This is a genomic window from Cupriavidus gilardii, assembly GCF_013347325.1.
Lineage (GTDB): Bacteria > Pseudomonadota > Gammaproteobacteria > Burkholderiales > Burkholderiaceae > Cupriavidus > Cupriavidus gilardii.
Genome location: NZ_CP054626.1, coordinates 226,098 through 339,129, shown reverse-complemented (window position 1 = coordinate 339,129; position 113,032 = coordinate 226,098). Strand labels below are relative to the sequence as shown.

The 113,032-nt window shown below is 69.0% G+C and carries 100 protein-coding genes, 1 tRNA gene and 2 pseudogenes (1 of these 103 running past the window's edge); 34 read left to right on the top strand and 69 right to left on the bottom strand.

The window, feature by feature from the left end; all coding sequences use genetic code 11:
• From FOB47_RS11750 to FOB47_RS11735, 4 genes are all read left to right on the top strand, one after another.
• A protein-coding gene (locus FOB47_RS11750; RefSeq protein ID WP_174781157.1) for an NCS1 family nucleobase:cation symporter-1 crosses the window boundary here: on the top strand, window positions 1–279 show its end. The gene continues 1,227 nt to the left of window position 1, outside the view; 279 of the gene's 1,506 nt are visible here — the last part of the coding sequence; its start codon lies off the left edge, out of view; the stop codon is at window positions 277–279.
• A gap of 54 nt (window positions 280–333) precedes the next feature.
• On the top strand, window positions 334–1,068 hold the full coding sequence (locus FOB47_RS11745) for an aspartate/glutamate racemase family protein (RefSeq protein WP_053821016.1): 735 nt from the start codon (window positions 334–336) through the stop codon (window positions 1,066–1,068).
• A 65-nt stretch (window positions 1,069–1,133) separates the two neighbouring features.
• On the top strand, window positions 1,134–2,168 hold the full coding sequence (gene puuE / locus FOB47_RS11740; RefSeq protein ID WP_053821015.1) for an allantoinase PuuE: 1,035 nt from the start codon (window positions 1,134–1,136) through the stop codon (window positions 2,166–2,168).
• Window positions 2,169–2,393: 225 nt separating this feature from the next.
• Window positions 2,394–3,272, top strand: coding sequence for a GntR family transcriptional regulator (locus tag FOB47_RS11735; protein WP_174781156.1), 879 nt, complete (start codon window positions 2,394–2,396; stop codon window positions 3,270–3,272).
• Window positions 3,273–3,413: 141 nt separating this feature from the next.
• On the opposite strand, the gene FOB47_RS11730 is transcribed toward FOB47_RS11735, so the two are convergent.
• From FOB47_RS11730 to FOB47_RS11710, 5 genes are all read right to left on the bottom strand, one after another.
• Window positions 3,414–4,043 (bottom strand): SCO family protein, encoded by a 630-nt coding sequence (locus FOB47_RS11730; protein ID WP_053821013.1) that lies wholly within the window; start codon window positions 4,041–4,043, stop codon window positions 3,414–3,416.
• 139 nt (window positions 4,044–4,182) lie between these two features.
• On the bottom strand, window positions 4,183–5,124 hold the full coding sequence (locus FOB47_RS11725; RefSeq protein WP_006579467.1) for a heme o synthase: 942 nt from the start codon (window positions 5,122–5,124) through the stop codon (window positions 4,183–4,185).
• Entirely contained in the window at window positions 5,121–6,293 is a 1,173-nt protein-coding gene (locus tag FOB47_RS11720) for a COX15/CtaA family protein (protein WP_053821012.1), read from the bottom strand. The genes FOB47_RS11725 and FOB47_RS11720 overlap by 4 nt, the downstream gene beginning before the upstream one ends.
• Window positions 6,294–6,303: 10 nt before the next feature.
• Window positions 6,304–6,963, bottom strand: coding sequence for an SCO family protein (locus tag FOB47_RS11715; protein ID WP_053821011.1), 660 nt, complete (start codon window positions 6,961–6,963; stop codon window positions 6,304–6,306).
• Between the two features lie 18 nt (window positions 6,964–6,981).
• Window positions 6,982–7,824, bottom strand: coding sequence for an SURF1 family protein (locus FOB47_RS11710; RefSeq protein WP_174781155.1), 843 nt, complete (start codon window positions 7,822–7,824; stop codon window positions 6,982–6,984).
• A gap of 78 nt (window positions 7,825–7,902) precedes the next feature.
• Between FOB47_RS11710 and FOB47_RS11705 the strand changes: the two genes are divergently transcribed.
• Window positions 7,903–8,115 carry a twin transmembrane helix small protein gene (locus FOB47_RS11705; RefSeq protein WP_006577163.1) on the top strand — a complete coding sequence of 71 codons (213 nt, stop codon included), beginning with the start codon at window positions 7,903–7,905 and terminating at the stop codon, window positions 8,113–8,115.
• Window positions 8,116–8,292: 177 nt separating this feature from the next.
• On the opposite strand, the gene FOB47_RS11700 is transcribed toward FOB47_RS11705, so the two are convergent.
• From FOB47_RS11700 to FOB47_RS11670, 8 genes are all read right to left on the bottom strand, one after another.
• Window positions 8,293–9,153, bottom strand: a complete 861-nt coding sequence (locus FOB47_RS11700) for a cytochrome c oxidase subunit 3 (protein WP_053821010.1) — start codon at window positions 9,151–9,153, stop codon at window positions 8,293–8,295.
• Window positions 9,154–9,263: 110 nt separating this feature from the next.
• Entirely contained in the window at window positions 9,264–9,479 is a 216-nt protein-coding gene (locus FOB47_RS11695; RefSeq protein ID WP_053821009.1) for a DUF2970 domain-containing protein, read from the bottom strand.
• Window positions 9,480–9,502: 23 nt separating this feature from the next.
• Window positions 9,503–10,129: a cytochrome c oxidase assembly protein gene (locus tag FOB47_RS11690; protein WP_053821008.1), complete on the bottom strand. Its 627-nt coding sequence runs from the start codon at window positions 10,127–10,129 to the stop codon at window positions 9,503–9,505.
• Between the two features lie 38 nt (window positions 10,130–10,167).
• Window positions 10,168–10,299, bottom strand: coding sequence for a cytochrome oxidase small assembly protein (locus tag FOB47_RS26015; protein ID WP_006579792.1), 132 nt, complete (start codon window positions 10,297–10,299; stop codon window positions 10,168–10,170).
• Between the two features lie 94 nt (window positions 10,300–10,393).
• Entirely contained in the window at window positions 10,394–11,998 is a 1,605-nt protein-coding gene (gene ctaD / locus FOB47_RS11685) for a cytochrome c oxidase subunit I (RefSeq protein ID WP_151023102.1), read from the bottom strand.
• Window positions 11,999–12,037: 39 nt separating this feature from the next.
• Window positions 12,038–13,291: a cytochrome c oxidase subunit II gene (gene coxB, locus FOB47_RS11680; protein ID WP_174781154.1), complete on the bottom strand. Its 1,254-nt coding sequence runs from the start codon at window positions 13,289–13,291 to the stop codon at window positions 12,038–12,040.
• A gap of 64 nt (window positions 13,292–13,355) precedes the next feature.
• The gene (locus FOB47_RS11675; RefSeq protein WP_053821007.1) at window positions 13,356–13,868 is read right to left on the bottom strand and encodes a DUF2244 domain-containing protein; all 513 of its coding nucleotides are present in this window, start codon (window positions 13,866–13,868) and stop codon (window positions 13,356–13,358) included.
• A gap of 238 nt (window positions 13,869–14,106) precedes the next feature.
• On the bottom strand, window positions 14,107–15,063 hold the full coding sequence (locus tag FOB47_RS11670) for a methyltransferase domain-containing protein (protein WP_174781153.1): 957 nt from the start codon (window positions 15,061–15,063) through the stop codon (window positions 14,107–14,109).
• A gap of 126 nt (window positions 15,064–15,189) precedes the next feature.
• On the opposite strand from FOB47_RS11670, the gene FOB47_RS11665 reads away from it, so the two are divergent.
• Both FOB47_RS11665 and trmL read left to right on the top strand, forming a co-directional pair.
• Window positions 15,190–15,912: a ComF family protein gene (locus tag FOB47_RS11665; protein WP_151023104.1), complete on the top strand. Its 723-nt coding sequence runs from the start codon at window positions 15,190–15,192 to the stop codon at window positions 15,910–15,912.
• Window positions 15,913–15,968: 56 nt separating this feature from the next.
• Window positions 15,969–16,439 carry a tRNA (uridine(34)/cytosine(34)/5-carboxymethylaminomethyluridine(34)-2'-O)-methyltransferase TrmL gene (trmL, locus tag FOB47_RS11660; protein ID WP_053821006.1) on the top strand — a complete coding sequence of 157 codons (471 nt, stop codon included), beginning with the start codon at window positions 15,969–15,971 and terminating at the stop codon, window positions 16,437–16,439.
• 21 nt (window positions 16,440–16,460) lie between these two features.
• Here trmL and FOB47_RS11655 read toward each other — a convergent pair whose 3' ends face one another.
• From FOB47_RS11655 to FOB47_RS11635, 5 genes are all read right to left on the bottom strand, one after another.
• Window positions 16,461–17,447 (bottom strand): Bug family tripartite tricarboxylate transporter substrate binding protein, encoded by a 987-nt coding sequence (locus tag FOB47_RS11655; protein WP_174781152.1) that lies wholly within the window; start codon window positions 17,445–17,447, stop codon window positions 16,461–16,463.
• Window positions 17,448–17,461: 14 nt separating this feature from the next.
• A complete protein-coding gene (locus FOB47_RS11650) occupies window positions 17,462–18,487 on the bottom strand; it encodes an NAD(P)H-dependent glycerol-3-phosphate dehydrogenase (protein ID WP_053821005.1) in 1,026 nt (341 codons plus the stop codon).
• 178 nt (window positions 18,488–18,665) lie between these two features.
• Window positions 18,666–19,184 (bottom strand): protein-export chaperone SecB, encoded by a 519-nt coding sequence (gene secB, locus FOB47_RS11645; RefSeq protein WP_006579211.1) that lies wholly within the window; start codon window positions 19,182–19,184, stop codon window positions 18,666–18,668.
• Window positions 19,185–19,336: 152 nt separating this feature from the next.
• Entirely contained in the window at window positions 19,337–19,594 is a 258-nt protein-coding gene (gene grxC / locus FOB47_RS11640; RefSeq protein ID WP_006579210.1) for a glutaredoxin 3, read from the bottom strand.
• Window positions 19,595–19,715: 121 nt separating this feature from the next.
• Window positions 19,716–20,129 (bottom strand): rhodanese-like domain-containing protein, encoded by a 414-nt coding sequence (locus FOB47_RS11635; protein ID WP_053821004.1) that lies wholly within the window; start codon window positions 20,127–20,129, stop codon window positions 19,716–19,718.
• Window positions 20,130–20,270: 141 nt separating this feature from the next.
• Between FOB47_RS11635 and gpmA the strand changes: the two genes are divergently transcribed.
• From gpmA to FOB47_RS11620, 3 genes are all read left to right on the top strand, one after another.
• Window positions 20,271–21,017 (top strand): 2,3-diphosphoglycerate-dependent phosphoglycerate mutase, encoded by a 747-nt coding sequence (gene gpmA / locus FOB47_RS11630; RefSeq protein WP_006579208.1) that lies wholly within the window; start codon window positions 20,271–20,273, stop codon window positions 21,015–21,017.
• A gap of 175 nt (window positions 21,018–21,192) precedes the next feature.
• A complete protein-coding gene (locus FOB47_RS11625) occupies window positions 21,193–22,806 on the top strand; it encodes a S41 family peptidase (RefSeq protein WP_174781151.1) in 1,614 nt (537 codons plus the stop codon).
• A gap of 49 nt (window positions 22,807–22,855) precedes the next feature.
• Window positions 22,856–23,605: a HesA/MoeB/ThiF family protein gene (locus FOB47_RS11620; protein WP_053821002.1), complete on the top strand. Its 750-nt coding sequence runs from the start codon at window positions 22,856–22,858 to the stop codon at window positions 23,603–23,605.
• 117 nt (window positions 23,606–23,722) lie between these two features.
• Here the strand turns inward: FOB47_RS11620 and mnmH are convergent, their stop codons facing one another.
• The 12 genes from mnmH to FOB47_RS11560 form a co-directional block, all read right to left on the bottom strand.
• Window positions 23,723–24,871: a tRNA 2-selenouridine(34) synthase MnmH gene (gene mnmH, locus FOB47_RS11615; protein ID WP_174781150.1), complete on the bottom strand. Its 1,149-nt coding sequence runs from the start codon at window positions 24,869–24,871 to the stop codon at window positions 23,723–23,725.
• Window positions 24,871–25,935, bottom strand: coding sequence for a selenide, water dikinase SelD (gene selD / locus FOB47_RS11610; RefSeq protein WP_174781149.1), 1,065 nt, complete (start codon window positions 25,933–25,935; stop codon window positions 24,871–24,873). The genes mnmH and selD overlap by 1 nt, the downstream gene beginning before the upstream one ends.
• 273 nt (window positions 25,936–26,208) lie before the next feature.
• Complete coding sequence (bfr, locus tag FOB47_RS11605; protein ID WP_053821000.1) at window positions 26,209–26,688, bottom strand: bacterioferritin; 480 nt, start codon at window positions 26,686–26,688, stop codon at window positions 26,209–26,211.
• Window positions 26,689–26,808: 120 nt separating this feature from the next.
• A complete protein-coding gene (locus FOB47_RS11600; RefSeq protein WP_053822961.1) occupies window positions 26,809–27,120 on the bottom strand; it encodes a (2Fe-2S)-binding protein in 312 nt (103 codons plus the stop codon).
• A 224-nt stretch (window positions 27,121–27,344) separates the two neighbouring features.
• A complete protein-coding gene (gene ptsP / locus FOB47_RS11595) occupies window positions 27,345–29,126 on the bottom strand; it encodes a phosphoenolpyruvate--protein phosphotransferase (RefSeq protein ID WP_174781148.1) in 1,782 nt (593 codons plus the stop codon).
• Window positions 29,127–29,176: 50 nt separating this feature from the next.
• A complete protein-coding gene (locus FOB47_RS11590; RefSeq protein WP_174781147.1) occupies window positions 29,177–29,446 on the bottom strand; it encodes an HPr family phosphocarrier protein in 270 nt (89 codons plus the stop codon).
• Window positions 29,415–29,870: a PTS sugar transporter subunit IIA gene (locus FOB47_RS11585; RefSeq protein WP_006579199.1), complete on the bottom strand. Its 456-nt coding sequence runs from the start codon at window positions 29,868–29,870 to the stop codon at window positions 29,415–29,417. The genes FOB47_RS11590 and FOB47_RS11585 overlap by 32 nt, the downstream gene beginning before the upstream one ends.
• Before the next feature lie 83 nt (window positions 29,871–29,953).
• On the bottom strand, window positions 29,954–30,946 hold the full coding sequence (gshB, locus tag FOB47_RS11580; protein ID WP_174781146.1) for a glutathione synthase: 993 nt from the start codon (window positions 30,944–30,946) through the stop codon (window positions 29,954–29,956).
• 45 nt (window positions 30,947–30,991) lie between these two features.
• Window positions 30,992–32,287, bottom strand: a complete 1,296-nt coding sequence (gshA, locus tag FOB47_RS11575; RefSeq protein ID WP_053822960.1) for a glutamate--cysteine ligase — start codon at window positions 32,285–32,287, stop codon at window positions 30,992–30,994.
• Window positions 32,288–32,801: 514 nt separating this feature from the next.
• Window positions 32,802–34,337: an ammonium transporter gene (gene amt / locus FOB47_RS11570; protein ID WP_174781145.1), complete on the bottom strand. Its 1,536-nt coding sequence runs from the start codon at window positions 34,335–34,337 to the stop codon at window positions 32,802–32,804.
• A gap of 54 nt (window positions 34,338–34,391) precedes the next feature.
• Entirely contained in the window at window positions 34,392–34,730 is a 339-nt protein-coding gene (locus tag FOB47_RS11565) for a P-II family nitrogen regulator (RefSeq protein ID WP_006159494.1), read from the bottom strand.
• A 60-nt stretch (window positions 34,731–34,790) separates the two neighbouring features.
• Window positions 34,791–35,561, bottom strand: coding sequence for a TorF family putative porin (locus tag FOB47_RS11560; protein ID WP_174781144.1), 771 nt, complete (start codon window positions 35,559–35,561; stop codon window positions 34,791–34,793).
• Window positions 35,562–35,941: 380 nt separating this feature from the next.
• On the opposite strand from FOB47_RS11560, the pseudogene FOB47_RS11555 reads away from it, so the two are divergent.
• Together FOB47_RS11555 and FOB47_RS11550 are read left to right on the top strand one after the other, a co-directional pair.
• Window positions 35,942–36,196, top strand: a pseudogene (locus FOB47_RS11555) (accessory factor UbiK family protein); the annotation flags it as partial.
• Between the two features lie 293 nt (window positions 36,197–36,489).
• Window positions 36,490–38,082 (top strand): YifB family Mg chelatase-like AAA ATPase, encoded by a 1,593-nt coding sequence (locus FOB47_RS11550; RefSeq protein ID WP_174781143.1) that lies wholly within the window; start codon window positions 36,490–36,492, stop codon window positions 38,080–38,082.
• Between the two features lie 401 nt (window positions 38,083–38,483).
• On the opposite strand, the gene FOB47_RS11545 is transcribed toward FOB47_RS11550, so the two are convergent.
• The 3 genes from FOB47_RS11545 to FOB47_RS11535 all read right to left on the bottom strand — a co-directional run bounded on the left by FOB47_RS11545 (window position 38,484) and on the right by FOB47_RS11535 (window position 41,243).
• Window positions 38,484–39,143 carry a LysE family transporter gene (locus FOB47_RS11545; RefSeq protein WP_174781142.1) on the bottom strand — a complete coding sequence of 220 codons (660 nt, stop codon included), beginning with the start codon at window positions 39,141–39,143 and terminating at the stop codon, window positions 38,484–38,486.
• A gap of 142 nt (window positions 39,144–39,285) precedes the next feature.
• On the bottom strand, window positions 39,286–40,659 hold the full coding sequence (locus tag FOB47_RS11540) for an MFS transporter (protein ID WP_053820993.1): 1,374 nt from the start codon (window positions 40,657–40,659) through the stop codon (window positions 39,286–39,288).
• The gene (locus FOB47_RS11535) at window positions 40,659–41,243 is read right to left on the bottom strand and encodes a hypothetical protein (RefSeq protein ID WP_174781141.1); all 585 of its coding nucleotides are present in this window, start codon (window positions 41,241–41,243) and stop codon (window positions 40,659–40,661) included. The genes FOB47_RS11540 and FOB47_RS11535 overlap by 1 nt, the downstream gene beginning before the upstream one ends.
• A 214-nt stretch (window positions 41,244–41,457) precedes the next feature.
• On the opposite strand from FOB47_RS11535, the gene FOB47_RS11530 reads away from it, so the two are divergent.
• From FOB47_RS11530 to FOB47_RS11485, 10 genes are all read left to right on the top strand, one after another.
• The gene (locus tag FOB47_RS11530) at window positions 41,458–41,934 is read left to right on the top strand and encodes a thioredoxin fold domain-containing protein (protein WP_174782400.1); all 477 of its coding nucleotides are present in this window, start codon (window positions 41,458–41,460) and stop codon (window positions 41,932–41,934) included.
• Between the two features lie 80 nt (window positions 41,935–42,014).
• Entirely contained in the window at window positions 42,015–42,560 is a 546-nt protein-coding gene (locus tag FOB47_RS11525; RefSeq protein WP_174781140.1) for a TlpA disulfide reductase family protein, read from the top strand.
• A 284-nt stretch (window positions 42,561–42,844) separates the two neighbouring features.
• Entirely contained in the window at window positions 42,845–44,962 is a 2,118-nt protein-coding gene (locus FOB47_RS11520) for an ATP-dependent helicase (RefSeq protein WP_244959404.1), read from the top strand.
• A gap of 222 nt (window positions 44,963–45,184) precedes the next feature.
• Window positions 45,185–45,505 carry a (2Fe-2S) ferredoxin domain-containing protein gene (locus FOB47_RS11515; protein WP_006578238.1) on the top strand — a complete coding sequence of 107 codons (321 nt, stop codon included), beginning with the start codon at window positions 45,185–45,187 and terminating at the stop codon, window positions 45,503–45,505.
• A gap of 70 nt (window positions 45,506–45,575) precedes the next feature.
• Window positions 45,576–46,220: an alpha/beta hydrolase gene (locus FOB47_RS11510; RefSeq protein ID WP_053820989.1), complete on the top strand. Its 645-nt coding sequence runs from the start codon at window positions 45,576–45,578 to the stop codon at window positions 46,218–46,220.
• A gap of 114 nt (window positions 46,221–46,334) precedes the next feature.
• Window positions 46,335–47,540, top strand: a complete 1,206-nt coding sequence (locus FOB47_RS11505) for a D-alanyl-D-alanine carboxypeptidase family protein (RefSeq protein WP_174781138.1) — start codon at window positions 46,335–46,337, stop codon at window positions 47,538–47,540.
• Between the two features lie 23 nt (window positions 47,541–47,563).
• Window positions 47,564–47,854, top strand: coding sequence for a DUF493 family protein (locus tag FOB47_RS11500; protein WP_053820987.1), 291 nt, complete (start codon window positions 47,564–47,566; stop codon window positions 47,852–47,854).
• Window positions 47,855–48,053: 199 nt separating this feature from the next.
• A complete protein-coding gene (locus FOB47_RS11495; protein WP_053820986.1) occupies window positions 48,054–49,256 on the top strand; it encodes a class I SAM-dependent rRNA methyltransferase in 1,203 nt (400 codons plus the stop codon).
• Window positions 49,257–49,581: 325 nt separating this feature from the next.
• Window positions 49,582–50,559 carry an NAD(P)H-dependent flavin oxidoreductase gene (locus FOB47_RS11490; protein WP_174781137.1) on the top strand — a complete coding sequence of 326 codons (978 nt, stop codon included), beginning with the start codon at window positions 49,582–49,584 and terminating at the stop codon, window positions 50,557–50,559.
• Between the two features lie 18 nt (window positions 50,560–50,577).
• A complete protein-coding gene (locus FOB47_RS11485) occupies window positions 50,578–51,093 on the top strand; it encodes a YbaN family protein (protein WP_226994818.1) in 516 nt (171 codons plus the stop codon).
• Window positions 51,094–51,113: 20 nt separating this feature from the next.
• Here the strand turns inward: FOB47_RS11485 and FOB47_RS11480 are convergent, their stop codons facing one another.
• From FOB47_RS11480 to FOB47_RS11450, 7 genes are all read right to left on the bottom strand, one after another.
• A complete protein-coding gene (locus FOB47_RS11480; RefSeq protein WP_174781136.1) occupies window positions 51,114–52,361 on the bottom strand; it encodes a phenylacetate--CoA ligase family protein in 1,248 nt (415 codons plus the stop codon).
• 112 nt (window positions 52,362–52,473) lie between these two features.
• Complete coding sequence (locus tag FOB47_RS11475) at window positions 52,474–53,289, bottom strand: ABC transporter ATP-binding protein (protein WP_006578243.1); 816 nt, start codon at window positions 53,287–53,289, stop codon at window positions 52,474–52,476.
• Between the two features lie 106 nt (window positions 53,290–53,395).
• A complete protein-coding gene (locus tag FOB47_RS11470) occupies window positions 53,396–54,733 on the bottom strand; it encodes an ABC transporter substrate-binding protein (protein ID WP_151023406.1) in 1,338 nt (445 codons plus the stop codon).
• A 94-nt stretch (window positions 54,734–54,827) separates the two neighbouring features.
• The gene (locus FOB47_RS11465; RefSeq protein ID WP_006578244.1) at window positions 54,828–55,904 is read right to left on the bottom strand and encodes a branched-chain amino acid ABC transporter permease; all 1,077 of its coding nucleotides are present in this window, start codon (window positions 55,902–55,904) and stop codon (window positions 54,828–54,830) included.
• Between the two features lie 42 nt (window positions 55,905–55,946).
• Window positions 55,947–56,861, bottom strand: a complete 915-nt coding sequence (locus FOB47_RS11460; RefSeq protein WP_053820983.1) for a branched-chain amino acid ABC transporter permease — start codon at window positions 56,859–56,861, stop codon at window positions 55,947–55,949.
• A 55-nt stretch (window positions 56,862–56,916) separates the two neighbouring features.
• Window positions 56,917–57,864 (bottom strand): ABC transporter ATP-binding protein, encoded by a 948-nt coding sequence (locus FOB47_RS11455; RefSeq protein WP_174781135.1) that lies wholly within the window; start codon window positions 57,862–57,864, stop codon window positions 56,917–56,919.
• A gap of 13 nt (window positions 57,865–57,877) precedes the next feature.
• Entirely contained in the window at window positions 57,878–59,887 is a 2,010-nt protein-coding gene (locus tag FOB47_RS11450) for an AMP-dependent synthetase/ligase (RefSeq protein ID WP_174781134.1), read from the bottom strand.
• 258 nt (window positions 59,888–60,145) lie between these two features.
• On the opposite strand from FOB47_RS11450, the gene FOB47_RS11445 reads away from it, so the two are divergent.
• A complete protein-coding gene (locus tag FOB47_RS11445) occupies window positions 60,146–60,814 on the top strand; it encodes a Crp/Fnr family transcriptional regulator (protein ID WP_053820980.1) in 669 nt (222 codons plus the stop codon).
• Window positions 60,815–60,824: 10 nt separating this feature from the next.
• On the opposite strand, the gene FOB47_RS26010 is transcribed toward FOB47_RS11445, so the two are convergent.
• From FOB47_RS26010 to icmF, 4 genes are all read right to left on the bottom strand, one after another.
• A complete protein-coding gene (locus FOB47_RS26010; protein ID WP_217488929.1) occupies window positions 60,825–63,074 on the bottom strand; it encodes a hypothetical protein in 2,250 nt (749 codons plus the stop codon).
• Between the two features lie 317 nt (window positions 63,075–63,391).
• The gene (locus FOB47_RS11435) at window positions 63,392–64,252 is read right to left on the bottom strand and encodes a 3-hydroxybutyryl-CoA dehydrogenase (RefSeq protein WP_174781133.1); all 861 of its coding nucleotides are present in this window, start codon (window positions 64,250–64,252) and stop codon (window positions 63,392–63,394) included.
• A gap of 82 nt (window positions 64,253–64,334) precedes the next feature.
• A complete protein-coding gene (locus FOB47_RS11430; protein WP_226994817.1) occupies window positions 64,335–64,751 on the bottom strand; it encodes an HIT family protein in 417 nt (138 codons plus the stop codon).
• A gap of 154 nt (window positions 64,752–64,905) precedes the next feature.
• Window positions 64,906–68,229 (bottom strand): fused isobutyryl-CoA mutase/GTPase IcmF, encoded by a 3,324-nt coding sequence (gene icmF / locus FOB47_RS11425; protein ID WP_174781132.1) that lies wholly within the window; start codon window positions 68,227–68,229, stop codon window positions 64,906–64,908.
• A 295-nt stretch (window positions 68,230–68,524) separates the two neighbouring features.
• Here icmF and FOB47_RS11420 point away from each other — a divergent pair, with 295 nt between their 5' ends.
• A complete protein-coding gene (locus tag FOB47_RS11420; RefSeq protein WP_174781131.1) occupies window positions 68,525–69,562 on the top strand; it encodes a hypothetical protein in 1,038 nt (345 codons plus the stop codon).
• A gap of 46 nt (window positions 69,563–69,608) precedes the next feature.
• On the opposite strand, the gene FOB47_RS11415 is transcribed toward FOB47_RS11420, so the two are convergent.
• From FOB47_RS11415 to aptA, 3 genes are all read right to left on the bottom strand, one after another.
• Window positions 69,609–69,956, bottom strand: a complete 348-nt coding sequence (locus FOB47_RS11415; RefSeq protein ID WP_151023402.1) for a DUF2917 domain-containing protein — start codon at window positions 69,954–69,956, stop codon at window positions 69,609–69,611.
• Between the two features lie 388 nt (window positions 69,957–70,344).
• On the bottom strand, window positions 70,345–71,733 hold the full coding sequence (locus FOB47_RS11410; protein WP_174781130.1) for a branched-chain amino acid transporter BcaP: 1,389 nt from the start codon (window positions 71,731–71,733) through the stop codon (window positions 70,345–70,347).
• A 483-nt stretch (window positions 71,734–72,216) separates the two neighbouring features.
• Entirely contained in the window at window positions 72,217–73,548 is a 1,332-nt protein-coding gene (gene aptA, locus FOB47_RS11405) for an omega-aminotransferase AptA (RefSeq protein WP_053820973.1), read from the bottom strand.
• Between the two features lie 338 nt (window positions 73,549–73,886).
• Here aptA and FOB47_RS11400 point away from each other — a divergent pair, with 338 nt between their 5' ends.
• Window positions 73,887–75,329, top strand: a complete 1,443-nt coding sequence (locus tag FOB47_RS11400; RefSeq protein ID WP_174781129.1) for an aminotransferase-like domain-containing protein — start codon at window positions 73,887–73,889, stop codon at window positions 75,327–75,329.
• A 58-nt stretch (window positions 75,330–75,387) separates the two neighbouring features.
• Here FOB47_RS11400 and FOB47_RS11395 read toward each other — a convergent pair whose 3' ends face one another.
• Complete coding sequence (locus FOB47_RS11395; protein WP_151023399.1) at window positions 75,388–75,960, bottom strand: acyloxyacyl hydrolase; 573 nt, start codon at window positions 75,958–75,960, stop codon at window positions 75,388–75,390.
• 421 nt (window positions 75,961–76,381) lie between these two features.
• On the opposite strand from FOB47_RS11395, the gene dmeF reads away from it, so the two are divergent.
• Window positions 76,382–77,398, top strand: a complete 1,017-nt coding sequence (gene dmeF / locus FOB47_RS11390; RefSeq protein ID WP_174781128.1) for a CDF family Co(II)/Ni(II) efflux transporter DmeF — start codon at window positions 76,382–76,384, stop codon at window positions 77,396–77,398.
• 64 nt (window positions 77,399–77,462) lie between these two features.
• Here the strand turns inward: dmeF and FOB47_RS11385 are convergent.
• Window positions 77,463–77,536 (bottom strand) — tRNA-Cys (locus tag FOB47_RS11385).
• Between the two features lie 209 nt (window positions 77,537–77,745).
• Between FOB47_RS11385 and FOB47_RS11380 the strand changes: the two genes are divergently transcribed.
• The 3 genes and pseudogenes from FOB47_RS11380 (at window position 77,746) to FOB47_RS11370 (ending at window position 84,424) form a co-directional block, all read left to right on the top strand.
• Window positions 77,746–79,002, top strand: coding sequence for an exonuclease SbcCD subunit D C-terminal domain-containing protein (locus FOB47_RS11380; RefSeq protein WP_174781127.1), 1,257 nt, complete (start codon window positions 77,746–77,748; stop codon window positions 79,000–79,002).
• Window positions 78,999–82,787, top strand: coding sequence for an AAA family ATPase (locus FOB47_RS11375; RefSeq protein ID WP_174781126.1), 3,789 nt, complete (start codon window positions 78,999–79,001; stop codon window positions 82,785–82,787). The genes FOB47_RS11380 and FOB47_RS11375 overlap by 4 nt, the downstream gene beginning before the upstream one ends.
• A 321-nt stretch (window positions 82,788–83,108) precedes the next feature.
• Window positions 83,109–84,424: pseudogene (locus tag FOB47_RS11370) on the top strand (MFS family transporter).
• Window positions 84,425–84,522: 98 nt separating this feature from the next.
• On the opposite strand, the gene FOB47_RS11365 reads toward FOB47_RS11370, so the two are convergent.
• The 5 genes from FOB47_RS11365 to FOB47_RS11345 all read right to left on the bottom strand — a co-directional run bounded on the left by FOB47_RS11365 (window position 84,523) and on the right by FOB47_RS11345 (window position 91,031).
• Window positions 84,523–84,855: a four-helix bundle copper-binding protein gene (locus FOB47_RS11365; RefSeq protein WP_053820967.1), complete on the bottom strand. Its 333-nt coding sequence runs from the start codon at window positions 84,853–84,855 to the stop codon at window positions 84,523–84,525.
• Window positions 84,856–85,031: 176 nt separating this feature from the next.
• Complete coding sequence (locus FOB47_RS11360; protein ID WP_174781125.1) at window positions 85,032–86,672, bottom strand: tannase/feruloyl esterase family alpha/beta hydrolase; 1,641 nt, start codon at window positions 86,670–86,672, stop codon at window positions 85,032–85,034.
• A 29-nt stretch (window positions 86,673–86,701) separates the two neighbouring features.
• On the bottom strand, window positions 86,702–88,843 hold the full coding sequence (locus FOB47_RS11355; RefSeq protein WP_174782398.1) for an alpha/beta hydrolase domain-containing protein: 2,142 nt from the start codon (window positions 88,841–88,843) through the stop codon (window positions 86,702–86,704).
• 161 nt (window positions 88,844–89,004) lie between these two features.
• Window positions 89,005–90,234 carry a CaiB/BaiF CoA transferase family protein gene (locus tag FOB47_RS11350; RefSeq protein ID WP_174781124.1) on the bottom strand — a complete coding sequence of 410 codons (1,230 nt, stop codon included), beginning with the start codon at window positions 90,232–90,234 and terminating at the stop codon, window positions 89,005–89,007.
• A gap of 23 nt (window positions 90,235–90,257) precedes the next feature.
• On the bottom strand, window positions 90,258–91,031 hold the full coding sequence (locus FOB47_RS11345; protein ID WP_053820965.1) for an enoyl-CoA hydratase/isomerase family protein: 774 nt from the start codon (window positions 91,029–91,031) through the stop codon (window positions 90,258–90,260).
• Between the two features lie 195 nt (window positions 91,032–91,226).
• Here FOB47_RS11345 and FOB47_RS11340 point away from each other — a divergent pair, with 195 nt between their 5' ends.
• Complete coding sequence (locus FOB47_RS11340; RefSeq protein WP_174781123.1) at window positions 91,227–92,204, top strand: LysR family transcriptional regulator; 978 nt, start codon at window positions 91,227–91,229, stop codon at window positions 92,202–92,204.
• Between the two features lie 35 nt (window positions 92,205–92,239).
• Here FOB47_RS11340 and FOB47_RS11335 read toward each other — a convergent pair whose 3' ends face one another.
• From FOB47_RS11335 to FOB47_RS11325, 3 genes are all read right to left on the bottom strand, one after another.
• Window positions 92,240–93,223, bottom strand: a complete 984-nt coding sequence (locus FOB47_RS11335; RefSeq protein WP_244959403.1) for a Bug family tripartite tricarboxylate transporter substrate binding protein — start codon at window positions 93,221–93,223, stop codon at window positions 92,240–92,242.
• Window positions 93,224–93,330: 107 nt separating this feature from the next.
• Complete coding sequence (locus tag FOB47_RS11330) at window positions 93,331–94,449, bottom strand: acyl-CoA dehydrogenase family protein (protein WP_174781122.1); 1,119 nt, start codon at window positions 94,447–94,449, stop codon at window positions 93,331–93,333.
• A gap of 17 nt (window positions 94,450–94,466) precedes the next feature.
• Window positions 94,467–95,618, bottom strand: a complete 1,152-nt coding sequence (locus tag FOB47_RS11325) for an acyl-CoA dehydrogenase family protein (RefSeq protein ID WP_174781121.1) — start codon at window positions 95,616–95,618, stop codon at window positions 94,467–94,469.
• A gap of 320 nt (window positions 95,619–95,938) precedes the next feature.
• Here FOB47_RS11325 and FOB47_RS11320 point away from each other — a divergent pair, with 320 nt between their 5' ends.
• Entirely contained in the window at window positions 95,939–96,961 is a 1,023-nt protein-coding gene (locus FOB47_RS11320) for a Bug family tripartite tricarboxylate transporter substrate binding protein (protein ID WP_174781120.1), read from the top strand.
• A gap of 45 nt (window positions 96,962–97,006) precedes the next feature.
• Here FOB47_RS11320 and FOB47_RS11315 read toward each other — a convergent pair whose 3' ends face one another.
• On the bottom strand, window positions 97,007–97,819 hold the full coding sequence (locus FOB47_RS11315) for an aminotransferase class IV family protein (RefSeq protein ID WP_174781119.1): 813 nt from the start codon (window positions 97,817–97,819) through the stop codon (window positions 97,007–97,009).
• Window positions 97,820–98,037: 218 nt separating this feature from the next.
• Between FOB47_RS11315 and FOB47_RS11310 the strand changes: the two genes are divergently transcribed.
• On the top strand, window positions 98,038–98,343 hold the full coding sequence (locus FOB47_RS11310) for a TFIIB-type zinc ribbon-containing protein (protein ID WP_174781118.1): 306 nt from the start codon (window positions 98,038–98,040) through the stop codon (window positions 98,341–98,343).
• A 156-nt stretch (window positions 98,344–98,499) separates the two neighbouring features.
• Here the strand turns inward: FOB47_RS11310 and FOB47_RS11305 are convergent, their stop codons facing one another.
• From FOB47_RS11305 to FOB47_RS11285, 5 genes are all read right to left on the bottom strand, one after another.
• On the bottom strand, window positions 98,500–99,936 hold the full coding sequence (locus FOB47_RS11305) for an ABC transporter ATP-binding protein (protein ID WP_174781117.1): 1,437 nt from the start codon (window positions 99,934–99,936) through the stop codon (window positions 98,500–98,502).
• Window positions 99,933–100,760 (bottom strand): ABC transporter permease, encoded by an 828-nt coding sequence (locus FOB47_RS11300; RefSeq protein WP_244959463.1) that lies wholly within the window; start codon window positions 100,758–100,760, stop codon window positions 99,933–99,935. The genes FOB47_RS11305 and FOB47_RS11300 overlap by 4 nt, the downstream gene beginning before the upstream one ends.
• Window positions 100,761–100,765: 5 nt before the next feature.
• Window positions 100,766–101,635, bottom strand: coding sequence for an ABC transporter permease (locus tag FOB47_RS11295; protein ID WP_232963056.1), 870 nt, complete (start codon window positions 101,633–101,635; stop codon window positions 100,766–100,768).
• Between the two features lie 185 nt (window positions 101,636–101,820).
• A complete protein-coding gene (locus tag FOB47_RS11290; RefSeq protein WP_244959402.1) occupies window positions 101,821–103,470 on the bottom strand; it encodes an ABC transporter substrate-binding protein in 1,650 nt (549 codons plus the stop codon).
• Window positions 103,471–103,492: 22 nt separating this feature from the next.
• Window positions 103,493–105,649 carry a TonB-dependent siderophore receptor gene (locus FOB47_RS11285; protein WP_174781115.1) on the bottom strand — a complete coding sequence of 719 codons (2,157 nt, stop codon included), beginning with the start codon at window positions 105,647–105,649 and terminating at the stop codon, window positions 103,493–103,495.
• Between the two features lie 184 nt (window positions 105,650–105,833).
• Between FOB47_RS11285 and FOB47_RS11280 the strand changes: the two genes are divergently transcribed.
• Window positions 105,834–106,244 carry a Fur family transcriptional regulator gene (locus FOB47_RS11280; RefSeq protein ID WP_174781114.1) on the top strand — a complete coding sequence of 137 codons (411 nt, stop codon included), beginning with the start codon at window positions 105,834–105,836 and terminating at the stop codon, window positions 106,242–106,244.
• A 101-nt stretch (window positions 106,245–106,345) separates the two neighbouring features.
• On the opposite strand, the gene FOB47_RS11275 is transcribed toward FOB47_RS11280, so the two are convergent.
• The 6 genes from FOB47_RS11275 to FOB47_RS11250 all read right to left on the bottom strand — a co-directional run bounded on the left by FOB47_RS11275 (window position 106,346) and on the right by FOB47_RS11250 (window position 111,975).
• A complete protein-coding gene (locus FOB47_RS11275) occupies window positions 106,346–107,086 on the bottom strand; it encodes a GntR family transcriptional regulator (protein ID WP_174781113.1) in 741 nt (246 codons plus the stop codon).
• A gap of 260 nt (window positions 107,087–107,346) precedes the next feature.
• The gene (locus tag FOB47_RS11270; protein ID WP_174781112.1) at window positions 107,347–108,351 is read right to left on the bottom strand and encodes a Bug family tripartite tricarboxylate transporter substrate binding protein; all 1,005 of its coding nucleotides are present in this window, start codon (window positions 108,349–108,351) and stop codon (window positions 107,347–107,349) included.
• A 90-nt stretch (window positions 108,352–108,441) separates the two neighbouring features.
• Complete coding sequence (locus FOB47_RS11265) at window positions 108,442–109,467, bottom strand: Ldh family oxidoreductase (RefSeq protein ID WP_174782394.1); 1,026 nt, start codon at window positions 109,465–109,467, stop codon at window positions 108,442–108,444.
• A gap of 11 nt (window positions 109,468–109,478) precedes the next feature.
• A complete protein-coding gene (locus FOB47_RS11260; RefSeq protein WP_174781111.1) occupies window positions 109,479–110,417 on the bottom strand; it encodes a hydroxyacid dehydrogenase in 939 nt (312 codons plus the stop codon).
• Window positions 110,417–111,592, bottom strand: a complete 1,176-nt coding sequence (locus tag FOB47_RS11255; protein ID WP_053820953.1) for a UxaA family hydrolase — start codon at window positions 111,590–111,592, stop codon at window positions 110,417–110,419. Before FOB47_RS11255 ends, FOB47_RS11260 begins: the two co-directional genes overlap by 1 nt.
• Before the next feature lie 101 nt (window positions 111,593–111,693).
• Window positions 111,694–111,975 (bottom strand): UxaA family hydrolase, encoded by a 282-nt coding sequence (locus tag FOB47_RS11250; RefSeq protein ID WP_174781110.1) that lies wholly within the window; start codon window positions 111,973–111,975, stop codon window positions 111,694–111,696.
• A gap of 285 nt (window positions 111,976–112,260) precedes the next feature.
• Between FOB47_RS11250 and FOB47_RS11245 the strand changes: the two genes are divergently transcribed.
• Window positions 112,261–112,998, top strand: a complete 738-nt coding sequence (locus FOB47_RS11245; protein ID WP_053820952.1) for a GDSL-type esterase/lipase family protein — start codon at window positions 112,261–112,263, stop codon at window positions 112,996–112,998.
• The last annotated feature ends 34 nt before the right edge of the window (window positions 112,999–113,032 follow it).

The following is a 113,032-nucleotide window of genomic DNA, read 5'->3' as shown; positions in this document are numbered from 1 at the left end:
ATCCTGATCTCCGACTACTACCTGGTGCGCCGCCAGCAGGTCGACGTCGACGACCTGTACACGATGCGTCCGCAGGGCAAGTACTGGTACACCCGCGGCTACAACCCGGTGGCGATTGCCACGATGATCCCGGCCGCGATCATTCCGATCCTGTGCGTGGTGGTGCCGGCCTGGCAGGGCCTGGCCAACTACAGCTGGTTCATCGGCATGGGCATCGCGCTGGTGCTGTACCGCGTGCTGGCGCGCCGCATGATGCCGCATTTCTTCGCGGCCGCCTGACGCCGCGCCACGACCCATTCGACGATCCGACGATCCGACCACCCGACGTTTGCCATGAAGCTGAAGATCATCAATCCCAATACCACGCAAAGCATGACCGACAAGATCGGCCAGTGCGCCCGCACCGTGGCCTCGCCCGACACGCGCATCGTCGCGGTCAGCCCGCGCATGGGCCCCGCCTCCATCGAGAGCCACTATGACGAGGCGCTGTCGGTGCCGGGCATCCTCGAGGAGATCCGGCTGGGCGAGGCCGACGGCGTCGACGGCTACGTGATCGCCTGCTTCGGCGATCCGGGGCTGTACGCGGCACGGGAGATGGCGCGCGGGCCGGTGATCGGCATCGCCGAGGCCGCGATGCACATGGCCAGCCTGATCGGCACCAGCTTCAGCGTCGTCACCACGCTGGCGCGCACCTGCAATATCGCGTGGCACCTGGCCGAGCGCTACGGCATGGAACGGTTCTGCCGCAACGTGCACGCCTGCGATCTGCCGGTGCTGGAGCTCGAGCGGCCGGGCTCGGACGCGCGCCGCATCATCACCGAATCGTGCCGCCAGGCGCTGGCGCAGGACCGCAGCGACTGCATCGTGCTCGGCTGCGCCGGCATGACCGACTTGTGCGACGAGATCTCCGAGGCAATCGGCGCGCCGGTCATCGACGGCGTGGTGTCGGCGGTCAAGATGGTCGAGTCGCTGGTCGCGATCCGCCTGCGCACCAGCAAGCGCGGCGACTGGGCCAGGCCCTTGCCGAAGGCCTACGCCGGCATGCTGGCACCGTTCGCGATCAATTGAGGCGCGGCCTTCATCGCTTACCTTCATCGATTTCCGCCTTCATTGATTTCCGCATACCGCAGATCATGTCCACTCCGCTCACTGCTTCCCGCTCGCCGGCCGGTGCCGATGCCGGCCACCCCTATCCCCGCGACCTGATCGGCTACGGCGCGCGGCCGCCGCATGCCCACTGGCCGGGCGGCGCGCGCGTGGCGCTGCAGTTCGTGCTCAATTACGAAGAAGGCGGCGAGAACTGCGTGCTGCACGGCGATGCGGCCTCCGAGCAGTTCCTCTCCGAGATCGTCGGCGCGGCGGCCTACCCCGACCGCCACATGAGCATGGAGAGCATCTACGAATACGGCTCGCGCGCCGGCGTCTGGCGCATCCTGCGCGAGTTCGAGCAGCGCGGCCTGCCGCTGACCATCTTCGGCGTGTCGATGGCGCTGCAGCGCCATCCCGAGCTGACCCGCGCCTTCGTCGAGCTGGGCCACGAGATCGCCTGCCATGGCTGGCGCTGGATCCACTACCAGAACATCGACGAGGCCACCGAGCGCGAGCACATGCGCATCGCGATGCAGATCATCCGCGAGCTGACCGGCAGCGCGCCGCTGGGCTGGTACACCGGCCGCGACAGCCCCAACACGCGGCGCCTGGTGGTCGAGCACGGCGGCTTCGTCTACGACTCGGACTACTACGGCGACGACCTGCCGTTCTGGACCGAGGTGCGGACGAGCAACGGCGAGACCAGGCCGCATCTGGTGGTGCCCTACACGCTCGATTCGAACGACATGCGCTTTGCCACGCCGCAGGGCTTCAACACCGGCGAGCAGTTCTTCCAGTACCTGAAGGACGCCTTCGACGTGCTGTACGCCGAGGGCGACCCGCAGGGGCTGAACCAGCCGAAGATGCTGTCGATCGGCATGCATTGCCGGCTGCTCGGACGCCCCGGGCGCTTTCGCGCGCTGCAGCGTTTCCTGGACTACGTGCAGTCGCACGACAAGGTCTGGATCGCACGCCGCATCGATATCGCGCGGCACTGGATCGAGACGCATCCCTATCCCGGATCGGTACGTGCGCCGATGGCGACGGCCGTACAGGGCGATCTGTCGCTGGCACTCTGAAGGGGCGGTGCGGATGGCTGGATGGCACGCGGCCTGGACGACTGGATGGCACGCTGCTGCGCGGATGGCTCGATGGCACGCTGCGCGCATCGTCGCAGTGCCGGGCCCGATCCTTCCATCGGTGCGCGCCCGGCGGCGTTTCGGACCGGTGCCGCGCGCTTTGTGTACGATATGCGGATCGTTCGTCGCCAATCGCGGTGACAAAGTCCACCGCGCATCGTCACAATGTCTTCTCTTCGCAAGCCGACCGGCGGCAAGACCGCCGCCGCCTCGGCGCCCACGCCGGCCGGACGCAAGACGGCCGCCGGCAAACCCGCCGCCCGCCGGACGTCCGCCCGCGGCGCTGCCTCGCCGGCTGAGGACGCCCACACCATGAACGCCGCCGAGGCCGCTGCCGCCAATGCCCCCGACAGCCCGGAGAACGGCACCGCCGAGGCGTCGGCCACCGAGGCCATCTATCTGAGCCTGCTGTCCGCCATCATGGAACACCGGCTGCTGGCCGGCACCAAGCTGGTCGAGGAGCGGCTGTGCGAAGTCACCGGGGCCAGCCGCGCCCGCATCCGCCAGGTGTTCGCACGGCTTGCCCACGAGAAGCTGGTCACGCTGGTGCCGAACCGGGGCGCCTTCATCGCCAGCCCGACGGTCGAGGAAGCGCACCAGGTCTTCCAGACGCGCCAGGTCATCGAGCCCGAGCTCGCCGCCACGCTGGCGCGCCATGCGACGCCGGCCAAGGTCCGCAGCCTGCAGCGGCACGTGCAGGAAGAGGACGCGGCGCGCGCGCGCGGCGACCGCGCCGCAGTGATCCGGCTATCGGGGGAATTCCATATCCTGCTGGCGGAAATGGCGGGCAACGCCATCCTGGAGAAGGTCATCCGCGAGATGGTCTCGCTGACCTGCCTGATCATCACGCTGTACGACCGGCCCGGCGCGCCGGCCTGCCCGGAGCACGAGCACCGCGAGCTGATCGCGGCGATCGAGAAGCGCGACGAGGGCGCGGCTCGCGCGGTGATGCGCGAGCATCTGGAACACATCGAAGGGTCGCTGGACCTGACCGTGACCGAGGTCGGGGCGCCGGACTTCTACAGCATCTTCAACAAGGGCTGAGCCGCGCGGCACCGAGGATTGAGAACCGAGGACCCAGGACCGACTGAGGGTTCGGGACTGAGGGTTCGGGACTGAGGGTTCGGGACTGAGGACACGGGGCCAGAGGACTCCGGACCCATGTCCTGTGGGCGATCGAGGCGCTCAGGACAGCAGCTGCTTCATGTCCTTGACGATCGGCTCGGTGCCCTGGCCGTGGCGAATGAACAGCCGCAGCCGCCCTTCCGGATCGAACACATAGCTGCCGGCCGAATGGTCGACCGTGTAGTTGCCCGGCGAACTGCCCGGCACCTTGGCGTAGAACACCTTGAAGTCCTTGGTCAACTGGCGCAGCGCGGCCTCGTCGGCGGGCCGCATGCCCAGGAAGCGCGGATCGAAGGCCGGGACGTACTGGGCCAGCAGCGCCTGCGTGTCGCGCTCAGGATCGACGGTAATGAACAGCACCTGCACGCGATCGGCGTCGGGGCCGAGCTGCTCCATCACCGTCTTCCACTCGACCATCGTGGTCGGGCAGACGTCCGGGCAATGGGTGTAGCCGAAGAACATCACCACCGCCTTGCCCTTGAAGTCCGCCAGCGTGCGCTGCTTGCCGGTGTGGTCGGTCAGCTTGAAGTCCTTGCCGAATTCGCTGCCGCCGGTCACGTCGATATTCTGGAAGGTGGGCTTCTGCTGGCCGCAGGCGGCCAGGCCCAGCGCCAGCAGCGCGACCAGCAGCAGCTGCCGCAGGTTGGCCAGGGACGGGAAGACGGACGAGGAAAACGAGGCGGTGCGCATGGTGTCGGTTCGGTTTGGGCTTGTCTGCGTGTGCCGGCGAGAGGAGTGGCGCGGCAGGCGCGCCGGCGGCAGCGGCTAGTATCGCCGATCGCGGCGCACCGGGCGCTGGCCGCGACATCGTGTCGCGGCCGGGCCGCCGTCACGCCTGCGGTACGAACTTGAAGTAGTGGTCGATCAGCAGCGCGGCGAACAGCAGCGACAGATAGAGGATCGAGAAGCGGAAGGTGCGCTGCGCCAGCGCGTCCGAGTACTGCCGGTACAGCTTCCACGCGTAGGCCAGGAAGATGCCGCCCAGCACCAGCGCCGCCGCCAGGTAGATGTAGCCGCTCATGCCGTAGACGAACGGCAGCAGCGTGGCCGCGATCATCACCAGCGTGTACAGCAGGATGTGCAGCAGCGTGAAGCGCTCGCCGTGCGTGATCGGCAGCATCGGCAGGCCCGACTTCGCGTAGTCGGCGCGGCGGTACAGCGCCAGCGCCCAGAAGTGCGGCGGGGTCCAGGTGAAGATGATCAGCACCAGGAACCAGGCCTCGGCCGGCACGTCGCCGGCCACCGCGGCCCAGCCCAGCGCCGGCGGCATCGCGCCCGACAGGCCGCCGATCACGATGTTCTGCGGCGTGGCGGGCTTGAGCAGGATCGTGTAGACCACCGCGTAGCCGACAAAGGTGGCGAAAGTCAGCCACATCGTCAGGTCGTTGGTGAACACATGCAGCAGCCACATGCCGGCCCCGCCCAGCACCAGCGAGAACACCAGGATCTGGCTCGTGCCGATCTCGCCGGTGGCCGACGGACGCCACGCGGTGCGGCGCATCAGCGCGTCGACCTTCTGTTCGACCAGGCAGTTGATGGCGAAGGCGCCGGCGGCCAGCAGCCAGATGCCGGCGGCGCCGCCGATCAGCACACGCCACGGCACCATGCCGGGCGTGGCCAGGAACATGCCGATGATGGCGCAGAAGACCGCCAGCTGCGTCACGCGCGGCTTGGTCAGCGCGGCGTACTGGCGGGCGAGGTGGCGCAGCCGGCTTGGCGGTTGCTGAGTCTGGGTAGCGGTGGTGGCCACGGGAGCAGTCTTGTCTTTCATGAGGCGCGCGCCGTGTCGGCCGGGCGATTTGCGCCGGCGGCATCGGGAGCCGGGGCGTCATGAGCGGCAGCGGGGGCGCGATCGAAGGAACCGGGGGCCGCGGCGGTGGCGGCGCGGGTCGCAAGCCCTATATTGTAATTGAGCCTGACCAACAGCATCAGCAGCACCGCCGCGCCGCCATTGTGGGCGACTGCCGGCAAAAGCGGCCAATCGAGCACGATATTCGACAAACCGGTCGCCAACTGCAGCACCAGCACGGCCAGCAGCCAGTGCGAGGCGCGCGCCAGCGGCGCAAAGCGGCGCGTGCGCAGCGCAAACCAGGCCAGATAGCCGAGCACCACCACCGCGAAGCCGCGGTGCACCCAGTGAATGGCCACCAGCGCCGAATGCGGGATGTAGTCGCCGTCGGCCGTCATGCCCAGTTGCCGCCACAGCGTAAAGCCATGGCGGAAGTCCATCTCGGGAATCCACTGCCCGTTGCACAGCGGGAAATCGGTGCAGGCCAACACCGCGTAGTTAGTGCTGACCCAGCCGCCCAGGAAGATCTGGATCGTCAGCAGCGCCAGCGCGATCCGCCCCGGCCAGCGCAGGGCCGCCGCGGCTGGCGCGATCGCGCGCGGCGGGTCGCTGCGCGAGCCCAGCCAGATCAGCGCCGCCAGCAACGCCATGCCCAGCAGCAGATGGGTCACCACGATGATCGGCTGCAGCTTCAGCGTGACCGTGAAGGCGCCGAACGCGCCCTGCACGCAGACCAGCACCAGCACGCCGGTGGCGAACCACGGCGACTGCTTCAGCTCGCGGCGCTTGCTCCAGGCCAGCACCACCAGCGCGATGATCAGCACGCCGACCGCCATCGCAAAGTACCGGTGCAGCATCTCGATCCAGGCCTTGGCCCAGGTCACCGGCCCGCTGGGCAGCGCCGTCTCCGCGGCGCGAATGTGTTCGACGGCCGCATAGGGGTTCGAATGGCCGTAGCAGCCGGGCCAGTCGGGGCAGCCCAGGCCCGAGTCCGTCAGCCGCGTAAAGCTGCCGAACATGATCAGGTCCAGCGTCAGGAACGCGGTGATCCAGACCAGCTTGCGGTATTTGTCGCGGCTGCCGCGGGCCAGCACATAGCTGAGCGGCAGCAACGCCAGCAGCAGGCCGATCAGGGCGAGTTGAGTCAGCATGGGCCCTCCATCAGCCGATGCGGTTGTACTTGAGCAGGCGGCTGAGGTCCGAATGCACCTTCTTCGGGTCCGGGTCCTTCGGGAACCGCATCATCAGATTGCCGAGCGGATCGACCAGATACAGCGTTGCCTCCGCCGGCTGGCCCTCGGCAGCCGGCAGCCAGCCGCGGATCTGCTCGCGGGGCATGCGCAGGAAGCGTACGCCGGCATAGGGCTCGTTATACGCGGCGGTCAGGCGCGGATCGATCGGTCCGTCATCGCTGATCAGCCAGACCGGCACGATGCGCTCGCGCTCCTTGCCCTGGCCGGCGCGGATCTGCCGGATCGTGAACAGCCGCTTCGCGCACGCCTCGTCGCAGGCGGCGCTGTCGGTCGACACCAGCAGCCATTTGCCCTTGAAGTCCTGCAGCGGCACCGGCTGGCCGCGCTCGTCCGTCACCTGCACGGCCGGCGCCGGGCGCTGCGGCTCGATCAGCGTGCCGTAGTTGGTCTGCCCGCCGGCCGGCCGGAACACGTAGTAGGTCAGATACGAGGCGATGACCGGCGACGCGCAGACCAGCAGCAGCAACAGCATCTGGATCCGGCCGCGGCGCGTGCGGGCATCGATGCGCGGATCGCTGCGGGAGTCTTGCGGCGCGGCCGGCTTGGCCGTGGCGGGATCGGAAGGCATGGATCGTCGTTGGAGTGATTAATCGTCGTTGCGGGCGGCGCCCGCGGGGGCCGTGCCGGCGCCGCGGCCGGCATCGGCCGGGTTGGCGAGCCGCCGGGCACGCCGCCAGGTCAGCGCGACCAGCAATACCAGCGTCAGCGCGGCCAGACCATACCACTGAAAGGCATAGCCGTAGTGGCGCTCGACGCCGAGGTCGGCGCTCGCCCAGTCGCGCGCCAGGCCATCGCCGCTGTCGCTGCGCTGCTGCAGCACGAAGGGTTGCAGCGGCGTACCGAGTTCGGCGGCGAAGGCGCCCAGGTCCAGGTTCTGCCGGATGCGTTCGCCGCGCTGGGCGTCCGGGCTGCCGAGTTGATAGACCTTCGGCACATCGGCCAGTGCCACACCCTGCAGCGTCACCGTGCCCTCCGGCGTCGGAAACGGCGCGATGCGCGTGCGGTCCTGCGCATCGCGCGGCAGCCAGCCGCGCAGCACCAGCACGGCGCGGGGCGCGGCCGTACCGGCCGCGGCGCGCGTGTCGCCGCCGCCCGCGGCATCGTCGGGCCGCAGCGGCGTCAGCACCAGGAAACCGGAGCGGCTGTCCTGCCCGTTGCCGTGCGGACGGTTTTCCAGCAGCACGGTGTGGGCCGGATCGAACCGGCCGCGCACGACAATCTTGCGCGAGACCAGTTCGGCCGCGGGCAGCGGCGGCGGCGCCGTGCCGATCCGCAGCGGCGCCGCGTCGGCCAGCGCACGCAGCCGCTCGGCGCCCGCGATCTTGTCGTGGGCCCGGCCGAGCTGCCAGTTGCCCAGCGCACAGGTGACCGCGATGACGACCAGCGCCGCCACCGTGGGCACCGGGCTCAGGGCGCGCAGCAGCGTCATCGCTGGAACGGCCGGAGCGGCGGGCACGGCCGCCGGAACGCGGTGCGATAATGGCGCACCACTGTCCCGACCGCCGCCATGCGCATCGTCATCGTCATTGCCTTCATCCTGATCGTCTCCAGCCTGGCCTCCGCCCTGTTCTTCATGATGCGCGACCGCGGCAAGTCGAGCGCGCATATGGTCCGTTCGCTGACCGTACGTGTCGGCCTGTCGATCGCGCTGTTCCTGTTCATCCTGTTCTCGTACTGGATGGGATGGATCGAGAGCACGGGCATCCGCACGGGGCCGTAGCGCCAAGGCATGGCAGTGGGCGCCTTCGGCATGGCGAACAAAGAACAAGCGCCGCAGGGATGGGATTCCTGCGGCGCTTGCTTTTTGTGCTGGCAGGGAATGCTCGGCAATCCCGCATTCTAAAGGACGAAGGGGGCGCGAAGCGCCCCCGTTTCCCTTCCTTCGAGCCGTGTCCGCTTACAGCCAGTACACCACGACGTAGAGGAACAGCCAGACCACGTCGACGAAGTGCCAGTACCAGGCGGCGCCTTCGAAGGCGAAGTGATGGTCCGGCGTGAAATGGCCCTTCAGCACGCGGAACAGCACCACCGTCAGCATGATGGCGCCCATCGTCACGTGGAAGCCGTGAAAGCCCGTCAGCAGGAAGAAGGTCGAGCCGTAGATGCCCGAGGTCAGCTTCAGGTTCAGATCGCTGTAGGCATGCATGTATTCATAGACCTGGAAGCCCATGAAGACCGCACCGAGCAGGATCGTCAGCACCAGGCCCTGCACCACCTGGCTGCGCTTGCCGGCCAGCAGCGCGTGGTGCGCCCAGGTCAGCGTGACGCCCGACATCAGCAGCAGCGCCGTATTGATGGTCGGGATCGGCCACGGGCCCATCGCCTCGTACGGCTCGACCGTGCCGGCCGGACCGGCGTTCGGCCAGACCGCGGCGAAATCGGGCCACAGGATCTTGTTGTTCAGGTCGCCCAGCCACGGCATCGTATAGACGCGGGCGTAGAACAGCGCGCCGAAGAAGGCGCCGAAGAACATCACCTCGGAGAAGATGAACCAGCCCATCGACCAGCGGTACGAGATGTCGATGCGGCGGCCGTACATGCCCCCTTCCGACTCGCCGATCGCGTCGCCGAACCAGCTCTTGAGCACGAACAGGAACCACAGGATGCCCAGCACGCAGACATAGGGCGCCCACGGCTGGCCGTTGACCCATCCGGCCGCGCCGGCGGCGGTCAGCAGCAGCCCCAGGCTTGCCGTGATCGGATGGCGCGACGGGCCCGGTACGAAGTAGTACGGAGCGTTTGCGCGATTCGCACTCATTCTGTTTTCTCCAGCTCAGATCTCTGATTCATCGTTATACGCCGGCTGCCCGAGGGCGGACGACGCTCTGTCTTCTTGTTGCCTGTTCCGCCGGCTATCCGGCTGGCCGGCTATCCGCCGACCACCAGGCGGACGATGCCGATCAGCACCACCACCAGGATCACGGCGCCGAGCACACCGGCGACGATCACATGGATCGGGTTCAGGTTCGCCATGTCGCGATCGTGTTCCGCGCCCTTGCGCAGGCCGATGAACGACCAGAACACTGCGCGCAACGTCTGCCAGAACGACATCTTGCGTTTGACCGCTTCCTTCAGTTCGTCCATGGCAGCCCTCCTCCTCTACTGCGTCAGCTGCCGGCCGTGGCCGGCGGCTGGTCGAGATGGCCCTGCGGCGCCGGCGCCAGCGGCGTGCCGATCTCGAAGAATGTGTACGACAAGGTGATGTTCTCGACGTCCTTGGGCAGATCCGGGTCGATCACGAACACCACCGGCATCTCGCGCGATTCCTTGGCCTTCAGCGTCTGCTGCTGGAAGCAGAAGCACTCGAGCTTCTTGAAATACTGGGTGGCCTGCTTCGGCGCGTAGCTTGGAATCGCCTGCGCCGAGATATCGCGGGCCTGGCCGTTGGCGACCTCGTAGACGATGGTCGCCATCTCGCCCGGGTGGACCTGCATGCTGCTCTTGACCGGACGGAACGCGAACGGCCCGCGGGCGTTGGAATCGAATTCGACCGTGATCGTGCGGCTGGTGTCGACCTGCGTGTTCTGGCTGACCTTGCCGGCGCTGGCGCCGTAGAGCTCGCGCGTGGTGACGACGTTGATGCCGGTGATCTCGCAGATCTTCTTGTACAGCGGCACCAGCGCATAGCCGAAGGCGAACATCACGGCGACGATCACCAGCAGCCGCAGCATCATGCCGCGGTTGTAGCGCTTGTCCTCGACGTCGCCGGTGGAAACCGGCTGCTTCGTGCTCATCTCTGTACCCTGCAGCGGGAGTCGGCCAATTCAGCCATTCAGCCAAGCCACGTCATCTTGGCGAAGAAACCCAAAAAGAAGACCAGCACGATCGACAGCAGGATCAGGCCGAGACGGCGATTGGCGGCCTTGCGGTCGGTTTGCGATGGGCTTTCGTTTGGATGCTGCATCGAATTCTCGGATAGGGGTGGCCGGGCGGGTGGCCGATACTGGCCAGGCGGCCGGCAAGGCGGGCAGCGCGCCGCCCTGCCTTGCCGGATGCCGTTACCGGACCTGCGGCGGCACCTCGAAGGTGTGGAACGGCGCCGGCGACGGCACGGTCCACTCCAGGCCCTCGGCGCCTTCCCAAGGCTTGTCGGCGGCCGCTTCGCCTCCGCGGTACGACGGCAGCACCACGAAGAAGAAGAAATACACCTGCATCAGGCCGAAGCCCAGCGCGCCCAGCGACGAGATCGCGTTGAAGTCCGCGAACTGGATCGCGTAGTCCGCATAGCGGCGCGGCATGCCCGCCAGCCCGAGGAAGTGCATCGGGAAGAAGGCGATGTTGAAGAAGATGATCGAACCCCAGAAGTGGACCTTGCCCCGGGTTTCGTTGTACATGAACCCGCTCCACTTCGGACCCCAGTAGTAGAAGCCCGCGAACAGCGCGAACAGCGAGCCCGCCACCAGCACATAGTGGAAGTGCGCGACGATGAAGTAGGTGTCCTGGATCTGGATGTCGATCGGCGCGACTGCCGGGATCAGGCCGGTGAAGCCGCCGATGGTGAACACGAAGATGAAGCCGATCGCGAACAGCATCGGGGTCTCGAAGGTCATCGAGCCCTTCCACATCGTGGCGATCCAGTTGAAGATCTTCACGGCCGTCGGCACCGCGATCAGCATCGTCGCGTACATGAAGAACAGCTGGCCGGTCACCGGCATGCCGGTGGTGAACATGTGGTGCGCCCAGACGATGAACGACAGGATCGCGATCGAGGCGGTCGCGTAGACCATCGAGCTGTAGCCGAACAGGCGCTTGCGGGCGAAGGCCGGCACCACCTGCGAGATGATCCCGAACGCCGGCAGGATCATGATGTAGACCTCGGGGTGACCGAAGAACCAGAAGATATGCTGGTACATCACCGGGTCGCCGCCGCCGGCCGCCGAGAAGAAGCTGGTGCCGAAGTGGCGGTCGGTCAGGACCATCGTGATCGCGCCCGCCAGCACCGGCATCACGGCGATCAGAAGGTAGGCGGTGATCAGCCAGGTCCAGCAGAACATCGGCATCTTCATCAGCGTCATGCCCGGCGCGCGCATGTTCAGGATCGTGACGATGATGTTGATCGAGCCCATGATCGACGACGCGCCCATGATGTGCATCGCGAAGATCGCCATGTCCATGCCCGGGCCCATCTGCACCGACAGCGGCGCGTACAGCGTCCAGCCCGCGGCGGTGGCGCCGCCCGGCACGAAGAACGACAGCGCCAGCAGCAGCGCGGCGGGCGGCATCAGCCAGAAGCTGAAGTTGTTCATCCGCGCGAACGCCATGTCGGAGGCGCCGATCTGCAGCGGGATCATCCAGTTCGCGAAGCCGACGAAGGCGGGCATGATCGCGCCGAACACCATCACCAGGCCGTGCATCGTGGTGAACTGGTTGAACAGCTCGGGGCGGAAGAACTGCAGGCCCGGCTCGAACAGCTCCAGGCGGATCAGCAGCGCCAGCACGCCGCCCGAGATCAGCATCGTGAAGGAGAACAGCAGGTACAGCGTGCCGATGTCCTTGTGGTTGGTGGCAAACAGCCAGCGGCGCCAGCCATGCGGATGATCGTGGTGTTCGTCATGCGCGTGGTCGTGCGGATGGGCGAGTGCGTCCGGGGTAGCAGTACTCATCGCGAAAACTCCTGAAATCCTGTTCTAACGTCCACGCGTTCAGCTCGCGGCGCCCTGGGCGCCCGCGCTGGCTTGCTCGGCGGCGGGCTTGGCGTCCGCCGGTGCGCCCTGCGCCGACTTGGCGCCGCTGCCCTCGGGGAACTTGCCCGCGCGCGCATTGACGAAGTCGGCCGGCTGGATGACCTCGCCGGTCTTGTTGCTCCAGACGTTGCGGGTGTAGGTCATCACCGCGGCAAGCTCGGTGTCGGACAGCTGCTTCCACGACGGCATGCCGCCCTTGCCCTCGAGCAGGATGTGCATCTGGTCGGCCTGCGGGCCGTTGACCACCTTGGAGCCGTCCAGCGCCGGGAACGCGCCGGCGCCCTTGCCGTTGGGCTGGTGGCAGACCGCGCAGTTGGCGGCGTAGACCTTCTCGCCGCGGACCTTCAGCTCGTCCAGGGTCCAGGTCTTGTTGGGGTCGTCGGCCGCGGCGGCCATCGCCTTCTTCTTCTCGTCGACCCACTTGGTGTATTCGGCGTCGGTCACCACGCGCACCACGATCGGCATGAAGGCATGTTCCTTGCCGCACAGCTCGGCGCACTGGCCGCGGTAAACGCCGATCTTCTCGGCGCGGAACCAGGTGTCGCGCACGAAGCCGGGAATCGCATCCTGCTTGACGCCGAAGGCCGGGATCATCCAGGCGTGGATCACGTCGTTGGCGGTCGTGACGATGCGGATCTTCTTGTTGACCGGCACCACCATCTCGTTGTCCACCTCCATCAGGTAGGTGTTCGACTTGGGCGCCTCGTTGTTGATCTGCTCGCGCGGGGTGGTCAGCGTCGACACGAAGGAGATGCCTTCGCCCTCGCCCTTGAGGTAGTCGTAGCCCCACTTCCACTGGTAGCCGGTGGCCTTGATGGTGATGTCGGAGTTGGTGGTGTCCTTCATCGCGACCACGGTCTTGGTCGCCGGCAGCGCCATGCCGATCACGATCAGGAACGGAATGATGGTCCAGACGACCTCGACCGTGATGCTTTCGTGGAAGGAGGCGGGCTTGGAGCCCTTGGCCTTGCGGTGCGTGAAGATGGAATAGAACATCACGCTGAACACCGCGATGAAGATCACCGTGCAGATGATCAGCATCATCCAGTTCAGCCAGTGAATCTGCTCGGCGATCTTGGTGACCGGCTCGGTCAGGTTCAGCTGGCGCACGGCGGGACCGCCCGGCATGTCTTCGACAGCGAGGGCTGCCTGGCTGGCGAGCAGGGACGCACCTGCCAGACACGCTGCGGATGCCTTCTTCCACATTTTCATTTGTTGTCTCTACCCAAATTACAGATTCGAATCTGCCCCTCGCTCCCAGCGGTGCCACCTCTTTTTACAGGGCGTGCAAGGCTGAAACGAGTTCCTGCGCGAACTTTCGTCGCTTGTACGGGTCCAGAAAACACCCCACCTGCACAGCGTGCGTGCCACAGCGCACCACCACCAGCGCCGGGAACGATTCGCCCAGTTCGACCCGCACCCAGTGCGGGTTGAATTCCTCGCGGGTCACCTCACCGGCGCTGGCCTTCTCGACCACCAACCTGCCCTCGCTGAGCGTGACGCGCTCGTAGTCTGTCGCGTGCTGTGCGTAGGCGAGCAGCGCCACGCCGAGCCCGGCCAGCTCGAGCCCCGCAAAGGGCAGCACGAGCCAAGCTCCTCGCCACGCGAAGAACAGCGCGATGGCAAGGGAAATACTGACGATGGAGAGGTAAAACCAGCCGACCTGGCGTGGAGACAGCGAACAATTCCGCTTCATCAGCCAGTCGTTGTTCGGCACGGCATGGGCTCCGTCTGGACTATCACCGGGCCCGTCACGCGCCGTCTGGAGTGCGATACCGAGTTCCTGCATCGCCAACCACTCTGCATCGCTGCATCGGTTGCACGCCTGGAATTCTGCCGGCTTCACCGCACTGCTGCACTGCTTCGGTGCTAAAACGCCGATCTTCTGTGCCAGGGGACCACTGCGACAAACTGGCGCATTATAGGGCGCTTCGTCAACCGTAACAAGCCAAGCCCGGCGCGGCACGCCGCCCGCGCCACAGCGCGCCGATGCACACCGGCAGTGCGGCGACGCGCTGCGCGGCGGCTCAGCCGCGCGGCCGGCCGCGGCCGATGCGGTCGATCGGCACCACGGCACGGCCCAGTTCGTCGCGGGCCTGGCCGCCCTTCGGCGGCAGCTTCCATGCATGGCCGTAGACGATCTCGAAGGTCAGCGCGATCACGCCGTCGCGATTGCGGCGGCGCTCCAGCGCGGCCAGCAGCGCCTGGTGCCAGTGCCGGCCCTTCAGTCCACGCGCGCCATGCACACCGTCGCCCGCGGGCCGGCGCAGCCCGCCGAACGCATGCACGTCGCGCAGCAGCCGCTCGGGCGTCTCGTAGGTGACCGTCAGCGTCTCCATGTCCATCACCGGCGTCGACCAGCCGCTGTGCACCAGCATGTCGCCGATATCGTGCATGTCGACGAAGCGCAGCGTGTGCGGCTCGCCGTCGACCTCGGCGAAGGCCTCGCGCAGTTCGCGCAGGGTATCCGGACCGAACAGCGAGAACAGCGCCAGGCCGTCGGTGCGCGTCACGCGATGCCATTCGGGAAACACGCGATGCGGTTCGGGATGCCAGTGCAGCGCGAGATTGGACCACAGCAGGTCGAAGGCGCCCTCGGCAAAGGGAAGCGTGGCAAGATCGCCCTGCACCAGATCGAAGGTCGGCCGCTTGCCGAGCAGGCGGCCGAGCCAGCCGGGCTGCCGCTGCGGATCGCGCTGCGCGGCCTGCGCCAGCATCGCGCCCGAGATATCGAGGCCCGCGATCTGCGCGTCGGGATACTGCGCGCGCAGCGCCGCCAGCCCCTGTCCCTGCCCGCAGCCGATATCGAGCGCGCGCTCCGGCTGGATACGGATCAGCTGCATGCGTTCCTGCATGCGCCGGCCGATCTCGCCGAGCAGGAAATCCAGCTGGGCGAAGCCGGGGCTGCGCCGGTCGAAGGCGAGCCGGGTCAGCCGCGCGGGCGGCAGATAGGTATCGGGGGAGTCGGCGTGAGACGTGGACACGGAAGCGGCGGCAAGGACGAGGATCGGCACGGCGGGACCGGGCACGGGCGGCGCGAAGGCACGGCGGGGCCGGGCGGTGGCGCCGGGCCGACAGTATACGCGCGCCTCGCCGGGCTTGCCGGCTGCATGCGCGAGCGGCTGGCGCAGTGGTGGCTGCCCTGTACCTGCGTGCTGTGCGGGCAGGTACAGTCCGACATCGTCTGTGCAGGCTGCGCGGGCGATCTGCTGACGCCCACGCCGCGTTGTCCGCGTTGCGCCTTGCCGCAGCGGACCTCCAACCTGTGCGCGATGTGCCGCTGCGCGCCGCCCGCCTTCGACATGACCATCGTGCTGGGCGACTATGCGCCGCCGCGCGAGGCGCTGGTGCTGGCGCTGAAGTTCGGCGGGGTGCTGCCGCTGGCGGGCTGGCTCGCGCGGCAACTGGCGTCGGCGTGGGCGGCACGGTACTCGATGGCAGCCCGCGATATGGCCGACCAACCCTGCCTGGTCGTGCCGATTCCGTTGGCGCCGGACCGGCTGGCCGAGCGCGGCTTCAACCAGTCATGGGAAATCGCCCGCAGGCTCGCGCTTCGCCTGGACGCCGCGGCCAGCGCCGATCTGCTGGTGCGCTCGCGCAGCACCGCGCCGCAGGCCGCATTGGCGGCCGACCTGCGGCATCCGAACGTCGCCGGCGCCTTCGCGCTGGCGCGCGATGCCACCCCCGGCGCCTTGCATGGACGACATGTCGCCCTGGTCGACGACGTGATGACCACCGGCGCGACGCTGGCCGAGGCGGCCGCCGTGCTCAAGCGCCACGGCGCGGCGCGCGTCACCGCGCTGGTGGCGCTGCGCACGCCGGCCCCATCGTGACGCGCGATGGGGCTCGGGATGACAGCGCCGCCTCGGCACGGTAAGCTGCGCGCGCCATGTTCCATGTCGTCCTAGTCGAACCCGAGATCCCGCCGAACACCGGCAACGTGATCCGCCTGTGCGCCAACACCGGTGCCCAACTCCACCTCGTCAAGCCGCTCGGCTTTCCGCTGGACGACGCCCGCATGCGCCGCGCCGGCCTCGATTACCACGAGTACGCCAGCATGAAGGTGCACGAGAACTGGGACGCCTTCCTCGCCAACGAACGCCCCGATCCGGCGCGCATGTTCGCGCTGACCACGCACGGCTCGACGCCGTTCGGCCAGGTGGCTTTCGCCCCCGGCGACTGGTTCGTGTTCGGCTCGGAAACACGCGGGCTGGCGCCGGAGCGCCGCGAATGGTTCGCGCCGTCGCAGCGCATCCGCCTGCCGATGCGGCCCAATAACCGCAGCCTGAATCTGTCGAATACCGTTGCCGTGGTGGTGTTCGAGGCCTGGCGCCAGCAGGGCTTCGCCGGCGGCGCCTGAGCGCGGAGCGTTTCGCCCCCGCTATTCCGGCTGCACGCCGGCCGCGCGGATGACCTGGTCCCAGCGCGCCTTCTCGCTGGCCATGGTCTGGCGCAGCGAGGCCGGCGCGGTGCCGGCCGGCATGAAGTACTGCGCCCGCATTTGCGCGCGCACGGCGTCGCTGCCGATGATCTTCACCAGCTCGCGATAGAGCCGGTCGACGATCGGCGCCGGCGTGCCGGCCGGCGCCAGCACGGCCTGCCACGAGATCGCCTCGAAGCCCGGATAGCCGGACTCGGCCACGGTCGGCACCGACGGCAACAGGCTGGTGCGGCCGCTGGTCGTCACCGCGAGCACGCGCAGCCGGCCCGCATTGACCTGCGGCATCGCGATCGCCGGCACCATGAAGGCGGCCTGGATCTGTCCGGCGATCATCGCCGCCGCGATCTGCGGAAAGCCGGGATACGGGATGTGTTCGAGCGAGATGCCGGCGCGCGCCTTCAGCTGTTCCATCGCCAGATGCGCGGCGCTGCCGTTGCCGACCGAGCCGTAGTTCAGCGCGCCGGGCCTGGCGCGCGCCAGCGCGACGAATTCGCGCAGGTCGCGCACGCCGGTGCGCGGGTCGACCACCAGCACATTGGGCGAGGTTGCCACCAGCGTCACCGGCGCCAGCTGGCGCACCGGGTCGTAGGGCAGATGGCGCGACAGCGTCGGCGCCGTGACCAGCGGACCGTTGATCGTGAACAGCAGCGTATGGCCGTCCGGCGCGGCGCGGGCCACCTGTCCGGTGCCGATATTGCCGCCGGCGCCCGGGCGATTCTCGATGACCACCGGCTGGCCCAGCGCCTGTGCCAGCGGTTCGGACACCAATCGCGCGATCAGGTCCGGGGACGAGCCCGGCGGGAACGGCACCACCATGCGGATCGGCCGCGCGGGCCAGTCCTTGTCGGCTGCCAGCAGCGGGCGCGGCAGCACCAGCGCACCGCCGCAGGCGGCCAGCGCACCGAGCCAGTGGCGCCGCTGTTTCATGCGATCGGCTGCCATCATTCGTCGCGCGCGTCGCGTTGCAGCAGCTGCGCGACCGCGTCGGCCACCGCCAAGCCTTCGAACAGCACCGCGCAGACGGCCCGCGTGATCGGCATCTCGACGCCGTGCTGGTCCGCCAGCGCCGCGACGGCCTGCGCGCAGCGCACGCCCTCGGCGACGTGACCCAGGTCGGCCAGCACCTGCTCCAGCGTCCTGCCGCCGGCCAGTTGCTGGCCGACCTTGCGGTTGCGCGACAGATCGCCGGTCGCGGTCAGGATCAGGTCGCCCATGCCGGCCAGACCCATGAAGGTCTCGGCGCGTCCGCCCAGCGCCAGACCCAGCCGCGTCATCTCGGCCAGGCCCCGGGTGACCAGCGCGGCTCGGGCATTGAGGCCGAGACCGAGCCCATCGCTGGCGCCGGTGGCGATCGCCAGCACGTTCTTGACCGCGCCGCCGACCTCGACGCCGACCAGATCGTCGCTGCCGTAGATCCGCATCGCGCGATGGTGGAAGGCGCGCTGCGACAGTTCGGCGATGGCCGGCGCATTGCCCGCGACGGTCAGCGCGCACGGCAGCCCCAGCGCGACCTCGCGCGCGAAGCTCGGTCCGGTCAGCACGCCGTACTCGACCGGCACCGACGCGCCGGCGGCAGCCAGTTCCTCGGCCACCATCTGGTGCGGCATCGCGTGCGTGCCGGCCTCGAAGCCCTTGCACAGCCACAGCATGCGCAACGGCACGCCATGCGCGGCAGCCTCGGCGGCCAGGCGCCGCGTCATCTCGCGCAGGCCCGACACCGGCGTGGCGACGATCGCCAGCCCGTCAGGCGCGCACAGCGCATGCGCGGCGGCGCGGGCGAAATCGGCTTCGAAGCCGAGCCGCTCGGACAGCGGCACCCCAGGCAGATAGTCCGCATTGACGCCGGAGGCCGCCATCGCGGCGAGCTGCCCGGCGTCCCGGCCCCACAGCACGACCGGGTGCACGGCGGCGGCATGGCTGGCCAGCGCGGTGCCCCAGGCGCCGGCTCCGAGAAAGGCAAGGTTCATGATCGATGCGTGGTCGAGGCGTTGGTCGATGGGTCAGGCCGCTGCACGGCTGGCGATGACGGCGATCGCAGCCAATGCGGCAAGCCCGGCTGGCGCAGCCATTCGATCCATTGAAGCTATAGACGCAAAAAGGCGGAACGGGGCCGCAGCCCCGTTCCGCCCGCAGATCGCTTGACGATCAGTGACGTGCCTGCGTGCCATCGGGCATCACGATGCCGGAGCCGCCGCCCTCGGCCTGTGCCTGCTCCATCGCCGCCTGCAGGCGCTGCTCGTACAGCGCCTGGAAGTTGATCTCGGACAGATGGATGGCCTGGAAGCCCGCGCGCGTGATCACGTCGGCGATATTGCTGCGCAGGTACGGATACAGGATCGTCGGGCAGGCGATGCCCAGCAGCGGATCGAGCTGTTCGTCCGGCACATTGCGGATATCGAAGATGCCGGCCTGATGGGCCTCGACCAGGAAGGCGACCTTGTCCTGCACCTTGGTGGTGACCGTGCCGGTCACGACGACCTCGAAAATGCCGTCCGTCAGCTGCGAGGCGCCCACGTTGACCTGCACCTCGACCGAAGGCGCTTCCGTTTCGAGGAAGATCTGCGGCGAATTCGGCTGCTCCAGCGACATGTCCTTCAGGTAGACGCGCTGGATGTTGAAGTACGGTTGATCGTCCTGCTGCTGATTGGTTTGCTGGTCGCTCATGGATGGGTGCCCGAATGGCGGGAATGAAACGTGGCGGGAAGGGGACGGGGTGCGGACGGCCGCGCGCCGGGCGGCGGCCAACCGCGTGGTCCGGTTGGAAAACGCATATGGTACATGACGCGGATGACGAATTCATCCGCGCATGGGGCGGATCAGGCGGCCAGCAGCGGCGCCAGGCCCCCTTGGCGATCGAGCGCGGACAGATCGTCGAAGCCGCCGACATGGCGGTCGTCGATATAGATCTGCGGCACGGTGCGGCGACCGGTGCGGCTCATCATTTCCTCGCGCTTGCCGGGCTCGCGGTCGATCATGATCTTCTCGATCGTCTCGACCCCCTTCGAGCGCAGCAGGCGCTCGGCCATCTGGCAATACGGACACACCATCGTGCTGTACATGACGACGCGGGCCATGCGCTTACCTCCTTGCATCTTGCGGTTCAGACCGGGCCCGCCGCGGCAGTCGCTGCGGCGGCCGGTCGACTTGTGGACTTTACCAGCGTCGGGCAGGGCCTGCTGACGGCCCGCTGCGGCCTTACTTGACCAGCGGCAGGCCGGCCTGCTGCCAGGCGGCCACGCCACCCTCGAGCGAATAGACCTCGCCGAAGCCGGCCTGCTTGAGCGCCGTGTGCGCCTTGGACGAACGCTGGCCGGTCTGGCATACGACGATGATGGGGGCGGACTTGTCCTTCGCAAGGCTGGCCGCGCGATTGGCCAGTTCGGCCAGCGGCGCGCTCCTGGCCTGCGGCAGGTGGCCCTTGGCGTATTCAGCCGGTTCGCGGATATCGACCACGACCGCGCCGCGCTTGTTGATCAGCTGCGTCGCCGTGGTCGCATTGACCGTCTTGCCGCCCGCGCTGCGCGAAATGGTCGGCCAGGCCAGCAGGCCGCCCGACACCACCGCAAGGGCGATCAGGGCAAGGTTGTTGTAGTCGGCGAAGAAATTCACGTTGGGTTTCCGGTGGGTTGTGTCGGCGGCATTATAAAATAGCCGGTTTCGCGCCCAGCCCCCTGTCGACGGGGCCGCTTCCCGCGGCCGGCAAGTGGCTCGCGAGCGGCGCGCGCAGCATTCTCACTCTTTGGAAGCAGCATGTACAAACTCGTTCTCATCCGCCACGGCGAATCGACCTGGAATCTGGAAAACCGCTTCACCGGCTGGGTCGACGTGGACCTGACCGAGACCGGCGCGCAGCAGGCCCGCCAAGCCGGCCAACTGCTGAAGGACGCGGGCTTCGCCTTCGACGTCGCCTATACCTCGGTGCTCAAGCGGGCCATCCGCACGCTGTGGCACGTGCAGGACGAGATGGATCTGATGTGGATCCCGGTGCGCAACGAATGGCGCCTGAACGAGCGCCACTACGGCGCGCTGGCCGGCCTGAACAAGGCGGAGACCGCCGCCAGGTTCGGCGACGAGCAGGTGCTGGTCTGGCGCCGCAGCTACGATACCCCGCCGCCCGCGCTGGAGCCGACCGATCCGCGCGCCTCGTACGACGATCCGCGCTACGCCGGCGTGCCGCGCGAACTGATTCCGCTGACCGAATGCCTGAAGGACACGGTGGCCCGCGTGCTGCCGCTCTGGAACGAATCGATCGCCCCGGACATCAAAGCCGGAAAGCGCGTGGTCATCGCGGCCCATGGCAACAGCATCCGCGCGCTGGTGAAGTACCTCGACCAGATTTCCGATGACGATATCGTGGGCCTCAATATCCCGAACGGCACGCCCCTCGTGTACGAACTCGACGCCGAGCTGCGGCCGATCCGGCATTACTACCTGGGCGACCAGGAAGCGATCGCCGCCTCGCTGGCCGCCGTCGCCAGCCAGGGCAAGGCGCGCTGAGCCGGACGCGCCAGCCCTGGCGCACCGAGGCCTGCGCCGCATTGCGGCGCGGCCTTTTTTACCGCCCGCTCTTATACTGTCGGTCAGACCGGACCGGCAGCGCCCCTTGCGCCACGCCGCAACCGGCGCAACTCACGGCGCGTGACCAGCGCCATCCAACGTTCAGGCAGCCCACATGCGTAAGACGCTCAAGAACATCAGCCTTGTCTCCGCGGGACTCGTTGCCGGCGTGCTCGCCACGCTGCAGCTGTCCGCGACCGCGCAGAACTCCTCGGGGCCGTTGCCCCTGGAGCAGTTGCGGCTGATGGCGGACATATTCGGGCAGATCAAGCGCGAGTACGTCGAGCCGGTCGACGACAAGAAGCTGCTGACCGAAGCCATCAAGGGCATGGTGGCCAGCCTCGACCCGCATTCGTCGTATCTGGACGCCAAGGACTTCAAGGAACTGCAGGAAGGCACGCGCGGCCGTTTCGCCGGCCTTGGCATCGAGATCTCGCAGGAAGAGGGCCTGGTCAAGGTCATCAACCCGATCGAGGACACGCCCGCCTTCCGCGCCGGCATCCAGCCCGGCGACCTGATCACCCGCATCGACGACAAGCCGGTGCGCGGCCTGCCGCTCGAACAGGCGGTCAAGCGCATGCGCGGCGAGCCTGGCACCAAGGTCACGCTGACGATCTACCGCAAGAGCGAGGAGCGCACCTTCCCGGTGTCGATCACGCGCGCCGAGATCCGCGTGCAGTCGGTCAAGGCCAAGATGGTCGATCCGGCCATCGGCTGGGTCCGCCTGACCAGCTTCCAGGAACGCACGGTGGCCGACCTGGGGCGGCGCCTGGCCGAGCTGGCGCAGAAGAATCCGAACATGAAGGGCCTCGTGCTGGATCTGCGCAACAACGGCGGCGGCGTGCTGCAGGGCGCGGTCGGCGTGTCGGCGGCCTTCCTGCCCGAGGACGTGACCGTGGTCTCGACCAACGGCCAGGTGCCCGACGCCAAGCGCGTCTACAAGACCAACTTCAACAATTACCGGCTGTCGTCGGTCGAGGACGATCCGCTGAAGGATCTGCCGCCGCTGTTCAAGAAGATCCCGATGGTGGTGCTGACCAACGCCTATTCGGCGTCGGCCTCGGAGATCGTCGCGGGCGCGCTGCAGGACCACAAGCGCGCGCTGATCATGGGCAAGACCACGTTCGGCAAGGGCTCGGTGCAGACCGTGCGGCCGCTGACGAACGACACCGGCATCAAGCTGACCATCGCGTACTACTACACGCCGTCGGGCAAGTCGATCCAGGCCAAGGGCATCCGTCCGGACATCCCGGTCGACCAGAACCCCGAAGGCGATCCGGACGACGCGCTGATCACGCGCGAGATCGATACCGAGCGCCATCTGCACAACAAGCAGGAGTCCGAGGAAGCCGAGATGACCGAGCGCGAACAGCGCCGCGTCGAGGAACTGCGCCGGCTCGAGGAAGAAAACGCGAAGAAGTCGCCGGAAGAGCGCGAGAAGGAGCGGCGCAAGAAGCCGATCGAGTTCGGCACCAACGAGGATTTCATGCTGCAGCAGGCGATCCACCAGCTCAAGGGCGAACCGGTCAAGCGTTCGCGCTCGAAGCTCGAGGCGACCCCCGTCTCCGACAGCAAGGTGCCGAAGGGCCCGGTCAAGGCCGATCCGTCGAAGCGCGCGTCGGCTCCCGACGCCAAGCCCGCCGCGCCGGAAGGCAAGCCCGACAGCAAGCCGCCGGCCAGCGCGCCGATGGGCAAGCCGCTCGGCACGCCGACCGGCAAGGCGCCCTGAACGCCAGACCGACGCATCGCGGCGGGACCCCGTTCCCGCCGCCCGCCCGATGAACGACGACCAACTGCTGCGCTACTCGCGGCATATCCTGCTCGATGAGCTGGGCATCGAAGGCCAGAGCCGGCTGCTGGCCGGCCGCGCGCTGGTGATCGGCGCCGGCGGCCTGGGCGCCGCGGCGCTGCCCTACCTGGCTTCGGCCGGGGTCGGCACCATCGTCTTGGTCGACAACGACGAGGTCGACCTGACCAATCTGCAACGCCAGATCCTGCACACCACTGCCAATGTCGGCCGGCCCAAGGTCGAATCGGCGCGCGAGGGCATGCTGCGGATCAATCCCGAGATCGATGTGCGGCTGGTGCCGGCACGCGTCGGCGACAGCGAACTGGATGTGCTGGTGCGCGACGCCGACGTGGTGCTGGACTGCTGCGACAACTTCGCCACGCGCCATGCGGTCAACCGGGCCTGCGTCGCCCATCGCGTGCCGCTGGTCTCGGGGGCCGCGCTGCGCTTCGATGGACAGATCAGCGTGTTCGATCGCCGGCGCGACGATGCGCCGTGCTACGCCTGCCTGTTTCCGCCGTCGGAGAACGCGCCCGAGGCCGCCTGCGCGACCATGGGGGTGTTTGCGCCGCTGGTCGGCATGGTCGGCACGGTGCAGGCGGCCGAGGCGCTGAAGCTGATCGCCGGCGTTGGCGAGACTCTCGCCGGACGGCTGCTGATGGTCGATGCGTTCCGCATGGAATGGACCACGATGGCGCTCGCGCGCACGCCCGACTGCGAGGTTTGCGGCCGCCATTGAGGCCATGGTGTTCCTGCCCTCCTCCCGCTCGCGGGAGAGGGGCAGGGGATGGGCAAGAGCGGCCGTCATGGCCGACCGCATCGGTTCAGCCGAAGCCTTTCTCTCTCCCCTGCCCTCTCACGCAAGCGGGACAGGGGACACAGGCCGCGTTCGCTCCCGCAGATATTCCCGTACCGCCAGCCGATCGCCGCGAAAGACGATGCGGCTCTCCCTCGCCTCGCGCTGGTAGTCGTACATCGGATCGTAGTAATGGCGCAGCAGCACCGCGATCCAGACGCGATGCTCGTCGACCTCGCCGCTCTGCGCCTGGCGTTGCAATGCATGCGCGAGCAGCGCGGCCAGGCGCTCGTAGCGCTGGCCGCCGAGCCGGCGCGCGATGCCGGCCAGCGCGTCGCGCATCCGTTCCGAGAAGGCGGCGAAGCCCCTGTCCGGCCCATGCGCGGCGACGAATTCCGCGGCCAGATCGACCACATAGTCCTGCAGCACGCGTTCCACGCGCGCCTCGAACGGTTCGTCCAGCCAGACCAGCGGACTGGCCTGCATGCGGGCGTACAGGCGCTGCGGCACGTCCCGGCTGCCGATGAAGCGGCCCTCGTCCTCGACTACCAGCGTGCCGGCCCCGGCCGCGCGCCGCCGCAGCAGGTCGATCGCCAGCCCGTTCTCGAAGTCGATCTGCGTCGGCTGCGGACGCGCGCGCCGGCCAAAGCTCGAGCCGCGATGCGCGGCGTGGGCCTCGAGATCGATGCCGCTGTCGAGCTCGGCCAGCAGCGCGGTCTTGCCGCTGCCGGTCAGGCCGCCGAGCACCAGCCAGCCGCATTCGCCGACGGCCGCGTCGAGCGTTTCGATCAGGAAGGTGCGCATCGCCTTGTAGCCGCCGATGACGCGCGGATAGTCGATGCCGGCCTCGCGCAGCCACTGCTGCGAGATCTGCGAGCGCAGACCGCCGCGGAAGCAGTACAGATAGCCTTGCGGGTGGCGACGCGCGAACTCTGCCCAGGCCGCCACCCGCATCGCCTTGCGCTCGCCGCTGACCAGCGCATGGCCGAGCGCGATCGCGGCCTGTTGCCCTTCCGCCTTGTAGCGGCAGCCGACCCGGTGACGCTCGTCGTCGTCCATCAACGGCAGATTGACCGCGCCCGGAAAGGCGCCGCGCGCAAACTCGGCGGGCGCGCGCACATCGAGCATCGGCACGCCAGACAGCAGCAGCGCACGATAGTCGGCGCTGTCGGGCCTGACAGCCCCCGCTGGCGCAGGCATGCTGTCCATCACCGCACCACCACCGCGCGATCGGCTTGGGCGTCGCGCTCTGTCATCTCGCCGATGCATTCCAGCGCGAGACCGCATTCGGCTGCCGCGGCGAGGAATTCCTGTTCGCCCGCGGGCTCGACCGCGACCAGCAGCCCCCCGCTGGTCTGCGGGTCGCACAGTATCGCGCGCCATTCGGCATCGAGTTCGCCGTGGAGGCAGCCGATCCGGTGCCCATAGCTGGCGAAGTTGCGCTGGGTGCCGCCCGGCACGCAGCCGGCGGCGACGTACTCGCGCACCCCGGGCAGCAGCGGCACCGCGGCATGATCGAGCTGCGCGCTCAAGCCACTGCCGTCGGCCATTTCGACCAGATGGCCGAGCAGCCCGAAGCCGGTCACGTCGGTCATCGCCCGCACCGCGTCGAGCCGGCCGAAGCGGCTGCCGGGGCGGTTCAGGCGGCACATCCAGTCGGTCGCCAGGCGGCTGTGTTCGTCGCGCAGCTTGCCCTGCTTGCCGGCCGTGGTCAGCACGCCGATGCCGAGCGGCTTGGTCAGGTACAGCCGGCAACCGGCGCGGGCGGTGTCGTTGCGCTTCAGGTGCGCGCGCTCGACCATGCCGGTCACGGCCAGGCCGAAGATCGGCTCGGGCGCATCGATCGAATGCCCGCCGGCCAGCGCGATGCCCGCCTCGTCGCAGGCACGGCGACCGCCGGCCACCACCTCGCGCGCGATCTCGGGCGGCAGCACATTGACGGGCCAACCCAGGATCGCGATGGCCAGCAGCGGATCGCCGCCCATCGCATAGACGTCGCTGATCGCATTGGTGGCCGCGATGCGGCCAAAGTCGAAGGGATCGTCGACCACCGGCATGAAGAAGTCGGTGGTCGATACCACCGCACGGCCATCGTCGCTGCCGTCGATCGCGTAGACCGCCGCGTCATCGCGCGAGGCGTTGCCGACCCACAGCCGTGGGTCCAGATGCTGCGGCCCGCTGCCGGCCAGGATCACGTCGAGCACCTGCGGCGAAATCTTGCAGCCGCAGCCGGCGCCGTGGCTGTATTGCGTCAATCTGATGGGTTCCGGCATGGGAGTGTCCTCGCTGGGAGATCGGACCGCGGAGGGGGCGGCAGCGCTGGAGGTCCGGGAATCCGGGATCGGAAATCTGGAATCGGAAATCGGGAATCGGGAATCGCGAATCGGCGACCGGCAGATCGGAGCGCAGATGAGAAACCGAATGGGAATGAGAGGGATTCAAGCTGCGGAGCGCGCGGCGGCGGGCGGCTCGGTGAGGCGCCGCTGACGACCGCCTGGCCCTGAAACTGGCGTGACGGGGCCTTGCGGGTCCTGCCGCGGCCGGGCTTACTGCTCGCCCGGCTCCATCTGCGATTGCAGATAGTTCTGCAGGCCGACCTTGTCGATCAGGTCCAGCTGCGTTTCCAGATACTCGATGTGCTCTTCGGTATCGGTCAGGATGTCGACCAGAATCTCGCGGCTGACGTAGTCGCCGACCGATTCGCAGTAGGCGATGCCTTCCTTGACCGTCACGTGAGCGGTCTGCTCCAGCTTCAGGTCGCACTTGAGCATCTCGGGCGTGTCTTCGCCGATCAGCAGCTTGTGCAGGTCCTGCAGGTTGGGCAGTCCGTCGAGCATCAGAATGCGTTCGATCAGCCGGTCGGCATGCTTCATCTCGCCGATCGATTCCTTGTACTCCACGTCGCCGAGCTTCTTCAGGCCCCAGTGGCGATACATACGGGCGTGCAGGAAATACTGGTTGACCGCGGTCAGCTCGTTGGTGAGCTGCGCATTCAGATACTGGATGACCTTCTTGTCACCTTTCATCGGGGGCTCCTGTTGCTACGGGCCCGCCAAAACACGACGCGGCGCTGGTTGCGCCGCGTGCAGTCAGAGGAAAACGACGAACACACGCGCCGATCGCCGGTCTGCGATCGGGAAGCGTGTTCAGGCAACCAGCTCGGTTTGCTGGTCGTTCGCGACTGCCGGGTCCCGTGTGTCCATTATGGCACGCGGTACCGACGAGGAACAGGAGGAAAACTGGACGACGTGAACGGTCTGGGCCGTCACCGTGACGGTGGCGCTGTGGCAGGACGCTGCAACGCCTTCGGCGAGAACCTGCTGTGCGCAATCGCGGCAGCGGCCGCAGCACGTGCCGACGCCGAGCGTTTCGGCCAGCTCGTCGAGCGTGGACACGCCCAGCTGGACGGCGCCATGAATCTCGCGATCGGTTACCTGGTTGCAGATGCAGACGTACACAAAGCCTCCTTGGGGCAGCGCGGACACCGGCATGTCCTGACTGTTGAAGGCAGCATAACAGAGATAAAGAATGATAACAATTCCCATTAAGAAACAGAAACACGCCAGGGAATCTGCATCACTTTACTTACAAATCAAGGGCTTGCAACGTCACGTATGTGCATGACAAGCGCTACAGGCAGCACTTCGAGGGCGCTGCGCTGGCCGCTATAACCCCGAGGGTTTCAGGGTTGTGACAGTCGGGCCAGCGCGGCCGCGGCCTCTTCCGGCTCGTAGGCGCACAGCACCTGCTCGACCAGCCCTTCGAGCCGCCCGCAGTCGGCATGCAGGATCTCCTGCTTGACGCGCAGCAGCTGGGCCGGATGCATCGAGAACTCGCGCAGGCCCATGCCGAGCAGCAGCCGGGTCATCGCCGGATCGCCCGCCATTTCCCCGCAGACGGCGACCGGGACGCCGGCGTGGTTGGCCTCGCGGATCGTGCGTGCGATCAGCTGCAGCACGGCCGGGTGCAGCGGGTCGTACAGATGGGCGACGGCATTGTCGGCGCGATCGATCGCCAGCGTGTACTGGATCAGATCGTTGGTGCCGATCGACAGAAAATCCATGCGCCGCAGGAACAGCGGCAGCAGCAGCACCGCCGCCGGGATCTCGATCATCGCGCCGACCTTCAGGCAGGGGTCGTAGGCGACCCCGCGCTGATCCAGCTCGTGCTTGGCGCGCGCGACCAGCTCCAGCGTCTGGTCGATCTCGCGCGCATGCGCCAGCATCGGGAACAGCAGCCGCACCGGCCCGAAGGCCGACGCGCGCAGCAGCGCGCGCAGCTGCGTCAGGAACATCGCCGGCTCCGACAGCGACCAGCGGATCGCGCGCAAGCCCAGCGCGGGATTGAGCGCGGTCTCGTATTCCTCGGCGCGGCCGTCGCGCCCGTCGCGGAAATCGAGCAGCGGCTTGTCGGCGCCGATGTCGATCGTGCGGATCGTCACCGGCAGCCCGCGCATCGCTTCGACCGCGGCGCGATAGGCCTCGAACTGTTCGTCCTCGCCGGGCAATTCGCCGCGCCGGTTCATGAACAGGAATTCGGAGCGGAACAGCCCGACGCCCACCGCGCCGGCCGCCAGCGCGGCGGACGCGTCCTCGGCCATCTCGATATTGGCCAGCAGATCGATCTCGATGCCGTCCAGCGTCACCGCGGGCGTATGCCGCAGCCGCTGCAGCCGCTTGTTCTCGAGCGCCCGCTCGCTCTGCCGGTGGCGGTATTCCTCGAGGATGATCGGCGTCGGATCGACGATCACCAGTCCGGCATCGCCGTCGATGATGATCCAGTCGTCCTGGCGGATCAGCTCGCTGGCGTTCTGCACGCCGACCGCGGCGGGGATGTCGAGGCTGCGCGCGACGATCGCGGTATGCGAGGTGCGTCCGCCCAGATCGGTGACGAAGCCGTGGAAGACGGTATGGCGGAACTGCAGCATGTCGGCCGGCGAAATGTCGTGGGCGACCACGACCACCCCGGGCGCAGGCTGGCCGTCGGCCGCGACCGCGGGCACCGGCGCCGGCGCCAGCACCGGCGCGCCGGCGAGCACCTTCAGGATCCGTTCGACCACCTGCTCGATATCGGCCTTGCGCTCGCGCAGGTATTCGTCCTCGATCTCGTCGAACTGGCGCATCAGATCCTCGAGCCGCGTCGTCAGCGCCCATTCGGCGTTGTAGCGGCGCTCGCGGATCAGTCTCTCGGCCTCGCGCGACAGCATCTCGTCATCGAGGATCATCGCGTGCACGTCGAGGAAGGCGCCCATCTCCTCCGGCGCATCGCGCGGCAGGTCGCGCTTGAGCGCCGCCAGTTCGGCCCGCACCGCGGTGCGCGCATGGCGCAGCCGCAGCACCTCGTCCTCGAGCCGGTCTTCGTCGACCAGGTAATGGGACACGTCGAGCGCGGCGGGCGCCAGCAGATGGGCGCGCCCGATCGCAACGCCGCGCGAGACTGGGATGCCGTGCAGGGCGAATGGCATGAACCGCTCCGTTCAGGAACGTTGGTGAAATCCGGACAGGGCCAGCGCCCTCATTCTCCCTCGCCGAAGCGATTGGCGATCAGCGCGGTCAGCGCGTCCATCGCTTCCTGCTCGTCGGGTCCTTCGGTTTCGATGGTGACCGTCGAGCCGATGCCCGCGGCCAGCATCATCACACCCATGATGCTCTTGGCGTCGACCTGGCGCCCGTTGCGCGACATCCTGACCTGACTGACAAAACTGCCCGCCAGTTGCGTGAGCTTGGCGGAGGCCCGGGCATGCAGCCCAAGCTTATTGATGATGGTGACGTCCTTCTGCAGCATACTTGTCGGGGTGGTTGGCGATCTGGTTCTGTACGGTGGTCGAGCCGATCTGCAGCACGCCTTGCGAGCCGCCGGCGAGCGCCTTGGTGGCGAGCTGGTCCAGCTTTTCGGAGCGGTAGCAGATCGCCCGCACGAGCATCGGCAGATTGACGCCGGCGAGCACCTTGATCCGGCCCGGCTCGGCGAGACGGGCGGCGATATTGGCGGGGGTAGCGCCGAAGATGTCGGTCAGCACCAGCGCCCCATTGTCTTCGATCACGGCGGCCAGGCAGCGGCGCGCCTCGGCCAGCACGGCCGCCGGCTCCGCATCCGGAGCGACGTCGATCGCCTCGACCCGCTTGGGCTCGCCGCAATAGACATGCGCGGCGCAGTCCCGCAGCGCCGAAGCGAGCGGCGCGTGCGCGATGATCAGAATGCCTGCCATGATGGTGAATCCTGTGGATTGCCGCGATTGTAGCAGGCGGGGTAACGGCGCCGTCGCGCGCAGCGGCGGTCCGGCGCCCGCGCTCAGCTCCCCTTCCGGGCCGCGCGCGCAGCGACCGCCCGTTCCAGCGCGTCGATGAACATGCCGGCCACCGGGAAGCCGGTCTGCTGCATGATCTCCTGGAAGCAGGTCGGGCTGGTCACGTTGACCTCGGTCAGGTAGTCGCCGATCGCGTCGAGGCCCACCAGCAGCAGGCCGCGCTGCCACAGCACCGGCGCGAGCGTCTGCGCGATCTCGCGGTCGCGCTCGGACAGCGGCTGCGCACGGCCGGTGCCGCCCGCCGCCAGGTTGCCGCGCACCTCGCCGGCCATCGGCACGCGCGCCAGCGAGTACGGCACCGGCTCGCCGCCGATCAGCAGGATGCGCTTGTCGCCGTCCTTGATCTCCGGGATATAGCGCTGCGCCATCAGCGTGCGCACGCCGTTCGCGCCCAGCGTCTCGATGATCGCGCCCAGGTTCATGCCGTCGGCGCCGACGCGGAACACGCCCATGCCCCCCATGCCGTCCAGCGGCTTGACGATGATGTCGCGATGCTGGGCATGGAAGGCGCGGATGCGCGCCGCGTCGCGCGTGACCAGCGTCGGCGCGATGAACTGCGGGAACTGGGCGATCGCAACCTTCTCGGAATGGTCGCGGATCGCCTGCGGCTTGTTGAAGACGTTGGCGCCCTGCGACTCGGCCAGCTCCAGCAGCCAGGTGCTGGTCACGTATTCCATGTCGAACGGCGGGTCCTTGCGCATCAGCACCGCGTCGAAGGCCGGCACCGGCATCGCGGCCGGCGCATCGAGGCGGAACCAGGCGGTGTGGCCATGGCCGTGGTCATGCTCCTTCCCGGCATCGAGCAGATGCAGCCGCTGCGCGACCGCCTCCACCGCGCCGCCGACCAGCGACAGCTGCGACTGCAGGCAGAAGAACAGCTCGTGGCCGCGCGAGGCGGCCTCGACCATCATCGCGTAGGTGGAGTCCTTGTAGGTCTTGAAGGTCTCGAGCGGATCGGTAATGAACAGAATGCGCATGCTGGCGTGTCCGGTTGGTAGCCCGTGGTCGTGCCGGTCGGCGGATCAGAGGATCGGATTGGGATCGGTCTTCTCCAGTTCCACCGAGGCCGCCAGCAGCGCGAGCCGCGCCACCACGCCATACATGTAGAACCGGTTCGGCACCGCCGCGCCCGGCTTCGCATGCGTGTCCGGGATGCTGTTGGGCGCGAACGCCAGCGGCACGAAATGCATGCCCGGCGCATTCAGATTCTCGTCGACCCCGCGGCCGGTATGGACCCGGTAGAAGCCGCCAACGACGTAGCGGTCGATCATGTAGACCACCGGCTCGGCCACCGCCTCGTTGACCTTCTCGAAGGTATGCACGCCTTCCTGGATGATCACGTCGTTGACCTCGAGGCCTTCCTTGACGACGCTCATCTTGTTGCGTTCCTTGCGGTTCAGGCCCTTGACCTCCGCCGGATCGCGCACCGTCATCACGCCCATGCCGTAGGTGCCGGCATCGGCCTTGACCACCACGTACGGCGTTTCCTTGATGCCGTATTCGCGGTACTTCTTGGCGATCTTCTTGAGCACGCCCTCGACCGCGTCGGCCAAGGCTTCCTCGCCGACCCGCTCATGGAAGTCGATGCCGCCGACCTTGGCGAAATACGGATTGATCATCCACTGGTCGATGTCGATCAGCTTGGCGAACTTCTTGGCGACCTCGTCGTAGGCCGAGAAGTGCGAGGACTTGCGCCGCGTGGACCAGCCCGCGTGCAGGGGCGGCAGCACGTATTGCTCGTTGATGTTCTCGAGGATCGGCGGCACGCCGGCCGACAGGTCGTTGTTCAGCAGGATCGAACAGGGATCGAAGTCCTTGAGCCCCAGCCGGCGGTCCTTGGTGCCCAGCCGGGTCAGCGGCTCGACCACCAGCGTCTGGCCGTCGGGCAGCTCGATCGGGGTCGGTTCGGTGATGTCCTCGGACAGCGAGCCGAGCCGGACATTGAGACCGGCCTGGCGCATGATCAGCGACAGCCGCGCCACGTTCTGCAGATAGAACATATTGCGGGTATGGCGCTCGGGAATCAGCAGCAGGTTCTTGGCATCCGGGCAGATCTTCTCGATCGCCGCCATCGCCGCCTGCACCGCCAGCGGCAACATTTCGGGGGCCAGATTGTTGAAACCGCCGGGGAACAGATTGGTATCGACCGGGGCCAGCTTGAAGCCGGCGTTGCGCAGATCGACCGAACAGTAGAACGGAGGGGTATGCTCCTGCCATTCCAGACGGAACCACCGCTCGATGGACGGGGTCGCGTCCAGTATCTTCTTTTCCAGTTCGAGCAGCGGGCCGTTCAGCGCGGTGATGAGGTGCGGGACCATATCCATCCTATTGATCGTCTTTATCGTCCGCCCCGATTGTAGAGGAACGGCCAATTGCATGCAGATGGCATGCCAATGCCGGCGGAACGGCAAAATGTCCGCGCCGTTTCGCCTTGGGCTAACGATATGGGGATGGAGCGCCGAATTCAAAGGGCGCGAAGCGCGCGCCGGCACGGCAAAAAAAAACGCGGCATCGCCGCGTTTCAAGTGGCCTGACAGATACGGGGAGCGTTCTGCAGGTGGAGGAAACTGCCTCACCTGCACTCTATGCGGGTGCTGTCCTTTACACAAATGAAGGATTTTGAATTCCGATTTAAGCGGATGGCGAACAGTGCTTGCCTGCTGCCGGCAAGCCGCGCCGGCACTGGCCTTGCCGGCGCCCGCCCATAAAAAAGCCCGGCACGCGGCCGGGCAAAACTCCTGAGAGAAGATTCCCAATCAGCTCTCCAGCACAACACCGTGGGCGATGCGGGGGCGGCAGGCCGTGGGACCCCGCATCGCGCGTTCGTTTGGATCAGCCCTCGTACGCGGTCTCGCCGTGCGAGGTGATGTCCAGGCCTTCGCGCTCCTCGTCCTCAGGCACGCGCAGGCCGATCAGCAGGTCCACCAGCTTGAAGGCGACGAAGGCCACCACCGCCGACCACACCACGGTGGTCAGCACGCCCTCGGTCTGCACCCAGACCTGGTGGGCGATCGAATACTCGTCCGACACCTTGTTGGCCACGTAGTCGTAGATGCCCACGCCGCCCAGGCTCGGCGCCGCGAACACGCCGGTCAGGATCGCGCCGGCGATGCCGCCGACGCCATGCACGCCGAACACGTCCAGCGAGTCGTCCGCACCGAGCATCCGCTTCAGGCCGGTCACACCCCACAGGCACAGCAGGCCGGCCACCAGGCCCATCACGATCGAGCCCATCGGGCCGACGAAGCCGGCGGCCGGGGTGATCGCCACCAGGCCGGCGACCGCGCCGGAGGCGCCGCCCAGCATCGACGGCTTGCCCTTGGTGATCCACTCGCCGAAGGTCCACGCCAGCACCGCGGCGCAGGTCGCCAGCAGCGTGTTGACGAAGGCCAGCGCGGCACCGCCGGTCGCTTCCAGGCCCGAGCCGGCGTTGAAGCCGAACCAGCCGAACCACAGCAGCGAGGCGCCGACCATGGTGAAGGTCAGGCTGTGCGGGCGCAGCGCCTCGCGGCCGAAGCCGATCCGCTTGCCGAACATGTAGGCACCGACCAGGCCCGCCACCGCGGCGTTGATATGGACGACGGTACCGCCGGCGTAGTCGAGCGCCCCCTTCTGGAACAGCCAGCCGGCCTTGGCCGTGGCCGCTTCGGCCGCCGCCGCATCGGTGTACGCGTCCGGACCCGGCCAGAACCAGACCATATGCGCCATCGGGATATAGGCGAAGGTGAACCACAGCACGATGAACACCAGCACCGCCGAGAAGCGGGCCCGCTCGGCGAAGGCGCCGATGATCAGGCTGCAGGTGATCGCGGCGAAGGCGCACTGGAACGCGAAGAAGCCCAGCTCCGGAATCACCACGCCCTTGCTGAAGGTCGCCGTGACCGCTTCCGGCGTCAGGCCCTTCATGAACAGCCGGTCGGTGCCGCCGAAGAAGGCGTTGCCCTCGGTAAAGGCGAAGCTGTAGCCGTAGATGGCCCACAGCAGCGCGACCAGCGAGAAGATCACCAGGCACTGCATCAGCACCGACAGCATGTTCTTCGAGCGGACCAGGCCGCCGTAGAACAGCGCCAGGCCCGGCAGCGTCATCAGGATCACGAAGGCCGTGGACATCAGCAGCCAGGCCACGTCGCCCTTGTCCGGGGTCGGCGCGGCGGCCGGCGCCGCGGCTTCCGCGGCAGGCGCCGGGGCCGCAGCGGCGGCGGGCGCGGCGGTGGCGGCAGCCGGGGCGGCAGGCGCCGTGACGGCGGCCGAAGCCTCGGCCGCGGGCTTGTCCTGCGCCGCGGCCGGGCCCGACAGGGCCATGCCCGCCGTGCCCAGCGCCAGCGCCATCGCGCCGGCAGTCAGGAATCGTTTGAACCAGCTAGTCATCTGAATACCCTCTTGTCGCTCTTGTATGGCTCGTTTGTTGGCGTCGGCGTGCCGTTACAGCGCGTCGCCGCCGGTCTCCCCGGTACGGATCCGGATGACCTGCTCGATCGGCGCGACGAAGATCTTGCCGTCGCCGATCTTGCCGGTGCGGGCCGACTTCTCGATCGCCTCGATCGCGCGGTCGACCACGTCGTCGGGCACCGCGACCTCGATCTTGACCTTGGGCAGGAAGTCGACGATGTATTCGGCGCCGCGGTACAGCTCGGTATGGCCCTTCTGCCGGCCGAAGCCCTTGACCTCGGTGACGGTGATGCCGGACACGCCCACGTCCGACAGCGCTTCACGCACTTCGTCGAGCTTGAACGGCTTGATGACGGCGATGATCAGTTTCATCCGTGTTCTCCTGAGAGCGCGGCCCCGTTGCGGCCGGGGCGCGCCCGTGCTGACCGTGAATTAGAAAGTCTTGGTGAGCGTGGCAACCACCGTGGCCTTGCCCATGTAGCGGCCAGAGGTGTTGGTGTAGACGCCGCGCTTGGCATTGGTGTCGATGTACGAGACGGCGGCCGAGAAGCCGTTGCCCAGGTCCTTGGTCAGGCCGAGCTTCCAGTCGGTGTACGAGGCGTCCGCCACGTTCTGCACCTTCTGATAGCCGACGTGCGCGTTCAGCGTCAGGCCCCAGAACTCGAGCGGCACGTTGGCCGACAGGTCGACGTACCAGCTGTTCTTGCTGTCGTAGAAGCCGAACAGGTTGGTCGGCGCGTACGAGTACTTCAGGAACACCGGGCCATAGCCGATGCCCGCGTACAGCTCGGTGGTGTACGGCCGCGTGAAGTTGGCCGGATAGTCGCCGGGGTAGTAGTACTGCAGCACGCCGACGTCGTAGTTCCACTTGCCGTCGCCGAAGGTGTTCTTGAAGCCGGCGTAGAAGTCCATCTCGATCGGCGCCGACACCTCGTCGTTGCTGTCGTTCAGCCAGCTGATGCTCGAGTTCCAGTTGCCCGCGTAGAAGCCGCTCGCATGGCTGTAGTCGAAGCCGCCCTGGATCGCCGGCCGCCGGTTGGTCTGCATGATCCCGCGGTAGCGGTATTCGGAGGCCAGCGTCACGTTCGCCGTGAACGTATGCGGCGAGGCCGCTTCGGCGGTCGCGGGCGCGCTCTGCGCCAGCGCGGTGGTGGCGGAACCGCACAGCGTCAGCGCGCCGATGGCGAGGGCCAGCGTCTTCATGGATTTCTTCTCCTTTTCCTTGGGCTCGGGACTTCTTTGTCAGGCGGATACTGCAACTGCCATGCCAGGAGCCGCCGGCGCCCGGGTGCGCATGGACGGCGCTTCCCACGCGCAAGGGACAGCGAATGAAAGCCGGTTTCCATCTGCCTTCGGAAAGCCCGCAACACGGGGCGGGGCGGGCCATGCCGGGTTAAATGCTGTGTCCGGCAGGTCCGGGCCGCTTTCCCCGGCGCGCTTCACGGGCCATAATCGGCCCATGCCACCGGCTGGTGCCGGCCGCCGCCACGGGCGCGCACTGCACCGATAACGTGCAGACGCACCCATCCGGCCGCCCCCGCCGCCCCCGATCGATGCACCCTCACGGTGCAAAGGAGAAACCGATGAAACCCACCGATCTCTTCAACGACCTGCAGAGCAAGGTCAGCGAGGTCCTGCGCAATTCGCCCGCCAAGGACATCGAGAAGAACGTCCGCAGCATGATGACCCAGGGCTTTGCCAAGCTCGATCTGGTCACGCGCGAGGAATTCGACGTGCAGTCGCAGGTGCTGGCCCGCACGCGTGCGCGGCTGGAGGAACTGGAGATGCGTGTCGCCGAGCTGGAACGGCGCGCCGGCATGGGCGCAGCGGGGCCGGCCACGGTCGGCACCGCCGGCGTCGGCACCACGGTCTCGGCCACTTCGGTGCCGGGCTCGACCACGCCGGAACCGGGCACCGGGCCGACGAACCCGGGGCTGGCTGGCTGAGCGCGCCAGACCCACGTCACGCGAAGGCCGCCGGGCAACCGGCGGCCTTCTGCGTTTACGGCGGCGTTAATAGATCTGCGACATGCACGGCAATGCGCGCGGCGAGATGCCCGCCGGCATGCCGGATCGTTCCCCCGGCTTGCGCCTTCCATCCGCTTCGTCCAACCCTCTCCTGGTCCCTTCCCATGCACCTCGCCGTCCTGCGCAGCCGCGCGCTGACCGGCATCGACGCGCCGCCGGTCTCGGTCGAAATCCATCTGGCCAATGGCCTGCCGGCCTTCGCCATCGTCGGTCTCGCGGAGACAGAGGTGCGCGAGAGCCGCGAGCGCGTACGCGCGGCGATCCTGAACTGCGGCTTCGAATTTCCGAACCGCCGCATCACGGTCAATCTGGCGCCCGCCGATCTGCCCAAGGAATCGGGCCGCTTCGACCTGGCGATCGCGCTCGGCATCCTCGCCGCCAGCGGGCAGATCCCGGCGCCGGCGCTGGACGGCTACGAGTTCGCCGCCGAGCTGTCGCTGTCGGGCATGCTGCGGCCGGTGCGCGGCGCGCTGGCGATGGCGATGGGACTGGCGCGCGAGCAGGCGGCCGGAGCCGGAGCCGCAGCCGCAGCCGGAGCAGCAGCAAGAGCTGGGACAGGGACCAATGCCAGCGCCGCCGCTCGCGCCTTCGTGGTCGCGGCCGGCAACGGCGCCGAGGCCGCGCTGGTCGAGTCGGTCACGGTGCTGGCGGCCGCCTCGCTGCCCGAGGTCTGCGCGCACCTGGCCCGCACCGGCCCGCCGCTGGCGCGGGCCCGGCCCGGAGCGACGGCACCCTTGGCCGGTTCGCCCGCCGGCATGCCGGACATGCGCGACGTCCGCGGCCAGGGGCAGGCGCGCCGCGCGATGGAGGTGGCGGCCGCGGGCCAGCACTCCGCCTTGCTGATCGGGCCGCCCGGCACCGGCAAGTCGATGCTGGCGCAGCGCTTTCCCGGGCTGCTGCCGCCGATGACGCTGCAGGAGGCGCTCGAATCGGCCGCGGTGCTGAGCCTGACCGGCGCCGGCTTCCACACCGAGCGCTGGGGCCGCCGGCCGTTCCGCTCGCCCCACCATACCGCCTCGGCGGCCGCGATGGTCGGCGGTGGCGGCGATCCGCGCCCCGGCGAGATTTCGCTGGCGCATCACGGCGTGCTGTTCCTCGACGAGTTGCCCGAGTTCGAGCGGCGCGTGCTGGAGGTCCTGCGCGAGCCGCTGGAGTCGGGCCGCATCACGATCTCGCGTGCGGGCCGGCAGGCCGACTTCCCGGCACGCTTCCAGTTCGTCGCGGCGATGAACCCCTGCCCCTGCGGCTACCAGGGCCATCCGGCCCGCGCCTGCCGCTGTACGCCCGACCAGGTGCTGCGCTACCAGTCGCGGCTGTCCGGGCCGCTGCTGGACCGGATCGATCTGCAGATCGAAGTGCCGGCGCAAAGCCAGCAGGACACGCTGGATGGCCCGCCCGGCGAGGACAGCGCGGCGATCCGCGCGCGCGTGCTGGCCGCCCGGGCGCGGCAGCTCGAACGGCAGGGCAAACCCAACGGGGAACTGGCGGGACAGGAGATCGAGCGGCATTGCCCGCTCGACGAGCAGGCGCAGGGGCTGCTGCGCGCCGCGATGGCACGGCTGGGCTGGTCGGCGCGTTCGTACTTTCGCGTGCTGAAGGTCGCGCGGACCATTGCGGACCTGGGCGGCGCGGATTTCATCGGCACGGCGCACGCCGCGGAGGCCGTGCAGTATCGGCGGGTATTGCGCCCGGTTTAATGGCTCAGGGCCGCCATCGGCTGCCCTCTCCCGCTGGCGGGAGAGGGTCGGGGGAGAGGGAACGGGCGGTCGCCCTATCGACGCCGCCGGTCATTCAATCGCCCTTGCCCTCTCCCCGCTCCTCTCCCACATGTGGGAGAGGGAGTGAACCGGCGCGGTGGCGGCGCATTGCGGTACATCAAGCCGGAAGTCGCGCTTCAGGCGGCTCGCCCGGCGGTTCCGGCTCCTCCTCGATCGGCGGGTGATCGGGCGGCACGCCAGGCGGCGGCGGGTCTTCTATTGGCGGAACGGTATGGTCGATATGGTCGGCACGGCGCGGCATCGGTCGGCTCCAGGGGCGAGGTAACCACCATTGAAGCAAACCGGCCGGGGGATCGCCAGCCGGCGCGGTCCGACGGCGTTCAGCCCGGCTGGCGCCGCACGAAGAACAGCGCCGCGCCGACCGCCATCAGCACGCTGCCGAACACGCGGTTCTGCCAGCGCATCGCGCGCGCATCGCGGAACAGCCCTTGCATGCGCGAGGCCAGCAGCGCGTAGCCGTGCATCACGATCAGGTCGACCGCGCACATCGTCACGGCCAGGATTGCCAGCTGCGGCGCCAGCGGCCGGCCCGCATCGATGAACTGCGGCAGCACCGCGACCATGAAGACGATGCCCTTCGGATTGGTGACATTGGTCAGCAGGCCGGTGGCGAACCGCCGGCGCGGACTCATCGCGGCCACGCGGATGCCGCCCGGCGCCTCGCCCTCGCCGTTCGCGCCGCCCGGCTCCTGCTCGACGCGCGCGCGCCATTGCTGCACGCCCAGATAGATCAGATACAGCGCGCCCACCGTCTTGACCGCGGCGAACGCATGTTCGGACGCGATCAGCAGCGCGCCGAGCCCGCCGCCGGCGACCAGCAGCACGATCAGCAGCCCGGTCTGCAGTCCTAGGATCGTCGTGGTGGTCCTGCGCAGCCCATAGGACAGTCCGTGGCTCATCGACAGCACGGCCCCAGAGCCCGGCGAGACCGCGATCGCCCAGCAGGCCGCGAAATAGGCGAGCCAGATTTCCCAACGCATGATTTGCTCCTTCCTGTTTTTTTCCTGAGCCCGAATCTCTTCAAACCTTCGGGCCTATCCACACTACGGACCTTTCCAACCCCCGACCTTTCCAAACCCGGACCGTTCAAACCCGCCGGATCATGGGAAACGCCGGCGGCATTCAGGCGGCCGCGCGCCGCCACAACCGCGGCACCAGCGCATACCAGAGATAGCCGACGAGCTGCAGCGCCAGCAGCCCGCCCAATGCCGCGCGGAAGGCGTCGGCCTGCGGCAGCCCGGCGTCGCGGAACAGATCGATCGCGACACCCAGCCCCCACTGGATCAGGAAGCTGCCGCCGAACACCAGCAGGTTGTAGGTGGTATTGGCGCGCCCGGCCACCTCGGCGGGAAACGCCAGGCTCAGCGTGCTCAGGATCAGCGACAGCGTGCTCGCGCACATCGCCAGCAGCGGCCACAGCAGCCACGCCGCCGGCGCGGTCCAGGCGACGATCGCCGCCTGCAGCACCAGTGTCAGCCCGGCGCCGATCATCACCAGCCGCGCGGATTCGACCGGGTCGCGCGCGCGCCGCGGTGCCAGCCAGCCCAGCAGCAGATAGCCGGCCAGCAGCGCGATATTGAACAGGAACAGGATCTGCGCGGTGCGGTCCGGCCCGAAGCCCAGCACGTCGACCAGCCAGGGGCCGACCCACAGCGTCTGCACCGCCATGAAGCCGGCCTGGTTCAGCAGCCCGAAGGGCAGCACGCGGACGAAGGCGGGGTGGCGCAGCAGCGCGCGATAGCCGCCGGCCATCGCCGCGGGCGCCGGCGCCATGCCGGTCGCGCCGGCGGTTCCGATGTCGGCCGCGATATTGGCGGGCTGCGCCGACGCGCTGACGGGCTGCCCCCCGCGCGCCAGCCGCGCGCTGCGCCGCTCGACCCGGGCGAGCCCCCGATACAGCGCCAGCGCCGACGCCAGCAGCAGGCCCGCCATCACCAGGAACACGCCGCGCCAGCCCAGCCATGGCAGCACCGCCTGCACCGGCAGCGTCGTCATCAGCGCGCCGCCGCTGCCGGCGACCAGCATCCAGACCGACAGCTGGCTCTGCCTCGCGGTCGGAAACCAGCGGCGATAGGCGGTATAGGAAGCCATCAGGCAGGCCGACACCCCGGCGCCGATCAGCGCCCGCCCCAGCCACAAGGTCGCCGCCGAGCCGGCCAGCGCGAACACCAGCGCGCCCACCGCCGCGACCAGCAGCAGCACCGTTTCGACGCGGCGCACGCCGCGCCGGTCCAGCCACTGGCCGACGGGCAGCTGCATCGCGGCGAAGGCGAGGAAATAGGCCGACGACAGCAGGCCCAGATCGGCGTTCGACAGCCGCAGGTCGGCGATCAGCTCGGGGGCGATCACCGCGTTGATGGTGCGCAGCGCGTACGACAGCACATAGGCGGCCGCGAAGCAGGCGAACACCAGCGCGCCCTCGCCCCGGCGCAGCAGCGCGGATGGGCGCATGGACAGGCCGATGCGGGTGCTGCGCGGACCGGGACGGGAAGGCATCAGAACGGGTGGAAGCCGGCCAGGAACTGCTCGACCTGCTCGGCCTGGCGCTGGTCGCGCGCGGCATCGCCGGCTTCGAGCACGACCGCCTGGTAGACCTTGGTGCCCTTGGCGACCAGCCGTGCGGTCAGCCGGCGCGGCGCCTTGTCCTGCGGCGACACCGCGGCGACGCGGATTTCGATGGCCGGCAGCGCCACCGGCGGCTGGGCCGACGACATCACCGTGACCGCGCGCATCTGTACCGGCTCGATTGGCGCGTTGCCCAGATTGGCCAGCAGACCGGACTGCATCGCCGACAGCGCCTCGGCGCGCAGCGCGGCGTCGTCGCTGGGCAGCGTGACCACGCCAACCGCGAACAGCGTCTCGTCGACGCGGGCCGCTTCCATCGTCATCGGCAGCTTGCGGCCCGCGATCGCGACATCGCGCGCGGCGCTGGTCGGCTTGCGGGGATAGAGCGCGGCGTACCCGCCCTCGTTGGACTGGATGGTCCGCCAGTCGTAGCGCGGCGAGCAGGCCAGCAGCGCGGCCACCGCCAGGCCGGCGCAACACCGGGCCGGCCGGCGGAGGAACGAAAGGCGAGACATCGAAAGCGGGATCGGACGGGTGAACGAAGGACGGCCCAAAAAAGAGGGACCATGCGCCGCCCCGGCAGCGGGGCGGCCAAGCCGCTATTATCGGGGATCAGGCACTGGCGCAGTGTCTTTCTCTTCTCGATATTTCATTATGCTTTTCGACTTCGCAGCTCGCCGCATCGGTCCGGCATGGCCTCGGGGCTCGAGCTTGGCGTGGCTTGCCGGCATGCCGGTGGCCGCCTTGGCGCTCGCCTGGGCCCTCGCCGCAGCCGCCCCGCCGGCACGGGCGGCGAGTCCCGCGCACCTGCCCGCTGTCAGCGACCTGGCGGCGGAAACCCGCGCGGCCAGCCGGCGCGGCGAACCGCTGGTGGTGCTGGTGACGCTGCCGGACTGCGGCTATTGCGAGGCGGTGCGGCGCAACTATCTGGGCCCACAGGCCGCCGCCGGGCAACTCGTCGCGCACGAGCTCGACATGAGCGCGGCGACGCCGATCCGCGATGCCGACGGCCGTGCCACCACCGCCCGTGCCTGGGCGCGCGAGCACGGCATCCGCTTCGCGCCGACGGTGCTGTTCCTCGACGGACGCGGCCGGCCGGCCGCGCCGCCGCTGCGCGGCATGCAGCCGGACTTCTACGGCGCCTATCTGGAGCAGTCGCTCGATACCGCGCGCGCCGCGATGGCGGCCGGGGCCGGCGCGCGCTGAGCCCGCCCCCGCCAGCGCTCGGGCGCCATCGGCCGCCGCGGCGCTAGAATGGCGTTTTCCCCTCCTTCGGTCGGCCCATCATGACTTCGTCCGCCTCCCAACCGGAACGTCCCGCCTCTGCCCGCAAGCGCTGGCCGCTGATCGTGGGCCTGCTGGTGCTGGTCCTGCTCGGCTGGTTCGGCTACCGCGCGCTGACCCCGGCGCGGCAAGCGCCGCAGGCGACCTTCGTGCTGCTGTCCGGCGAGCGCGTCAGCACCGCGCAGCTGCAGGGCAAGGTCTATATGGTCAACTTCTGGGCCACCAGCTGCACCACCTGCGTCAAGGAGATGCCTGACATGGTGCGCACCTATCGGCAGTTCAAGGACAAGGGCCTCGAGTTCGTCGCCGTGGCGATGAGCTATGACCCGCCGATGTATGTGACCAATTTCACCGAGACGCGCAAGCTGCCGTTCAAGGTCGCGCTCGATTCGGACGGCTCCGCGGCCAAGGCGTTCGGCGACGTGCAGCTGACGCCGACCACCTTCGTGGTGGACAAGGACGGCCGCATCCTGAAGCGCTACGTTGGCGAGCCGGAGTGGGACAGCCTGCACAAGCTGCTGGATCAGGCGTTGGGCAAGGCGGTTTGATGCGCTGACAGGGAAGGGGCGGCTGCGGTATGCCGGCGCCGCTTCCCCTCTCCCCAACCCTCTCCGACAAGCGGAAGAGAGAGAACCCCGCAGGCACTCGGCAAGGCTGCCGGTTGGCTCCCCTCGCCCGCTTGCCGGTGAGGCGCAGTGGGAGAGGGCAACTCGGGCGTCACCACAGCAAAAGCGCCCTTCTCGCCCCTTCAACGATCCCCCGCTTGCCCAATACATCTGTATGGATATACAGTCTGCGGCGAACATTTCCGGTTTTCGCCCTCGCCTGCCCCGTGTCCGTCGATCTCGCCCTCGCTCCTGCCGCCGCCCAGTCCGACCCGGCTGACCCGGTCGACTATCTCGCCGCCCTCAATCCCGAGCAGCGTGAAGCGGTCGAGCACCCGACCGACCAGCCGCTGCTGATCATCGCCGGCGCAGGCTCGGGCAAGACCAATACGCTGGCGCACCGCGTCGCGCATCTGCTGCTGGGCGGCGCCGATCCGCGCCGCATCCTGCTGCTGACGTTCTCTCGGCGCGCCGCGGTCGAGATGGGCCGGCGTGTCGAGCGCATCGTCGACCAGGCCTTCGCCGCCCGCAACGGCACCACCTCGTCGGCCAATCCCGGCCGCGCCGCGCTGCAATGGGCCGGCACCTTCCACGCGATCGGCGCGCGCCTGCTGCGCGAATACGCGGAAACGCTGGGCCTGTCGCCCTCCTTCACGATCAGCGACCGCGGCGATTCCGCCGACCTGATCAACGTGGTGCGGCACGACCTCGGCCTGTCGGCGCAGAACGCGCGCTTCCCCCGGAAGGAAACCTGCCTGGCGATCTATTCGCGCGTGGTCAACACGCAGTTGCCGCTCGAAGAGGTGCTGCAGCGGCAGTTCCCCCGCTACGCGATGTGGGTCGACGCGCTGCGCACGCTGTTCGCCGGCTATGTCGAGGCCAAGCAGAAGCAGCAGGTGCTCGACTACGACGACCTGCTGCTGTACTGGGCGCAGGCGCTGGCCGAGCCGGCGCTGGCGCGCGACATGGGCGAGCGCTTCGACCACGTGCTGGTCGACGAATACCAGGACACCAATGCGCTGCAGGCGGCGATCCTGCTGTCGCTCAAGCCCGACGGCCGCGGCCTGACCGTGGTCGGCGACGATGCGCAATCGATCTACGCGTTCCGCGGCGCCACCGTGCGCAATATCCTCGACTTCCCGCACCGCTTCTCGCCGCCGGCGGGACAGGTCACGCTGTCGCGCAACTACCGCTCGACGCAGCCGATCCTGGCCGCGGCCAACGCGGTGATCGGGCTGGCCGCCGAGCGCTTTACCAAGGACCTGTGGTCCGACCGCGCCAGCGCCGAGAAGCCGGGCGTGGTGGTGGTCAACGACGAGACCGAGCAGGCGCGCTTCGTGGTCGAGCGCATCCTGGCGCGGCGCGAGGAAGGGCTGGCGCTGATGGCGCAGGCGGTGCTGTTCCGCGCCGCCGACCACAGCGCGCAGCTCGAACTGGAGCTGGTCCGCCGCAACATCCCGTTCGTCAAGTTCGGCGGGCTCAAATTCCTGGAGTCAACCCACGTCAAGGACATGCTCGCGGTGCTGCGCTGGCTCGAGAATCCGCGCGACCGCATGGCGGGCTTTCGCACGCTGCAGCTGATGCCGGGTGTCGGACCGAAGACCGCGGCGCGCGTGCTCGACGGGCTGGAGCTCGCCAACGATCCGCTGTTCGCGCTCGAATCGTTCGAAGCGCCGGCGGCCGCCGCGCACGCCTGGACGGAACTGGTCGCGCTGGCGCGCGAGGCGATGGCGCCGGCGGCGGCGTGGCCGGTCGACTTCGAGCGCGTGCTGCGCTGGTACGAACCGCATCTGGAGCGGCTGCACGACGATGCCGCCGCGCGTGCCGCCGACCTGCAGCAGCTGGCGCGCATCGCCGCGACCTACGGCTCGCGCGAACGCTTCCTGACCGAGCTGACGCTGGACCCGCCCGACGCCTCCAGCGACGAATCGGGCGTGCCGCTGCGCGACGAGGACTACCTGATCCTGTCGACGATCCATTCGGCCAAGGGCCAGGAGTGGAAGGCGGTCTACGTGCTGAACGCGGTCGACGGCTGCCTGCCCTCCGACCTGGCCACCGGCACCACCGAGGAGATCGAGGAGGAGCGCCGGCTGCTCTATGTCGCGATGACCCGCGCGCGCGACCATCTCGACATCGTGGTGCCGCAGCGCTTCTACGTGCACCAGCAGCCCGGCATGGGCGACCGCCACGTGTATGCGTCGCGCACGCGCTTCCTGCCCAATCGCGTGATGCCGCATTTCCACAGCCGCGCGTGGCCGCCGCCTCCGCCGGTCGATGCGGCGCCCCTGCGCGCCTCTCTGCCGGCGGTCGACCTCGCCGCGCGGATGCGCAATATGTGGCGATGAGGGAGGCGCAGCCGGCAGCGGCCCCTCCGCCGCTCGCCACGAGGGCGCCAGGCCGACGCATTCTGTGGCCCATAGCTAACTCGCGCCATCGCGCCGCGCTGCAGGCGCCGCCATGCGGTCGAAACGGCCCCCGGCTCGCCGTATAATTCCGAGCTTCCCACCGTTCCGACCGGCGCCAAGCCGCGCGCGCGGCCCAGCCGAGCGCGCCGCGCCCTCCCACGCATGAGCAGCTACTACCAGCACCACGTCTTCTTCTGCCTGAATCAGCGCGAGCCGGGCGAAAACTGCTGCGCCAACCACAACGCCAAGGCGATGCAGGAATACGCCAAGAAGCGCTGCAAGGAGCTGGGCATCGCCGGCGGCGAGGGCCGGGTGCGGATCAACAAGGCCGGCTGCCTGAACCGCTGTGAACTCGGTCCGGTACTGGTGGTCTACCCGGAGGCCGTTTGGTACACATTCGTCGACGAGCAGGACATCGACGAAATCATCGACAGCCATCTGATCCACGGCAAGCCGGTCGAACGCCTGATGGTGGATCGCTGAGCGCCGCGCTCGGCCGCATCCGCCGCCATCCGCTGCCCGCTTTCGTTCCCGGATTTCCGCCCTTCCTGCCATGAACGCGCATACCCAGGTACTCACCGTTGCCGGTCCCGCCGGCGCGATCGACGTCTCGGTCGACCTGCCGCAGGCCGCCCCGGTGCGCGGCCTCGCGCTGGTCGGCCATCCGCATCCGCTGTTCGGCGGCACCAAGGACAACAAGGTCGCGCAGACGCTGGCGCGCGCCTTCGTGCAGCTGGGCTACGCCACCGTGCGGCCGAACTTCCGCGGGGTCGGCGGCACCGCCGGCGAGCACGACAACGGCCAGGGCGAGCAGGACGATCTGCTGGCGGTGATCGAGTGGATGCGCCAGCAGCGCGACTGGTCCGCCGACGCGGCCACGCTGCCGCTGGCGCTGGCCGGCTTCTCGTTCGGCAGCTTCGTCGTCAGCCATGTGGCGCGGCGCCTGGCCGAGGCCGGCACGCCCGCCGAGCGGCTGGCGATGGTCGGCACCGCGGCTTCGCGCTGGCAGGTCGCGCAGGTGCCCGCCGATACCATCGTGATCCACGGCGAGCAGGACGAGACCGTGCCGCTCGCCAGCGTGCTCGACTGGGCGCGGCCGCAGGAACTGCCGGTCACGGTCATTCCCGGCGCCGATCATTTCTTCCATCGCAAGCTGCACCTGATCAAGCAGCTCGTCGTCAATGCGTGGCAGCGCTGAGCCCGGGCATTGAGCGGGCGGCCACGGCGATCCGTGGCCGCCGCTCCTTGCCCCGCCGCCACGCCCGCGTGGCGGCGCGACGCTGCCCTTTCTCTCTTGTCGGAACCTGAAAACATGTTCAATCAAGCTTCGCCGCTGTTCTCCCACCGCATCGCCCATACCCTGCTGGCCAGCGCCGCCGTGCTCGCGCTCGCCAGCGCACCGCTGACGGTGCGCGCGCAGGCCGTGCCGATGCCGCAGGTGGCAGCCAAGGCGTGGATGCTCTATGACGTCACCAGCGGCCAGGCGCTCGGCTCGCAGAATGCCGACGCCCGCATCGAGCCGGCTTCGCTGACCAAGATCATGACCGCCTACCTGGCCTTCCAGGCGCTGAAGGAAAAGCGCCTGACGCTGGACCAGGCGGTGGTGCCGACCAATCTCGTGCTGAAGGTCAAGAGCGACGAGTCGCGCATGTTCATCGAGCCGAACAAGCCGGTCACGGTGCAGGACCTGCTGATGGGCCTGATCGTGCAGTCGGGCAACGACGCCGCGCTGGCGCTGGCCGAGGCGGTCGGCGGCTCGGAGGAAGGCTTTGTCGCGATGATGAACCGCGAGGCCCAGCGCATGGGCATGAAGAGCACGCATTTCACGAATACCGACGGCATTCCCGACCCGAACCACTACACCACCGCGGCGGACCTGGCGATCCTGACGACGCGCCTGATCCAGGACTTCCCCGAGTACTACGGCATGTACTCGCAAAAGGAGTTCACCTATAACAAGATCAAGCAGCCCAACCGCAACCGCCTGCTGTACATCGATTCGACCGTGGACGGCGTCAAGACCGGCCACACCCGCTCGGCGGGCTACTGCCTGATCTCCTCGGCCAAGCGCCCGCTGGCCAACGTGCCGAATGGCTCGCGCCGGCTGATCTCGATCGTGATCGGCACCACCAGCGAACAGGTCCGCACGCAGGAAAGCCTGAAGGTGCTGAACTACGGCTTCCAGTTCTTCGACACGCTGCGCCTCTACGACAAGGGCCAGGTGCTGGCCACGCCGGACATCTACAAGGGCAAGAACGACTCGATCAAGATCGGCGTCCGCGACGAGACCTACGTGACCGTGCCCAAGGGCACCGCGGGCCGTCTGAAGCCGGTGCTGGAGCGTCAGGAGCTGCTGGTGGCGCCGATTTCGGCGGGCCAGCAGGTCGGCACCGTCAAGCTGATGGACGGCACCACCAAGGTGGCGGAATTCCCGGTGGTCGCGCTGGAGGAGGTGCCGGAGGCCGGCTTCTTCGGCCGCATCTGGGACACCATCCGCCTGTGGTTCAAGCGCAAGTAACACGCAACAAGGAGGCCGCCGCCATGAGCGCCGACAACACCGACAACGGGCGCGACCAGCCTTCGCTGATCGAATACCCGAGCGATTTCCCCATCAAGGTGATGGGCGCGATGCAGGACGGCTTCGCCGAGGCCATCGTCACGCTGGTGCAGGAATTCGACCCGGGCTTTCATGCCGGCAAGATGGAGATGCGCCCGTCGCGCAACGGCAACTATCTTGGCCTGACCGTGACGGTCTGGGTCACCAGCCGCGAGCAGCTCGACGACCTGTATCGCGCGCTGACCGCGCATCCGATGGTCAAGGTGGTGCTGTAACGCGACGCGGACGCCGGCTACGGCCGGCGGAGCCTGTCCCTTTTGCACCGTCCCTTTTGCGCCGTCCCGCTTGCGCCTCCCCGTTTGCACCGTCCCGTTTCCACCGTGCCCTCTCTCCGGCATGTCCCGCAGGCCGGAGAGGAGCGAACCGCGCGGTGAACCCGAAGGCCGCCGATGCGCGGCCTCCCTTCCCTGAATCATGAATACGCTGACCCTGAAGCCCGGCAAGGAGAAGTCCCTGCTGCGCCGCCATCCCTGGATCTATGCGACCGGCGTCGACCGCGTCGAGGGCCGCGCCGAGCCAGGCGCCACCATCACCGTACGCGCCGCCGACGGCCGCTTTCTCGCCAAGGCCGCCTACAGCCCGCACTCGCAGATCCGCGCGCGGGTCTGGACCTTCGACGAGAACGAGCCGGTCGACCATGCGCTGATCAAGCGCCGCGTCGCCGCCGCGGTCGCGCATCGCCGCCAGTGGGTCAGCGACAGCGACGCGGTACGGCTGGTGTTCGGCGAGGCCGACCGGCTGCCCGGGCTGGTGGTCGACTACTACGGCGCCGGGCGCGGTGCCGAGCAGGCGCAACTGGTCTGCCAGTTCAATGCGGCCGGCGTCGAGCAGTGGAAGGACGCGATCGTGCAGGCACTGGTCAGGGAGACCGGTTGCCCCAACGTCTACGAGCGCTCCGACGCCGCGGTGCGCGAGCGCGAAGGGCTGGAACTGGTGACCGGCGTGCTGGCCGGCGCCGAGCCCGATCCCGAGCTGTCGGTCACCGAACACGGCGTGCGCTACTACGTCGATGTCCGCAACGGCCACAAGACCGGCTTCTATGTCGACCAGCGCGACAACCGCAAGCTGGTCGGCGACCTCGCCGAAGGGCGCGAGGTACTGAACTGCTTCTGCTACACCGGCGGCTTCTCGCTGGCGGCGCTGCGCGGCGGCGCGGCGTCGGTCGTGTCGATCGATTCGTCGGGCGAGGCGCTGAAGATTGCCGAGGGCAATGTCGCGCTGAACGGCTTCGATGCGGGCCGTGCGACCTGGCTCGACGCGGACGTGTTCAAGTCGCTGCGGCAGTTCCGCGCCGAGGGCCGGCAGTTCGACCTGATCGTGCTGGATCCGCCCAAGTTCGCGCCGTCGGCCCAGCATATCGACCGCGCCGCGCGCGCCTACAAGGAAATCAATCTGGTCGGCATGCAGCTGCTGCGGCCAGGCGGTCTGCTGTTCACCTATTCATGCTCGGGCGCGATCGGCATGGAGCTGTTCCACAAGATCGTGGCCGGCGCCGCCACCGACGCGCGCGTCGATGCGCGCATCCTGCGGCGGCTGTCTGCCGGCACCGACCATCCGATGCTGGCGGCCTTCCCCGAGGGCGAATATCTGAAGGGTCTGCTGCTGCAGCGGGTGTAGGCACGTCCGGGCGCAATCCGTTGCACCGACGCTATTGCCGCTTCACCGAGACGTCACCGGGTCGTCCCCGGATCGTCATATTGCCGCTCTACCATGCCGTTGACGGTTCCGGCATTGGCAGGTGCCCGCCGTCGATGTATCAGTCTTCGTGGTAATTGCCCCGCCCCGGACGCGGGGCTTTTTTTTGGTTCATCGCCGATTACCGGGCGCTAGACTAGGGCCTCTACCGTTGCGCTACCGTCGCCTCGCGCAAGTTTTCTATAATCGAACGATCGTTCAGAAAAACGCCGATGCCGCGCATCGCTTCCGAGGTTCAGGAGACACCATGCCCGCCGCCAAACAGATTCCCGCCGTCCTGCAGAACCTGACGCTGCCCGTGATCGCGTCGCCGATGTTCATCGTCAGCTATCCCGAACTGGTGCTGGCGCAATGCAAGGCCGGCATCGTCGGTTCGTTTCCGGCGCTGAATGCGCGCCCCGCCGAGCTGCTCGACGAATGGCTGACGCAGATGCAGCAGGAACTGGCGGCGTTCCGCGCGGCCAACCCCGACGCCACGGTCGGGCCCATTGCGGTCAACCAGATCGTGCACGCGTCGAATGCGCGGCTGGAGCAGGACGTGCGCGTCTGCGTCGAGCACAAGGTGCCGATCTTCATCACCTCGCTGCGCGCGCCGGTCAAGGAGATGATCGACGCGGTGCACAGCTATGGCGGCATCGTGCTGCACGACGTGATCAACCTGCGCCATGCCGAGAAGGCGATCGAGGCCGGCGTCGACGGCCTGATCCTGGTCGCGGCCGGTGCCGGCGGGCATGCCGGCACGCTGTCGCCGTTCGCGCTGGTGGGCGAGGTGCGGCGCATCTTCGACGGCCCGATCGCGCTGTCGGGCTCGATCGCCACCGGCGACGCGGTGCTGGCCGCGCAGGCGATGGGCGCCGACTTCGCCTATGTCGGCACGCGCTTCATCGCCTCGCAGGAAGCGCATGCCAGCGAAGCGTACAAGCGCTCGATCACCGATGCGGCCGCCGCGGACATCGTCTACACCAACCTGTTCACCGGCGTGCACGGCAACTACATCCGCGAGAGCATCCTCAATTCGGGGCTCGATCCGGAGAACCTGCCGCAGGCCGACAAGAGCAAGATGGATTTTTCCAGCGGCAGCTCGAAGGCGAAGGCGTGGAAGGACATCTGGGGCGCGGGCCAGGGCGTGGGGCAGATCGACGCGATCGCGTCGGCCGGCGAGATTGTCGCGCGGATGAAGGCCGAGTACGATGCGGCCAAGGCGCGCCTGTGCGCCACCTGCTGACCGTCGCCGCCACCGCGGATGCGGTCGTCCCCGCAGACCGCTGGAGATTCCCCGCTGGATAAACCCCCTGTCGTCATTGCCGAGGTCCGGCGCAGCCGCCGCGAACGCGTCATCCGCGCGGCCTGGGCCACGCTCGGCATCGTCTGCATGGTGCTGGCGGTGCTCGGCATCTTCCTGCCGGTGCTGCCCGCCACGCCGTTCGTGCTGCTGGCCGCGGCCTGCTTCGCGCGCGGCTCGGAACGCTTCCACGACTGGCTGATGAGCCATCCCCGGCTCGGGCCGATCGTGCACGACTGGCAGCGCCATCGCAGCATCCCGCTGCGCGCCAAGATCCTGGCGATCGGAACGATGTGGATCTCGCTGCCGACCACGGCCTGGCTGCTGCGCGCCAGGCCGGTGTTCTCGATTGCGCTGCTGGTGCTCGGCGCGGTGGCGACCGCCTATCTGCTGTACCTGCCGACACGGCCGCGCGGCGGCTATGGGCCGGCATCGGGCACGCGGTCCAGCGAGCCGGAACCGCCGCGGCGGCGCTGACTTCGCTTGGCCTACCGCGCTCAGTCGTAGCTGCGCGCGTCCTCGATGACCTTGCCGTCTTGCGGCAGGGAACCGGCCGGCACGAACTTCACCTCGCCCTTGAGCCGCATCACGTCGCGCATCGACACGGCGATCGCATCGGCCAGCCCTTGATCGTCGCGCGTGGCGTCGCAATGCAGCGTCATCACGTCGGCGCCCGGCGCGCCGGTGACCACCAGCCGCGCGGCGCGCAGCTCGGGATGGCGGCGCATCACCTCGCCGATCTGGCCGGGATGGACGAACATCCCCTTGACCTTGGTAGTCTGGTCGGCGCGGCCCAGCCAGCCGCGCAGCCGGATATTGGTGCGCCCGCAGGGGCTCGGCGTCGTCGACGAGCCCGGCACGACCGCGGACAGATCGCCGGTGCCGAAGCGGATCAGCGGATAGTCCTCGTTGCCCAGCACCGTGACCACCACCTCGCCGACCTCGCCCTCCGGCATCGGCCGCGTGCCGCCCGGTTCGACGATCTCGACCAGCACGCCCTCGTCGACCACCCAGCCGTCGCCGCCGTCGCTTTCATAGGCGATCAGCCCGACATCGGCGGTGCCGTACATCTGGTGCACCTTGATGCCGCGCTCGACGAACCAGGCGCGCAGCGAAGGCGGCAGCGCCTCGCCCGACACCAGTGCCTTGGCCAGGCTGCACGGCTGGCCGAGCTCGGCGCCGCGTTCGAGCAGGATCTTCAGGAACGACGGCGTGCCGGCGTAGGCCGCGGGCCGCAGCATCGACAGCGCCTGCACCTGCGATTCGGTCTGGCCGACGCCGGCCGGGAACACGCAGCAGCCCAGCCGGTGCGCGCCGGTTTCCATCATCATGCCGGCCGGCGTGAAGTGATAGGAGAAGGTGTTGTAGACCAGCTCGCCGCGGCGAAAGCCTGCGGCGAACATCGCGCGCGCGGTGCGCCACCAGTCGGGCCCGTGGCCGTCGGGTTCATGCAGCGGCCCCGGCGATTGGTAGATATGGCGCAGCGCGCCGAGCGGCGTCGCGTTGAGCCCGCCGAGCGGAGCGCTGGCCTGCTGCAGCGCTCCGAGCTGCGCCTTGCGCGTGACCGGCAGCGCGGCCAGCGCCTCGCGCGTGGTCAGCGCCTGCGGATCGACATCGCGCAGCGCCTCGGCGAAGTACGGCGCGTGCGTCCTGGCATGCGCGACCTGGCGCGACAGCGCGGCCATCAGGGCCTGTTCGCGCGCGGCGGGATCGCGCGTCTCGAGAGCGTCGAAGTATTCGGACATGGTGACGGATGTCGGTAAGGATGGGTGCCGGGCGATACCGGATACGGCCGCGGCTGGGCAAGGCAAGTTGCCGGCGCCGATCGCCGCGCGGGCCAGCCGGTCCGCGCGCCGCTCAGGCGAGCCAGCGCTTGCGCCGGCGGTAGCTCTTGACGTCGCGGAACGACTTGCGGCCGCCGCCGTCGGCATCGTTGGCGGCCACGCCGAGGTAGAACTCCTTGACGTCCTCGTTGGTGCGCAGCGCCTCGGCGGCGCCGTCCATCACCACGCGGCCGTTCTCGAGGATGTAGCCGTAGTCCGCATAGCGCAGCGCGACCATCGTGTTCTGCTCGGCCAGCAGGAAGCTGACGCGCTCGCGCTGGTTCAGGTCGCGCACGATCTCGAAGATCTCCTCGACGATCTGCGGCGCCAGCCCCATCGACGGCTCGTCGAGCAGCACCATATTGGGCTTGGCCATCATGGCCCGGCCGATCGCGCACATCTGCTGCTCGCCGCCGGACGTATAGCCGGCCTGCGACTTGCGCCGGGTCTTCAGGCGCGGAAAGTAGGTGTAGATCTTGTCGAGCTCGTCGCGCGTTTCGCCGCGCGACAGTCCGCGCGTATAGGCGCCGGTCAGCAGGTTCTCCTCGATGGTCAGGTGGGCGAAGCAGTGGCGGCCTTCCATTACCTGGATCACGCCGCGCTTGACCAGATCGTTCGGCGTCAGCTGGTCCACGCGCGCGCCGCGGTATTCGATCGAGCCCTTGGTCACGTCGCCGCGCTCGGCGCGCAGCAGGTTCGAGATCGCCTTCAGCGTGGTGGTCTTGCCCGCCCCGTTGGCCCCCAGCAGCGCCACGATGCTGCCCTCCGGCACGTCGAGCGACACGCCCTTGAGCACCAGGATCACGTGGTCGTAGATCACTTCGATGTTGTTGATGGACAGCAGGGTCATGGTGGACCTCGGTAGTGATAGCGGGGCGCGGCGGTGTTCTCCCTCTCCCGCTCCGGGCGGGAGATCGGGAAGAGGGAGAACCCCTACGCAAGCTTCAAGATGCGCATCACGACTTCGCGCACGCCGGCGTGATGCCCTTCTCCTTCGCGTACTGCGCCGCGTTGGCCTTGAACAGCGGGTGGATCAGGCCCTTGTTGCCCTCGATCCAGTCCGACACCACGGTCCACTTGGCGCCGTCCCATTGCTGGATCTTGACCTTGCCCGAACCCTCGTGGTTTTCGCAGCTGGTCTTGATCTCCGGCAGCAGGCCGGTGGCGCCGAGCTGCTGCAGCCGCGCGTTGGTCAGGTTCAGGTTCTCGAAGGCCCAGCGCATCTGCTCGCCGCTCATCGGCTTGCCCTTGCCGAACTTGTTCTGCGCGACGCGAATGGCCTCGACCGTGACCACCGCCGCCGACACGCCGCGGTTGTACAGCACCGAGCCGATCTTGTTGCGGTCCTGCATATTGCCCTTGCCGCCGCCGTAGACCACCTTCTCGATATCGGCGATCAGGGGCACGCCCTTGCCGGCCACGTTCCAGGTCGCGCTCATGTAGCCCTTGGCGGCGTCGCCCGCGGGCACGGTGTCCTCCTCGGAGCCGGCCCACCACGAGCCGATCATCTTGTCGCGCGGATAGCCGACCTTCTGCGCTGCCTTCAGCGCGGTCTGGTTCATCACGCCCCAGCCCCAGAAGATCACGTAGTCGGGCCGCTCCTGGCGGATGCGCAGCCATTGCGCGCCCTGCTCGTTGCCCGGATGCGCGACCGGGATCTCGATCAGGTCGAACTTGCCGAGCCTGGCCTCGGCCTGCAGCGCGACGATCGGCTCCTTGCCGTAGGCAGAGTCGTGGTACAGGTAGACGATCTTCTTGCCGGCCAGCGAACCGCCGCTCTTGCCGGCCAGGTACTTGACGATCGCCGACACCTGCATCTGGTAGGTCGTCACCAGCGGGAAGGCGTAGGGGAACACCGAGCCGTCCACCGCATCGGTGCGGCCATAGCCCATCATCACCAGCGGCACCTTGTCGGCCGCGGTCTTGTCGACCAGCGCGTACGAGATGCCGGTCGACATCGAATGGTAGGCGGTGCCCTTGGTGGTCGGGTTCTTGCCCTTCAGGCGCTCATAGCATTCGACGCCCTTGGCGTTGTTGTACTCGGTCTCGCACTCTTCCCAGCTGAGCTTGACGCCGTTGACGCCGCCTTCCTTCAGATTGACGTAGTTCAGATAGTCGATAAAGCCGCCGTACCAGGACTGCCCGTTGGCGCCATACGGCCCGACCCGGTAGCTCGGCAGCGCGATGAACTGCTCGCCGCTCTGGGCCTGCGCCGGCAGCGCCGGCACCAGCAGCGCGGCGGCCGCGCCGACTGCCAGCGCGACGCGCTGGGCATTGCGAATCAGGTTGCTCATCACTGTCTCCTTCACCTTGGCAGGTGCATTGTTATGGCGTTGTTGTCCAACGACCCGTTTGCATGACACCGACGCGTGCCCCGTCGACACGGCGTCAATGCGGGAACGGCCACAGCCGCAGCTTCTCCTTGCCGATCTGCCACAGCCGAGCCAGGCCGTGCGGCTCGACGATCAGGAAGAAGATGATCAGGCCGCCGAACACCATCATCTGGATGTGCGAGACCGTCGCATTGGTGAACGGCAGGTGCAGCAGCGCGGCCAGCGGCGGCAGCATGTTGTCGAGCAGGATCGGCAGCAGCAGGATGAACGCGGCGCCGAGGAAGGAACCGAGGATGCTGCCGACGCCGCCGATGATGATCATGAACAGCACGCGGAACGACAGGTCCAGCGAGAAGCCGTCCGGCTCGACCGAACCCAGGTAGCAGAACGCATACAGCGCGCCCGCCACGCCGCAGTAGAACGAGCTGACGGCGAAGGCCAGCAGCTTGGTGCGCATCAGCGGGATGCCGATGACCTCGGCGGCCACGTCCATGTCGCGCACCGACATCCATGCGCGTCCGGTCGACGAGCGCACCAGGTTCTTGGCGATCAGCGCCAGCACCGTGACGATCGCCAGCACGAACAGGTACTTGCGCATCGGCGTGTCGATCGGCAGGCCGAACAGGTCCAGCTGCTGCGCGGTGATCACGCCCGACGAGCTGTTGTTCGAGAACCAGGGGAACTTGGTCAGCGCCCACACCACGAAGAACTGCGCGGCAAGTGTCGCCACCGCCAGATAGAAGCCCTTGATCCGCAGCGACGGCAGGCCGAAGGCCACGCCGACCAGCGCGGCCGACAGCCCGGCCAGCACGAACGTCAGCAGCACCGGCAGCCCCTCGATGCGCAGCTGGAAGTTGTACGCCGCGTAGGCGCCGACCGCCATGAAGGCCGCGGTGCCCAGCGACAGCTGGCCCGCGTAGCCGGTCAGGATGTTCAGCCCCAGCGCGGCCAGCGAGAAGATCAGGAAGGGGATCAGGATCGCCGAGAACCAGTACTCGCTGCCGATCAGCGGCACGCCGACGAAGGCGAGCGCGAGCAGCACGGCGAAGCCGATGCGGTCCTGCCGGATCGGAAAGATCTGGCTGTCGGCGACATAGTCGGTCTTGAACTGGCCGGCTTCACGATAGAACATGGGCGACTCCCTGGCGTCGTGCCGCTGGATCGTTGGGGACCGTCACACGCGGTCGATATGCTTTTCGCCGAACAGCCCTTCGGGCCGCACCAGCAGGAACAGCAGCGCGAACACATAGGGGAACCAGCCTTCGATGCCGCCGAAGTTGCCGCCGAACATCGACTGGAACACCGGCGGGATATAGATCTCGGCCAGCTTCTCGGAGGCGCCGATGATCAGCCCGCCGACGATCGCGCCCGGCACCGAGGTGAAGCCACCGAGGATCAGCACCGGCAGCGCCTTCAGCGCGGTCAGCGTCAGCGCGAATTGCACCCCATTGCGCGAGCCCCACAGCATGCCGGCCACCAGCGCGACGAAGCCGGCCACGCCCCAGACGATCGCCCAGATGTTCTGCAGCGGAATGCCCAGCGACAGCGCGGCCTGGTGGTCGTCCGCCACCGCGCGCAGCGCGCGGCCGACCTTGGTGTACTGGAAGAACAGCGCCAGCGTGGCGACCAGCACGCCGGCGATCGCCGCCGCGGCAAGGTCGAACTTCGAGATCACGATATTGAAGCGGGTCAGGATCGCCTCGATCGGCTCGTCGACGATGCCCAGCTGGATCGGCCGCACCTCGTTGCCGAACAGCAGCGGCCCCAGCCCTTCGAGGAAGAACGACAGGCCGATGGTCGCCATGAACAGCGTGATCGGCGGCTGGTTGACCAGCTTGCGCAGCACGAAGCGTTCGGTGCCGATGCCGACCAGCGTCATCACCAGGAAAGCGCCGATCACCGCCGCCCACATCGGCATGCCCTTGTCCATCAGCCCGACCACGGCCAGCGCGGCGAAATAGACCATCGCGCCCTGCGCGAAGTTGAACACGCCGGAGGCCTTGTAGATCAGCACGAAGCCGAGCGCCACCAGCGAGTACATCAGCCCGGACAGCAGTCCGCCGAGCAGGATTTCGAAGAAGAAGGTCATCGGCGTGGCCTCGGTGAAGGACGGGAGTCAGCGTTGCGCAAGTGGGCGATGCCGTTCAGTGCGTCGCGCCCAGGTAGGCGCGGATCACCTCGGGGTTGGACTTGACCTGCTCGGGCGTGCCGTCGCCGATCTTCTTGCCGTAGTCGAGCACCACCACGCGGTCGGAGATGTCCATCACCACGCCCATGTCATGCTCGATCAGCACGATCGTGGTGCCGAATTGCTGGTTGACGTCCAGGATGAAGCGGCACATGTCCTGCTTCTCCTCGACGTTCATGCCGGCCATCGGCTCGTCGAGCAGCAGCAGCGACGGCTCGGCCGCCAGCGCGCGCGCCAGTTCGACGCGCTTCTGCAGGCCGTAGGGCAGGCGCCCCACCGGCGTCTTGCGGATCGACTGGATCTCGAGGAAGTCGATCACCTCCTCGACCTTGCGCCGGTGCGCGATCTCCTCGTTGCGAGCGGGCCCCCACCACAGCGCGTTGGCCAGCAGACCGGAGCGAAAGCGTGTATTGCGTCCGGTCATGATGTTGTCGAGCACGGTCATGCCCTTGAACAACGCGATGTTCTGGAAGGTACGGGCGATGCCCTGGCGCGCGGCGGCGGTCGGATTCATCTTGCGCCGCTCCTCGCCGCGGAACACGATGCGGCCCTGCTGCGGGTGATAGACGCCGTTGATCACGTTCAGCATCGAACTCTTGCCGGCGCCGTTCGGGCCGATGATCGCGCGGATCTCGTGCTCGCGCACGTCGAACGAGATATCGGTCAGCGCCTTGACGCCGCCGAACGACAGCGAGATATGCTGCAGGTCGAGGATCACCTCGCCATGCCGCGTCGCTGTCGCCCCTGTCGCACGCTGGTTCGACTTCGACTCCGCCTCGATCGCCACGCCGCCTTCGGCCAGCGGCTCTCCGGCCGCGCTGGTCCCCGCACCCGGCCCCGCGCCCGCCCATTCAGGCGAGCCGTCGGCCCGCCGCTCCACGCCTTGCCACGCCATCTGCGTCATCCTCCTGCCCCTGCTATGCCGCTTGCTCGGCGGGCGCTGCCGCGCCGGCCTGCGTTGCCGCCGCGGCCTGCGCCGCTCCCGCCGGCGGGAAGCGCCGGGCATCCACCAGCTTCAGCGTCGCGCTGACGCTGCCCTCGCGCCCGTCCTCGAACTTGACGCGCGTCTCGATGAACTGCTCCGCGCGTCCGGCATACAGCGCGTCGATCAGCACGCCGTACTTCTCCGCGATGAAGCCGCGCCGCACCTTGCGCGTGCGCGTCAGCTCGTCGTCGTCGGGGTCGAGCTCCTTGTGCAGGATCAGGAAGCGCGCGATCTGCGAGCCGGACAGCGCCGGATCCTTGGCGAGGTCCGCATTGACCTGCTCCACGCATTCGGTGATCAGCTCGATCACCTGCGGCTGCGCGGCCAGGTCGATATAGCCCGCGTACGGCAGATGGCGCCGTTCGGCCCAGTTGCCGACCGCCTCGAAATCGATGTTGACGAAGGCGCAGACGCGGTCGCGGCCGGTGCCGAAGGCCACCGCCTCCTTGATGTAGGGGAAGAACTTGAGCTTGTTCTCGATGTACTTGGGCGCGAACATCGAGCCGTCGGCCAGCTTGCCGACGTCCTTGGCGCGATCGATGATCTTCAGATGGCCGTCGGCGTCGATCACGCCGGCGTCGCCCGTCATGAAGTAGCCCTCGTCGTTGATCGCCTCGCGCGTCGCATCGTCGCGCTTGTAATAGGCCTTCAGCAGCCCCACGCCGCGCACCAGCACCTCGCCGTTCTCGGCGATGCGGATCTCCATGCCGGGCGCGGCCGGGCCGACCGAGTCGAACTTGACCTGGCCGTCGGGCTGCAGGCAGACATAGGCGCAGGTCTCGGTCTGGCCATAGAACTGCTTCAGGTTGATGCCGATCGAGCGATAGAAGCGGAACAGGTCCGGGCCGATCGCCTCGCCCGCGGTATAGGCCACGCGGATCCGGCTCATGCCGAGCACGTTGCGCAGCGGGCCGTAGACCAGCCATTCGCCCAGCGCGTAGCGCATCCGTTCGCCCAGCGGCACCGGGCGGCGATCGAGGATGTCGGCGCCGCAGCGGCGCGCCACCGCCATGGCCCAATCGAACAGCTTGCGCTTGACCCAGCCGGCGTCCTCCATGCGGATCATCACCTGGGTCAGCAGGCTTTCGTAGATGCGGGGCGGCGCGAAGTAGTAGGTCGGGCCGATCTCGCGCAGATCCGTCATCACGGTCTCGCGCGACTCGGGGCAATTGACGGTGAAGCCCGCGGCCAGCGCCTGCGCGTACGAGAACAGGTTGTCGCCGACCCAGGCCATCGGCAGGTACGACAGCACGTCGTCGTCGGGGCCGAGCCGGTCGAATTCGCAGCCGTGCATCGCCGCGCCGATCAGCCCGCGATGCGAATGGCAGACGCCCTTGGGCTTGCCGGTGGTGCCCGAGGTGTACAGGATGATCGCGGTATCGTCCGGATCGCCGGCCGCCACGGCCTGGTCGAAGAAGCCCGGATGCGCGCGGTCGTATTCGCGGCCGATCTCCTGCAGGCGCTCGTACGACATCAGCGACGGATGGTCGTAGTCGCGCAGCCCGCGCGGGTCTTCGTAGATCAGATGGCGCACCGCACCGCCCTGCGCCGCCAGGTCCTGCTCGACCTCGAGCAGCTTGTCGACCTGCTCCTGGTCCTCGACCACCGCGAACGCGATTTCGGCGTCGCGCAGCACATAGACCATCTCGCTGGCGATCGCGTCCTGGTACAGCGGCACCGGCACGCCGCCCAGCGCCTGCGCGGCGGTCATGGCCCAGTACAGCCGGGGGCGATTGTCGCCGACCACCGCCAGGTTCATGCCGCGGCCGAAGCCGAGCGCGGCCAGCCCGCATGCCAGCGCGCGTACCTCTTGCGCCGCCTGCGACCAGCTGCTCGTCTGCCAGATACCGAGATCCTTCTCGCGATAGGCCGGATGATCCGGCCGCTGCTGCGCATGCGCCAGCAGCAGTCGCGGGAAGGTCGTTGCCGACCTGTCCTGCATCGCTGTCTCCTGTCCCTCCGGCGGGTGGGTTCCCGCCGGTGCCAAGCGCCGGTGCCGATCGTTATACTTGCCGCTGGTCGTCCGAAGGCCAGCAGGCCGCGGCGCGCCAGGGATATCGTGGCCGCGCTTCGTGCGCGGGTCGGTCCGTGGTGAACGTAAGATAGCCGATGCCCCTCCCCCCGGTTGTCACGTCGGTGACAATTCCGGGTTAATCCCTAGCGGAGTCCTTGCCGGACTCCCGACCGGAGCCTAGCAGGCATGCTCAACGACTTTCTGGACCGGTGCATCTGGGCCGCCGACCTCAGCGACGAACAGCGCCAGCGGGTGCGGCAGGCCATGTTCGTGCGCGAATACAACCCCGGCGACTACGTCTGCCACAAGGGCGAGATGGCCGAACACTGGCTCGGCGTACTGGAGGGGATCGTCAAGATCACGACGGTGTCGCCATCGGGCAAGTCGGTGACCTTCACCGGCGTGCCGACCGGCGGCTGGTTCGGCGAAGGGGCCGCGCTGAAGCACGAGATCCGCAAGTACGACGTGATGGCGCTGCGCCATTCGCGCATCGCCTTCCTGCCGCGCGAGACCTTCCAATGGCTGCTCGATACCAGCCTGCCGTTCACGCGCTTTCTGCTGACGCAGCTCAACGAGCGGCTCGGACAGTTCATCGCCGCGGTCGAATACGAACGGCTGCTCGATATCGACTCGCGCGTAGCGCGGGCGGTGTCGTCGCTGTTCAACGAGCACCTCTATCCCGGCATCGGCACCAAGCTGGAAATTTCGCAGGAAGAGATCGGACTGCTGGCCGGCATTTCGCGGCAGCGGGCGAACCAGGCCCTGAAGGTGTTGGAGCAGCAGGGCCTGGTTCGGGTCGACTATGGCGAGATCGAGGTGCTCGATCTCGAAGGATTGCGCCAGTACGGCGAATGAGGCATCGGATTCAGACCGGCGCCGTTTGCCCGGCTGGCACCTGTCCGGGCAGCGGCGGCGCGGACGGCAACACCGTGGCAGGCGTGGCAGGTGTGGAAGCCGTGGCAGGCGTGGAAGCCGTGGAAGACGTGGAAGCCGTGGCAGGCGTGGAAGCCGTGGCAGGCGTGGAAGCCGTGGAAGCCGTGGAAGCCGTGGAAGACGTGGAAGCCGTGGAAGACGTGGAAGCCGTGGAAGCCGTGGAAGCCGTGGAAGACGTGGAAGACGTGGAAGAAGGCGATGCGGCTGGCTGCTGAGCGTTCGGCGACTTGCCCTTGTCCACTGAATGCCGCTGCGGGCGATCGTTCGGCTTGCGCGGCGCGTCCAGGTCAAACTGATGCAAGGACTCGAACTTGCCCTCGGTGTAGACCGTGACGGGCTTCTCGCAGTCCGTTTCCGCCACCGTGACGACCGGGGGGACCACGGACTTCAGTTCCTGCCGCAGCACGTACGCCGCGGCCTGTTGCGGCGAGATCGGCTGCTCGGCGATCGGACCGGAAAGCACCTCGATCTCGTCGGCGACGACGACGCGTTCGGCAGATAGCCCCCCGGCACCGCCTGCCCCGGCCGCTTCGCCCGCCCAGCGATGGAGGTAGCCGCAAGTGGTATTGCCGATGCGCAGGCTGGACGTCAGCCGGAGCAACAGCTCGGTCGGCACGTCTTCTTCGGCTTTCCACTCGAAGGCGAATTGGCTCTGGAGCCGGCGCACGCTCTCGCCGAGAAGCGGAACGATCTCCCTCTGGTAGAACTGGCCCAGCGAAACGTCGAATACCGTCTGATGCAATGCCTTGGCATCGGCCTCGACATTGCTGGGTACCTCGGCCAGGCGGATGGTCTTCCATGCCCACTTCGCCAGGCTCGGCCGTCCCTGCGGCACGAAGCGCAAGGCCTCGCCATCCTTGCGCGACGCGACCGCCAGCACCTCCTCGTGAGTCCGCTCGCCCGAGATCCAATCGAGCAGCCCCGGCTTGCGGGTAAAGCGTGCCAGTCGCACGCCCTCGGGCAAGGCGGCGCCAGCCGGGCGGTCGTCGTGCAGCGCCTGCGCGGCGGCGGCCGACACACCGCGCTCCTGCACGACCTGGCGCACGAACGCGGCGAGCCGCTGTCCGGCGACAAAGGGCTTGGCCTTCTGCTGGATCGCCTCGATCAGGCTCGCGCGTGCATCGAGCACCGCGGATACGATCTGATCGGCCTTGTCGCGGCACACGCCATTGAGGATGGCCTGGAAGCGCTGTGCCGCGCAAGCCCGGCACGACGCCATGGCTTCGTCGACGGCGCGGGCCAGGGCCCGCCGCGTCGCCCGCGTCGACTCCAGGCTGCCATCCTTCCTGACCGTGCCGATCAGCAGCGGCCTGACATCGTGATTCCCCTCATCGGCCAGGATTCCGCGGGCCCACTGCTCCAGCAGCCGCGGGGCTTCGTCCTCGATCGTCGCGACCATGTAGCGGCCCATCAGTTCGGCCATGTTCCGGTAACCGCAGTCCTCTCGGTCGCCCCTGGCAATCGACAGCAAGCGCTCCATGTCGCGGCGGGCGCGCTCCTTGCGCTCGGCCGAGCCGCTACCCCGGGCGTGCAGTCGGAACTCGATGGCATCGCCTGCGCTCTTGAAGGACAGCACCAGAACCTCGCCCTCGATTCTGGTCTTGCCGCGGTCGATCCGCTCCAGGCTCACCGGACCGCCCTCGGGACAGCGGATCCATGCGTCGATTTCTCCCGGGTTCAGCGAGACCAGCGTGCCCAGCGCGCGCTCCGAGATCGGACGCCGATTCGACAGCGCCGCGTTGCCGCGCCGTTCGGAGGTCCCGGCCCCCGCTTCGGCGCCCGGTGCATCGAAGCCCGGCCACAGCTCCTCGACGATGCGATCGGCATGACCGCGCAGGCCCCTGACCAGACCGGTCGTGATGGCGGACCCGCTGCGCAGCGCGCGCTCCATCGAACGCGTGCTGCTGCGGAAGAACAGATAGTCCATCAGCTGCCGGATGCGCATCTCCACCAACGATTCGCCGTTCTCGAACTGGCGCTCGATGCATAGCTGCCGTGTCTTGCCCTTGGTGACCAGCTTCAGCGTGAAGACGTTGTCGCCGATCTCGAACCGGCCGCTCGGCTCCGAGCCGCTGGCCTTCTGTCCGAAGACGCGCGCAACGAAGTCGCCCGGATTGCTTTGCACCTCCTGGTAGTACTGCTCGTACGTCGTCTTTTTCACCTGTCCGATAAACGTCGCCATGACTTTCGATCCTCATAGGGTGAGTGAAGGCGGTCATCGTACGGATCGCAACGTGGCCACTTTTCGGAAAGCGACCGATTCTTTGTCGATGGAAATGGCACCACGCGGCGCGCTGCGCGTCATTCGCGCGTACTCGTACTCGGGCACGACGCGGACGGTGGAGAAGACGGGAGAAGCGAGGCGCGAGGAAGGGCGGAAAGCGGAGGCGGACGGGACCAGGAGAAGGCGCGAACCGGCGCACGCGTCGAGCGCGGCGCGGCCGGTTCGCAGGCAGCCGACCGGTGCGTGATGAAGGGCGTGTCAGCGGCCGGGGTGTGTTACCGGCTCTGGCTGTAGACGTAGACGCCGCGTCCCGTCTTGCGGCCGAGATAACCGGCGGCCACCATCTCGCGCATCAGCATCGCGGGCCGGTACTTCGGATCGCCGAACTCGGCGTACAGCACCTCCATCACGGCCAGCATCGTGTCGAGCCCGATCATGTCGGCCAGCGCCAGCGGGCCGATCGGATGATTGCAGCCGAGCTTCATGCCTTCGTCGATCTCCTCGGGCGAGGCCAGGCCTTCGCCGAGCACGCAGAAGGCCTCGTTGATCATCGGGCACAGGATCCGATTGACGACGAAGCCCGGGCTGTTCTTCACCGTGATCGGATACTTGCCGAGCTGCTTCGACAGCTGCTCGACCGCCGCGTGCGTGGCGTCGCTGGTCTGCAGGCCGCGGATCAGCTCGACCAGCGCCATCATCGGCACCGGGTTGAAGAAATGCATGCCGATGAAGCGTTCGGGCCGGTCGATCGCCGCGGCCAGCTTGGTGATCGAGATCGACGAGGTATTGGACGCGACGATGGTGTCGTCGCCGACCAGCGCATCGACCTGCTTCAGGATCTTGAGCTTGAGCTCGTAATTCTCGGTGGCCGCCTCGATCACGATCTGCGCGGCCTTCAGGTCCTCGTAGGCGGTCGAGCCGCGCACGCGCGCCAGCGCGGCGGCCTTGTCGGCCTCGGTGATCTTGTCCTTCTTGATCAGGCGGTCCAGGCTGCCGGCGATGGTGGCGATGCCCTTGTCGACCGCGCCCTGGCTGATATCGACCATCACGACATCGAGCCCGACCACCGCGCATGCCTGCGCGATGCCGTTGCCCATGGTGCCTGCGCCGATGATGCCGACGGTTTGGATTGTCATGCTGTCTCCCTGCGTGCCAATGGAATGTGAATGGAATGGGTATGGAATGCGATGGATGCGGATGGCGCCAATGCGGTGAGCGTCAGCCCAGCGCCGCGACGATGCGCGCCGCGTGCTGCTGCAGCACCGCCGGATCCTGCGGCTCGCTCGCGTGGCCGCGCAGCGGGCGGTCGGCGTAGCGCGGCACGATATGGAAATGCACGTGCGGCACGGTCTGGCCGGCGGCGGCGCCGTTGAACTGGCCGATCGACAGGCCGTCCGGTTCGAACGCATCCCGCACCGCGCGGGCGATGCGCTGGGTCGTGCGGATCGCTGCCTGCGCGGCGCCTTCCGACAGCTCGAACAGCTCGGCGGCGGGCTCCTTGGGCAGCACCAGCACGTGGCCGTCGGACTGCGGCATGATGTCCATGAACGCCAGCGTGTCGGCGTCCTCGTAGACCTTGTGGCAAGGCAGCTCGCCTCGCAGGATTCGGGCAAAGATATTGTTCGGGTCGTACACCGTGAGCTCCGGTTCGGGAATGCGTGGCGGCGGCAAGGCGCGCCGCCTGCGAGTTTAACGCACGGTCGTGCGAAATTGCGGCGCGCGAAGATGGCCGCGGAAAACGACAGCGCCGGGCACTGCGGCCCGGCGCTGTCGTGCCGTTCGGCAAGCGCTACATGTTGCGGCGATACTGGCCGCCGACCTCGAACAGCGCATGCGTGATCTGCCCCAGCGAGCAGACCCGCACCGCGTCCATCAGCACCGCGAACACGTTCTCGTCGTCGATCACGGCCTGGCGCAGCCGCGCCAGCATCGCCGGAGCCTGGTCGGCATGGCGGGCGTGGAAGTCCTGCAGCCGTTGCAGCTGGCTCTGCTTCTCGTCCTCGCTGGAGCGCGCCAGCTCGAGCGTGGCCGGGGTCGGATCGCCATCGGGATTGCGGAAGGTATTGACGCCGATGATCGGCAGCGTGCCGTCATGCTTGCGCTGCTCGTAATACATCGACTCTTCCTGGATCCTGGCGCGCTGGTAGCCGGTCTCCATTGCGCCGAGCACGCCGCCGCGCTCGGCGATCCGCTCGAACTCCTGCAGCACCGCCTCCTCGACCAGGTCGGTCAGTTCCTCGATCAGGAAGCTGCCCTGGTTCGGGTTCTCGCACTTGGCAACGCCCCATTCGCGATTGATGATCAGCTGGATCGCCAGCGCGCGCCGCACCGACTCGGCCGTCGGCGTGGTGATGGCCTCGTCGTAGGCATTGGTGTGCAGCGAATTGCAGTTGTCGTAGATCGCGATCAGCGCCTGCAGCGTGGTGCGGATGTCGTTGAAATCGATCTCCTGCGCGTGCAGCGAGCGGCCCGAGGTCTGGATGTGGTACTTCAGCTTCTGGCTGCGCTCGTTGGCGCCGTACTTGTCGCGCAGCGTGACGGCCCAGATGCGGCGCGCGACGCGGCCCAGCACGCTGTACTCCGGGTCCATGCCGTTCGAGAAGAAGAACGACAGATTGGGGGCGAAGTCGTCGATATGCATGCCGCGCGCCAGATAGGCCTCGACATAGGTAAAGCCGTTGGCCAGCGTGAAGGCCAGCTGCGAGATCGGATTGGCGCCCGCCTCGGCGATGTGATAGCCGGAGATCGACACCGAGTAGAAGTTGCGCACCTGATGATCGACGAAGTACTGCTGGATGTCGCCCATCACCTTCAGCGAGAACTCGGTCGAGAAGATGCAGGTGTTCTGGCCCTGGTCCTCCTTCAGGATGTCGGCCTGCACGGTGCCGCGCACGTTCTGCAGCACCATCGCGCGGATCTTCGCGGCCTCGCCGGCATCGGGCTCGCGGCCCTGCTCGCGGCGGAAGCGCTCGAGCTGCTGGTCGATCGCGGTATTCATGAACATCGCCAGGATCGCCGGCGCCGGGCCGTTGATCGTCATCGACACCGAGGTCTGCGGATCGATCAGGTCGAAGCCGTCGTACAGCACCTTCATGTCGTCGAGCGTCGCGATCGACACGCCGGAATTGCCGACCTTGCCATAGATGTCGGGACGCAGGTCCGGGTCTTCGCCGTACAGCGTGACCGAATCGAATGCCGTCGACAGCCGCTTGGCCGGCATGCCTTCGGAGACCAGCTTGAAGCGGCGGTTGGTGCGGAAGGCATCGCCCTCGCCGGCGAACATCCGCGTCGGATCCTCGTTCTCGCGCTTGAAGGGAAAGACGCCCGCGGTGTAGGGGAAATAGCCGGGCAGGTTCTCGCGCATCAGCCAGCGCAGCAGCTCGCCCTCGTCGGTGATGCGCGGCAGCGCCACCTTGCGCAGGCGCGTGCCCGACAGCGTGGTGGTCACGAGGCCGGTGCGCAGCTCCTTGCCGCGGATCGTGACGACGTGCTCGTCGCCGCTGTAGGCGTCGCGCAGCGCGGGCCAGCCGGCCAGCAGCGCGCGCTCGGTCGCGCCCAGCGCGCCGTCGCGCTCGGCCTCGAGCGCCTGCAGGCCCTGCAGGGCCTGCGACGGGTCGGCCCCGGCGGCAGCCGGCGCCTCCGCCAGCATGCGGCGCGCCTCGCGCAGCTGCTGCCGCTCGCGGGCGATCCGGCTCTGCGCGGCCACGCGCTTGTGATAGGCGCGCACGGTATCGGCCAGCTCGGCCAGATAGCGGCTGCGCGCCGGCGGCACGATCGCGTTGCGGCCGGTGCTCTGCCGTCCCGCCAGCCGCGGCAGCGTGCCCTCGCGCAGCACCAGGCCGCGCGCGGCCAGCGCCTCGCGCAGGCCCAGGTACAGCATCGTCACGCCGTCGTCGTTGAAGCGCGAGGCCTGGGTGCCATAGACCGGCATGTCCTCGGCGCGCGCATGCCATTGCTCGCGGTTGCGCTGCATCTGCCTGGCGACGTCGCGCCACGCGTCCTGCGCGCCCTTGCGGTCGAACTTGTTGATCGCGACGAAGTCGGCGAAGTCCAGCATGTCGATCTTCTCGAGCTGGCTGGCCGCGCCGAACTCGGGCGTCATCACGTACAGGGACAGGTCGACGTGGGGCACGATCGCCGCGTCGCCCTGGCCGATGCCCGAGGTCTCGACGACGATCAGGTCGAAGCCGGCGACCTTGCAGGCCGCCAGCGCGTCCGGCAGCGCCCGCGACACCTCGCTGGCGGCGTCGCGTGTGGCCAGCGAGCGCATGTAGATGTGCGGATGGTGGATCGCGTTCATGCGGATCCGGTCGCCCAGCAGCGCGCCGCCGGTACGCCGGCGCGACGGGTCGATCGAAATCACCGCGATGCGCAGGCTGTCCTGCTGATCGAGCCGGAAGCGGCGGATCAGCTCGTCGGTCAGCGACGATTTGCCGGCGCCGCCGGTGCCGGTCACGCCCAGCACCGGGGTCGCGATGCCGGCGGCGTCCGCATGCAGCGCGGCGGCCAGCGCGGGATCGGCCTTGCCGTTCTCGAGCACCGTGATCCATTGCGCCAGCGCGCGGCGATCGCCGGCGCGCAGCGTGTCGAGCGTCGCCGGAGCGTGGCGCGACAGGTCGAAGTCGCAGCGCCGCACCATGTCGCCGATCATGCCGGCCAGACCCAAGCGCTGGCCGTCCTCGGGGCTGTAGATGCGCGCCACGCCGTAATCCTGCAGTTCGCGGATCTCGGCCGGCACGATCACGCCGCCGCCGCCGCCGAACACCTGGATATGCGCGCCGCCGCGCTCGCGCAGCAGGTCGACCATGTACTTGAAGTACTCGACGTGGCCGCCCTGGTAGCTCGACACGGCGATGCCCTGGACGTCCTCCTGCAGCGCGGCCGCGACGACTTCCTCGACCGAGCGGTTGTGGCCGAGGTGGATCACCTCGCAGCCCTGCGCCTGCAGGATGCGGCGCATGATGTTGATCGAAGCATCGTGGCCGTCGAACAAGGATGCGGCCGTAACGAAGCGGACCTTGTGGGTCGGCGCGCCGGCGGGCGCGGGTGCCGGCGCCACGGTAGCGGCCTCGGCTTCGGCGCCTGCCTTGCGCAGGTCGGACAGATCGGTCATGGTCTCCACCCGGTGAGGCCGGGAGCGGCGGACAGACTGCGCCGCCGAAGCACCGGCCATCGCGTTGTGCGGCCATTGCTGGCCATATTGTCTGGGGTCGCCCACACGGCGCAGCGCCGGCGGGCCAGTCGATTGTAGGCCCATCCCGCCGGGCGTGACCAGCGGGCAGCAAACGGCACGTGACGCCCTCTGCCTTCGGCTACAATCGAGAACATCCGCCGGGACTCGGACCTCCGGTCGGCACAACAAAGGACACGCACAGCCGGCCGTGTCGACCTACTGAAGGGAGATTCCTATGCGGCATTGCGTGCCGTGGCTGCCGCGCCTTGCGCTGCTCGCAGGTCTGATCGGCCTGCCCGCCAGCGCCATCGCGTGGGACTACACGCCCGCGGCCATTTCGGGTCTGACCAGCCTGTACGGCTACCTGACCAACCAGAACGCCACGCTGGAGCGCGCCGCGGCCAAATACCCGTCGCTGCGCAACGACATCCAGCAGGTACGCAATGCGTTCGACCGCCAGTATCCCGATGCGCTGGAGACGGTAACCCGGCTGTTCCAGGACATTCCGCTGCCGGCGACCGATCGTGCCCGGCTGGCGACCAAGGTGCTGGAAATGGACCGCGAGGCAATGCAGTCGGCGCTGGCCTCCGAGCCCGCGATGCAGGCCTATCTGCGGCGCGTGCGCGAAAGCGCCCAGGGCGACATGGAGAAGGCCTCGCTGCAACTGCTGCTGGCGGCGGTCTACGAGGACAAACCCGCCGCCGAACTGGCCTCGCCGATGGCCCGCAGCTATACCACCAAGGGCGTCCGCCAGGCCGGTGCGATCGACCTGATGCTGCGCATGCCGCTGTCGTGGGAGCGCGATCCGGCCCGCGAAAGGCTGCTGCCGGACAACGCGATCTTTGCCTTCACCAGCCAGGGCGGCAACGGCCTGTCGACGATCGATCTGCTGGCCCGGCCGCTGCCCAAGGACGGCGCGAAGGACGGGGCCAGGGAAACCGGGAAGGACGCCGCCAGCGCGGCGACGGCCGCGCGCGCGAGCGAGGAACTGAAGGCGCTGACCGGCGCCGGCGCCAGGGTGATCGCCCAGGGCACGGTACGGCTGGCGAATCACCGCGCCAACTGGGCCAGCTTTTCGATCGCCAGCGACGGCGGCCGTCTGCAGTACGGCCGCGCCTGGTGGGTGCCGCTGCCGGAGGCGGGCCAGACCGCGGTGCTGCTGTGCCGCACGCCGTCGCTGCCGCCGCAGGCCGCCGACAACGAGCGGCAGCGGCTGGAGCCGTTGTGGCAGGCAGTCGCCGCCACGCTGTCGACGGCGACGCCGGCGCGCTGAGCGCCGCCGCCCTCACCCTCCCGGCTTGCGCTTCGCACGATTGCCGCTAGCGCGACAGATGCCGCGCCGGCCACCAGCCGGCGGAGGGCTCCGGCAACCGTATCGGGTCGGGCCGCGGCCGCGGGCGCAGCAGGGCGACCAGAGCGCGCCACGACAGCGGCGCCGCTTGCTGGGCCAGCGTGAAGCGGGCCCCCGGCGCGTCGGCCGAGATCCATACCCAGGCGCCCTCGGGCAGATCGAACGACTGGCCCGGCGCCAGCCAGACGTCGCTACGCTGCCCTTCCACCGTCAGCCAGATGTTGCCGTCGCGCGCGACGATGCGCTGCCCCGGCCGCGCGCGCCAGCTGACCGGCGTGCCAGCCTGGTCCAGTTCGAAATCCCTGAGTTCCTGCATGGTGCTGCTCCTGTCGATGGGCATCGAGCGGAGCCGGCTCGTCCGACCCGCCACCTGACGGTCGCACAACAGCGGGTCGCGCAACAGCGGACCGGGTGTTGTCCAGGCGGGCATGGTGGGCGCCGATGGCCCTGAAGCCTTTTGGTATTTCGCGGCGGTTGTTGCCCGCTGCGCCGGGCCTCTTGCCAATGTGGGCGACCGCACGGACGGCCGCGCCACGGCGTGCTTCGATGCACGATTGCATTATGGACAGCCGGCGCGGCCATCACAGGGACAGTTCCGAACAGTTTCCCAGGTACTGTTCCGGCGTTTTTTCTGACAGTTGGGCCGCCGCGGTGGCGAGGCGCCAGGCGAGACGCTGGCGGTGCTGGCGAACCCTGGCTGGACCCTAGCGGTGCAGCACGGCGTTGCGCCGCGCGTAGCCGAAATAGATCAGCAGGCCCAGCGCCAGCCACAGCAGGAAGGCGATCCACGTGAACGCCTGCAGATGCGCCATCAGGAACAGGCAGAAGCCCACCGACAGCAGCGGCACCACCGGCACGCCGGGGCAGCGGAAGGTGCGCGGCAGGTCCGGCCGGGTCCGGCGCAGCACCAGCACCGCGATCGAGATCAGCGCGAAGGCCGACAGCGTGCCGATATTGATCAGTTCGGCCAGCACGTTCAAGGGCACCAGGCCGGCGATCGACGAGAACACGATGCCGACCGCCCAGGTCGCGTGGAACGGCGTCGCGTGCACCGGATGCACCTGCGACAGCCTGGCCGGCAGCAGCCCGTCGCGCGACATCGCGAACAGGATGCGGGTCTGGCCGTAGGTCATCACCAGGATCACCGTGGTCATGCCGAGGATCGCGCCCAGGTCGACGAAGCCGGCGACCCAGTTCTCGCCGGCGTACTGCAGCGCCAGCGAGACCGGATGGTCGATGCCCTCGAACTTCGGGAACGGCACGATGCCGGTCATGATCGCCGCCACCGCGACATACAGCAGCGCGCAGACCGCCAGCGAGCCGATGATGCCGATCGGCAGGTCGCGGCGCGGGTTGCGCACCTCTTCGGCCGCCGAGGTCACCGCGTCGAAGCCGATGAAGGCGAAGAACACCAGCGCCGCCGCATTGACGATGCCGGCGAAGCCGAACGGCGCATAGGGCTGCCAGTTGGCCGGCTTGACATGCCAGACGCCGACCACGATGAACAGCAGCACCACCGCGACCTTGATCGCCACCATGATGTTGTTGACCCGCGCCGACTCGCGCACGCCGTACGACACCACCCAGGTGATCGCCAGCATGATCAGCACCGCGGGCAGGTTCAGCACCGTCTGCACGCCGGGCACGGCGCCGGGCGCGGCGGTCAGCGCGGCCGGCAGCTGCAGGCCGAAGCCCGACAGCAGCGACTGGAAGTAGCCGGACCAGCCGACCGACACCGCCGAGGTCGCCAGCCCGTATTCGAGCAGCAGGTCCCAGCCGATCATCCAGGCAACGATCTCGCCGAGCGTGGCGTAGCTGTAGGTATAGATCGAGCCGGACACCGGAATCGCGGTCGCGAATTCGGCGTAGCACTGCGCGGCGAAACCGCAGGCGAGCGCCGCGATCACGAAGGACAGCGTCAGCGCCGGGCCGGCGGTCAGCGCGCCGGTACCGGTCAGCACGAAGATGCCGGTGCCGATGATGGCGCCGATGCCCATCATCACCAGATCGACCGGGCCGAGCACCTTTTTCAAGCCATCGTCGCGGCTCGCGGCGAGCATCGTTTCGATGTCCTTGGTGCGGAACAAGCTCATGAAGGGATCTCCTGCATTGGCGGCATCCGCCCGGGGTCGGTCATGCGGTGTCGCCTGGAACGAGTTGGCCGGCCTGTGGATGACCGGTCGCCCATGCCCGCGCGCGCCACCGCCTGGGTGGAGTGCGCGAAGCCGCCCGCGCCGGCAAGGTTGTGCCGGCCGGGGCAAAAAAGGCGCCTAGTTTATCGAACCGCGCCGGCCAAGCCGTCACTTATGGAGGCGGGCTTCGGGTTCGAGGCAGGAGATCACGGGGAAAGGGGCGGCTTATGGGCGAGAGGGAGCGGCGGGAGAGAGCGGCGAGAGAGAGAATCCACCCCGACGGGTGTTCTCCCTCCCTGAGGCGGGAGAGGGTGGGGGAGAGGGGGTGGTTTCGATCCACGATGGCAGAACGACCGCCCGCTGCCTACTCCCCTGCCCCTCTCCCGCAAGCGGAAGAGGGGAACAACCAGGCCGGCTTGCCGCACGGCCCTTGCTGCAGGTCCCCTACTGCACGTCCTTCAGCACCTGCCGCACCGTGTCGAACAGCTCGGCGATCTGCGCCTCGGTGACGATCAGCGGCGGCGAGAAGGCCAGGATGTCGCCGGTGTACCGCACCAGCACGCCGCGCTCCAGGCACTTGAGGAAGACCTCGTAGCCGCGCGCGCCCGGCTGTCCCGGCCGCGGTTCGAGCTCGATGCCGGCCACCAGGCCCAGGTTGCGGATGTCCTTGACGTGTGGCGCGCCACGCACGCCGTGGGCGGCCTCCTCGAACAGCGGCGCCAGCTTCGCGGCGCGTCCGAACAGGTCTTCGCTGCGGTACAGGTCCAGCGTGGCGATCGCCGCCGCGGCCGCCAGCGGGTGGCCCGAATAGGTGTAGCCGTGCGGCAGCTCGATCGCGCCCGCGGCGGCGGCATCGATCACCGTGTCGTGGACCTCGCGGCGCACCGCCACCGCGCCCATCGGCACGGCTGCGTTGTTGATCGCCTTGGCCATCGTGATCAGGTCCGGCGTGACCTTGAAGCGCTCGGCCGCGGTGGCCGCGCCCAGGCGGCCGAAGGCGGTGATCACCTCGTCGAAGATCAGCAGGATGCCGTGCTTGCTGGTGATCTCGCGCAGCCGCTCCAGGTAGCCGACCGGCGGCACCAGCACGCCCGCCGAGCCCGCCAGCGGCTCGACGATCACGGCGGCGACATTGGACGGGTCGTGCAGCGCGATGATCCGCTCGAGGTCGTCGGCCAGATGCGCGCCCCAGGTCGGCTGCCCCCTGGAGAATGCCGCCTCGGCGATATTGAGCGTGGCCGGCAGATGGTCGGTGCCCGGCATCAGGTTGGCCGAGAATGCCTTGCGATTCGGGCCGATGCCGCCGACCGCCATGCCGCCGAAGCCGACGCCGTGATAGCCGCGCTCGCGGCCGATGAAGCGGGTGCGCTGCCCCTCGCCGCGGGCACGATGGTAGGCCAGCGCGATCTTCAGCGCGGTATCGACCGATTCGGAGCCCGAGTTGGTGAAGAAGATGCGGTCCAGGCCCGACGGCATGATCGCCGCCACCTTGCTGGCTGCCTCGAACGACAGCGGATGGCCCATCTGGAACGGCGGCGCGTAGTCCAGCGTCTGCACCTGGTGCGCGATCGCGTCGGCGATCTCCTTGCGGCAGTGCCCGGCCGCCACGCACCACAGGCCGGCGCAGCCGTCGAGGATCTTGCGGCCGTCGTGGGTCGTGTAATACATGCCGCTGGCCGAAGCCAGCAGCCGTGGCGCCGCCTTGTACTGGCGGTTTGCGGTAAACGGCATCCACAGCGCATCGAGATCGGGAATCACGGTCTTGGCGGCGTCCATTACTTCCTCCTTGGTTCGTCCTGTCTTGGTCCGGGCTTGGTCCGGTCAGTTCGGGGTATTGCGCCACCGCGCCGGAGCGGTCGATGGTGCGGGATAGCGATCCGGCCACTGTAGCGAGCCCGGCGCTGCCTAAAAATATACGGTTGCGAAATGCTCGCCTTACCGTACTGATTTTCCGACCCAAACCGTACAGGTCGATCGCGGCCTCAGCGGCACGACTTCATCGCCATCAGCCCGTATTGGCAGAGATCACGAGGCATGTCGGCAGGCACAGGCAGGCCGGCATCGTCGTTCGCCACGCTTGAACTGTACAGGCATCCCCCGCACAATGCGGTCGCATGATCCAGCTCGAATTGACCCGCAGCCGCCGGGGCGGCGACACGCTGACCGAACAGATCGTCGCCGGCATCGCGGCGCTGGTGGACCGGCGCGCGCTGCGCCCCGGCATCGCGGTGCCTTCGGTGCGGCGCTTCGCCGCCCAGCATGGCATCAGCACCTTCACGGTGGCCGAGGCCTACGGACGGCTGACGGCGCTCGGCTACCTGGCCGCGCGCGCGGGCTCGGGCTACACGGTGGCGCATCGCCAGGCCAGCACCGGGCAGGCGCCGAGCCCGCGCTGGGAGACCCCTGCGCTGAACGCCGCCTGGCTGCTGTCGGACGTGTTCGCCGACCATTCGGTGCCGATCAAGGCCGGCGCCGGCTGGCTGCCGGGCGACTGGCTCAACGAGGAGGGGTTGCACCACGCCATCCGGGCCGCTGCGCGCGTGCCGGCCGGGCAGGTATCGGGCTACGGCCATCCCTACGGCTTCGCCGCGCTGCGCGAGCACATCGCCACGCGGCTGGCGCAGTACGGCATGCCGATGCAGGCGCAGCAGGTGGTGCTGACGCAGGGCGCGACCCAGGCGCTGGACCTGGTGGTGCGCACGCTGCTGCGCGCCGGCGATACGGTACTGGTCGAGGATCCGTGCTACTGCAATCTGCTGCAGATCCTGCGGCTGGCGGGGCTGAACGTGGTGGGCGTGCCGCGCGGCGCGGCGGGGCTCGATACCGACGCGCTCGACGCGGCGATCCGCCGGCACGGACCGCGCGCGATGTTCGTCAACACGGTGCTGCAGAACCCGACCGGCGGCACGCTGACCAGCATGAACGCGCACCGCGTGCTGCAGCTGGCCGAGCAGCACCGGCTGCTGGTGGTCGAGGACGACATCTATCGGGAGCTGGCGCCCGCGGGCGCGCCGATGCTGGCGGCGATGGACGGGCTGTCGCACGTGGTCTACGTCAACGGCTTCTCGAAGACCATCACGCCGTCGCTGCGGGTCGGCTATCTGGCGGCCAGCCCCGAGCTGGCCAAGGCCTTTGCGCGCACCAAGATGGCGGTCGGGCTCACCTCGTCGGAGGTGACCGAGCGGCTGGTCTATGCGGTGCTGACCGGCGGCCACTACGCGCGCCACGTCGACGCGCTCGCGGCAAGGCTGCGCGCGCAGCAGGACCGCGTCACCGAGAAGATGGAGGCGCACGGCCTCGAGGTGCTGCTGCGCCCGGAGGGCGGCATGTTTGCCTGGGCGCGCGTGCGCGGGGCGCCCGACGGCGCCGCCGCGGCGGCGCACGGGCTGTCCGGCGGACAGCTGGCGACGCGCGCGCTGTCGCACGGCGTGTGGTTGGCCCCGGGCAGCTATTTCGCGCCGGACGAGACCGATTCGCCGTGGATCCGCTTCAATATCGCGACCAGCGATGCGCCGGCGCTATGGGAGTTCTTCGATGGCGTACGCGGCGGCAGCTAGCCGCGCACGCCCCCGGACTACGCCAGACCGGCGCCACCGCCCGGCGCCGGGGCCCTGCTCAGAAACGGTAACGCACGTAGCCGGTGTAGAAGTTGGTACCCGGATTCGGCCGCTTGATGCTGGCGTTCGAGATGTGCTGGAAGCGGAAGCCCGCCTCGGCGCGCTTCTGCGGACCGAACGCCACGCCCACGCCGACCATGTCGGAGAACTGGAACGCGGTGCTGTAGTCGTGCGAGTCCGACGTCGAGGTCGCGCTCATCAGCCGCAGGCCGACCGACAGCTCGGCAAACGGCACCACGCTCCAGCCATGCTTTTCGACGCGCAGGATCGGCGAGAAGCCGAACTCGGTCACGTCGCGGCGATTGTTGCCGGTGCGCGCGTTCCAGCGGGCCAGTTCGACTTCCCATTGCAGCTTGGCCAGCCAGCCCTGCGGATTGCCGTAGGCGAATCCCGAATCCCAGTTCAGGCCGATCTCGTACTTGTTCAGGCCGTGGCCCGGGTCGCGGCCATAGGCCACATGGACGGCGGGGTCGGCCTGGGCCGGCGCCGCGACGATCAGCGCTGCGGCAGCGCAGCAAAGGGCGGCCGAGCGGCGCAGCGAACGCGCCGTCCGTTCTTGTTGTTGTGTCATGGTCGAGGGGAGAGAGTTGAAAGATGCCGGCGAAGGCACTGGCACAGACCGTGCCAGGCAGGAAACGCCACCCGCATCGGTGCCGCGCGAACCGGCTCGGACTACGCCCAGAGCCGTTCGATCAGCCACCCGGCGGTGGCGCACAAGCCCAGCCACGCCGCCATGCATCCGGCAATGAATCGATAGGTCATCGTACTTTTGGCAAGCAAAGAGCGAAGTTACGCAAATTCGTGACCCGGATGATACATGCATTCATGAATGTATGTTATGAGCCGATAAATCCATTTTGCGTCTGGGGGTAAACGATCGGACACCCGAAAACTTGAGCCGGGGCCGCGCAGTCGGCGCACCGCCAGCATGGATTTGCGCCTGCCGGCACGCGCATGCTGCTACCCTTGCGGCCATCGAAAAGAGGCACGCCATGCATACCCACGATCTCTCCCCCTGGACCCATTCGCATGTGTTCGACCGCGGCAACGCCGCCGGCGAACGCGGGACGCGCCTGGTGCTGCTGCTGACGGCCGCGGCGATGGTCGCGGAGATCGGCGCAGGCTGGTGGTTCGGCTCGATGGCGCTGCTGGCCGACGGCTGGCACATGAGCTCGCACGCGCTGGCGATCGGCCTGTCGGTGTTCGCGTATGCGGCGGCCCGCCGCTTCGCCAACGACGGCCGCTTCGCCTTCGGCACCTGGAAGATCGAGGTGCTGGCCGGCTTCGCCAGCGCGATCTTCCTGTTGGGCGTGGCCGCGCTGATGGGCTTCGCCTCGATCGAGCGGCTGTTCGCGCCGGCGGCGATCCGCTATCCGGAAGCGATGGCGGTCACCTGCCTGGGCCTGCTGGTCAATCTGGCGAGCGCCTGGCTGCTGGGCGGCGCGCACCATCATCACCACCACGGGCACGGGGACGGCCACGATCACGCTCACCATCACCACGATCATCACCATGGCCACGACCACCATCACGGCCACGCGCATGGCCACGACCTGAACCTGCGCTCGGCCTATCTGCACGTGCTGGCCGACGCCGCCACTTCGGTGCTGGCGCTGCTGGCGCTGGCGGGAGGCTGGTGGCTCGGCTGGAACTGGCTCGACCCGGTGATGGGCATGGTCGGCGCGGTGCTGGTCGGACACTGGGCCTTGGGCCTGATCCGCCAGACCTCGGCCGTGCTGCTCGATCGCGAGATGGATCACCCGGTGGTCGACGAGGTGCGCGAGGTGCTGGCCGGCTTCGATGATGGGCGCGACGGCACCCGCATTACCGACCTGCATGTGTGGCGCGTCGGCAAGGACAAGTTCGCCTGCATCGTCGCGCTGGTCACGCACGACCCGACGCTGACGCCGGCGCGCGTGCGTACCGCCCTGGGTGTGCACGAGGAACTGGCGCATGTGACCGTGGAAATCGCGCGCTGCGACGATGGCGCGCCGACCAAGGCCCGATGAACGGACCCGCATGCCGGGCCGGCTGACGAGGCTCGCACCCGCGCGTTGGCGCGGGCGGAAAGACTGGAGGCGGGGGAACGGAATCGAACCGTCGTACACGGCTTTGCAGGCCGTGGCATGCCACTCTGCCACCCCGCCGCTGTTCTGAAGCGGTGCGCCGCGAAACAGCGCGGGCCGAAGTGTAGCCCGATTCTCCCGATCGTGCAGGCGAGCGCCCCATCGCGCGTTGGCCCGATCCAGCCGCGGCCAACACCGGGCCGACTTCGGCCCGACACCGCCCCCACTTCGGCCCGATGCCCTGCCCCATCTGCTATCGTCTCGGCCATCGTTGAAAGGCCCCTCCCCGCATGCGACTGCTGCACACCTCGGACTGGCATCTGGGCCAGACCCTGCATCACTACGACCGCACCCACGAACACCAGCACTTCCTCGACTGGCTGCTCGATACGCTGGACGCCGAGGCCACCGACCTGCTGCTGGTCGCCGGCGATATCTTCGACACCGCCAATCCGTCGGCCGCCGCGCAGCGGCAGCTGTACCGCTTCCTGACCGAGGCGCGGCGCCGGCGTCCGCATCTGGCGATCGCGATGATCGCCGGCAATCACGACTCGCCAGCGCGGCTGGAGGCCCCCGCCCCGTTCCTCGACTGGTTCGGCGCGGCCTGCGTCGGTCAGGTCCATCGGCTGCCCGACGGCGCGATCGACGTGGAAAGGCTGGTGGTGCCGGTGCGCGATGCACAGGGCCGGATCGCGGCGTGGTGCCTGGCCGTCCCGTTCCTGCGGCCCGGCGACGTGCCGCGCGTCGACGGCTCCGGCCAGAATGCCGATGCCGACCCGTACCAGGCCGGCGTCGCCGCGCTCTATCGCAGCGCGCTCGAACTGGCGCTCGCCCGCCGGCAACCCGGTCAGCCCATCGTCGCGCTCGGCCATTGCCATATGCGCGACGGCGAGGTCTCGGAGGACTCCGAGCGGCGCATCGTGATCGGTGGCGCCGAGGCGCTGTCCGCCGGCATCTTCGATCCCGCCATCGCCTATGTCGCGCTGGGCCATCTGCACCGGCCGCAGAAGGTCGGCCGCCACGAGCACATCCGCTGCAGCGGCAGTCCGCTGCCGATGTCGTTCTCCGAGATCCACTACCCGCACCAGGTCGTCAGCGCCAGGCTCGACGGCGAAGCGCTGGCCGAGTGGTACGCGATCCCGGTGCCCAGGCCGGTCGAGCTGATGCGCGTGCCGCCGACGCCCCGGCCGCTGGAACAGGTGCTCGACGCGCTGCGCGCGCTCGACCTGCCGCCATTGCCGGACGCGCTGCAGCCCTATCTGCAGGTCCGCGTCACCCTGGACGGTCCCGAGCCGGCACTGCGCGCGAAGGTCGAAGCCGCGCTCGACGGCAAGCCGGTGCGCCTCGCACGCATCGAGGTCGGCGCCGCCGGCGCGCCCGGCGACGAGCCCGCGCCGATGCTGTCGCTCGACGATCTGAACCGGCTCGACCCGGCCGCGGTGTTCGCCTCGCTGTATCGCGAGCGGCATGGTGCCGAGGCGCCGGCCACGCTGGCGGCCGCGCTCGCCGAACTGCTGCACGCCCCGGACGAGGTCGCCGCGCCATGAGGATCCTCGCCATTCGCGGCCGCAACCTGGCCTCGCTGGCCGGCGAGTTCGCCATCGACTTCACCGCCGAACCGCTGACCTCGGCGGGCCTGTTCGCGATCTGCGGCCCCACCGGCGCGGGCAAGAGCACGCTGCTCGACGCCCTGTGCCTGGCGCTGTATGACCGCACCCCGCGCGTCGCGCGTGTCGGCGGCCGCGACACGGTGCTGCCCGACGTCGCGGGCGAGACCATCGGCGCGCACGACACGCGCACGCTGCTGCGCCGCGGCGCCGCCGAGGGGCACGCCGAGGTCGACTTCGTCGGCGGCGACGGCCAGGCCTACCGCGCCCGCTGGAGCGTGCGCCGGGCCCGCGGCAAGGCCGGCGGCAAGCTGCAGCAGACGCAGATGTCGCTGGCACGGCTGCCCGGCGAGGAACCGGTCGGCGGCGGACTGAAGACCGAGGTCCAGGCCGCCATCGTCGAGCGCGTCGGTCTGACCTTCGAGCAATTCACGCGCGCGGTGCTGCTGGCACAGAACGAGTTCTTCGCCTTCCTGAAGGCCGGCGACGACGAACGCGCGGCGCTGCTGCAGGCGCTGACCGGCACCGGCCGCTTCGAGGCGATCTCGCGGCGCGCGTTCGAACGCAACAAGGCCGAGCAGGAAGCGCTGCGCCAGTTGCGCGAGCAGGCAGCGCAGCACCAGCCGCTGGACGCCGACACGCGCGCGCAGTGCGAGCGGCAACGGCGGCAGCAGCAGGACGCGGTCAAGGCGCTGGACGAACGGCTGCGGCAATACGAGGCGCAATTGCGCTGGCACGCCGATGCGGCCGACCTCGCCAGGCTCGAACAACAGGCGATCGACCGGCATCGGGACGCCGTCGCCGCCCACGATGCCGCCGCGCCACGGCGCGCCCGTCTGGCCGACGCGCACGCGGCCCAGCCCGCGCGCGCGCTGGTGGCCGAGATCGACCGGCTCGCCGCACAGCGCGAAGCGCAGCGCCAGGAGCTCGCGCGCGCGGCCGAAGCGCTGGCCGCGGCCGCGCGTGCGGCGCAGGACGCGCAGGCCGAACGGCAGCGCGCCGCCGCCGCGCTGGAGGCGGCGCGCCACGCCGAGGCCGCGATGGCGCCGCGCCTGGCGCAGGCACGCGAACTCGATGCCGTGATCGCGGCGTTGAGCCCGGACCGCGAGCGCGCGGCGCTTGCGCATCGGCAAGCCGGGCAGGCGCTGGAAGAAACGCGCCGCGATCAGGCGCGGCTGCGGACCGAGCGCGAATCCGCCGGCTCGGCGCTGGCCGCGGCCGAGGACTGGCTCGTCCGGCATGCCGGGCTCGAAGCCCTGGGCATGCAATGGCCGCGCTGGGACGCGCTGTTTGCGCAGGCCGACGATTGGCACGGCCGGCACGCCGCCGCCACGCAAGAGGCCGCGCGACTGGCAGCGCTGCTCGCCAGGGCACAACAGGACCAGACCGATGCTCAGGGGCGGCTTGCGGCCGCCGCCGCGTCGCTGCAAGACGCGCAGCAGCAATACGCGGTCGCGCAGCAGGCGCTGGCCGGTCACGACCGCGATGCCATCGCCGCGCGAGCCGCCGAATTGCAGCGGCAACGCGACGCGCTGCAGCAGGCAGCGGCGCGCTGGCGCGAACGCCTCGCCGCCGAAGCGCGCATGGCCGAGCTGGTCCAGCAGCGCGACACGCTGCAGGCGCAATGGCAGCAGTGCCGGCAAGGCATCGACGCGGCCCGCGCCGCACGGCCCGCCGCCGAGCAGGCGGCGGCGCAGGCGGAACGCTCGTGGCAACGCGCGCTGGCCGCCTGCCAGCAAGGCGTCGAGCGGTTGCGCGAGACCCTGGAGCCCGGCGAGCCCTGCCCGGTCTGCGGCGCCAGCGAGCACCCCTACGCGCATGACGATTCGCCGCTGGGCGCGGCGCTGCAGGCCACGCTGGGCGCGCTGGAGGACGAGTACCGCCGTTGCCAGCAGGCGCTGGCGCGGATCGACGCCGACGAGCGCAGCGCCGCCGCATTGGCGCGCAGCCACGGCGACGCGCTGGCGCAGCTCGACACGCGCCTCGCCGCGGCGAGGCAGCAGTGCGACCAGGCGCAGCGTGAATGGCAAGCCGACGCAGTGGCTGCGCAGGCCGAAGCGGTCGATGCCGGCGAACGCGCGGACTGGATTGCGCGGCAACTGGCCGACGCCGATGCACAGCAGCGCAGCGCGGCCGAGCTCGACACCCATCTGCGCACGCTCGACAGGCAAGTGCAGGCCGCACGCCTTCGCCTCGATGCCGGCCAGGCCGAGCAGACGGCGGCCCAAGGCGCGCTGCAACGCGCGCAGGCGCTGGCCGCCGAACTCGCCTTGCGGCATGGCACGGCCAACGAGTCGGCCGGCGCAACGTCGGCGCAGCGCGACCAGGCCTTGCGGGCACTGGACGAGGGCGCGCTGCGGCATGCCGCGGGCGCCGGCTGGCGCAGCCAGTGGCACGACGATCCCGCGGGATTGCGCACGCGCTGCGCGGACGATGCCGGCCAATGGACGCGGCATCGCGACGAACGCGACGCGCTACGCCAGCGCATCGTCCAGCTCGATGGCGCGCTGGCCGCCGCCACGCAGGCGCACGAGCGCGCGCTCGACGCGCATCGCAAGGCCGCCGAGGCGCTGGCGTTCGCCGACACGCGGCTGTCCGGACGGCGCGCCGAGCGCGAGGCGCTGTTTGCCGGCACGCCCGACGCGGGCCTGACGGTCGACGCGATCGCGGCCCGTCTGGCGCAAGCCGGTGCCGACGCCACGGCGCGCGTCGACGAGGCGCAGCGCGTGAGCCAGGCGGCCAGCGAACAACTGGCGCGGCAGGGCACGCGCGCCGAACAGGCGCAGTCCCACAGCGAGGTGCTGGACCGGCAGGCGCGCGAAGCGGCGGCGCGGCTCGAGGCCTGGCTGCAGGGCTGGAACGACCGGCACGATGGCTCGTCAGCGGCTGCGCCGCTCGACGAAGCCGGCCTGCGCGCGCTGCTGGCGCTCGATGCCGATTGGCTGGCGCGCGAGGAAGCGTCGCTGCACGCGCTGCAACGCGAAGTCGATGCGGCGCACGGCGCGGTGCAGACGCGCCGCGCCGAACGCGAACGCCATCTGGCGCGGCGGCCTGGGCAGGACGACGCCGCCACCGTGCAAGCCGCACTGGCGGCGGCCCGTGCCGAACTCGAGGGCGCCAAGCAGGCGCTGGCCGAGGCCGATTTCACGCTGCGCCGCGACGACGAGCGGCGCGCGCAGGCCAGCGATCTGGTCACGCGCATCGAGCGGCAGCAGGCCACGGCGCACACCTGGCAGGTCTTGAACGAACTGATCGGCTCGGCCGACGGCAAGAAATTCCGCAATCATGCCCAGCAGATGACGCTGGACATCCTGCTCGGCTATGCCAACCGGCATCTGGCCACGCTGTCGCGCCGCTACCGGCTCGAGCGCGTGCGACAGAGCCTGGCGCTGCTGGTGATCGACCAGGACATGGCCGACGAGGCCCGCTCGGTGCATTCGCTGTCCGGCGGCGAGTCGTTCCTGGTATCGCTCGCGCTGGCGCTGGGGCTGGCATCGCTGTCCTCGCATCGCGTGCGCGTCGAATCGCTGTTCATCGACGAGGGCTTCGGCAGCCTGGACGGCGACACGCTGCGCGTTGCGATGGACGCGCTCGACAGCCTGCAGGCCCAGGGCCGCAAGGTCGGCGTGATCTCGCACGTGCACGAGATGACCGAGCGCATCGGCACGCGCATCGAGGTGCGCCGGCTGTCGGGCGGTCAGAGCCGGGTGACGGTGGGGGCGTAGCGAGATAGCGGGGGAGAGGGCAGCAGCGCTGGCCATTCCGCGAACGCTGCACGAGACACTGTGTTCGCGGTCGCGAACAATCGCGCGCCATCCCGCGCCCTGTCTGGGCTGGGCATCGCCCCCGCCCCGCACGCCGCGCCGCCGTGCCGTGCAGGATCGCGCCTCAGGGGTTACCCTTACACCGTCCTGCCGCCCGCCCGCCAGACCCCTGGCCTTCGCGGGCGGCGTCTGTTGCAGCAGCGGTGCCCCCGCCGCGCTTCGCCCGACGCCGGCGCACGCATGCCCGCGCATGATCGCCGGCGTCCCACTCAGCGATCTCCCATGACAGAACTGACCAGCACCACCATTCCGGCCGGCCCGACGGAGCGCGACCACGACAGCCGCCGCCGCGTCTTCGCGATCGTCGCGGCCTCGTCCGGCAACCTCGTCGAATGGTTCGACTTTTATATTTACGCGTTCTGCGCGATCTATTTCGCGCACTCGTTCTTCCCGCAGTCCGATCCCACCGTGCAGCTGCTCAATACCGCCGGCGTGTTCGCCGCGGGCTTCCTGATGCGGCCGATCGGCGGCTGGGTGTTCGGCCGCATCGCCGACCGCCACGGCCGCAAGCATTCGCTGCTGATCTCGGTGGTGATGATGTGCACGGGCTCGCTGATGATCGCCTGCCTGCCTACCTACGACAGCATCGGCGCCTGGGCGCCCGCGCTGCTGCTGCTGGCGCGGCTGCTGCAGGGCCTGTCGGCGGCGGAGAGTACGGCACCACCGCGACCTACATGAGCGAGGTCGCGCTCAAGGGCCGGCGCGGCTTCTTCTCGTCGTTCCAGTACGTCACGCTGATCGGCGGCCAGTTGCTGGCGGTGCTGGTGGTGGTCGTGCTGCAGCAGCTGTACACCGAGCAGGAGCTGCGCGCCTGGGCCTGGCGCATTCCGTTCGTGATCGGCGCGATCACCGCGGTGGTGGCGCTGCTGCTGCGCCGGACGCTGAAGGAGACCTCGAGCGCCGCTTCGCGCAATACCAAGGGCGCCGGCAGCGTCGTCACGCTGCTGCGCGACCACAAGGCGGCCTTCTTCACGGTGCTCGGCTACACCGCCGGCGGCTCGCTGATCTTCTATACGTTCACCACCTACATGCAGAAGTACCTGGTGAACACCGCCGGCATGCCGATCAAGACCGCCAGCTACGTGATGACCGGCGCGCTGTTCGTCTACATGTGCATGCAGCCGCTGTTCGGCGCGCTGTCGGACCGCATCGGCCGGCGTACCAACATGATGCTGTTCGGCGCGCTCGGTGCGCTGATCACGGTGCCGGTGCTGACCGCGCTGCATACGATCACCAATCCGGCGGTCGCCTTCGTGCTGATCACGCTGGCGATGGCGGTGGTCAGCCTCTATACGTCGATCAGCGGCATCGTCAAGGCCGAGATGTTCCCGCCGGAAGTGCGTGCGCTCGGCGTGGGCCTGGCCTATGCGATCGCCAATGCGGTGTTCGGCGGCTCCGCCGAATACGTCGCGCTGAACCTGAAGGCGGTCGGCCACGAGTCGGCCTTCTACTGGTACGTGACCGCGATGATGGTGCTGGCCTTCCTGGTCAGCATGCGCTTGCCGCGGCAGGCGAAATACCTGCATCACGACGATTGATGCCGCTTCACCAGGCGCCGACGACAGCGCCTTGACCTTGACGATCGGGCCGGCGATATCGCTGGCCCGATTTCATTGCACTGCCGCTTCGCACACGCCTAGGCCGCCGCCATTTGCCGGCACGCCTGTGCGCAGTCGCGGCAGGCCTGCGCGCACTGCTGGCAATGCTGGGCGTGATGACGCGCACACTCCTCGGCGCAGCGTTCGCAGATCTGCGCGCACAGCGCACATAGCTCGCGCGACTGATTGCTGCCGCGCGACATATAGGCCACCGACAGTTCGCAGATGCCGGCGCAGTCCAGGTCCAGCCGGATGCACTCGGTCATCTTCTGCACGTCGTGTTCCTGCAGGCAGGAGGCCGCGCAGTGACGGCAGGCCTGCGCGCAGCGCGTGCAGGCATCGATACAGGCTTGATATTGCTCGTGAGGCATGACATCCCTCCTCGGTCGGTCGACGCCGGATTGGCGCCATACCCGACCGAGCAAGGCGCGGACCACGACGACGGCGCTTCGTCAGCTCCGCCCGCCGGCACCGCGCCTTGCGGCACCGCGCCGATCGGTATTACATGCCTTGCAACTTCTGCCGGCCGTCCAGCGGATGGCCTGCCCTACCGGCACGAGAAATTGGCCGCATCGTCGGTACTGCCGCTGCCCTGGTAGACCGCCTTGCGCGGATACGGGCACAGCGGCCGCGTGCGCGTCACGGTGCCACCGGTGACCGCCGAGGCGACGATGCGGCCCGGCGCCGTGCCCCTGGTGACCCAGGCATCGAGCGCTTCCAGGATGTCGTGGTCCGCGTCGACCACCGGCGCCGGCGTATCGCCATTGCCGAACTGCGTCGTCCCCGGGCCGCCCGAGCAGTGCCCCATGCCAGGCACCATGAACAGCCGGAAGAACCCGTCGACTGCCGCCTGCGAGCCTTGCGCGGCCTTGACGCGATCGTAGTAGGCGATGGTGTCGACCGCGTTGACCACCGGGTCCTGCCAGCCGTTGTAGACCAGCAGCTTGCCGCCGCTGGCCTTGAAGGCCGACAGGTCCGCGTTGGTCTGATCGACCATTGCGCCGACCTTGGCATCGGCATAGGCCAGGTCGCGATCGAAGTCGAAGGTCCACCAGTTCCACTGCGGGTTGTCGAACACCCAGTAGCGCCAGAAGTCCGCCCGCGTGGGCTCGGTCGTGCCCCAGTAGGTGTTCCAGCCCACCGGCGAGCTGCCGGCCGTGAACAGCGCCTCGCTGGTCTTCGGCCAACCCGGGTACACCTGCTCGCCGGTGCGGGGATTGCGCGCGCCCGCGTACATCGCCTTCAACGCCGATACCTGTTCGGCGGTCAGGCAATTGTCGGCATCGGCCCCCGTGCATTGCAGCGTGGCGGGATCGAAACCGCATTGGCGCGGGTCGTCGACCACGCCGTCGGTGACGCCATCGTCCGCATCGCAGGCCGCCACCGCGGCGCGCGTGACCATCGGCAGCTTGGCCGCCGGTACGATCGGCGACAGATTGTCGTTGGGCCGGTGATTGGCGAGGAACTGCCACAGAAAGCCCGCGTTGAGACGCACGCGGTTGTTGCCCGGCGCGCCGGCGATGATGCCGTCGAAATCGTCGGGGTAGCGCTGCGCCTCGGCATAGCCCTGGTGGCCGCCGGTCGAGCAGCCGTAGAAGTACGCGCGTTCGATCTGGCGCGCGTGCATGCCGGCAACCAGCCGTTTGCCCGGCACCGTGATCGCGTGAATCGAGCGCGTGCCCCAGTCGACGATCTTTTCCGGGTGGTTGACGCCGAACAGCATGTCGTTCGGATTGGCGGACTGGTGGCCGGTATCGCCGCCGACCGTGGCATAGCCGCGCGCGAGCCCCATCGCCATCGCCCGGTAGCCGAGCGCCGGGCTGTAGCCGCCATTGCCGGTCACCAGCAGCTTGCCGTTCCACTGCGCGGCCGCCGGAATCCAAACCTCGAAGCGGATCTCCGAATCGCTGCTGGGCCGCGCCACCGCCTGCACGCGGCAGAACGCGGGCACCGTCACCGTGGTGCCGGCAGCGGGCGAGAAGCTGCCGGCGGGAATCTCGGTGGCCGCCTGCACCGTGGCGCCGTCAAGCGCGGCGGTCGCCATCTGCGCGCAGGATTTTGGTGGCTGGTTCGCGGCCGGAGGCGGTGCGGGCGGCGCGTCGTCGTCCCCGCCGCAGCCTGCCACCGCCAGCGTCATCGCGGCGAGCGCGGCCATCGCCGGCGCACGCCATGGGGTTGGCTTGTCCATGTCGTCTCCTCGGTTCGTTCGGCAATGCATCAAGGCAGCACCGGATTGGCCTGCGCCCGTGCGATCGCGCGCTGCGCATCGGCAGGCAGCAGGAAGCGCTGCGCCACCAGTGCGTCGGCCGCCGACCGCAGTCTTGCCAGATAGCCCGACTGATCGCCGTACAGCGCCTCCAGCGAAGGCCGCTGGTCGCCGGCCGCCGTGCGCGCGGCTTCGGTCTTGTGGAACGGAATATAGCTGCCGGTCAGGTTGACCAGATCGACGATGCCCGGCGTGGCGACATAGTTGAACTCGAGGCTGGTGCCGATCGGCACCTGTACGTCGAGCGAGCGGATGCCTGCCCGCGCCAGCCCGGTCGAAGGGTCGAGCTGCGGCACCAGGATGGCGTAGTCCCGGCCCAGATAGGCGGGCGGCAGTACGGTGGCGATGCCCGACTCGTCCTGCGGCCGGTACTGCGGGCCGTAGTCCAGCAGCGGGAAGCCGTTGTAGCGCGCGAGGTACTGGAAGTCCGGGACCGGCACCGTTCCGCTTGGGCCGGTGAAGCTGACGCCCTTGATCACCGGCACCTGCAACTGATCCGGACGCACCAGCGTACCGTCGGCGACGCGCGGCACCTGGCTGTCCGGCGGCGCGATGTCGCGCGCGACCCAGTCCTCCAGCGCAATGAACAGCGCGCGGAAGGTATCGGCGAAGTCGATCATCGAGCCGGCCGGATAGACGGTCTGCGCGGGGTTGTAGTTGATCTGCGCCGAGCGTCCGCCGTGCTGCGTGCTGGCGTAGTAGTAGATGCGCGCGTTGTCCGGCTGCTTCAGGTCGGTGAAGCCGTAGGCGTCGGTCAGCACCGGCGAGCCCTGCAGCTGCCAGAACTCGGTGCCCGACAGGCCGAGGAAGAAGCGCGGGCAGGTCTGCGTCTCGCTGCAGCGCTTCATCACGCCGCCGGTGCGGCCGGCGACGGCGTCCTCGTAGTCGGCCGCCAGGCCGCGCGGCGCGGTCTGGCCGAACGCGCGATGGTCGGTGCGCAGGCCACCGCCGCCGCCCGGCACCGCGAAGCGCGTGTTGATATTGGTCTGGCGCGCGGCGACATGCGCGAAGATGCCGTCGAACACCTTGCCGCCGTCCAGCGCCGCGTTGAAGCCCAGATGCAGGAAGGTCTTCATCGCATTGCCCGACTGCGAGGTGCCCTGCCCGATCGCGTAGCGGATCGCGCCGGCGATCGGATTGGGCGTGCCCGCCGCGTCGGCGGCGCGATGGCGGAAGAAGGTCACCGTGTCGCGCAGCGCCGCGAGGCCGACGCCCATCACCTTCGGGTCCTTGGCCACGTAGGTGATCTCGTACAGATAGCCCGGCTGGAAGCCGTCCTTCAGGCAGACCTTGCTGCCGTCTGGCTTGCCGGGAAACGGCGCGCCGCTGGCGGTGCAATCGGCGAACTTCCATTCCGACGGCGCGATCGGCACGCGCGGATCGGTCTCGTTGACGCGGCGCGTCAGCGTGTAGCCCGGCTGCGTGTTGTCCAGGCTGGCCGGCGCGTACGGAATCATCGAGCCGTTGAACACGCCGCCGGGCAGGCTCATCGTCGAGGTCGCGGCGCTGGGCACCAGCTCGGCCGCGTACGGGCCGGTGATGCTGCTGCCGTCCTTGTTGCGCGCCACCGGCACGCTCAGCGTCAGCCGCGCCGGCGAACTCTTGGGCACGTCGCCCTGCCAGGCCGCGTACAGGAACACGTAGCCGCGTTCGAAGTAGACCGCGTCGCCCGGCACCGCGGCCGGGTTCGGCATGGTCAGGATATTGCCGCGATTGGGCGCGTCATAGCGCAGCACGCCGCCGGCCTTGCCGATGTCCTTCGGCTTGAGCATCACGAACTCGGTGGTGTACTCGACCATGCCGCGCGCATTGACCGGTGCGAGCTCGAGGTCCTGGATCACCGCGTTGCGCGGATCCTTCGGATCGACCTCGCCGTGCAGCGAGCCGGTCAGCTTCTCGTACGCGCCGACGCTGCCGAAGCTGCCGGGAAAGTCCTCGCGCGCGGAAATCGTCAGCGTGATCGCCGGCGTCAGCCGTTGCCCGCCGCCTCCGGGCGGGCCGCCAGCCGACGGACCGTCATCGTCGTCGCCGCCGCAACCGGCCAGCAGAGTTGCCGTCGCGACCGCGGCCGCCGCGGCCAATACCCATCCCATCGCCCGCGCCGTGCCGACGCGGCGAGCGTGCCTGATCTCCATGTCTTCTCCTGCCCTGGTGGTTCTTCTTCGGGTCGCTTGTCGTCACGCCCACTGACGGAGCGTTGGCGCCAAGTCTAGGAAGGAGATTGATCGGAGAGAAATGGATAATCTCGATGGATTCAGCGGGTTTTCGGTTTAATCGCCTCCATCAGCGCCGCGATCCGCTCCGGCGCGACGCCGGCCTCGCGCAACACCTCCTCGGTATGCTCGCCCAGCGATGGCGCGGGCCGGCGGATCGCGGTGGGCGTGCGGGCAAAGCGCGTGGTCGGCCGGACCTGCCGGATCGGGCCGACCGCCGGATGCACCGATTCCTCGAACAGGCCCACCGCCGACAGATGCGGATGGCCGGGCAGCTCCTCCAGACGGTAGATCGGCGTGGCCGGAATATCGAGCCGCTCGCACAGCGCCATCCATTGCGCGGTGGTCCGCAGCGGCGCCAGCTCGGCCAGGTGGCCGTACAGCGCCTTGATGTTGGCGTTGCGCTCGCGCCGGCTGGCGATCCGATAGCGTTCGGCCAGATCGTCGCGTCCGAGGTCGTGGAAGAACGCCTTCCAGTGCCGCTCGGTATAGGGCAGCATGCTGATCCAGCCGTCGGCGGTGCGCACCGGCTTGCGCCCGCCTTCGAGCAGGCGTGCATAGCCGGCCCTGGCGGTCGACGACGGGAACATCATGCCGCCCATATGCTCGGTCAGCACGAAGGCCACCATCGTTTCCAGCATCGGCACCTCGACGTACTGGCCCTCGCCGTGGCGCTCGCGCCGGAACAGCGCGGCCAGCACCGCGTTGGCGACCGCGAGCCCGGTGGTCTTGTCGGCGATCAGGCTGGGCAGGTAGTCAGGCTCCGCACCGGCCGCGCTGGCCGCGCCGACGAAGCCGCAGGCCGCCTGGATGATGTCGTCGAACGCCGGCTTGTCGCGGTCGGGGCCGTCCTGGCCGAAACCGGGCGCGGCGCAATAGACGATATCGGGCCGCAGGCGAGCGACCGCCTCGTAGCCGAAGCCCAGCCGCTCGATCGCGCCGATCCGCATGTTGTGGACCAGCACGTCGACGGTCGGGATCAGCGCGCGCAGCGCGGCGGCGCCCTGCTCGTCCTTCAGGTCGAGCACCACCGAGCGCTTGTTGCGGTTCAGCGCAAGGAAGATCGAACTCATGCCCGCATGCTCGACCACGCCGTTGGCGCGCATCAGGTCGCCCTCGGGCGCTTCGATCTTGATCACGTCGGCGCCCATGTCGGCCAGCACCTGCGTGCCCATCGGTCCCAGCACCACGGACGACAGGTCCAGTACCCGCACGCCGTCCAGCGGCCCCGCCACGGCGGTCTTGCCGCCGCCCTCGTTGTGTTCGTTCACGGATGCACTCCTGTGGTGCCGCCTCAGCGGCGCTGAAAATTGGGCAGGCGGCGCGCGGCCATCGCCGCCACGCCTTCGCGGAAATCCTCGGTGGGGAACTGCGTCAGCTGGACCTGCAGCTCGTGCCGGTTGATCTGCGCGATGCGGTCGGCCAGTCCGGCGCGCAGCGTGGCGCGCGTGCTCTCGACGGCCAGCGGCGCGGACAGCGCGATCTCGCACGCGAGCGCATGGGCGCGCGCCAGCACGTCCGCCTGCTCCGCCAGCTCGTCCGCCAGCCCCATCTCGACCGCGGTCGCGCCGTCGATGCGGCGGCCGGTGTAGAACAGCAGCGCGGCGCGCTGTTCGCCGATCAGCCGCGGCAGCGTCAGGCTCAGGCCGAAGCCGGGATGAAAACCGAGGCGGTTGAAGTTGACGCTGAAGCGCGCCTCGCGGCAGGTCACGCGAAAGTCGGCGACCAGCGCCAGCCCCACGCCGGCGCCGATGGCCGCGCCGTGCACCGCGGCGACCATCGGCTTGCGCGTGCGGAACAGCCGCATCGCTTGCCGGTAGAAGGGACTGGGATCGCGCCGGATCGAGGGATCGCTGGCGCCGAAGTCGGCGCCGGCGCAGAAGGACTTGCCCTCGGCCGCGAGCACGATGGCGCGGCAATCGTCGTCGCGATCGAGTTCTTCGATGGCATCGGCGAGCGCCGCCATGCAGTCGGCGTCGACATGGTTATGGGGCGGGCGCTGCAGCACCACGTGCGCGACGTGGTCCTGCGGCATCCGGCGCAGCGAGAGGGGGGATGAGGTGTCCATGGCGGTAGGAGGTCAGTGGTAGTAGCGGTGACGCGAGAAGCGGCGTGGGAAATTGCCGATGGATCGCCGGGATGTGCGCCCGGATAATGGAGCCGATGTTGCCGGCACCTCGCCGGACACAATCGGCCAAATCGAAAGCGGGCCCGGCGCCTTGCCGGCAATGCCCGCTCATCAGGAGCGCAACGCGAATCGACGATGCATAGCGGAGACCATCGACAGGGCGAGCCGGCGCCCGCCAGCGACAGCCGCCGGCTGCCGCTGGCCGAACTGCGGCACAAGGATCTGAACCTGCTGGTCGTGCTGGCCGCGCTGCTGGAAAGCCGCAGCGTCAGCGAGGCGGCGCGGCGGCTCGACAGCAGCCAGCCGTCGACCAGCCGCATGCTCGAGCGGCTGCGCGAGGAATTCGGCGACCCGCTGCTGATCAAGAGCGCGGCCCGCATGCTGCCGACGCGGCGCGCGCAGGAACTGCAGCAGGCGCTCGATACCGCGCTGCGCACGATCGAGTCGATCTACACGCAGACCGATCGCTACGACCCCGCGCAGGAGACCGGCTCTTACGCGATCGGCATCAACGACTCGCTGCAGGCGCTGATCGCGCCGGCCTTCCTCGCCAGGCTGCGCGAGGTCGCGCCGCGCGCCCGGGTGCGCATGCATCCGGTGCCGATGCCCAGCGGACTGAGCGCGATGACCAGCGGCGCGATCGACGTGATGGTGGCGTTCTACCCGGTCGAATCGGAAGCATTGCGCTCGGAGCTGCTGTTCAACGCGCCATTCGGCTGCCTGTGCGATGCCGGCAACGTGCAGCTGGGGCGGACGCCCGGCGCCGCGGAGCTGGCGCCGCTGCCGTGCCTGGACATCTCGCAATTCGGCGTGGTCACCCGCATGGTCGACCGCTACTTCGCCAGGCACGGCCAGCAGCGCCAGATCGCCTGTACGATGACCAGCTACCTGGCCGTCGCCGACGCGATCACCGGCACCGACATGTACGCGATGGTGCCGGGCTATCTGGCGCCGGTGCTGTGCCGCCATCCGGGCGTGCGCTTCATGGCGATCGACGACCCGGCGCTGGCCATCCCGGTCCATCTGTGCTGGCACAACAATGTCCATACCCATCCCTTCGTCTCCTTGCTGCGCGCGATGCTGACCGAGGTCGCGCGCGGCCTGCCGGTGTAGCGCCGATTCGGTCATCGCGTCATTCCGTCATTCCGTCATTCCGGCTGGATGCCGGCGGCCTGCGCGACGCGCCGGAAGCGCGCGATCTCGGCCTGATGGAAGGCGCGCATCGCCTGCGGGGCATAGGGCATCAGGTCGCTGCCCTTGGTGGCCAGGAAGGCGATCGACTCGGGCGTCTTCAGGATCGACTGCATCGCGCCCGCCAGCTTGTCGGCGATGTCGTCCGGCGTCTGCGCGCGCACGTAGAACGAGACCCAGCTGTATTGCACGTAGTCGGGATAGCCGAGCTCGCGCACCGACGGCACCTCGGGCAGCTCGTGATGGCGCTTCTCGCCCGACACCGCCAGAGCCCGCACCTTGCCCTGCCGGATCAGCGTCAGCGCGCCGCTGGTGTCGACCACCGCCAGATCGAGCTGCCTGCCGATGATGTCGGTCATGATCTGCGCCTGGCCCTTGTACGGAATATTGACCAGCTTGATGCCGGCCAGATTGCCGAACCAAGCGGCGGCCAGCCGATACCCCGCCGAATAGGTGCCGACGCTCAGCGGCTTGCTCTTGCCGGCCGCGACCACATCGGCCAGCGTCTTCCACGGCGAATCGACCGGCACCAGGAACACGTTCATGTTCCGGCTCAGGCCCGCCACCGGGCGCAGGTCGGCAAGCGGGTCGTACGGCAGGTTCTTCAGCACGATCGGATTGACCGACAACGGCGAATTGCTGGCCAGCAGGATCGTGTAGCCGTCGGCCGGCGCGCTCTTCAACGCCTGGATGCCGATCACGCCGTTGGCGCCGGGGCGGTTCTCGACCACCACGGGCTGTCCCAGCACGCGGCCCAGCGCTTCACCGTAGAAGCGGGCCGACGAATCCGAGCCGCTGCCGGAGGTGAACGGCACGATGATGCGCAGCGGCCGCGAAGGAAATTCGGCGGCGGACTCCGCGGCGGCGATGCCGCTGGCGACGGCGCTGGTGAAGGCGACGCTGGCCAGCAGCAGCGCCCGAAGCAAACCCGGTACTCGCATCGATGTCTCCTGTAGTGGGCTTGTTTATCCCTGTGATCCCTGTGATCCCTGCGTTCTTGCGCGATACGTCGCGCGCGCGGTGGCCGCCTGCATGGCCGCCGCGCGGCTCAGGCCGCCTGCGGCGCGGTGACGCGCGGCCACAGCGCGGCGCCGCCGGCGCGGATCGCCCGCGCGCCGATCTCGCGCGCCCAATGCGCCTCGCTGCCGTACTCGGCGCGCCAGCTCCAAAGCCGGCGCGTCGACCAGTGCAGCGAGTGCTCGTGCGTGAAGCCGATCGCCCCATGGACCTGGTGCGCGATCGCGGCGGCGCGGCCGGCGGCGTTGCCGCAGATCACCTTTGCCACCATCGCGCTGCCGTCCCAGCCGGGTGCGCGCATCGCCGCGCAGGCGCTGGCCACCGCCATGCGCGCGGCCACCACCTCGTTGGCCAGCATCGCCAGCTGCTGCTGGATCGCCTGGAACTTCGCGATCGGCCTGCCGAACTGGATGCGCTCGGTCGCGTATTGCACGGTCTGGTTCAGCACGCGCTCGAGCACGCCGGCGATCTGGATCGAACGCATCAGCGCACCCAGCGGCGACGGTTGCGGCGATCCGGCGACGGGGCCCAGCATCGCTTCGTCGGCAGGGTTCTCGACCGCCACCGCCGCGGCAGCCAGCGTGTCGTCGAAACGCAGCCGGTCGCGCGGCTCGCCGGCCAGATTGGCGCTCGTTACGACCCGGCACGCGGCGGTCGGCACCAGCAGCCACACCGCGCGGCCGAACGGCTGCCGATCGATCGCACGGACCACGACGTGGCGCACGTGCCGGCCCCAGGGCACGTCCACCGTGCCATCGAGGCGCCAGCCTTCGGCGCTCGAGCGCGCCACCGGCCGTTCCGCTTCGGCATCGGCGACATGCGCGGCCAATGCCATCGGCCCATCGGGCATCGCGATGCCCAGCTGCGCCAGCACCCATCCCGATACCGCGGTGTCGATGAAGGGAATCGGCGCCAGCGTGCGGCTCGCCGCCAGCAGCGCGGGCAGGCCCTGCTGCCAGCCGGCCCCGGCGCCGCCGTCGTCCTCGCCGGCGAACAGCCGCGTCAGGCCGCTGTCCTCCACGGTCCGCCACAGCGCCGCCTGCCATTCGCCGCGCTCGGCCGCTTCGAGCTGCGCGGTGGTGACTTCGTTGCCGAACAGCCGTTGCGCGCTGTCGGCCAGCATCTGCTCGAGCTCGAGTTCGAGTGCCATGTTTCGTTCGCGATCGTTCATCGGACCCCCAGCCCCCTGGCAATGATTCCCCGCAGGATTTCGCGCGTGCCGCCCCGCAGGGAGAACGAGGGCACGGTTTGCGTCAGGTGGCAGTGGGTGGCGACAAACGGCGAGCCGTCCGGGCGCAGTTCATGGCCGAACAGCTGGTGTGCGACCTCGGGGATGCGCTGCTCGAACAGCGCGCCCAGGTCCTTGACGTTGGCCGCGGCCAGTTGCGGGTTCTCGCCGCGATGAAGCATCGCCGCGATGCCGCGGGACATCTGCCGCAGATTGCTGAGCTCCGCCACCAGATAGCCGAGTTCGACCGCGTGCCGCGGGTCGTCGGCGTCGGCGCGATCGACCATCTCGGCCAGCAGCGCGTAGCTGCTCAGGTAGCGCTCCGGGCCGCTGCGCTCGAACGTCAGCTCGGCGGTGACCTGGGCCCACCCCTGCCCCGGCTCGCCGATCACCATCCGGTCGGGCACGAACACGTTGTCGAACACCACCTCGTTGAAATGCTCCTCGCCGGCCAGATTGCGGATCGGCCGCACCTGCAGCCCCTCGGAGCGCATGTCGATCAGCAGTTGCGACAGGCCCTTGTGCTTGTCGTCGGTGCTGCGGTCGGTGCGCACCAGCGCGATCATGTAGTGCGAGCGGTGCGCGTTCGACGTCCACAGCTTGGTGCCGTTGACGACCCATCCGCCGTCGACCCGATCGCCGCGCGTGCGGATCGACGCCAGGTCCGAGCCCGAATCGGGTTCGCTCATGCCGATGCAGAAGCGCACCTCGCCGCGCGTGATGCGGGGCACGATCTCGTGCGCCACGTCCGGGTCCGCGTAGCGCATCAGCAGCGGGCCGCTCTGCCGTTCCGCCACCCAGTGGCCGCCCACCGGCGCGCCCGCCGCCAGCAGTTCCTCCAGCACGACGTAGCGCTCCAGCATCGAGCGCTCCTGGCCGCCGAAGGCCTTCGGCCACGTCATGCCGATCCAGCCCTTCGCGCCGAGCGCAAGGCTGAACGCGGGGTCGTAGCCGGACCAGCTCTGCGCGCGCTTCTGCGGCGGGCGGTCGCCGACGGTCTCGGCAAGAAAGGCGCGTACTTGCGCTCGCAATGGCGCGAGATCGCCATCGGGCTGCGCCGGTCGAATCACGATTTGGCTGGCTGTGTCCACTCCCCCTCCTGTCGTTGGTCCACTGCGTACGTCCACAGTCGATGTGCCGGCCAGCTTAGCGACGGCAAGGACAACCGCCCATCGCGGCAGAGGCATAACAAAAATCCGCGCCGCCGCCGGTCCGCGCGGATCCTCTTCGCTGCAGCGCTTGCCAACCGGTGGTTTGCATCCCGTCCCCCTCGGGGGGACAGGGAAGCTCTTCATACGGCATGCGCATAAGCGATATGTCCGCGCGACAATTGCCCCGGCCGCCGGTACGCGCTTAGGCTGTGGCCTGGTTCGACAGGGCGGGATCACACCGTCCGCAAGGAGACGGAACGATGCGTTATCAGTGGATGGACATGTGGAAGGTTGCGCGGCGGGCTGCGCTGGCTGCCAGTTCGATGGTCGCGCTGGCGACGTTGTCGCCCTTGCCGGCGGTCGCCGGCGATGCGGCGGGCGCGGCCGCGGCCTATCCGGCCAAGCCGGTCAGGATCGTGGTGTCGTTCCCGCCGGGCACGGGCTCCGACAGCACCGCGCGCTTCCTCGCGCAGAAGCTGGAGGCGCGCTTCGGCCAGCCCTTCGTCGTCGAAAACCGGCCCGGCGCCAACAGCTTCATCGCGGCGCAGGCGGTGGCGCGTGCGGACCCTGACGGCTACACGCTGTTCGTCGCCAGCAACTCGCCGATGGCCACCAACGCGGTGCAGTTCAAATCGCTGCCCTACGACCCGGTCAAGGACTTCGCGCCGGTGGCGCGGCTCTATTACGGCGCGATGGTGCTGTCGGTGCCCGCCAGCTCGCCGTATCGCACCGTGCAGGACCTGATTCGCGACGGCAAGGCGCGGCCCGGCAAGCTGAGCTACGGCTCCGGCTCGGCCTCCTACCAGATCGCGACCGAGCTGTTCCTGAAGCAGGCCGGCGTCAAGGCGGTCGCGATCCCGTACAAGGGCGCGGCGCCGGCCGTCGCGGACCTGGCCGGCGGCCAGGTGGACTTCGCGCTGTCGGACTACACCGCCGCGGCGGCGCTGGCGCAGACCGGCAAGACCCGTATCCTGGCCGTCACCGGCGACAAGCGGCTGGACGTGCAGCCCAATGTGCCGACGCTGCAGGAACTGGGCTTCAAGGACTACTACATGGTCAACTGGGTCTCGCTGTTCGCGCCGGCCCATACGCCAAGGCCGATCGTCGACAAGCTGAGCCAGGCCGCGGTCGAGATCTTCAACGGCAAGGAGGCCGCCGAGTTCATCGGCCGCACCAATGGCCAGATCTTCGCCGGCGGCGCCGACGTGCTGCGCCAGTTCCAGCTCGACGAGATCAAGCGGTGGTCGGCGGCCGCCACGCTGGCGGGGATTCCCAAGCAATGAACTCGAGCCGCGAGCTCGAGCAATCAGCGGAGGCGGTGAGGCGCGTCACGGCGCCACCGCCGGCTCCGCTCGATGGGCGCGATGCAGCAGCGCCAGGAACTCCGGCGCATCGGCAATCGCCACCGGCCCGATGCGCCTTGCCGGCACGCCCGGCGTCCATGAGTTCATCACCGCGGCGCCGGACAGCGACGGCAAGTCGGCGAGCCTGATCTCGCGCGTGCGCTGCGCGATGCCGAGCCGGTCCAGCTGACGCTGCACGATGCCCATCGTCGTGCCCGTCAGCATCTCGGCGACCGGCCACACCACCGCCTCGCCGTCCCAGAATGCAAGGTTCCAGATGGACCCCTCGCTGAGTCGCCCCTGACGGTCGACGAAGGCCGCATCGTCGAAGCCTTGCGCGACCGCCTGGCGCAGGTACCAGGTCTTGGCGATTTCGCCGACGTGCTTGATGGCGGGCAGGACGCGCTCGTGCTGGACGGTCTGCAGCGACAGAGGACCGCCGGGGCCCGACGAAGGCGGACCGGTGCGGATCAGCAATCGGGGCGTCCCCGTGCCGTGCGCGGTGAATTCGCCTTCGGGCGAGTACACCGTCGCCGTCAACGAGAGGTCGCCGGGACCCGCCTGCAAGGCGGTCCGCAATTGCCGGCGCACCTGTTCGTCGGACAGCGCGACGCCGAACAGCGCCGCCGATGCCGATCGCAGCCGGGACAGATGCAGGTCCAGGCCACGAATGCGGCCATCCCTGACCTGCATCGCGGTGAAGTGGGCATAGCCGGCAAATGCAAGCGGCGCCAGGTCGGCCGCCGAGGCGGGCAAGCCATCGAGGTAGGCAATTTGGGGGTTCGGTTCGGCCGGCATTGCGTGCTCCTGGGTGTGATCGTCAAGTAGCGCAAACTTTCGCCCATCGTCCGCTTGTTGGGGAAACGAGAAGTTTTGAAGCGATCATCAAGCACGACTTGATGATTCGGATGGGCCGGATGCGGCGTGTCAAGCGCAAACCGGAGTCCCCGGTGCCGAACCAAAGCCGCCCGCCGGTGGTCTGACAGCCGTTGAACACGCAATCAAGGAGAGCTGCGATGCAATGTCCCGTGTGTACCGAGACCACGCTGGTGATGGCCGAACGCCAGGGCGTCGAGATCGACTACTGCCCGAAGTGCCGCGGCGTGTGGCTCGATCGCGGCGAGCTCGACAAGATCCTGGAGCGCGCCTCCGCCGAGCAGGCACCGGTTGCGCCAGCGCCCCAGGCAGCCGCCGCGCCGCAACGCCCGGTCGATCCGCGTGACTACGATCGCGGCTACGAGCGCGGCTATCGCGACGACGACCGCTATCGCGAGCAGAAGCACTACCGCAAGAAGAGCATCTGGCACGAGATCTTCGATTGATCGCTTCGATTGCCGGCTGAGATTGCCGGCTGAGATTGCCGCCTTCGACTGCCGGCTTCGATGGGCCGGCTCCGATCGACTGCATCGACCGGCGATCTTCGATCCCGATGTGACCGCACGGCGCCCCTCGGGGCGCCGTATTCGTCAGAGCGCCTGTCAGAACGCCAGCGTGCGCGCCGCGACGTTGGCGGCGAGATCGGCATCGTGCGTGACCAGCATCAGCGCGCAGTCCGATTCCTGCGCGGCCTCGACGATCAGGTCGATGGTATTGCGCTGCGTCAGCGGGTCGAGCCGCGAGGTCGGCTCGTCGGCGAACAGGAAGGCGGGCCGCAGCAGCAGCGCGCGCAGCAGTGCGAAGCGCTGCAGTTCGCCGCCGGATACCGCGCCCGGCAACCGTGGCAGCAGATCGGCGGACAGGCCGAGCCGTTCCATCCACGGCCGCAGCGGCGCGCGTTCGAGCCTGTGCAGCGCGATCAGGTCGTGCAGCGCGCGCCCCAGCGGAACATGCGGCGCGAACGCGCCCGCCGGGTCCTGATAGAGCTTCTGGTAGCGAACCCGCGCGATGCCGTCGGCGCGGCACACGCTGCCGCGATCGGCCCGGGCGAGACCGAGCAGCACATTGCCGAGCGTCGATTTGCCGCTGCCGCTCGGCCCGGTGACGGCCACGCGCTCGCCGGCGTGCAGCGTCAGGTCGAGCCCGTCGAACAGCAGATGGTCACCGAAACGCTTGCTCAGCCCTCTGGCGCGCAACACTTCGCCGCCGGTATTGGGCATCGGCCGCCGCGGCCACGCCGCGGGCTCTGCCGCGATCAGCGCGCGCGTGTAGTCGTGCGACGGCGCACCCAGCACCGCGTGGGTCTGACCGCGCTCGACGACCCGGCCATCGAGCATCACCATGACGTCGCCGCCGAGCGCGCGCGCCACGCCGATGTCGTGCGTGATGGTCAGCACCGCGCAGCCCTGCTCCAGCGCCGCGCGCAGGCGTGCCACCAGATCGTCGCGCCAGGCTCGGTCCAGGCCCTTGGTCGGTTCGTCGACGATCAGGATCGGTGCGTCGCCGGCGCGCGTGATCGCGAACGCCGCGCGCTGCGCCATGCCGCCGGACAAGGCGGTCGGCCAGGCGCCAGCGGCATGTCCAAGCCCGACCGCGTGCAGCGCCTGCGCGGCGTGGTGCGCGGCGCTTTGTCGCGACTCCCCGGCGACCCAGCGGTAGGTCTCCGCCAGTTGCGCATCGACGCGCATCAGCGGATCCAGCGCGAACCACGGCTCCTGTGGCAGCAGCGCCAGCTCGCGGCCCCACAGCGGCCGGCGCGCGCGCAGATCGCCGGCCTCGCAATGCCAGCCATGACCGGCGAGCCTGCCGCTCGCGCGCAATCCGGAGGGCAGCGAGCCCATCACGGCATGGGCCAGCAGACTCTTGCCGGACCCGGTCTCGCCCAGCAATGTCAGCGCGCGCCCTGCTTGCAGCTCGAACGACACCGGCTGCAGCAGCACGCCGTCGGCACTGGCGACAGACAGGCCGGTCACGCCGAGCAGCCGGCCGGCGCGATCGCCGTGCAGGCCGTCGAAGACGAGCTCGTTGCGCGCGTTCATGGCGACACCCCCGCACGCGGCCGATCGTTCAGCAGCGCCAGCGCGAGGATCGCCAGCGCCAGCACCGCGATCGGGCTGGCGATGGCCCACGGCGCCTCGGCGGCATAGGGCAGCAGCTCGGTCATCATCAGGCCGAGCTCGGCCATCGGCGGCTGCACGCCCATGCCGACGAATCCCATCGCGGCCAGCGCCAGCACCGCCGCGCCGAGGCCGAAGCTGCTCAGCGTGCCGAGCACCGGCGCCAGTTCGGGCAGCAGGTGCCGGCGCGCGATATGGAGCGGACCGAAGCCGAGCAGGCGCGCGGCCTCCACATGGTGGCTCTGCAGCACGATCTGCGCACTGGCGCGCGCCACGCGGAAATACTCGACCCACAGCACCAGCGACAGCCCCAGATACAGCGGCCACATCGCGCCCGGCGCCAGCGCGGACAGCAGCAGCACCAGCAGCAGGCCCGGCAGCGCCAGCACCGCGTCGGCCAGCGCGCCGGCCACGCGGTCGACCCAGCCGCCGCGCCATGCGGCAAACAGGCCCAGCAGCGTGCCGGGCAGCGCGGCCGACAGCACGCACAGCAGCGCGAGGCCCAGCGACAGCCGCGTCGCATGCGCGGTGCGGGCCAGCACGCTGCGGCCCAGATGATCGGTGCCGAGCGGCTCGGTCATCGTCGGCGCCTGCAGCACGCGGTACAGATCCTGCTCGAACGGTTCGCGCGGGGCGGCCCACGGGCCGGCCACGGCGAACAGGGCCAGCAGCACGATCAGCAGCAAGGCGATTCGCCGCCGCGGCGTGGCAACCGCCGATACGCCCTTCAAGCTCAGGCCGGCCATGTCGCTCATCGCGCCACCCTCGTTCGCAGCCGCGGATCGATCGCCATGCAGGCGAGATCGACCGCGGCGTTCAACGCCACGAACAGCAGGCCCATCGTCAGCGCGGTGCCCTGGATCATCGGCACATCGCGGCCGAAGATCGCATGCACCAGCGCATGGCCGATGCCGGGCCAGGCGAACAGCGTCTCGACCACCACCACACCCTCGAGCAGATAGACCAGCTGCACGCCGAGATAGGCAACCACCGGCACCGCGGCATTGCGCACGCCGTGCCGCGCCATCGCGACGCGGTCCGACAGGCCCTTGGTGCGCGCGAACAGCCAGTACGGCGCCGCGACCACGCCGGCCATCGCATCGCGCGCGACACGCATCGCGGTGGCGGCCAGGCCCAGTCCCAGCGTCAGCGCCGGGGCGATCCAGCTGCCGTGCTCGCCGTGGCCGCCGGCCGGCAGCCAGTCGAGTTCGACCGCGAACGCGAGCACCAGCAGCATGCCGAGCACGAACGGCGGCAGCGCGCGCAGCAGCACCGACAGCGCCAGCGTGATGCGATCGGTCTGGCCACCGGCGTGCCTGCCCGCGGCAAAGCCCAGCGGCAGCGCAATCAGCGTCGACACCGCCAGCGCGGCCAGCGCCAGCCACAGCGTATGGCCAAGCTGATGCGCGATCTCGGCGGTGACCGGTGCTCCGGTCACCGTCGAGGTGCCCAGATCCAGATGCAGCAACCGCGACCACCACGCCAGCAGGCCATCGAACCAGGGCTGGTCGAGTGCCAGTTCCGCACGCACCGCGTCGGCAGCCTGCGCCGTCACCATGTCGTAGCCATAGCGGCCGGCGGCGATGCGGAACGCCATGTCGCCCGGCAGCAGCCGCATCATCACGAAGCTGAGGCTGCCGACCAGCGCGGCGACGAACGCGGCCTGCAGGCCGCGCTGGAGCAGCACGCGGGCGAGCAGCCGCGCCGCGGGGCTGGCCCGCCGCCGGCGCACGGCATCGCGCGATGCCGATGCGGATCGGCCCACGCTGGCCGCGGCAAGTTGGGTGGCCTGGGGGTTCGGTGGCGTCATCGGGTCCATTGCAATTCGGTGAGCCGGTAGCTGCGTTCGAACGGGTCGATCGACACGCCCGATAGTTGTGGGCTGGCCGCCAGCGTCTGCTGGTACCAGAGCACCGGCACCAGCGGCAGGCCCTGGTGCAGCGCGCCGGCGATCTGCGCGCGCGATGCCTGCGTACGCACGGCATCGGTGGCCGACGACATCGCCGCGAGGGCGCGTGTCAGCGCCGGCGACGACCAGCCCATCGCGCCCCAATCCGCTCCGTTGCCGTCGGCCGCGCCAAAGTCCTGCGCGATCGTGCCGAACGCATCCGGCACCGCGCCATAGTTGCGCGCAATCAGCGCCATCTGCAGCGTGCCGTCGCGATGGCCCAGCGGGATCTCGCTGGAATTGCCGATCGCCACGCGGACCTGCATGCCGATCAGGCGCAGCTGCTCCTGGATCGCCGCGGCGATCACCGGCAGTTCGGGGCGATCGGGAAAGGTCTGCAGCGTCAGCGCGAAACGCTTGCCGTCGCGCGCCAGCACGCCATCGGCGCCGGGCCGCCAGCCCAGTTCGGCGAGCAGCGCTCGGGCGCGTTCGGGGTCGTGCGCGAGCCCCGGCAGATCCGCGCGATGCCAGCCGGCCAGCGTGGGCGGGAACAGCTGCGTGGCGGCCAGCGACGGCTCGCGCAACACCGCCTGCGCGATGCCGCGCCGGTCCAGCGCGAGCGACAGCGCCTGCCGCGCGCGCGGATCGGCGAGCAGCGGATGGCGGGCATTGAGCTTCAGCGCGGTGGTGCGCGGGATCGGCTGCTGCAGCACGCGCACCGCGCCGCCACGCCGCAGCCGCGCCACGCTGCCGGGGTCGAGTCCGTAGGCCAGTTCGACCTGGCCCGCCTCTGCCATCAGCGCGCGCATCTCGGCGCGGCCGACCGCCAGATAGCTGGCCCGGCGCACCGCGGGGGCCGGGCCTTGCCAGCCGTCGAAGGCTGCCACCGAGAAGCGCTGCGGCGGCTCCAGCGTGACGATGCGGTACGGGCCCGAGCCGACGATCGCGCGGACCGCGCCATCGGCGCCAAAGGACGCGGGCGCAAGGATCTGCGTGCTGCTGTGCGACAGCAGCGCCGGCAGCGCGGGAAACGGTTGGCGCAAACGGATCCGCACCGCCGCGGCAGGCTTGGCGTCGATTGCGCCGTCGGTCGCGTCGTCGGTCGCGCCGTAGGTCGCGTCCTCGATCGCGTCGATCGGTGCCTGCCCGAGCACGCCCGCCGGATGCAGCGCGCGCCGCAGCGCCTGCACGACGTCGGCGGCGCGCACCGGCGAGCCGTCATGGAAGCGCGCGCCCTCGCGCAGCGCAAAGCGCCAGGCGAGCCCGTCGCCGGACACCTGCCAGCGCGATGCCAGTCCGGCGACGGGCCGCGCCTGGGCGTCATAGTCGACCAGCGTCTCGGCGACCTGCATGCGCGCGAACAGATACCCGCCGCGCAGCGGGTCCAGGCTCGACAGCTCCCACGGGCCGATCACGCGCACGGTGCGGTCCGCCGCTGTGCTGGTCATCGCGCCTTGTGCAAGTGCCGGCGACAGCAGCGCGGCCGCGCCGGCGCCCAGCAGGCGCCGGCGGCGTGGCGAACGCGGCGAATCCGGTGAATCGGCTGGCATCGATGCAGGCGGGGACATGGCAGCGGACCGTTTCATCGCGTCAATAGCTGAGCCGCAGCCCGAGCCGGACCGTGCGCCCGGCTCCCGGCGCGATCCACAGCGCGCTGTAGGAGCTGGCGTAGTAGTCGCGGTCGAACAGGTTGTGCACGTTCAGCGTCAGCCGGGCCTGCTTGCTCAGCTGCCAGTAGGCGAGCAGATCGACCAGCGTGTACGACGGCAGCGTGAAGCTGTCGGCGGCATCGCCCGCGCGTTTGCCGATGTAGCGCATGCCGGCGCCGACGCCATAGCGTTGCCCCACCGGCGCCGCGTCTTCGTAGACCGCCAGCGCGCTGGCGCTGGTGCGCGGAATATTGCGCAGCGGCGTGCCAGCCGGCAGCCGGGTATCGGCGGTGATCTCGGCATCGGTCAGCGCGACACTTCCCGACACGCGCCAATGCTGGCCGATGCGGCCCGCCACATCGAGTTCGAGGCCGCGGCTGCGCGCCTCGCCGGCGGTGGCCGAGAACGACGGGTCGGCCGGATCGGCGGTCAGCACATTGCGCTTGTGGATCGTGAACGCGCTCAACGTCGCGCCAAGGCGGCGATCGTCGGTCTCGAATTTCAGCCCCGCCTCGACCGCGCGGCCGCGCTCCGGCGTAAAGGGCTCGCCGGCGGCGTTGCTGCCCGGGTTGGGACGGAAGGAGCGGCTGGCATTGGCGAACAGCGTCACGTTGTTGCTGGCGAGATAGGCCAGCCCCACGCGCGGCGACACCGCGGTCTGGTCCTGCTCGACGCGCGTGCCACGCAGGCGGTTGTCCAGCGTCTGCCGGTACGAATCGACGCGCAGCCCGCCCAGCAGGCGCCAGCGCTCGCCAAAGGCAATCTGGTCCTGCGCGTAGAGGCCGAGATTGGTCTGCCGCTCGTGCGTATCGGTGTTCGGCAACAACGGCGGCGGAGTCGATCCGTAGACCGGCTCGTAGATGTCGATCGGATACGGCGTCGCGGCGGTCGGATTGCCGCGCAACTGCAGCTGGCTGCTGCTGAAGCGATAGGCGTCCAGACCCACCAGCAGCGTGTGCGACAGCGCTCCGGTGTCGAAGCGCCCGGTCAGATCGGCCTGCAGCGCGGTGTCGTCGGACTGGTAGTCGCGGTATCGGCGCTGGCGCCGCAGCGTGCGATCGTCGGCGGCCAGCGCAAAGGGCTCGGTCGAATACCCCTCCAGCGAGCCGCCGCGATAGGCCAGCGACAGCCGGCCCTTCCAGCCCGGCGAGAACTGATGCTCGACGCCGAGCTGATGCGACTGGCTGTCGAGGCGAATGTCGCCATCGCCGGGCTCGCCGAGGAAGGTCCTGCGGCCCACCGCATCGAGGCGGCCGTCGACCGCGACGATGCCGCGGTCCAGCGGCGTGGAGAAGCGCTGCCATTCGCCGGCGTACTGGATCACCGTATCGGCGCCCAGCGTCCACGTCAGCGAGGGCGCCAGCAGATAGCGCTGGCTGTCGACGAAAGCCCGCTGGCTGCCCTGATGGTCGCCCACCGCGATCAGGCGGCCGGCGACGTTCTCGCCCAGCGGTCCGGTGACGTCGGCCGCGACACGATAACGGTCGCGATTGCCGACTTCCAGCTCGTAGTTCTGCGCCGGCTTGAACTGCGGCTGCTTCGTGACCAGGTTCAGCGTGCCGCCCGGCTCGCCGCTGCCGTACAGCGACGAGGTCGGCCCCTTCAGCACCTCGACGCGCTCGATGGTCGCCACGTCGCGCGGCGCGGTGAAGCCGCGATTGGCAACGAAGCCGTTGACCAGATAGCCGGTGCCGGTGTTCTCGTTGCCGGCGAAGCCGCGCACCGCGAAGTTGTCCCACAGGCCGCCGAAGCTGTCCTGGCGCGCGATGCCGCTGACATAGTCGAACGTCTGCTCCAGCCGCGTCGCGCCGATATCGTCGATCATCGCGCGCGGCACCACGCGCACCGCCTGCGGGACTTCGCGCAGCGGCGTGTCGGTGCGCGTCGCGCCGCCGGCCTCGTCCGGGTTGTACGATGCGGCGCCGGACGTCACCACCGCGACCTCGGGCAGCACCGCTTCGTCGCGCTCCGCGCTGCTGGCCGGTTGGGCCAGCGCGGCATCGGCGAACGCGGCGGCGGCGAACATCGCGGCGGCGAGAGGCGACAGCGGATGGACCGCGCGCAAGGCGCGCGCGGGCGACGGGATCGGCGTGGACATGATCGACGAAGGTGAACGACGGCGCGAAACCGCAATGACGCCATGGCGCCATGCGGCGCCGACGGGTACGCCGCCGGCGTGGAAACCGCAGGCAACGGCAATAGCGGCGACAATACGGTCTGCGGCAACGCTGCAGAGCGAAGCCGCGCCTTATTGAGAACGAATTTTCATTATCATTCTAGCTATGGAACGCATGACCCGTCAACGCGAGGCCGTGCTGGGCGCGCTGCGCGAAGCCGCCCGGCCGCTGAGCCCTGCCGAGATTCTGGCCGCCGCGCAGCGCACGGTGCCGACGCTCGGACTCGCGACGGTCTACCGCAATATCCGCGCCATGCTGCAGGAAGGGGGCCTGGTGGCAGTGCCGCTGCCGGGACAGGCCGACCGCTACGAGGTCGCGGCCGAACCCGACGCGGTCGTGCACAAGCACTATTTCCAGTGCCTGAGCTGCGACCGCGTGTTTCCGCTGGAAGGATGCCCCGGGCACCTCGAGGACATCACGCCGCCGGGCTTCGTCGTCGAGCAGCACGAGCTGACGCTGCGCGGCCGCTGCATCGAATGCGCGACGAAGAAGGCGGGGAAACGGCGGGCAAGCTGATACGAAGGGATGTCGTCGTCCCGCGAACGCGGGGACCCAGTGGCATTCAAAGTCGCTGGGTTCTCGCATGCGCGGGAATGACGACGCGAGCGGCGGCGGAGTTACGGCTGCGAGATCGCGAACTCGTGCGCGGTGGTGTCGAGCCGCGAGACGCGGCGCTCGACGCGCCGGTCATGATAGGACGAGGCGATCCGCGTGATCTGCAGCAGCGGACCGCCCACCGGCACCTGCAGCAGCCGATGGTCGTCCTCGTCGGCCAGCACCGCGCGCAGGCGCTCCTCGGTGCGGATCACGTTGATGCCGAAGGCGTCCTGATAGAAGTTGTACAGCGTGTTGGGCCGCTCGCGCAGCATCGTCTCGGTCAGCCCGTCGAACAGCGGCTCGGGCACCGTGATCGCATCGGTCATCACCGGTCTGCCGTCCAGCGACAGCACGTTGATGAAGTGGAAGACCCGCTCGCCCGGCGCGATGCCGAGCGCCAGCGCCTCCTCCTTGCTGGCCTTGCCCCGCCGGAACTTCGCCAGGCGCACGCTGGGAAAGGCGCGATGCCCGTCCTCGCGCACCACGCGGAAGAAGCGGAAGAAATGATCCTCCTGGCGATGGGTCGCGACGAAGGTGCCGCGCCCCTGATGGCGGATCATGATGTTTTCGGCGACCAGCTCGTCGATCGCCTTGCGCAGCGTGCCGATCGACACGCCGAAGCGCTCCACCAGCTTGCGTTCGGCCGGAATCGCCTCGCCCGGCTTCCACTCGCCGGCGGCGAGCGCCACCAGGATGGCCCGCTTGACGTCCTTGTACAGCACGCCGCCGATTGCCGCGCCTGCTTCGAATTCTGCGCCCACCTTCAACGATCTCCCTGACGGATGGATTGGCACGATGCCGGTTCCGTTCCGCCGCCGACTGCGCGGTGGCGGAACGGAACGTCTATATAACATGGATGACTGCCGTCACCCGCCCCACCGCCGTGCTGAAAATCGTTTCGAACGCCGGGGGCCGAGCGCTTCGGTCCGGTAGCCGCGCTCGATGCTCGCGTGGACCGCTGCGTTCGGCGCTGGCGTTCCACGCATGCCCTCGACGCTTGAACCCGCCCCCACAAATCGACCTACTCGGCGCGGATGCCCTTCTGGTCGATCAGCCTGGCCCAGCGCGCGACCTCGCCCTGGAAGTAGTCGGTAAAGGGCGCGCTCGCCTGTGGAGCGGGCGAGAAGCCCGCCGCCACGATGCGGTCACGCACCGACTTGACCTCGACCATCTTCGCCACCGCGGTGCCGACCTTGTCGATCACCGGCTTCGGCGTGCCGGCCGGCATCATCAGGCCGGTCCAGTTCTCGACCAGCAGGTCCGGGAAGCCGACTTCGCCAACCGTCGGCACATCGGGCAGCAGCGGATGGCGTTCGCGCGTCGTCACCGCCAGCGCGCGCAGCTTGCCGCCCTTGACGTAGGCCAGCGACTCGGGGAAGTTGGAGAACACCACGTCGATCTGCCCGCCGATCAGGTCCGTCATCGACGGTGCACCACCTTTGTACGGCACGTGCGTCAACTTGGTGCCGGTCAGGCTCTCGAACAGTGCAAGCGTCAGATGCGGCGGCGTGCCGTTGCCGCTGGAACCGGCATTGAGCTTGCCCTTGCGCGCCGCCTCGACCAGGTCCTTCATCGACTGGATCGGCGAGTTGGCCGGCACCACCACGGTCATCGGCGACGAGGCGATCCGCGCGACCGGCACCAGGTCCTTCTGCATGTTGAACGGCAGCTTCGGGAACAGCGTGACGTTGGACGCGTGCGTCAGCGTGACGGCCAGCCAGGTGTAGCCGTCGGCCGGCGCCTTGGCCACCTGGTCGGCGCCGATATTGGCGTTGCCGCCCGGCTTGTTGTCGATGACGATCGGCTTGCCCCACTCCTCCGACAGCTGATGGCCGACCATGCGCGCCATGATGTCGGTCAGGCCGCCGGGGGCGAACGGCACCACGTAGCGGATCGGCTTGCTCGGATAGTCGGCGGCCCCCTGGGCCGCCGCAGGGGCGGCCGCGGTGACGGCGGTGATGGCGGACAAGGCAACGGACAACGCGGCCACATGCCGCAGCATGGTGCGAATCAACGGGCGATGCATGGTTTGTCTCCTTTGTTTGCCGCCATCCGTACTTTGCGGACCTCGGCGTATTGGGCGGCCAGCGCGGAGGCCGGCCTGAGCTGACGCTTGCTAGGCCGGACGACCCTCCCCGGCCAGCGCCTCCAGTTCGGCCAGCAGCGGGGCGGGCACGGCGATGCCCTCGCGGCTGGCGCGTTGTTGCGATGCCTCGCGGCGCGCGCCCGGCAGGCGCGTGCCTGGGTCGGCCAACATCGCCGCCAGCAGCGCCTCGACGCGATCGTGATAGACCTGCTCGCCGCTGAACGCCGCCGGATCCAGCACCAGGAAGACCTGGCCGATGCGCGGCCGTCCGCCGGCGTCCTCGAAGAAGGAATCGGCCTCCGCGCCGAATTGCGCGCCGGCCAGGGACACCACCAGCAGCTCGACCAGCAACGCCAGCATCGCGCCCTTGACGCCGCCGGCGGGCAGCATCGAACCGCGCAGCGCGGCCGCCGCGTCGGTGGTCGGCTCGCCGGCTTCGTCGAGCGCCCAGCCCAGCGGAATCGGCTTGCCGGCCTTGGCTGCGACCATGATCTTGCCGCGCGCGACCTCCGACAGCGACAGGTCGATCACCACGGGCGCCGCGCCGCGGCGCGGAAACACCGCGGCGATCGGATTGGTGCCGAACAGCGGCTTGCGCCCGCCCCAGGCCGGCATGGCCGCCGGCGAGTTGCCCAGCGCGATGCCGATCATGCCGGCGGCGGCGACCGGCTCCAGGTGCGAGGCGGCGGCGCCGAAGTGATGGCTGTTGGTGACCGCGGCCACGCTGACGCCGAGTTCGCGCGCACGGACGATCGCCTGCTCGATCGCCATCGCGCAGGCCGGGAAGGCGAAGCCGCATTGGGCGTCGACCAGAAGCGCCGCGCGCCTTTCGCCATTTCGCGCCTGCAGAACCGGCACCGCCGCCCCGTCGACGCGGTCGTGCCGCAGATGCGCGACATACATCGGCACCCGGGACACGCCATGCGAGGCGAGGCCCGCCGCATCGGCGCGCACCAGCGCCGCGGCGGTGGCTTCGGCCTGCAGCGCGCTGGCGCCGGCGCGGCGCAGCGCGGCCTCGGCCAAACGCGTCAGGCGTGCAGCGTCTACCGCTTTCATGTCGGCGGCGCTCATGTCGATGCCTCCTCCAGCGCCTGCCGCACCTGCTGCGCGATCAGCATCGACACGCGCGCATTGGCTTCGCGCGTGACGCCGCCGATATGCGGCGTCAGCACCAGATTGGCCACGCCGTCCAGCGGCGAGCCCGCCGGCAGCGGCTCGCGCTCGAACACGTCGAGCGCGGCGCCGGCCAGATGCCCGTCGCGCAGCGCCTCGGCCAGCGCGGCCTCGTCGACCACGCCGCCGCGGGCGGTATTGATCAATACCGCCCCCGGCCGCATTGCCGCGAGCCGTCGCGCGTCGAGCAGATGCCGGGTCGCCGGCACCAGCGGCACGTGCAGGCTGACCGCGTCAGCTTCGGCGAGCAGCGCATCGAGGCCGCGCGGCGCGACGCCGCTGCGTTGCCAGACCGGATCGTCATCGCGCAACATCGGATCATGCGCAACCACGCGCATGCCGAAGGCCTGCGCCAGCGCCGCGGTCTGCCGGCCGATATCGCCGAAGCCGATCAGGCCCAGCGTCTTGCCCAGCGCCTCGCGCCCCTCCGACAGCCGCGCGCGCGGCCACTTGCCCTGCATCACCTCGCCGCTGCTCTGATAGCCGCCGCGCAGCAGCATTGCCGCCGTGGTGACGACGTACTCGGCGACCGAGCGCGCATTGGCGCCGGTGGCCGGGATCACGCGGATGCCGCGCGCCCTGCACGATTCGACGTCGATGTTGTCCAGGCCCACGCCGAGCCGCCCGACCACGCGCAGCCGCGGCGCGGCGTCGAGCAGCGCCACATCGACCTGGGTGCGGTTGCGCACGATCAGCGCATCGGCCGCAGGCAGCGCGGCCAGCAGCTCGGCGCGCCGATCGACCCAGTCGGGTTCGTAGCGCAGTTCGAACCCGGTCGTCAGCGCGGCCACCGCCTCCGGGTCCATGAACTCGCTGATGCAGATCCGCTTCATCAGGCCGACTCGTGAATGCGCGTCAGCACGAACTCGCGGTGGCCCAGCGCCTCGGCCGCGGTCCAGCGGCCATTGGCGGTCGCCAGCATGCATTCGAGCAGCTTGTCGCCGGTCTGGTCCAGGTTCAGTTCGCGCTGCAGCAGCCCGGAGCAATCGACGTCCATATGCTCGCTCATCAGGCGCACGGTACGCGGGTTCGCGCACAGCTTGATCACCGGCACGATCGGGTTGCCGATCACGTTGCCCTGCCCGGTCGGGAAAAAATGCACGACAAAGCCCGAGGCCGCGCACAGCGTCACCATCTCGGCCGCGGCCGACGACGAATCCATGAACCACAGGCCCGGATGGGTCGGCTCCTCGGCCTTGTCGAGCACGCCATCGACGGTGCACTTCTTGCCGATCTTCTGGATGTTGCCCAGCGCCTTCTCCTCGATGGTCGTCAGGCCGCCGGCGATATTGCCCTTGGTCGGCTGCGACTCCGACAGATCGGTGGTCTTCCAGCGGTCGATCATGCTCTGGTAGCGCTCGAACATCGCCATGAACTGGTGGCGGACCTCGTCGTTGGCGCAGCGCGCCGCGACGATATGCTCGCCGCCGGTCAGTTCGGAGGTCTCGCCGAACACCAGTGTGGTGCCGAGCGGATGCAGCTTGTCGAAGGCATTGCCGACGGTCGGATTGGCGCCGCAGCCGGAAGTGGTATCCGACTCGCCGCACTTGGTCGATACCCACAGGTCGGCGATCGGGCATTCGACGCGATGCAGCGCCGTGGCGTACTGCACGAATTCCTTGGCGGCTTTCGACGCGCGCTTGATGGTCTCGTGATCGCCGTGGCCCTCGATGCCGAAGCCGACCACCGGCTTGCCGGTCTTCGCGATACCGTCGACCACGCGCTTGGTCCAGCCGTCCTCGATGCCGATCACCACCACGGCGGCGACGTTCGGATTGCTGCCGGCGCCGATCAGCGTGCGGAAATGCAGCTCCAGATCCGGGCCGAACTGCAGGCGGCCATACGGATGCGGAATCGCCATCGTGCCCTTGATGGCATGCGCGACGGCCTCGGCGGCGGCGTTGGACAGGTCGTCCAGCGGCAGGATGATCACGTGGTTGCGGACGCCGACCCGGCCGTTATCGCGGCGGTAGCCCCAGAAGGTGGTGTTTTGATCGATGATGGACATGGCTTGGTGTTCGGTTCTCGGATGACTGGATCGCCTCGTTGGCGGGAATGGCTGCGAGAGCGGGGATGGCAGGAACGTCCCGCGCGGCCCCGCGGCGGCGCTTACCAGCGCTTGGTCTTGATGTTGTGCACGTGGGCGTGCTCGCCGGCCTTGATCGGCGCGACCACCTTGCCGATGTCGACGCCGTACTTGTAGACCGTGTCGTTCGGCGCCATGTCGCGCAGCGCGACCTTGTGGCCGATCGGGATCGGCTGGCGCGCGGTCACCGTGATGGTGCGGTCGTCATCCATGATCCAGGCGTTCAACTCGGTGCCCGCCTCGATCCCTTCCACCACGGCCACGGCCACCGTGTCCTTGGCGTCGTGCAATACGACGTGAATCATCGCTGTGTCTCCTCTGTGGGTTGGTGCGTGCATCGGATCATAGGTGGTGAAATCATAAAGGTCAACCAACTCATCTATATGAATTAGATGTATATCGATGTGCACTTCTGACGCCCTGGCGCACGCCAACCCGGCTTACCCTGGAAATGAGAAGCGTTTGCTGTCGCACGGACGGAAGCCGGCGGGCCGACCGAAGATCGGGTTCGCGGAGCTTTCCATGGGCTCGGCCGCCCGGCACCGGCGGGAGATCGGCCCCCCAACCTCCGCTCACAGGGAGAGTCGGTCATGCGTCCGATCAGGCTGCTATTGATGGCATCGCTGCTGCTGAATCTCGCGTTCGTCAGCGCCACCGTGATGGCGGTCCACCGCCTCGGCGGCATCGGCTATCTCGCCTTCAAGCTCAAGCACCGCGACGACGGCTCGGGCTACAGCGCCGGGCGGCTGCAACATCTGCGCTCGCTTGACGCCACGCTGCCCGCCGGCAAGATCGTCTTCGTCGGCGACTCGATCACCGAAGCCGGGGAATGGGGCGAGTTCCTCGGCCACCACGATGTCGTCAATCGCGGCATCGGCGGCGATTCGACGGCGCGCATCCTCGATCGCATCGAGTCGGTGGCGAAGACGCGGCCGTCCAAGCTGTTCCTGATGGCGGGCATCAACGACCTCGGCGCATTCGACGAGCGCGAGGTGTTCGATCGCTATCGGCAAATCGTGGACACGGTCAAGCGCGTGTCCCCCGGCACGCGGATCTATCTGCAGAGCACGCTGCCGGTCAACCGCGAGATCCGCGACACCGGCCGCGACAATGGCCGCGTCGCGCAGCTCAATGCGCTGCTGGCCGAACTGGCGGCCAGGGACGACCGGGTCGAGTGGATCGACGTGGGCCGCGCGCTGGCCGACCCTGACGGCAATCTGGACAGCGCCTACACCTATGACGGCGTGCATCTGAACGGCGCGGGCTATGCGCGCTGGAAGGCCGTGATCCTGCCGTATCTGCAGGGCACGAGCGTTGCGGCGCGATAGCGCACCATTGCGCGCGCCGGCGTTCGGGGGACAT

What these genes read in the sequence shown, in the direction of transcription:
- FOB47_RS11745 (WP_053821016.1), top strand. Translation starts at nt 334, where the DNA reads ATGAAGCTGAAGATCATCAATCCCAATACCACGCAAAGCATGACCGAC.
- puuE (WP_053821015.1), top strand. Translation starts at nt 1,134, where the DNA reads ATGTCCACTCCGCTCACTGCTTCCCGCTCGCCGGCCGGTGCCGATGCC.
- FOB47_RS11735 (WP_174781156.1), top strand. Translation starts at nt 2,394, where the DNA reads ATGTCTTCTCTTCGCAAGCCGACCGGCGGCAAGACCGCCGCCGCCTCG.
- FOB47_RS11730 (WP_053821013.1), bottom strand. Translation starts at nt 4,043, where the DNA reads ATGCGCACCGCCTCGTTTTCCTCGTCCGTCTTCCCGTCCCTGGCCAAC.
- FOB47_RS11725 (WP_006579467.1), bottom strand. Translation starts at nt 5,124, where the DNA reads ATGAAAGACAAGACTGCTCCCGTGGCCACCACCGCTACCCAGACTCAG.
- FOB47_RS11720 (WP_053821012.1), bottom strand. Translation starts at nt 6,293, where the DNA reads ATGCTGACTCAACTCGCCCTGATCGGCCTGCTGCTGGCGTTGCTGCCG.
- FOB47_RS11715 (WP_053821011.1), bottom strand. Translation starts at nt 6,963, where the DNA reads ATGCCTTCCGATCCCGCCACGGCCAAGCCGGCCGCGCCGCAAGACTCC.
- FOB47_RS11710 (WP_174781155.1), bottom strand. Translation starts at nt 7,824, where the DNA reads ATGACGCTGCTGCGCGCCCTGAGCCCGGTGCCCACGGTGGCGGCGCTG.
- FOB47_RS11705 (WP_006577163.1), top strand. Translation starts at nt 7,903, where the DNA reads ATGCGCATCGTCATCGTCATTGCCTTCATCCTGATCGTCTCCAGCCTG.
- FOB47_RS11700 (WP_053821010.1), bottom strand. Translation starts at nt 9,153, where the DNA reads ATGAGTGCGAATCGCGCAAACGCTCCGTACTACTTCGTACCGGGCCCG.
- FOB47_RS11695 (WP_053821009.1), bottom strand. Translation starts at nt 9,479, where the DNA reads ATGGACGAACTGAAGGAAGCGGTCAAACGCAAGATGTCGTTCTGGCAG.
- FOB47_RS11690 (WP_053821008.1), bottom strand. Translation starts at nt 10,129, where the DNA reads ATGAGCACGAAGCAGCCGGTTTCCACCGGCGACGTCGAGGACAAGCGC.
- FOB47_RS26015 (WP_006579792.1), bottom strand. Translation starts at nt 10,299, where the DNA reads ATGCAGCATCCAAACGAAAGCCCATCGCAAACCGACCGCAAGGCCGCC.
- ctaD (WP_151023102.1), bottom strand. Translation starts at nt 11,998, where the DNA reads ATGAGTACTGCTACCCCGGACGCACTCGCCCATCCGCACGACCACGCG.
- coxB (WP_174781154.1), bottom strand. Translation starts at nt 13,291, where the DNA reads ATGAAAATGTGGAAGAAGGCATCCGCAGCGTGTCTGGCAGGTGCGTCC.
- FOB47_RS11675 (WP_053821007.1), bottom strand. Translation starts at nt 13,868, where the DNA reads ATGCAGGAACTCGGTATCGCACTCCAGACGGCGCGTGACGGGCCCGGT.
- FOB47_RS11665 (WP_151023104.1), top strand. Translation starts at nt 15,190, where the DNA reads ATGCGCGAGCGGCTGGCGCAGTGGTGGCTGCCCTGTACCTGCGTGCTG.
- trmL (WP_053821006.1), top strand. Translation starts at nt 15,969, where the DNA reads ATGTTCCATGTCGTCCTAGTCGAACCCGAGATCCCGCCGAACACCGGC.
- FOB47_RS11655 (WP_174781152.1), bottom strand. Translation starts at nt 17,447, where the DNA reads ATGAAACAGCGGCGCCACTGGCTCGGTGCGCTGGCCGCCTGCGGCGGT.
- FOB47_RS11650 (WP_053821005.1), bottom strand. Translation starts at nt 18,487, where the DNA reads ATGAACCTTGCCTTTCTCGGAGCCGGCGCCTGGGGCACCGCGCTGGCC.
- secB (WP_006579211.1), bottom strand. Translation starts at nt 19,184, where the DNA reads ATGAGCGACCAGCAAACCAATCAGCAGCAGGACGATCAACCGTACTTC.
- grxC (WP_006579210.1), bottom strand. Translation starts at nt 19,594, where the DNA reads ATGGCCCGCGTCGTCATGTACAGCACGATGGTGTGTCCGTATTGCCAG.
- gpmA (WP_006579208.1), top strand. Translation starts at nt 20,271, where the DNA reads ATGTACAAACTCGTTCTCATCCGCCACGGCGAATCGACCTGGAATCTG.
- FOB47_RS11625 (WP_174781151.1), top strand. Translation starts at nt 21,193, where the DNA reads ATGCGTAAGACGCTCAAGAACATCAGCCTTGTCTCCGCGGGACTCGTT.
- FOB47_RS11620 (WP_053821002.1), top strand. Translation starts at nt 22,856, where the DNA reads ATGAACGACGACCAACTGCTGCGCTACTCGCGGCATATCCTGCTCGAT.
- mnmH (WP_174781150.1), bottom strand. Translation starts at nt 24,871, where the DNA reads ATGGACAGCATGCCTGCGCCAGCGGGGGCTGTCAGGCCCGACAGCGCC.
- selD (WP_174781149.1), bottom strand. Translation starts at nt 25,935, where the DNA reads ATGCCGGAACCCATCAGATTGACGCAATACAGCCACGGCGCCGGCTGC.
- bfr (WP_053821000.1), bottom strand. Translation starts at nt 26,688, where the DNA reads ATGAAAGGTGACAAGAAGGTCATCCAGTATCTGAATGCGCAGCTCACC.
- ptsP (WP_174781148.1), bottom strand. Translation starts at nt 29,126, where the DNA reads ATGCCATTCGCCCTGCACGGCATCCCAGTCTCGCGCGGCGTTGCGATC.
- FOB47_RS11590 (WP_174781147.1), bottom strand. Translation starts at nt 29,446, where the DNA reads ATGCTGCAGAAGGACGTCACCATCATCAATAAGCTTGGGCTGCATGCC.
- FOB47_RS11585 (WP_006579199.1), bottom strand. Translation starts at nt 29,870, where the DNA reads ATGGCAGGCATTCTGATCATCGCGCACGCGCCGCTCGCTTCGGCGCTG.
- gshB (WP_174781146.1), bottom strand. Translation starts at nt 30,946, where the DNA reads ATGCGCATTCTGTTCATTACCGATCCGCTCGAGACCTTCAAGACCTAC.
- gshA (WP_053822960.1), bottom strand. Translation starts at nt 32,287, where the DNA reads ATGGTCCCGCACCTCATCACCGCGCTGAACGGCCCGCTGCTCGAACTG.
- amt (WP_174781145.1), bottom strand. Translation starts at nt 34,337, where the DNA reads ATGACTAGCTGGTTCAAACGATTCCTGACTGCCGGCGCGATGGCGCTG.
- FOB47_RS11565 (WP_006159494.1), bottom strand. Translation starts at nt 34,730, where the DNA reads ATGAAACTGATCATCGCCGTCATCAAGCCGTTCAAGCTCGACGAAGTG.
- FOB47_RS11560 (WP_174781144.1), bottom strand. Translation starts at nt 35,561, where the DNA reads ATGAAGACGCTGGCCCTCGCCATCGGCGCGCTGACGCTGTGCGGTTCC.
- FOB47_RS11550 (WP_174781143.1), top strand. Translation starts at nt 36,490, where the DNA reads ATGCACCTCGCCGTCCTGCGCAGCCGCGCGCTGACCGGCATCGACGCG.
- FOB47_RS11545 (WP_174781142.1), bottom strand. Translation starts at nt 39,143, where the DNA reads ATGCGTTGGGAAATCTGGCTCGCCTATTTCGCGGCCTGCTGGGCGATC.
- FOB47_RS11540 (WP_053820993.1), bottom strand. Translation starts at nt 40,659, where the DNA reads ATGCCTTCCCGTCCCGGTCCGCGCAGCACCCGCATCGGCCTGTCCATG.
- FOB47_RS11535 (WP_174781141.1), bottom strand. Translation starts at nt 41,243, where the DNA reads ATGTCTCGCCTTTCGTTCCTCCGCCGGCCGGCCCGGTGTTGCGCCGGC.
- FOB47_RS11530 (WP_174782400.1), top strand. Translation starts at nt 41,458, where the DNA reads ATGCCGGTGGCCGCCTTGGCGCTCGCCTGGGCCCTCGCCGCAGCCGCC.
- FOB47_RS11525 (WP_174781140.1), top strand. Translation starts at nt 42,015, where the DNA reads ATGACTTCGTCCGCCTCCCAACCGGAACGTCCCGCCTCTGCCCGCAAG.
- FOB47_RS11515 (WP_006578238.1), top strand. Translation starts at nt 45,185, where the DNA reads ATGAGCAGCTACTACCAGCACCACGTCTTCTTCTGCCTGAATCAGCGC.
- FOB47_RS11510 (WP_053820989.1), top strand. Translation starts at nt 45,576, where the DNA reads ATGAACGCGCATACCCAGGTACTCACCGTTGCCGGTCCCGCCGGCGCG.
- FOB47_RS11505 (WP_174781138.1), top strand. Translation starts at nt 46,335, where the DNA reads ATGTTCAATCAAGCTTCGCCGCTGTTCTCCCACCGCATCGCCCATACC.
- FOB47_RS11500 (WP_053820987.1), top strand. Translation starts at nt 47,564, where the DNA reads ATGAGCGCCGACAACACCGACAACGGGCGCGACCAGCCTTCGCTGATC.
- FOB47_RS11495 (WP_053820986.1), top strand. Translation starts at nt 48,054, where the DNA reads ATGAATACGCTGACCCTGAAGCCCGGCAAGGAGAAGTCCCTGCTGCGC.
- FOB47_RS11490 (WP_174781137.1), top strand. Translation starts at nt 49,582, where the DNA reads ATGCCCGCCGCCAAACAGATTCCCGCCGTCCTGCAGAACCTGACGCTG.
- FOB47_RS11485 (WP_226994818.1), top strand. Translation starts at nt 50,578, where the DNA reads ATGCGGTCGTCCCCGCAGACCGCTGGAGATTCCCCGCTGGATAAACCC.
- FOB47_RS11480 (WP_174781136.1), bottom strand. Translation starts at nt 52,361, where the DNA reads ATGTCCGAATACTTCGACGCTCTCGAGACGCGCGATCCCGCCGCGCGC.
- FOB47_RS11475 (WP_006578243.1), bottom strand. Translation starts at nt 53,289, where the DNA reads ATGACCCTGCTGTCCATCAACAACATCGAAGTGATCTACGACCACGTG.
- FOB47_RS11470 (WP_151023406.1), bottom strand. Translation starts at nt 54,733, where the DNA reads ATGAGCAACCTGATTCGCAATGCCCAGCGCGTCGCGCTGGCAGTCGGC.
- FOB47_RS11465 (WP_006578244.1), bottom strand. Translation starts at nt 55,904, where the DNA reads ATGTTCTATCGTGAAGCCGGCCAGTTCAAGACCGACTATGTCGCCGAC.
- FOB47_RS11460 (WP_053820983.1), bottom strand. Translation starts at nt 56,861, where the DNA reads ATGACCTTCTTCTTCGAAATCCTGCTCGGCGGACTGCTGTCCGGGCTG.
- FOB47_RS11455 (WP_174781135.1), bottom strand. Translation starts at nt 57,864, where the DNA reads ATGACGCAGATGGCGTGGCAAGGCGTGGAGCGGCGGGCCGACGGCTCG.
- FOB47_RS11450 (WP_174781134.1), bottom strand. Translation starts at nt 59,887, where the DNA reads ATGCAGGACAGGTCGGCAACGACCTTCCCGCGACTGCTGCTGGCGCAT.
- FOB47_RS11445 (WP_053820980.1), top strand. Translation starts at nt 60,146, where the DNA reads ATGCTCAACGACTTTCTGGACCGGTGCATCTGGGCCGCCGACCTCAGC.
- FOB47_RS26010 (WP_217488929.1), bottom strand. Translation starts at nt 63,074, where the DNA reads ATGGCGACGTTTATCGGACAGGTGAAAAAGACGACGTACGAGCAGTAC.
- FOB47_RS11435 (WP_174781133.1), bottom strand. Translation starts at nt 64,252, where the DNA reads ATGACAATCCAAACCGTCGGCATCATCGGCGCAGGCACCATGGGCAAC.
- icmF (WP_174781132.1), bottom strand. Translation starts at nt 68,229, where the DNA reads ATGACCGATCTGTCCGACCTGCGCAAGGCAGGCGCCGAAGCCGAGGCC.
- FOB47_RS11420 (WP_174781131.1), top strand. Translation starts at nt 68,525, where the DNA reads ATGCGGCATTGCGTGCCGTGGCTGCCGCGCCTTGCGCTGCTCGCAGGT.
- FOB47_RS11415 (WP_151023402.1), bottom strand. Translation starts at nt 69,956, where the DNA reads ATGCAGGAACTCAGGGATTTCGAACTGGACCAGGCTGGCACGCCGGTC.
- FOB47_RS11410 (WP_174781130.1), bottom strand. Translation starts at nt 71,733, where the DNA reads ATGAGCTTGTTCCGCACCAAGGACATCGAAACGATGCTCGCCGCGAGC.
- aptA (WP_053820973.1), bottom strand. Translation starts at nt 73,548, where the DNA reads ATGGACGCCGCCAAGACCGTGATTCCCGATCTCGATGCGCTGTGGATG.
- FOB47_RS11400 (WP_174781129.1), top strand. Translation starts at nt 73,887, where the DNA reads ATGATCCAGCTCGAATTGACCCGCAGCCGCCGGGGCGGCGACACGCTG.
- FOB47_RS11395 (WP_151023399.1), bottom strand. Translation starts at nt 75,960, where the DNA reads ATGACACAACAACAAGAACGGACGGCGCGTTCGCTGCGCCGCTCGGCC.
- dmeF (WP_174781128.1), top strand. Translation starts at nt 76,382, where the DNA reads ATGCATACCCACGATCTCTCCCCCTGGACCCATTCGCATGTGTTCGAC.
- FOB47_RS11380 (WP_174781127.1), top strand. Translation starts at nt 77,746, where the DNA reads ATGCGACTGCTGCACACCTCGGACTGGCATCTGGGCCAGACCCTGCAT.
- FOB47_RS11375 (WP_174781126.1), top strand. Translation starts at nt 78,999, where the DNA reads ATGAGGATCCTCGCCATTCGCGGCCGCAACCTGGCCTCGCTGGCCGGC.
- FOB47_RS11365 (WP_053820967.1), bottom strand. Translation starts at nt 84,855, where the DNA reads ATGCCTCACGAGCAATATCAAGCCTGTATCGATGCCTGCACGCGCTGC.
- FOB47_RS11360 (WP_174781125.1), bottom strand. Translation starts at nt 86,672, where the DNA reads ATGGACAAGCCAACCCCATGGCGTGCGCCGGCGATGGCCGCGCTCGCC.
- FOB47_RS11355 (WP_174782398.1), bottom strand. Translation starts at nt 88,843, where the DNA reads ATGGGATGGGTATTGGCCGCGGCGGCCGCGGTCGCGACGGCAACTCTG.
- FOB47_RS11345 (WP_053820965.1), bottom strand. Translation starts at nt 91,031, where the DNA reads ATGGACACCTCATCCCCCCTCTCGCTGCGCCGGATGCCGCAGGACCAC.
- FOB47_RS11340 (WP_174781123.1), top strand. Translation starts at nt 91,227, where the DNA reads ATGCATAGCGGAGACCATCGACAGGGCGAGCCGGCGCCCGCCAGCGAC.
- FOB47_RS11335 (WP_244959403.1), bottom strand. Translation starts at nt 93,223, where the DNA reads ATGCGAGTACCGGGTTTGCTTCGGGCGCTGCTGCTGGCCAGCGTCGCC.
- FOB47_RS11330 (WP_174781122.1), bottom strand. Translation starts at nt 94,449, where the DNA reads ATGGCACTCGAACTCGAGCTCGAGCAGATGCTGGCCGACAGCGCGCAA.
- FOB47_RS11320 (WP_174781120.1), top strand. Translation starts at nt 95,939, where the DNA reads ATGCGTTATCAGTGGATGGACATGTGGAAGGTTGCGCGGCGGGCTGCG.
- FOB47_RS11315 (WP_174781119.1), bottom strand. Translation starts at nt 97,819, where the DNA reads ATGCCGGCCGAACCGAACCCCCAAATTGCCTACCTCGATGGCTTGCCC.
- FOB47_RS11310 (WP_174781118.1), top strand. Translation starts at nt 98,038, where the DNA reads ATGCAATGTCCCGTGTGTACCGAGACCACGCTGGTGATGGCCGAACGC.
- FOB47_RS11305 (WP_174781117.1), bottom strand. Translation starts at nt 99,936, where the DNA reads ATGAACGCGCGCAACGAGCTCGTCTTCGACGGCCTGCACGGCGATCGC.
- FOB47_RS11300 (WP_244959463.1), bottom strand. Translation starts at nt 100,760, where the DNA reads ATGGCCGGCCTGAGCTTGAAGGGCGTATCGGCGGTTGCCACGCCGCGG.
- FOB47_RS11295 (WP_232963056.1), bottom strand. Translation starts at nt 101,635, where the DNA reads ATGATGCGGCTGCTGCCGGGCGACATGGCGTTCCGCATCGCCGCCGGC.
- FOB47_RS11290 (WP_244959402.1), bottom strand. Translation starts at nt 103,470, where the DNA reads ATGTCCCCGCCTGCATCGATGCCAGCCGATTCACCGGATTCGCCGCGT.
- FOB47_RS11285 (WP_174781115.1), bottom strand. Translation starts at nt 105,649, where the DNA reads ATGTCCACGCCGATCCCGTCGCCCGCGCGCGCCTTGCGCGCGGTCCAT.
- FOB47_RS11280 (WP_174781114.1), top strand. Translation starts at nt 105,834, where the DNA reads ATGGAACGCATGACCCGTCAACGCGAGGCCGTGCTGGGCGCGCTGCGC.
- FOB47_RS11270 (WP_174781112.1), bottom strand. Translation starts at nt 108,351, where the DNA reads ATGCATCGCCCGTTGATTCGCACCATGCTGCGGCATGTGGCCGCGTTG.
- FOB47_RS11265 (WP_174782394.1), bottom strand. Translation starts at nt 109,467, where the DNA reads ATGAAAGCGGTAGACGCTGCACGCCTGACGCGTTTGGCCGAGGCCGCG.
- FOB47_RS11260 (WP_174781111.1), bottom strand. Translation starts at nt 110,417, where the DNA reads ATGAAGCGGATCTGCATCAGCGAGTTCATGGACCCGGAGGCGGTGGCC.
- FOB47_RS11255 (WP_053820953.1), bottom strand. Translation starts at nt 111,592, where the DNA reads ATGTCCATCATCGATCAAAACACCACCTTCTGGGGCTACCGCCGCGAT.
- FOB47_RS11250 (WP_174781110.1), bottom strand. Translation starts at nt 111,975, where the DNA reads ATGATTCACGTCGTATTGCACGACGCCAAGGACACGGTGGCCGTGGCC.
- FOB47_RS11245 (WP_053820952.1), top strand. Translation starts at nt 112,261, where the DNA reads ATGCGTCCGATCAGGCTGCTATTGATGGCATCGCTGCTGCTGAATCTC.